81 protein-coding genes, 1 pseudogene and 1 riboswitch are annotated in these 92,356 nt (G+C 72.2%); of the genes and pseudogenes, 29 read left to right on the top strand and 53 right to left on the bottom strand.

Features of this window, described 5'->3' with window-relative positions; genetic code table 11:
- Positions 1–1,081, top strand: a 1,081-nt coding sequence (locus RBJ77_RS05760; RefSeq protein ID WP_372343975.1) for an acetate--CoA ligase family protein, incomplete at its 5' end; no start/stop codon positions are given.
- Here RBJ77_RS05760 and RBJ77_RS05755 read toward each other — a convergent pair.
- Entirely contained in the window at positions 1,014–1,856 is an 843-nt protein-coding gene (locus tag RBJ77_RS05755) for a helix-turn-helix domain-containing protein (protein ID WP_372343974.1), read from the bottom strand. The two genes, RBJ77_RS05760 and RBJ77_RS05755, sit on opposite strands and share 68 nt — an antisense overlap.
- Before the next feature lie 162 nt (positions 1,857–2,018).
- Between RBJ77_RS05755 and RBJ77_RS05750 the strand changes: the two genes are divergently transcribed.
- Entirely contained in the window at positions 2,019–2,444 is a 426-nt protein-coding gene (locus RBJ77_RS05750; RefSeq protein WP_372343973.1) for a hypothetical protein, read from the top strand.
- Here RBJ77_RS05750 and RBJ77_RS05745 read toward each other — a convergent pair.
- On the bottom strand, positions 2,413–4,002 hold the full coding sequence (locus RBJ77_RS05745) for an APC family permease (protein WP_372343972.1): 1,590 nt from the start codon (positions 4,000–4,002) through the stop codon (positions 2,413–2,415). The genes RBJ77_RS05750 and RBJ77_RS05745 overlap by 32 nt on opposite strands.
- A 249-nt stretch (positions 4,003–4,251) precedes the next feature.
- Between RBJ77_RS05745 and RBJ77_RS05740 the strand changes: the two genes are divergently transcribed.
- Positions 4,252–4,872 carry a TetR/AcrR family transcriptional regulator gene (locus RBJ77_RS05740; RefSeq protein ID WP_372343971.1) on the top strand — a complete coding sequence of 207 codons (621 nt, stop codon included), beginning with the start codon at positions 4,252–4,254 and terminating at the stop codon, positions 4,870–4,872.
- 94 nt (positions 4,873–4,966) lie between these two features.
- Here the strand turns inward: RBJ77_RS05740 and RBJ77_RS05735 are convergent, their stop codons facing one another.
- From RBJ77_RS05735 to RBJ77_RS05725, 3 genes are all read right to left on the bottom strand, one after another.
- The gene (locus RBJ77_RS05735; RefSeq protein WP_372343970.1) at positions 4,967–5,722 is read right to left on the bottom strand and encodes an SIMPL domain-containing protein; all 756 of its coding nucleotides are present in this window, start codon (positions 5,720–5,722) and stop codon (positions 4,967–4,969) included.
- 133 nt (positions 5,723–5,855) lie between these two features.
- Positions 5,856–6,689, bottom strand: a complete 834-nt coding sequence (locus RBJ77_RS05730; protein WP_255967398.1) for an SGNH/GDSL hydrolase family protein — start codon at positions 6,687–6,689, stop codon at positions 5,856–5,858.
- A gap of 128 nt (positions 6,690–6,817) precedes the next feature.
- Positions 6,818–7,570 carry a peptidoglycan DD-metalloendopeptidase family protein gene (locus RBJ77_RS05725; protein WP_372343969.1) on the bottom strand — a complete coding sequence of 251 codons (753 nt, stop codon included), beginning with the start codon at positions 7,568–7,570 and terminating at the stop codon, positions 6,818–6,820.
- 5 nt (positions 7,571–7,575) lie between these two features.
- A riboswitch (cyclic di-AMP (ydaO/yuaA leader) is annotated at positions 7,576–7,759 on the bottom strand.
- Positions 7,760–8,126: 367 nt separating this feature from the next.
- Here RBJ77_RS05725 and RBJ77_RS05720 point away from each other — a divergent pair.
- On the top strand, positions 8,127–8,927 hold the full coding sequence (locus tag RBJ77_RS05720) for a tyrosine-protein phosphatase (protein ID WP_372343968.1): 801 nt from the start codon (positions 8,127–8,129) through the stop codon (positions 8,925–8,927).
- A 13-nt stretch (positions 8,928–8,940) separates the two neighbouring features.
- Here the strand turns inward: RBJ77_RS05720 and RBJ77_RS05715 are convergent, their stop codons facing one another.
- The 19 genes from RBJ77_RS05715 to RBJ77_RS05625 form a co-directional block, all read right to left on the bottom strand.
- Positions 8,941–9,126, bottom strand: a complete 186-nt coding sequence (locus RBJ77_RS05715; protein WP_372343967.1) for a DUF6126 family protein — start codon at positions 9,124–9,126, stop codon at positions 8,941–8,943.
- 1 nt (position 9,127) lies between these two features.
- Positions 9,128–9,754, bottom strand: a complete 627-nt coding sequence (locus tag RBJ77_RS05710) for a helix-turn-helix domain-containing protein (RefSeq protein ID WP_372343966.1) — start codon at positions 9,752–9,754, stop codon at positions 9,128–9,130.
- 72 nt (positions 9,755–9,826) lie between these two features.
- Positions 9,827–11,212 (bottom strand): aspartate aminotransferase family protein, encoded by a 1,386-nt coding sequence (locus tag RBJ77_RS05705; RefSeq protein WP_372343965.1) that lies wholly within the window; start codon positions 11,210–11,212, stop codon positions 9,827–9,829.
- Positions 11,209–13,098 (bottom strand): 1-deoxy-D-xylulose-5-phosphate synthase, encoded by a 1,890-nt coding sequence (dxs, locus tag RBJ77_RS05700; protein ID WP_372343964.1) that lies wholly within the window; start codon positions 13,096–13,098, stop codon positions 11,209–11,211. The genes RBJ77_RS05705 and dxs overlap by 4 nt, the downstream gene beginning before the upstream one ends.
- A gap of 33 nt (positions 13,099–13,131) precedes the next feature.
- A complete protein-coding gene (gene ispG, locus RBJ77_RS05695; RefSeq protein ID WP_372343963.1) occupies positions 13,132–14,298 on the bottom strand; it encodes a flavodoxin-dependent (E)-4-hydroxy-3-methylbut-2-enyl-diphosphate synthase in 1,167 nt (388 codons plus the stop codon).
- Between the two features lie 7 nt (positions 14,299–14,305).
- On the bottom strand, positions 14,306–15,328 hold the full coding sequence (gene hpnH, locus RBJ77_RS05690) for an adenosyl-hopene transferase HpnH (RefSeq protein ID WP_372343962.1): 1,023 nt from the start codon (positions 15,326–15,328) through the stop codon (positions 14,306–14,308).
- A gap of 6 nt (positions 15,329–15,334) precedes the next feature.
- The gene (locus RBJ77_RS05685) at positions 15,335–15,994 is read right to left on the bottom strand and encodes a 1-hydroxy-2-methyl-2-butenyl 4-diphosphate reductase (RefSeq protein WP_372343961.1); all 660 of its coding nucleotides are present in this window, start codon (positions 15,992–15,994) and stop codon (positions 15,335–15,337) included.
- A complete protein-coding gene (shc, locus tag RBJ77_RS05680) occupies positions 15,994–18,042 on the bottom strand; it encodes a squalene--hopene cyclase (RefSeq protein WP_372343960.1) in 2,049 nt (682 codons plus the stop codon). The genes RBJ77_RS05685 and shc overlap by 1 nt, the downstream gene beginning before the upstream one ends.
- 100 nt (positions 18,043–18,142) lie before the next feature.
- Complete coding sequence (locus RBJ77_RS05675) at positions 18,143–19,201, bottom strand: polyprenyl synthetase family protein (RefSeq protein WP_372343981.1); 1,059 nt, start codon at positions 19,199–19,201, stop codon at positions 18,143–18,145.
- A 71-nt stretch (positions 19,202–19,272) separates the two neighbouring features.
- Complete coding sequence (gene hpnE, locus RBJ77_RS05670; protein WP_372343959.1) at positions 19,273–20,706, bottom strand: hydroxysqualene dehydroxylase HpnE; 1,434 nt, start codon at positions 20,704–20,706, stop codon at positions 19,273–19,275.
- 166 nt (positions 20,707–20,872) lie between these two features.
- Complete coding sequence (gene hpnD / locus RBJ77_RS05665) at positions 20,873–21,823, bottom strand: presqualene diphosphate synthase HpnD (RefSeq protein WP_255967419.1); 951 nt, start codon at positions 21,821–21,823, stop codon at positions 20,873–20,875.
- Positions 21,820–22,731: a squalene synthase HpnC gene (hpnC, locus tag RBJ77_RS05660; RefSeq protein WP_372343958.1), complete on the bottom strand. Its 912-nt coding sequence runs from the start codon at positions 22,729–22,731 to the stop codon at positions 21,820–21,822. Before hpnC ends, hpnD begins: the two co-directional genes overlap by 4 nt.
- 417 nt (positions 22,732–23,148) lie before the next feature.
- Positions 23,149–23,940, bottom strand: coding sequence for an ABC transporter ATP-binding protein (locus RBJ77_RS05655; RefSeq protein ID WP_255967421.1), 792 nt, complete (start codon positions 23,938–23,940; stop codon positions 23,149–23,151).
- The gene (locus tag RBJ77_RS05650) at positions 23,933–24,862 is read right to left on the bottom strand and encodes an ABC transporter permease (RefSeq protein WP_372343957.1); all 930 of its coding nucleotides are present in this window, start codon (positions 24,860–24,862) and stop codon (positions 23,933–23,935) included. The genes RBJ77_RS05655 and RBJ77_RS05650 overlap by 8 nt, the downstream gene beginning before the upstream one ends.
- A 93-nt stretch (positions 24,863–24,955) precedes the next feature.
- A complete protein-coding gene (locus RBJ77_RS05645) occupies positions 24,956–25,801 on the bottom strand; it encodes a glycosyltransferase family 2 protein (protein ID WP_372343980.1) in 846 nt (281 codons plus the stop codon).
- Positions 25,802–25,845: 44 nt separating this feature from the next.
- Positions 25,846–26,625 (bottom strand): CDP-alcohol phosphatidyltransferase family protein, encoded by a 780-nt coding sequence (locus RBJ77_RS05640; protein ID WP_255967423.1) that lies wholly within the window; start codon positions 26,623–26,625, stop codon positions 25,846–25,848.
- Positions 26,603–27,670 (bottom strand): iron-containing alcohol dehydrogenase family protein, encoded by a 1,068-nt coding sequence (locus RBJ77_RS05635; protein ID WP_255967424.1) that lies wholly within the window; start codon positions 27,668–27,670, stop codon positions 26,603–26,605. Before RBJ77_RS05635 ends, RBJ77_RS05640 begins: the two co-directional genes overlap by 23 nt.
- Complete coding sequence (locus RBJ77_RS05630) at positions 27,658–28,410, bottom strand: sugar phosphate nucleotidyltransferase (protein WP_255967426.1); 753 nt, start codon at positions 28,408–28,410, stop codon at positions 27,658–27,660. The genes RBJ77_RS05635 and RBJ77_RS05630 overlap by 13 nt, the downstream gene beginning before the upstream one ends.
- Complete coding sequence (locus RBJ77_RS05625; protein ID WP_372343979.1) at positions 28,407–30,179, bottom strand: DUF5941 domain-containing protein; 1,773 nt, start codon at positions 30,177–30,179, stop codon at positions 28,407–28,409. The genes RBJ77_RS05630 and RBJ77_RS05625 overlap by 4 nt, the downstream gene beginning before the upstream one ends.
- A gap of 259 nt (positions 30,180–30,438) precedes the next feature.
- On the opposite strand from RBJ77_RS05625, the gene galE reads away from it, so the two are divergent.
- From galE to idi, 4 genes are all read left to right on the top strand, one after another.
- Positions 30,439–31,431, top strand: coding sequence for a UDP-glucose 4-epimerase GalE (gene galE / locus RBJ77_RS05620; RefSeq protein WP_372343956.1), 993 nt, complete (start codon positions 30,439–30,441; stop codon positions 31,429–31,431).
- 180 nt (positions 31,432–31,611) lie between these two features.
- Entirely contained in the window at positions 31,612–32,547 is a 936-nt protein-coding gene (locus RBJ77_RS05615) for a cation diffusion facilitator family transporter (protein WP_372343955.1), read from the top strand.
- 167 nt (positions 32,548–32,714) lie between these two features.
- The gene (locus tag RBJ77_RS05610; protein WP_372343954.1) at positions 32,715–33,275 is read left to right on the top strand and encodes a GNAT family N-acetyltransferase; all 561 of its coding nucleotides are present in this window, start codon (positions 32,715–32,717) and stop codon (positions 33,273–33,275) included.
- A 127-nt stretch (positions 33,276–33,402) separates the two neighbouring features.
- A complete protein-coding gene (gene idi / locus RBJ77_RS05605) occupies positions 33,403–33,996 on the top strand; it encodes an isopentenyl-diphosphate Delta-isomerase (RefSeq protein WP_372343953.1) in 594 nt (197 codons plus the stop codon).
- 8 nt (positions 33,997–34,004) lie between these two features.
- Here the strand turns inward: idi and RBJ77_RS05600 are convergent, their stop codons facing one another.
- A complete protein-coding gene (locus tag RBJ77_RS05600) occupies positions 34,005–34,478 on the bottom strand; it encodes an ATP-binding protein (RefSeq protein WP_372343978.1) in 474 nt (157 codons plus the stop codon).
- A 129-nt stretch (positions 34,479–34,607) separates the two neighbouring features.
- Positions 34,608–35,213, bottom strand: a complete 606-nt coding sequence (locus RBJ77_RS05595; protein WP_372343952.1) for an HdeD family acid-resistance protein — start codon at positions 35,211–35,213, stop codon at positions 34,608–34,610.
- A gap of 70 nt (positions 35,214–35,283) precedes the next feature.
- Here RBJ77_RS05595 and RBJ77_RS05590 point away from each other — a divergent pair, with 70 nt between their 5' ends.
- Positions 35,284–36,033 (top strand): enoyl-CoA hydratase/isomerase family protein, encoded by a 750-nt coding sequence (locus tag RBJ77_RS05590; RefSeq protein WP_372343951.1) that lies wholly within the window; start codon positions 35,284–35,286, stop codon positions 36,031–36,033.
- A 12-nt stretch (positions 36,034–36,045) separates the two neighbouring features.
- Here the strand turns inward: RBJ77_RS05590 and RBJ77_RS05585 are convergent, their stop codons facing one another.
- Positions 36,046–36,681 carry a DJ-1/PfpI family protein gene (locus RBJ77_RS05585; RefSeq protein WP_372343977.1) on the bottom strand — a complete coding sequence of 212 codons (636 nt, stop codon included), beginning with the start codon at positions 36,679–36,681 and terminating at the stop codon, positions 36,046–36,048.
- 51 nt (positions 36,682–36,732) lie between these two features.
- Positions 36,733–37,698, bottom strand: coding sequence for a GlxA family transcriptional regulator (locus RBJ77_RS05580; RefSeq protein WP_372343950.1), 966 nt, complete (start codon positions 37,696–37,698; stop codon positions 36,733–36,735).
- Between the two features lie 115 nt (positions 37,699–37,813).
- Between RBJ77_RS05580 and RBJ77_RS05575 the strand changes: the two genes are divergently transcribed.
- Both RBJ77_RS05575 and RBJ77_RS05570 read left to right on the top strand, forming a co-directional pair.
- Positions 37,814–38,689, top strand: coding sequence for a hypothetical protein (locus tag RBJ77_RS05575; RefSeq protein ID WP_372343949.1), 876 nt, complete (start codon positions 37,814–37,816; stop codon positions 38,687–38,689).
- A gap of 134 nt (positions 38,690–38,823) precedes the next feature.
- A complete protein-coding gene (locus RBJ77_RS05570) occupies positions 38,824–41,265 on the top strand; it encodes a Tex family protein (protein WP_372343948.1) in 2,442 nt (813 codons plus the stop codon).
- Between the two features lie 101 nt (positions 41,266–41,366).
- Here the strand turns inward: RBJ77_RS05570 and RBJ77_RS05565 are convergent, their stop codons facing one another.
- The 3 genes from RBJ77_RS05565 to RBJ77_RS05555 form a co-directional block, all read right to left on the bottom strand.
- Positions 41,367–43,004 (bottom strand): ABC-F family ATP-binding cassette domain-containing protein, encoded by a 1,638-nt coding sequence (locus tag RBJ77_RS05565; protein ID WP_372343947.1) that lies wholly within the window; start codon positions 43,002–43,004, stop codon positions 41,367–41,369.
- A 29-nt stretch (positions 43,005–43,033) separates the two neighbouring features.
- Positions 43,034–43,552 (bottom strand): TrmH family RNA methyltransferase, encoded by a 519-nt coding sequence (locus tag RBJ77_RS05560; protein WP_372343946.1) that lies wholly within the window; start codon positions 43,550–43,552, stop codon positions 43,034–43,036.
- A 97-nt stretch (positions 43,553–43,649) separates the two neighbouring features.
- Entirely contained in the window at positions 43,650–44,675 is a 1,026-nt protein-coding gene (locus RBJ77_RS05555) for an oxidoreductase (RefSeq protein ID WP_372343945.1), read from the bottom strand.
- A gap of 66 nt (positions 44,676–44,741) precedes the next feature.
- Between RBJ77_RS05555 and RBJ77_RS05550 the strand changes: the two genes are divergently transcribed.
- The gene (locus RBJ77_RS05550) at positions 44,742–45,683 is read left to right on the top strand and encodes an NAD(P)/FAD-dependent oxidoreductase (protein WP_372343944.1); all 942 of its coding nucleotides are present in this window, start codon (positions 44,742–44,744) and stop codon (positions 45,681–45,683) included.
- 325 nt (positions 45,684–46,008) lie between these two features.
- Here the strand turns inward: RBJ77_RS05550 and RBJ77_RS05545 are convergent, their stop codons facing one another.
- From RBJ77_RS05545 to RBJ77_RS05535, 3 genes are all read right to left on the bottom strand, one after another.
- On the bottom strand, positions 46,009–47,697 hold the full coding sequence (locus tag RBJ77_RS05545; protein ID WP_372343976.1) for a BCCT family transporter: 1,689 nt from the start codon (positions 47,695–47,697) through the stop codon (positions 46,009–46,011).
- Positions 47,698–47,823: 126 nt separating this feature from the next.
- On the bottom strand, positions 47,824–49,107 hold the full coding sequence (locus tag RBJ77_RS05540; RefSeq protein ID WP_372343943.1) for a M14 family metallocarboxypeptidase: 1,284 nt from the start codon (positions 49,105–49,107) through the stop codon (positions 47,824–47,826).
- Positions 49,104–51,074, bottom strand: a complete 1,971-nt coding sequence (locus tag RBJ77_RS05535) for a Xaa-Pro dipeptidyl-peptidase (protein WP_372343942.1) — start codon at positions 51,072–51,074, stop codon at positions 49,104–49,106. The genes RBJ77_RS05540 and RBJ77_RS05535 overlap by 4 nt, the downstream gene beginning before the upstream one ends.
- Positions 51,075–51,275: 201 nt before the next feature.
- On the opposite strand from RBJ77_RS05535, the gene RBJ77_RS05530 reads away from it, so the two are divergent.
- Positions 51,276–52,751, top strand: a complete 1,476-nt coding sequence (locus RBJ77_RS05530) for a M1 family metallopeptidase (protein ID WP_372343941.1) — start codon at positions 51,276–51,278, stop codon at positions 52,749–52,751.
- 171 nt (positions 52,752–52,922) lie between these two features.
- On the opposite strand, the gene RBJ77_RS05525 is transcribed toward RBJ77_RS05530, so the two are convergent.
- From RBJ77_RS05525 to RBJ77_RS05505, 5 genes are all read right to left on the bottom strand, one after another.
- Entirely contained in the window at positions 52,923–53,762 is an 840-nt protein-coding gene (locus tag RBJ77_RS05525) for an oxygenase MpaB family protein (protein ID WP_372343940.1), read from the bottom strand.
- A gap of 91 nt (positions 53,763–53,853) precedes the next feature.
- Positions 53,854–54,141, bottom strand: a complete 288-nt coding sequence (locus RBJ77_RS05520; RefSeq protein ID WP_372343939.1) for a hypothetical protein — start codon at positions 54,139–54,141, stop codon at positions 53,854–53,856.
- 132 nt (positions 54,142–54,273) lie between these two features.
- Positions 54,274–54,753 carry a macro domain-containing protein gene (locus tag RBJ77_RS05515; protein ID WP_372343938.1) on the bottom strand — a complete coding sequence of 160 codons (480 nt, stop codon included), beginning with the start codon at positions 54,751–54,753 and terminating at the stop codon, positions 54,274–54,276.
- Positions 54,754–54,807: 54 nt separating this feature from the next.
- Positions 54,808–56,280, bottom strand: coding sequence for an amino acid permease (locus RBJ77_RS05510; RefSeq protein WP_372343937.1), 1,473 nt, complete (start codon positions 56,278–56,280; stop codon positions 54,808–54,810).
- Positions 56,281–56,482: 202 nt separating this feature from the next.
- Positions 56,483–58,312 (bottom strand): long-chain fatty acid--CoA ligase, encoded by a 1,830-nt coding sequence (locus RBJ77_RS05505; RefSeq protein ID WP_372343936.1) that lies wholly within the window; start codon positions 58,310–58,312, stop codon positions 56,483–56,485.
- Between the two features lie 110 nt (positions 58,313–58,422).
- Between RBJ77_RS05505 and RBJ77_RS05500 the strand changes: the two genes are divergently transcribed.
- On the top strand, positions 58,423–59,145 hold the full coding sequence (locus RBJ77_RS05500; protein WP_372343935.1) for a MerR family transcriptional regulator: 723 nt from the start codon (positions 58,423–58,425) through the stop codon (positions 59,143–59,145).
- 27 nt (positions 59,146–59,172) lie between these two features.
- Here the strand turns inward: RBJ77_RS05500 and RBJ77_RS05495 are convergent, their stop codons facing one another.
- The 5 genes from RBJ77_RS05495 to RBJ77_RS05475 form a co-directional block, all read right to left on the bottom strand.
- Positions 59,173–59,733, bottom strand: coding sequence for a DinB family protein (locus tag RBJ77_RS05495; protein WP_372343934.1), 561 nt, complete (start codon positions 59,731–59,733; stop codon positions 59,173–59,175).
- A gap of 70 nt (positions 59,734–59,803) precedes the next feature.
- Positions 59,804–61,981: a 3-hydroxyacyl-CoA dehydrogenase NAD-binding domain-containing protein gene (locus RBJ77_RS05490; protein WP_372343933.1), complete on the bottom strand. Its 2,178-nt coding sequence runs from the start codon at positions 61,979–61,981 to the stop codon at positions 59,804–59,806.
- A 249-nt stretch (positions 61,982–62,230) separates the two neighbouring features.
- Positions 62,231–63,451, bottom strand: coding sequence for an acetyl-CoA C-acetyltransferase (locus RBJ77_RS05485; RefSeq protein WP_372343932.1), 1,221 nt, complete (start codon positions 63,449–63,451; stop codon positions 62,231–62,233).
- Between the two features lie 36 nt (positions 63,452–63,487).
- Entirely contained in the window at positions 63,488–64,630 is a 1,143-nt protein-coding gene (locus RBJ77_RS05480) for an acyl-CoA dehydrogenase family protein (RefSeq protein ID WP_255981952.1), read from the bottom strand.
- Positions 64,631–64,638: 8 nt separating this feature from the next.
- Positions 64,639–65,799 (bottom strand): CaiB/BaiF CoA transferase family protein, encoded by a 1,161-nt coding sequence (locus RBJ77_RS05475; protein ID WP_372343931.1) that lies wholly within the window; start codon positions 65,797–65,799, stop codon positions 64,639–64,641.
- A gap of 248 nt (positions 65,800–66,047) precedes the next feature.
- Here RBJ77_RS05475 and RBJ77_RS05470 point away from each other — a divergent pair, with 248 nt between their 5' ends.
- Positions 66,048–67,241, top strand: coding sequence for a trans-acting enoyl reductase family protein (locus RBJ77_RS05470; protein WP_372343930.1), 1,194 nt, complete (start codon positions 66,048–66,050; stop codon positions 67,239–67,241).
- Here RBJ77_RS05470 and RBJ77_RS05465 read toward each other — a convergent pair.
- Entirely contained in the window at positions 67,213–67,923 is a 711-nt protein-coding gene (locus tag RBJ77_RS05465) for an endonuclease V (RefSeq protein ID WP_372343929.1), read from the bottom strand. The genes RBJ77_RS05470 and RBJ77_RS05465 overlap by 29 nt on opposite strands.
- Before the next feature lie 49 nt (positions 67,924–67,972).
- Here RBJ77_RS05465 and RBJ77_RS05460 point away from each other — a divergent pair, with 49 nt between their 5' ends.
- A complete protein-coding gene (locus RBJ77_RS05460; protein WP_372343928.1) occupies positions 67,973–68,401 on the top strand; it encodes a GNAT family N-acetyltransferase in 429 nt (142 codons plus the stop codon).
- Here the strand turns inward: RBJ77_RS05460 and RBJ77_RS05455 are convergent.
- The 5 genes from RBJ77_RS05455 to RBJ77_RS05435 form a co-directional block, all read right to left on the bottom strand.
- A complete protein-coding gene (locus RBJ77_RS05455) occupies positions 68,398–68,961 on the bottom strand; it encodes an MSMEG_1061 family FMN-dependent PPOX-type flavoprotein (protein ID WP_372343927.1) in 564 nt (187 codons plus the stop codon). The two genes, RBJ77_RS05460 and RBJ77_RS05455, sit on opposite strands and share 4 nt — an antisense overlap.
- A gap of 171 nt (positions 68,962–69,132) precedes the next feature.
- Positions 69,133–69,948: an ABC transporter permease gene (locus RBJ77_RS05450; protein WP_372343926.1), complete on the bottom strand. Its 816-nt coding sequence runs from the start codon at positions 69,946–69,948 to the stop codon at positions 69,133–69,135.
- Positions 69,949–69,988: 40 nt separating this feature from the next.
- Entirely contained in the window at positions 69,989–70,843 is an 855-nt protein-coding gene (locus tag RBJ77_RS05445; RefSeq protein WP_372343925.1) for an ABC transporter permease, read from the bottom strand.
- A gap of 7 nt (positions 70,844–70,850) precedes the next feature.
- Positions 70,851–72,059: an ABC transporter substrate-binding protein gene (locus tag RBJ77_RS05440; RefSeq protein ID WP_372343924.1), complete on the bottom strand. Its 1,209-nt coding sequence runs from the start codon at positions 72,057–72,059 to the stop codon at positions 70,851–70,853.
- A gap of 41 nt (positions 72,060–72,100) precedes the next feature.
- Positions 72,101–73,150 (bottom strand): ABC transporter ATP-binding protein, encoded by a 1,050-nt coding sequence (locus RBJ77_RS05435; RefSeq protein ID WP_372343923.1) that lies wholly within the window; start codon positions 73,148–73,150, stop codon positions 72,101–72,103.
- 188 nt (positions 73,151–73,338) lie between these two features.
- Here RBJ77_RS05435 and RBJ77_RS05430 point away from each other — a divergent pair, with 188 nt between their 5' ends.
- The 3 genes from RBJ77_RS05430 to RBJ77_RS05420 all read left to right on the top strand — a co-directional run bounded on the left by RBJ77_RS05430 (position 73,339) and on the right by RBJ77_RS05420 (position 78,604).
- Positions 73,339–74,409, top strand: coding sequence for an ABC transporter ATP-binding protein (locus tag RBJ77_RS05430; protein ID WP_372343922.1), 1,071 nt, complete (start codon positions 73,339–73,341; stop codon positions 74,407–74,409).
- Positions 74,406–75,785: an ABC transporter permease gene (locus RBJ77_RS05425; protein WP_372343921.1), complete on the top strand. Its 1,380-nt coding sequence runs from the start codon at positions 74,406–74,408 to the stop codon at positions 75,783–75,785. The genes RBJ77_RS05430 and RBJ77_RS05425 overlap by 4 nt, the downstream gene beginning before the upstream one ends.
- A gap of 62 nt (positions 75,786–75,847) precedes the next feature.
- The gene (locus RBJ77_RS05420) at positions 75,848–78,604 is read left to right on the top strand and encodes an alkaline phosphatase family protein (RefSeq protein ID WP_372343920.1); all 2,757 of its coding nucleotides are present in this window, start codon (positions 75,848–75,850) and stop codon (positions 78,602–78,604) included.
- An 8-nt stretch (positions 78,605–78,612) separates the two neighbouring features.
- On the opposite strand, the gene RBJ77_RS05415 is transcribed toward RBJ77_RS05420, so the two are convergent.
- Positions 78,613–79,701: a WD40/YVTN/BNR-like repeat-containing protein gene (locus RBJ77_RS05415; protein ID WP_372343919.1), complete on the bottom strand. Its 1,089-nt coding sequence runs from the start codon at positions 79,699–79,701 to the stop codon at positions 78,613–78,615.
- A 199-nt stretch (positions 79,702–79,900) separates the two neighbouring features.
- Between RBJ77_RS05415 and RBJ77_RS05410 the strand changes: the two genes are divergently transcribed.
- From RBJ77_RS05410 to RBJ77_RS05385, 6 genes are all read left to right on the top strand, one after another.
- Positions 79,901–80,317 carry an SsgA family sporulation/cell division regulator gene (locus RBJ77_RS05410; RefSeq protein WP_372343918.1) on the top strand — a complete coding sequence of 139 codons (417 nt, stop codon included), beginning with the start codon at positions 79,901–79,903 and terminating at the stop codon, positions 80,315–80,317.
- Positions 80,318–80,438: 121 nt separating this feature from the next.
- The gene (locus RBJ77_RS05405) at positions 80,439–81,401 is read left to right on the top strand and encodes a DUF4129 domain-containing protein (RefSeq protein WP_372343917.1); all 963 of its coding nucleotides are present in this window, start codon (positions 80,439–80,441) and stop codon (positions 81,399–81,401) included.
- Positions 81,398–81,997, top strand: a complete 600-nt coding sequence (locus RBJ77_RS05400; RefSeq protein WP_372343916.1) for a hypothetical protein — start codon at positions 81,398–81,400, stop codon at positions 81,995–81,997. The genes RBJ77_RS05405 and RBJ77_RS05400 overlap by 4 nt, the downstream gene beginning before the upstream one ends.
- Entirely contained in the window at positions 81,994–83,022 is a 1,029-nt protein-coding gene (locus RBJ77_RS05395) for an AAA family ATPase (RefSeq protein WP_372343915.1), read from the top strand. The genes RBJ77_RS05400 and RBJ77_RS05395 overlap by 4 nt, the downstream gene beginning before the upstream one ends.
- Positions 83,019–84,365, top strand: a complete 1,347-nt coding sequence (locus RBJ77_RS05390; protein WP_372343914.1) for a DUF58 domain-containing protein — start codon at positions 83,019–83,021, stop codon at positions 84,363–84,365. Before RBJ77_RS05395 ends, RBJ77_RS05390 begins: the two co-directional genes overlap by 4 nt.
- Entirely contained in the window at positions 84,362–84,940 is a 579-nt protein-coding gene (locus RBJ77_RS05385; RefSeq protein WP_372343913.1) for a hypothetical protein, read from the top strand. Before RBJ77_RS05390 ends, RBJ77_RS05385 begins: the two co-directional genes overlap by 4 nt.
- 74 nt (positions 84,941–85,014) lie before the next feature.
- Here the strand turns inward: RBJ77_RS05385 and RBJ77_RS05380 are convergent, their stop codons facing one another.
- Positions 85,015–85,674, bottom strand: a complete 660-nt coding sequence (locus RBJ77_RS05380; protein ID WP_372343912.1) for a GPP34 family phosphoprotein — start codon at positions 85,672–85,674, stop codon at positions 85,015–85,017.
- A 303-nt stretch (positions 85,675–85,977) separates the two neighbouring features.
- Between RBJ77_RS05380 and RBJ77_RS05375 the strand changes: the two genes are divergently transcribed.
- The 4 genes from RBJ77_RS05375 to RBJ77_RS05360 all read left to right on the top strand — a co-directional run bounded on the left by RBJ77_RS05375 (position 85,978) and on the right by RBJ77_RS05360 (position 91,914).
- Positions 85,978–87,609, top strand: a complete 1,632-nt coding sequence (locus tag RBJ77_RS05375) for an ABC-F family ATP-binding cassette domain-containing protein (protein ID WP_372343911.1) — start codon at positions 85,978–85,980, stop codon at positions 87,607–87,609.
- 76 nt (positions 87,610–87,685) lie between these two features.
- On the top strand, positions 87,686–89,986 hold the full coding sequence (locus tag RBJ77_RS05370) for an ATP-binding cassette domain-containing protein (protein ID WP_372343910.1): 2,301 nt from the start codon (positions 87,686–87,688) through the stop codon (positions 89,984–89,986).
- Between the two features lie 78 nt (positions 89,987–90,064).
- Positions 90,065–90,841, top strand: a complete 777-nt coding sequence (ddaH, locus tag RBJ77_RS05365; RefSeq protein WP_372343909.1) for a dimethylargininase — start codon at positions 90,065–90,067, stop codon at positions 90,839–90,841.
- 95 nt (positions 90,842–90,936) lie between these two features.
- The gene (locus RBJ77_RS05360; protein WP_255974157.1) at positions 90,937–91,914 is read left to right on the top strand and encodes an acyl-ACP desaturase; all 978 of its coding nucleotides are present in this window, start codon (positions 90,937–90,939) and stop codon (positions 91,912–91,914) included.
- Positions 91,915–91,938: 24 nt separating this feature from the next.
- On the opposite strand, the pseudogene RBJ77_RS05355 reads toward RBJ77_RS05360, so the two are convergent.
- A pseudogene (locus tag RBJ77_RS05355) lies at positions 91,939–92,356 on the bottom strand (hypothetical protein); the annotation flags it as partial.

Raw genomic sequence — 92,356 nt, 5'->3', positions numbered from 1 at the left:
GCCGCTCTCGCCGGACACGGTCGCGGCCCTGCGGGAGCGGCTGCCGGCCGGGGCGGGCACGGCCAACCCGGTCGACCTGGCCGGGGCCGGCGAGGCGGATCTCGCCGCCTACGCGCGCGTGGCGGACGGTCTGCTGCACAGCGGCGACGCGGACGCGGTGGTCCTCACCGGCTACTTCGGTGACTACGCGAGCGCCAACCCGGCCCAGGCCGAGGACGAGTGCCGGGTCGCGCACGACCTCGCGGACGCCTCCCTCGCCGCCGGCCGCGCCCTGGTCGTCCACACGATGGCCCGGGACACCCCGGCCCTCGCCGTCCTGCGCGAGCGCGGCATCCCGGTCTACGAGCGCATCGAGCAGGCGGCGTCGGCCCTTGCCGCCGCGGCCGGAACGGCCGCCGCCGCACCCCGGCCGCCGGCCCCGCACACCGCGCCCACGGCGACGTACCCGCTCGGCGACGGCGGCTACGAGAGCGTCCGCGAGCTGCTCGCCTCCTACGGACTGGCCTTCCCCGCGGCCGAGTTCGTGACGGACGCGGACGCGGCCGTCGACGCGGCGCACCGCACGGGCTACCCCTTGGCGCTCAAGGCGATGGGGCTCGCCCACAAGACGGAGGCCGGCGGCGTGGCGCTCGGGCTCGGTGACGCGGGGGCGCTGCGCGCCGCGTTCGCCCGGATGCGGGCGGCCACCGGCGCGGCCCGCTACGCGGTCGAGGCGATGGCCACGCCCCCGTACGCGCGTGAGCTCATCGTCGGGGTGCGGCGGGACGCCTCGTTCGGGCCTGTGGTGATGGTCGGCGCGGGCGGGGTCACCGCCGAGCTGCACGCCGACACGGCGCTGGCGCTCGCCCCGCTCACCCCGGCACGCGCGCGTGCGCTGCTGTTGGAGCTGCGGCACGCGCCGCTGCTCACCGGGTGGCGCGGTGCTCCCGCGGTGCACCTGGAGGCGGCCGCCGCGGCGGTGTGCGCGGTGGCCCGGGCGGCCGCCGACCATCCCGAGCTGGCCGATCTGGAGGTCAATCCGCTGCTGGTGCATCCGGGCGGGGCGATCGCCCTGGACGCGCACGCGGTGCCAGTGCGCTGAGCCGCTCCGCGGTCTCCTCGTCGAGCGGCAGGAAGGCCTCCAGGCGCAGTTCGGCGAGGGTCACGTCCACCGCGGTGCCGAAGTGCGTGAGCGTGCTCAGCAGACGCAGTTCGCCGACCCGGGACCGCAGTCGCAGCGGCACCGCGAAGCCGAGGTAGTCCGGTCCGGCCCGCAGCGGCCGGCCCGGCACCAACTCCTCCAGTTCCGCCAGGAGTTGCGCCGTGCGCGGGTGCGGATTGCGGGCGGCCTGGTCGCGCAGCGCAGCGACGATGTGCCACCCCCACTCCTCCAGGTTCCCGATGCGCGGCGCGAGCCCGCGCGGATGCAGCAGCACGCGCGCGACGTTCACCGGCTCCGCCAGCAGCCGCGCGTCGGCCCCGGCGATCAGCGCGTGGAAGGCGTCGTTGGCGGCGACGAGGTCGGCGCCCCGGTCGATGATGACGGCCGGATACGGATGGTGCGCCTTCATGACGCGTTCCAGTGCCGTGCGGACCGGCGCCAGGTGCGGGTCCTCGAAACGCGTCTCCTTGTAGGCGGGTGCGTAACCTGCCGCGAGGAGAAGGGCGTTGCGCTCCCTGAGGGGGACGTCCAGCGCCTCGGCGAGGCGGACGACCATCCCGCGTCCGGGCGCCGAGCGGCCGCTCTCGATGAAGCTCAGATGGCGTTGCGTGGTGCCCGCGCGCGTGGCCAGCTCCAGCTGGCTGTACCGTCGCCGCGCCCGCCATGCGCGTACGGCTCCGCCGAGTTCCGCCCGTCGCGTCGTGTCCGTGGTCACCGGCCCGTGTCTACACCCCCGGACTCCCGATCGGCCATTCCCCAGGGGGAATTGAGGCCATGCCGGGCCCGGCGGCACAGTCCTGCCGTACCCACCCGACCGAGCCCGACCGAGCCCGACCGAGCCCGACCGAGCCCGACCGAGCCCGACCAAGGAGGAACCATGCCGCACATCGACGCGCGGGACCTGGCCGACCGCTACGCCGCCGTCTGGAACGAGGCCGACCCCGACCGGCGCCGCAAGGCCGTGCAGGACCTGTGGGCGCCGGACGGGGTCCATGTGCTGCAGCCGCCGCAGGAGATGCGCGCGGAGGCGGAGCGGCTCGGTTTCGCGGACGCGGCCCTCGTGGCGCGCGGCCACGACGAGCTGGAGGCCCGGGTGGCGCGCTCCTACGAGGAGTTCGTGGCGACGGGACAGTTCACGTTCCGGGCCGCCGGGGACTCCTCGGCCGCGCTGGAGGACGTCGTCACGTTCCGCTGGGAGGCGGTCGCCGTGGAGTCCGGTGAGGCCGCGGGCGGCGGGCTCGAGTTCGTGACCGTGGGCGAGGACGGCCGGATCATCCGCGACTACCAGTTCCCGGCGCTGTGACACCGGCGCGCGAGCGGCGCCGCGCACCCGCCCCGCACGCGTAGAAGACCAGCCCGACGCCGATGAACAGGGCGAGCGGCAGCACCTGGCTGAGGGTGTACTGGAGCCGCTCGCCGGCGAACGAGGCGGGCAGCGAGTCCGCCGCGCTGCCCGCCGTGCCGAACCAGCCGACGCCGAAGCCGGGCCAGATCAGCACGATCACGGTGAACGCCACGAACCCGGTGGCCAGCAGGCTGACGATCCACGCGCCGGTCCGGCCGCCGGGGACGGCGTAGGGGCGTGGCTGGTCCGGGTACGTGCGGCGCAGCACGGCGAGGCTCGGGAACGTGATGACGTACGAGATGAAGGTGGTGCAGATCGTCAGGCCGAGACCGGCCGCGAAGTACTTCTCGCCGTTGCCGCCGGTGAGGTTGAGGGCGACGACGAAGAGGACCGAGGCGAGCACGGCGGACAGCAGGTTCACCCGCACCGGGGTGCCGTGCTTCTCCGAGATGCGTCCGAGCCACGCAGGGCCCGCGCCGTCCGCGCAGGCCACGGCCTGGGCGCGGTGGGCGCCCATCGCCCAGGTGACGCCGGAGGTGAGCAGGCCGATGATCAGCCCTGCCGCGGCGACGCCGCCGAACACGGAACCGAGGCCGGTGAGGGTGACCGTGCCGTCTGCGGCGACGGACCCACCGTAGACGGTGAACACGGCCTTGCAGGCGTCGATGAAGCCGCCGAGGCTGCCGATCTCCCGGCCGGGCAGCACGAAGAGGATGCCGAGGATGGGGCCGCCGTACAGGAGCACGGCCGCGACGCCCGAGCGCAGGATGGACAGCGGGATGTCGCGGCGCGGGTTCTTCATCTCCTCGGCGGCGGAGCTGGGCAGTTCGAAGCCCACGTAGTTGAAGATGAGGACGGGGACGAGGGCGACGAAGCCCGCGTACGTGGGCGCGAACTCGCCCGCGGGCAGGGTGTGCACGCCGTGCTCGGCGGCGAAGACGACGACGGACACGAGGAAGAAGCCGAGCAGCACGATGCGGGCGACGGCGCCCGCGATGGGCACCCACTTGCCGATGCGCACGGACTGCACGACGGCGAGCGCGCCGCCCCAGATGAAGACGAGTCCGGCGAGGTACTTCCACGCGCCGGGCAGCGGTGTGAAGAACTCCTCCCAGGTGGTGAGGGCGATGATGCAGAGGCTGCCGCCCACCCAGACCGGGTTGGAGATCCAGTAGAGGAGCTGGTTGACGCCGGCGACGAGCCGTCCGAAGGCGAGCCGGGTCCACACGTAGGGGCCGCCCTGCACGGGGAAGGCGGAGCCGAGTTCGGCGACGAGCAGTCCGTAGGGCAGGAAGAAGACGAGGGCCAGGATCGCCATCCACGTCAGGCCCTCGGGGCCCTGCGCGGCGACGGAGCCGATGGTGTCGAGGCCGACGAGGGTGCAGATGAGGAAGAACAGCACGTCGAGGCGGCGCAGGTCCTTGCGCAGCCGGGAGCGTTGCTCGCCCCATCCTGCCGAGAGGTCGGGGGCGCCCGCGGCGGGCGGGGTCGGAGGTACGGGCGGCGCTTGGGTCACGGCGTGCTCCTGGCGGCGGGACTGCTCCGGCGGGGACGGCCCCTCCACCGAGTCGCCGGACCACGGCTATTGACTGAACGGCCAGTCAGTAGAGGGGGATGGAAGGGACTGTGGCGCGTGCGCCGAGAGGGTGTCAAGGGTCGTGCACGAAGCGGCTGCGGGGACCGCGCGCACGGCCCGGGGCGGCACGACGCGGCACGGGCGGCGGCCCGGCTGCCGGGTGCGGACGGGAACAACTAGGGTTGCGGCGTGACCAGAGTCCGGTTGAGCGTGGCCGAGCGGCGCGAGGAGCTGCTGCGGGCCGCCATCGAGCAGATCGAGGCGCGCGGTGTCGCCGCCGTGCGCATCTCCGACGTCGCATCGGCGCTCGGCGTGAGCAACGCGCTGGTGCTGTACCACTTCTCGACGAAGGAGAAGCTCGTCGCCGCGGCGTTCACGTACGCGGCCGAGGACGATCTGGCCCATCTGCGCAAGCTGCTCGGCCGCCGCACGACGGCCCTGAAGCGGCTGCGGGCGGCGGTGCGCTGGTACGCCCCGACCGGTCAGGCCAAGGGGTGGCGGCTGTGGATCGAGGGCTGGGCCGCGTCGCTGCGCGAGCCCGCGCTGCGCGAGGTGACGCGCGACCTCGACAAGCGGTGGAAGGCCGCGCTCGCCGAGGTCGTCGCGGAGGGGGTGGCGGCGGGCGAGTTCAGCTGTCCCGACCCGACGGCGGCGGCGCTGCGCCTCACCGCGCTGCTCGACGGCCTCGCGGTGCAGATGACGACGTACGACGGCGCGGTGTCGCGGGCCCGCACCCAGGAGTGGGTGGACGAGGCCCTCGCTCGCGAACTGGGCCTGGAGCGGGCGGAGTTGACGGGGACGGGCAAGTAGCCGGACGCGGCGCAACGGGCCCGCCCCCACGGCGCCGGTCAGTTCGGCTCGTACACCACCGTGACGGTCACCTCAGCTCGCAGATCGCCGCGCGTCAGTTCAGCTCGTACACCGCCGTGACGGTCACCTCGTCCTCGATCTCGCCCGGCGCCACCGGCACCTTCCCCGCCGACTCGTCGAAGGCGACGGCCGGGACCGGCACCGGGCGCGGCCGGCCGCCGGCGCTCTCGTCGAGCGAGACGAGCCTGCCGAGCCGGTGACCGCTCAGCCGGGCGTACTGGACGGCCTTGTCGTGCGCGTCGGCGTGTGCGGCCGCGCGGGCGCCGGCCCGCAGGGCGGCCGGATCGGCGACGTCGAAGACGATCCCGTGGATCCGGCCCGCGTCACCGGTCGCGTCGACCACGGCCTGGATGACGGCACCGGTCCGCCCCAGGTCACGGACCTTCACCGAGAACGTCTGCCCGGCCCGGTAGCCGGTGACCTTCGGCGCCGCGTCCGGCTCGGACCCGGTCGTGTACACCGGGGACAGGGAGAGGCTCTCGGTGCGCACGTCCCGGTCGGCGACCCCGGCCCCGCGCACGGCGGCGAGCAGCGCGTTCGCCGCGGTGTTCTGGGCGGCGAGCGCCGCCTTCGAGGTGGCCCCGGTCACCTCGACGCCCGCCGTGACGACGGCCGTGTCGGGTGCGGCGCTCGCCCGGCCCTCGCCGGTGACGGTGACGGTCGCGGGCCGGGGCGCCACGGCCGCGGTCGCGGGCGGGGCGCCCTGCGCGGCGACGGCGGGTACCGCGGGCAGCCCGACGGCGAGCAGGGCCGCGGCGAGGGCGGCGCGGTGGCGGATGCGTACAGGCATGGGATCGGGGTCCTTCCCGGTCGGCCCCGCCGGACGGCGGGCAGCCGACATCCCAGCACCCGGGCGGCGCGCCGCCGCCCACGCCACTCCGGCCGGTCACCTCACCGGCGCACGGACGGCGCGGACGCGCCGTTCAGGAGGCGGACTCCAGGTGTGCCTTGACCAGATGCGCCTTGATGAGGTGCGGGTCCACGAAGCCCTTCGCCTCGACCCGGTCCCCGGAGGACTCGCCGCGCAGCCGCCGCCCGATCCACGGCACCAGGAACTCCCGGGCCCAGTGGATGTCGTCGCGCCGCACCTCGAAGGTGCCGCGCGGCGGCAGCGGGGGCCAGGCCTGCTCCGGGTCGGCGGGCACGTCGATGCCGAGTGCCTGGCCGGCGCGGAGCGCGACGCGGGTGTGCCCCTCGGCCGAGAGGTGGAGCCGGTCGTCGTCCCAGGCCCTGCGGTCCTGGATGGACTTGAGGGACCACAGGTCGAGCATCGCGCACCCGTGCCGGTCGGCGATCGCGCGCACGTGCATGTTGTACGTGGCGATCTTGCCGCGCAGGTGCTTGAGGACGGCCACGTCGCGGGTGTCGAAGCCGGTGGCGACCATGACGGTCCCGGCGGCCTCGGAGAGCCGGACCACGGCCTTCTCGAAGCGCTCGGCCACGTCGTCCGGGTCGGTGCCCGGGCGGATGATGTCGTTGCCGCCGGCCACGAGGGTCACCAGGTCCGGGGCGAGTTCGATCGCGCGCGGGAGCTGGTCCTCGACGATCTGGTCGATGAGCTTGCCGCGCACGGCGAGGTTCGCGTACTGGAAGGTGTCCTCGGGAACGCGGTCGTCCAGGAGGACGGCGAGCCGGTCGGCCCACCCCACGAAGCTGCCGTCGGGTCCGGGGTCCCCGACGCCTTCGGTGAAGCTGTCCCCCACCGCCGCGTAGGACCGAATCGTGCCGCCGCTGAGTGATCTCGATTCGTTTGCCACGACCACACATCTTTCACCCTGGGATGTGACCTACGCGACCGTAACCAGGGGTTGACGAGTGGTGACAAAGCCCACTCGGCACCCGGGGAATAACCGGGTGCCGAGGGATCACAGCAGTTCGGGCGGGGTCAGACGGTGACGCCGTGCTCGCGCAGGTAGGCCAGCGGGTCCAGGTCGGAGCCGTAGCTCGGCGAGGTGCGGATCTCGAAGTGCAGGTGCGGGCCCGTGACGTTGCCGGTGGCGCCGGACAGGCCGATCTGGGTGCCCGCGCCGACGCTCTGCCCGGCGGAGACGCCGACCGAGGAGAGGTGGGCGTACTGCGAGTACTTGCCGTCGGCGTGCTTGATGACGACCTCGTTGCCGTAGCTGCCGCCCCAGCCGGCCGAGACGACGGTGCCCGCGGCGATCGACTTGACGGCGGTGCCGGTGGCGACGGTGAAGTCGGTGCCCGTGTGGTAACCGCTGGACCACATGGAGCCGTTCTGGTGGTACGGCGTGCCGACGGAGGCGTCGACGGGCTTCACGTAGGAGCCGGTGGCCGTCGTGGTGCTCGCCTGGGTGACCGTCGCGGTGGACGCGCCCGCCCCGGCCTTGAGCGTGAGCTTGGCGCCCGGCTTGATGTAGCCGGCGTCGGAGCCGATGACGCCCTTGTTGGCCTGGTACAGCTGCTTCCAGCCGCCCTCGACGTGCTGCGCCTTGGCGATCTTCGAGAGCGTGTCACCGGCCTTGACGGTGTACGTCGTCGCGCCGGCGGTGGCGGCCTGGGCGCCGGTGGCGCCGATGAGAGGCAGGGCGAGTGCGGCCCCGCCGACCGTGGCGACGGCGGCGGCCCGGGTGACGCGCTGGGACTTCGGACGGCGGTGCTTTCCCTTGGCGGGCATGGCGGATTTCCTCTCCGTCGCCTGCGAGGTGAGCTGTCGGGTTCGGACTGGAGATGTCCGGCCGGGCCCGCTGCACGAGCCCGGCTCCACCCCGAGCCGCATGGGGAATTCCCTCGGCGGCATGGTGCCTGTGGGTCCCCCGCTCCTGCCGTCACGGGTCGTTGTTCGGAGTCCGGGCGGTGGCAGGACTAGGCGTTCCGTCCGGATTGATTGGTGACCGTAAAGCAGGAGGAAAGGCGGCGACAAGCGCCGAATTCGCTTTTACCGGCGCTTTCTTGATCGTCTGGGAGTTCGCTGTGTCACCCTGCGTCGACCGTGCCGCTTTACCGGCGCCATACCTTCGGGAATTCCCCGGAGAGGAATGCCCGGCGACCGCCACGGACCGTCACCGCTATGAGCCTGCTCACGCACGTACCGGCAAACACCCTTGAACTGCGGACAGTTGACCCCGAAAACCCCAAATCGGACAGATGGTTGCCTCGGAAACCCATGTCGTATCGTCGGGAGCGCGACCGCCCGCGAGCAACGCGGGCGAACCGACCGGGAGGAGCCCCCCGTGACGCAGCACGCCCCGTCCACCGAGCCCGAACTCACCGGAGTGCGCAACTTCCGCGACGTGGGCGGCCTCCCGACCGTGGACGGTCGGCGCGTGCGCCAGGGAGTGCTCTTCCGCAGCGGACACCTCGCGCACGCCACGGCCACGGACGCGGCGTTCCTCTCCGGGCTCGGACTGCACACGATCTTCGACTTCCGCAACGCGGCCGACCAGAAGCTGGAGGGCGCCGACGTCGCGCTGCCCGGCGTCCGCAACGTGAACCTGCCGCTGACCGACCCGGCCGACGGCGCCGAGTTCTGGGAGATGGTCCGCGACGGCGACATAGAGCAGCTGCGTTCCCTACTCTCCGAGGGCCGCGCGGCGGACCGCATGATCACCTCGTACCGCACGATCATCAGCCAGCGCACCGCCGAGCACAGCCGGGTCCTGCACGCGATCGCCGAGGACAGCGTGCCCACGCTCATGCACTGCGCGGCGGGCAAGGACCGCGCGGGCCTGTCGATCGCGGTGACGCTGCTCGCGGTCGGCGTGGAGCGCGACGCCATCGAGGCGGACTACCTGGAGTCGAACGCGAAGCACCGCCGCTACCGGGTGCACCGCAACAACAACACGGCGTCCGACGCCTACTCCCCCGAGGTCATGGAGCTGCTCAGCCCGCTCTTCGACGCCCGCGCCGAGTATCTGCACGCGGCCTTCGAGACCATCGAGCAGACCTGGGGCAGCACCGACCGCTACCTCGCGGACGGCCTGAAGCTCAGCGCCGCCACCCGGGACCGGCTGACCGAGCGCCTGCTCGGCTGACCGCCGGCCTGCGCTACTGGCCCCCGCCCAGCGTGAACAGCATGTAGATGAAGGCCGCGAGGGCGTGTCCCGCGAAGACGTAGACGAGGACGCGGACCCAGATGCCGCGCGGCAGCTTGTCCTCGATGTCGCGCCGGGCGGACCGCCCGGCCGGCTCGACGTGCTCGGTCGTGTCGCTCATGTCGCTCATCTCGCTCATGTCAGGCCTCCCGGATCGGGCCCGCGGCCGGGCCGAGGCAGAGCGCCGCGGTCGGGCTCTGCAGCAGGGTGTGTACGAAGAGGAGCTCGGCCCCGCTCTCGTCCGCGGCGGCGATCCGGTGCGGGGTGAGCGAGTCGAAGTGGGCGCTGTCCCCCGGGTCGAGCCGGTAGGACGTGTCGCCGAGGCGCAGCCTGAGCCGTCCTTCGAGGACGTAGAGCCACTCCTCGCCGGGATGCACGCGCACGATGTCGCCCTGGGAGCCGTACGGCACGTGGACCCGCAGGGCCTGCATGCCGCGGCCGGGGGCCCCGGCCTGGAAGTACGTCCAGCCGCCCGCCTCGGTGGCTTCCATGGTCCGCGCCCTGACGACGGACTCGCGGTCGGCCGGCGTCTCGCCGAGGAGTTCCGAGACCGTCGTACCGTAGATACGGGCGAGGGCGAGCAGCATCGGCAGCGAGGGCTGGCGCTGGCCGGTCTCCAGGCGGGACAGATGCGCCGGGGAGAGACCGGCGGAGCGGGCCGCGACCTCCAGGGTGAGGGAGGCGCGGCGGCGCAGGGCGCGCAGCTGGGGCGCTACGGCGGGCAGCTCCGGGGGTTCCGGAACCTCCTCCGGGAGGGCAGGGCTCATGCTCTCGATTCAGCCAGAACCCTGCCCCAGCGGCAAATTCTTTGCCTCAGAGGCAAACCGCCTCGTCGTCGCTCAGCGGTTGGCCACCGCCTGCTTGATCAGCGTCTTGCTGAAGTCCCACATGAGCCCGCCACCGCTGTGCGCGTCGTCCATGACGGCGGTGAACGCCTCCACGAATCGTGCCACATCGGCCTCGTCCACGACGAGCGGCGGGATCAGCTTGATCACTTCGAGGTGATCGCCGGAGACCTGGGTGAGGATCCGGTGCTTCTGCAGCAGCGGCACGACGACCATCTGCGCGAACAGGCCCTTGCGCGCGGCCTGCAGCATCGTCCAACGACTGCGCAGCTTCAGGGACTTGGGCCTGCCGAACTCGATGCCGATCATCAGGCCGCGGCCCCGCACGTCGCTGAGCAGCTCGTAGCGGTCGACGAGCGCGGCGAGCCGGGACCGCAGGAGGTCGCCCATGGCGCGGGCGTTCGCGACGGTCTGGTCGTCCTCCATGACCGACAGGACGGCGAGCCCGGCGGCCATGGCCTGCGCGTTGGACCCGAAGCTCGCCGAGTGCACGAGGACCCGGTCCATGGACGAGTAGACCTTCTTGAAGATCCAGTCCTTGCCGAGCGTGGCGCCCACCGGGACGTAGCCGCCCGACAGCGCCTTCGCCACGCACACCAGGTCAGGCTCGACGCCGTCCTCGTGCTGGTACGCGTAGAAGTCGCCGGTGCGGCCGAGCCCGGTCTGCACCTCGTCGGCGATGAGCAGTGCCTTGTGCTTGTGCAGGAGTTCCTGGGCGGCCCGCAGATAGCCGGGCGGCGCCTCGTGCACGCCCTTGCCCTGGATCGGCTCGACGATCAGACCGGCGACGTCGCCCTTCTTCAACTCCCGTGCCAGGGCGTCGAGATCGCCGAGCGGGACGGCGGTGTCGGGCAGCAGCGGGGCGAAGCCGTCGCGGAACCCGTCCTCGCCGTTGACCGACAGCGAGCCGGTGGTCAGGCCGTGGAAGGCGTGCACGCAGTACAGGACCCGCGGCTTCCCGGTCGCGTACCGCGCGAACTTCAGCGCCGTCTCCACGGCCTCCGTCCCGCTGTTGCCGAAGAACACCCGGTCCAGGTGCGGGCTGTGCGCGATCAGCTTCTCGGCGAGCAGGCCCGGCAGCGGCTGGCAGTCGAACCGGGTCAGGTCCGCGAGCGAGGCGTCGAGGACGTCGTGCAGCGCCTTGCGCACGACGGGGTGGTGACGGCCCAGGCCCATGACGCCGAAACCGGCGAGCATGTCCAGGTAGTCGTTGCCGTCCGCGTCCCAGAAGTGCGCGCCCTCGGCCCGCTCGTAGACCTTGTCGAAGCCGATGGTGTGCAGCATCTTCGGCAGCTGGTGGTTGAGGTACCTGGCGTGCAGCTCGTACCGTTCGGCGCCGCGCTCGGCCAGCAGCGTGCCGAGGTCGAACTCCTTGCTCATGCGTCGTTCTCCTTGCCGGCCCTGCGGCCGAGACTCGTACCGATCCGCCCCGCGATCTCGACGGGCGTCAGACCGATGTCGGCGAGCACCTCGCCCCGTTTCGCGTGCGCCAGGAACTGCTCCGGGATGCCGAACCGCCGTACGGGGACGTCGACGTCGGCCTCCCCCAGGGCGAGCGCGACGGCCGAACCGACGCCTGCCGCCTTGCTGTTGTCCTCGACCACGGCGACGAGGTCGTGCGCGGCGGCCAGCGGCGCGAGGTCCGGGTCGACCGGCTTGACCCAGCGCGGGTCCACGACCGTGCAGCCGATGCCGCGCGCCGCGAGCAGCTCGGCCGTCTGCAGACAGACCGGGGCCATCACGCCGACGGACACCAGCAGCACCCGCGGGTCCTGGCCCCGGTGCAGCACGTCCATGCCGCCCACCCGGTCCACCGCCGGGATCGCCGGGCCGACCGACTCCTTCGGGAACCGCAGCATGGTCGGCGCGTCGTCCACGGCGACGGCCTCGCGGAGCTGGGCGCGCAGCTGGTCGGCGTCGCGCGGCGCGGCGATCCTGAGGCCCGGCACGACCTGGAGGACGGACATGTCCCACATGCCGTTGTGCGAGGCGCCGTCGACGCCGGTCACCCCGGCCCGGTCGAGCACGAAGGTCACCCCGCAGCGGTGCAGCGCGACGTCCATGAGCAGCTGGTCGAAGGCCCGGTTGAGGAAGGTCGCGTAGACGGCGACCACGGGGTGCAGCCCGCCGGTCGCGAGCCCGGCGGCCGAGACGGCGGCGTGCTGTTCCGCGATGCCGACGTCCCACACCCGGTCGGGGAACTCCTCGGCGAACCGGGTGAGACCCACCGGGTGCAGCATGGCGGCCGTGATCGCGACGACGTCCTCCCGCTCGCGCCCGATCGCGGCGATCTCGTCGCCGAACACCGAGGTCCAGGACGGCCCGTTGGACGGCGCGAGGGGCTCGCAGGTGAGCGGGTCCATCACGCCGACGGTGTGGAACCGGTCGGCCTCGTCGGCGAGCGCGGGTTCGTAGCCGCGCCCCTTCTCGGTCAGACAGTGCACGAGCACCGGCCCGTGGAAGCGCTTCGCCCGCCGCAGCGCCGACTCGACGGCTCCGACGTCGTGCCCGTCGATCGGCCCCACGTACTTCAGGCCCAGGTCCTCGAACATGCCCTGCGGCGCGAACGCGTCCTTGAAGCCCTTCTTCGCACCGTGCAGCGACTCGTACACGGTGTGCCCGACGACCGGGGTGCGCAGCAGCACGTCCTTGCCCCAGGCCAGCACCTTCTCGTACGAGTCGGTGGTCCTGAGGGTCGCCAGGTGGTTGGCGAGGCCGCCGATGGTCGGCGCGTACGAGCGCTCGTTGTCGTTGACGACGATGATCAGCGGCCGGTCCTTGGCGGCCGCGATGTTGTTCAGCGCCTCCCACGCCATGCCGCCGGTCAGCGCCCCGTCGCCGATGACGGCGACGACGTGGCCGCGCTCCCCCTGCACCTGCCGCGCCTTGGCGAGGCCGTCGGCCCAGCCGAGCGCCGTCGAGGCGTGCGAGTTCTCGACGATGTCGTGCTCGGACTCCTCGCGGGACGGATAGCCCGACAGGCCGCCCTTCCCGCGCAGCTTGCTGAAGTCCTGACGGCCCGTCAGCAGCTTGTGCACATAGCTCTGGTGGCCGGTGTCCCAGACGAGCCGGTCCACCGGTGACTCGAAGACCCGGTGCAGTGCGATGGAGAGCTCCACCACGCCCAGGTTCGGTCCGAGATGGCCGCCGGTCCTCGCCACCGCGTGGATCAGGAACTCCCTGATCTCCGCGGCCAGTTCGTCGAGCTCCTCCTCGCTCAGCGCTTTCAGGTCGCGCGGCCCCCGGATGGTTTCCAGAATCGTCACGCTCGAGCCCCCTTCCCGTCCGTCCTCAAGAACTCAGCTCACGGTGACGTCGGGCGGGCCCGACGCGACGCCGTCCTGCTCCATCTGCTCGGCGATCCTCATCGCCTCCTCGATGAGCGTCTCCACGATCCTCGACTCGGGCACGGTCTTGACGACCTCGCCCTTCACGAAGATCTGCCCCTTGCCGTTCCCCGACGCGACGCCGAGGTCCGCCTCGCGCGCCTCGCCCGGACCGTTCACCACGCACCCCATGACGGCCACCCGCAGCGGCACCTCCATGCCGTCGAGCCCGGCGGTCACCTCGTCGGCGAGCTTGTACACGTCGACCTGGGCCCGTCCGCACGACGGGCAGGACACGATCTCCAGCCGCCGCTGCCGCAGCCCGAGCGACTCCAGGATCTGGATGCCGACCTTGCACTCCTCGGCGGGCGGCGCCGACAGCGAGACGCGGATCGTGTCGCCGATGCCCTCGGACAGCAGCGCCCCGAAGGCGACGGCCGACTTGATGGTCCCCTGGAACGCGGGACCGGCCTCCGTGACCCCCAGGTGCAGCGGATAGTCGCAGGCGGCGGCGAGCTGCCGGTAGGCGTTCACCATCACCACGGGGTCGTTGTGCTTCACCGAGATCTTGAGGTCGCGGAAGCCGTGCTCCTCGAAGAGCGACGCCTCCCACAACGCCGACTCGACGAGCGCCTCGGGGGTCGCCTTCCCGTACTTCTGGAGCAGCCGCCGGTCCAGCGAGCCGGCGTTGACGCCGATCCGGATCGGGGTGCCCGCGTCCGCGGCGGCCCGCGCGATCTGCTTCACCTGGTCGTCGAACTTCTTGATGTTGCCCGGGTTCACCCGGACCGCCGCGCACCCGGCGTCGATGGCGGCGAAGACGTACTTCGGCTGGAAGTGGATGTCGGCGACGACCGGGATCTGCGACTTGCGCGCGATGGTCGCGAGCGCGTCCGCGTCGTCCTGCGTGGGGCACGCCACCCGCACGATCTGACAGCCGGCGGCGGTCAGTTCGGCGATCTGCTGCAGCGTGGCCCCGATGTCCGAGGTCCGCGTCGTCGTCATCGACTGCACGGACACCGGTGCGCCGCCTCCCACGGCCACCGGTCCGACCTGGATCTGACGGCTGACCCGCCGTTCTGCGATCGGTCGGACCGGTACCTCGGGGAGGCCCAGTGAGACGGGCTCTCCGGAACTCATGACGTGGTCACCCGCGATTCGACGCGACGGTCTCGGTCATGGCCCGCAGCGACTCCTTGAGCGAGCCCATGGTGGCGAGGACGGCGGTCGGCTCGTAGCCGCAGTGCGCCATGCAGTTGGCGCAGCGCGGGTCCTTGCCGCGACCGTACGCGTCCCAGTCGGTCTTCTCGATGAGCTCCTTGTACGTGGTCACGTACCCGTCGCTCATGAGGTAGCAGGGCTTCTGCCAGCCGAACAGGGAGTAGTTCGGGATGGCCCACGCCGTGCACGGGAAGTCGACCTTGCCCTCGAGGAAGTCGAGGAACAGGGGCGAGTGGTTGAGCCGCCAGCGCCGCCGGTTGCCGCCCGCGAAGGCCTTCTTGAACAGCTCGCGGGTCTGTGTGACCCCGAGGAAGTGCTCCTGGTCGGGAGCCTTCTCGTAGGCGTACGCGGGCGAGATCATCATCTCGTCGACCGCGAGGTCGTCGTTGAGGTAGTTGAGCACCTCGACGATGTTCTGCGGGGTGTCCGTGTTGAAGAAGGTCGAGTTCGTGGTGACCCGGAAGCCGCGCCGCTTGGCCTCCTTGATCGCCTCGACCGCCTCGTCGAAGACGCCTTCCTTGGCGACGGACTCGTCGTGCCGCTCCCGCATGCCGTCGATGTGCACGGTGAAGGCGAAGTACGGGGACGGCTTGAACTTGTCCAGCTTCTTGCGCAGCAGCATCGCGTTGGTGCAGAGGAAGACGTACTTCTTCCTGGCCACCAACTGCCGCACGATCTCGTCGATCTGAGGGTGCATCAGCGGCTCGCCGCCGGCGATGGACACCATCGGCGCGCCGGACTCGAGGACGGCGCCGACGGCCTGCGCGACGGGCATGCGCTGCTTGAGCACCCCGGCCGGGTGCTGGATCTTTCCGCAGCCCTCGCACTTCAGGTTGCAGGCGAAGAGCGGCTCGAGTTCGACAATGAGCGGAAACTTGTCCCGCTTGCGGATCTTCTGTTCAGCGAGATATGTCGCAACCTTGATGGACTGACGCAGCGGCATGGCCATCTGGGCTCACCTCCGAGGGAGCAGCAAAGAACGGTGCCATTCGAAAAAAGCGGGAAGGACGGCACGAAGGACACGGAAAGCCGATAGTCCACCGCGAAACGTGCCGATCCGGACGAGTTCATGTTCTGGAGCGTCCACGACCACCCGGACGGCCGCAACAGGACGGCCCTCCTGCGCGGCGGCCGTGCGCAGCGTGGCCGCCGACTCCATGTCGACCGCGATCGCGCCGGTCGCGAGCAGGTCACCGCGCTCGTGACCGCGCACGACGTGGTCCGAACCGGTGAGCGGGCCGGTGTGCACGGTTCTCCCGGGCACGGCCTTGACCAGCTCCTTGACCAGGAGTTCCGTACCGGCGCACGGCGTGCTGCCGTGCGCGTCGCGGGTCTCCTCGGCCACGACCAGGTCACCGGGGTGCATGCCGGGCGCGAGCCCGGCGCAGAACCCGGTGGCGAGCACGGCGGCGTCGCTGAGCGCGGCGTCGCCGAGGGCGCGCGTCATGGCCCGTTCGGCGGCCCTGGGACCCATGCCCGTACGGAGCAGGGTCACCGGGGTCCGCGCACCGGCACGGCTGCCGGTGCGCAGCGCGAAGTGCTCGATGCCCAGCGCGCAGGCGACGAGCAGTGGCGCGGTCTCCGGCGGGCGCGGGCCCGCCGGGTTGCCGGTCATCAGCTCCCCTTGGCGGACACGTCGGCGGACACGGTGGCGGACACCTTGGCGGAGACGTTGGGTCCCTGGGCGCTGAAGGGCTCGCCGTGGACGTACCGGCCGAGCGCGGTCAGCGGGAACACCTGCCGGTACAGGTGGTAGTTGATCGAGAAGTCCCAGGGGAAGCCGGTGCCGGTGAAGTACGGCTCGTCCCAGGTGCCGTCCTCGGTCTGGGTCTCGACGAGGAAGGCGATCCCCCGCTCGACGGCCTTGGAGTCCCGCTCGCCGGCCGAGAGCAGCGCCATCAGCGCCCACCCGGTCTGCGAGGCGGTGGAGACGCCGTGGCCCTTCCAGTCCTCGTAGCGGTACGAGCGCAGGTCCTCGCCCCAGCCGCCGTCGTCGTTCTGCACCGACTCCAGCCAGTCGACCGCGCGCCGGATCGCGGGGTGCGAGGCGGGCAGCCCGGCCGCGACGAGCGCGGGCAGCACCGATCCGGTCCCGTAGACGTAGTTGACGCCCCAGCGGCCGAACCAGGCGCCGTTCGGCTCCTGTTCGGCGAGCAGCCACTCGATGCCGCGGCGGGTGCGCGGATCGTGCGACATGCCCTCGACGGCGAGCATCTCGACGACGTGTCCGGTGACGTCGGCGGACGGCGGGTCGATGACCTCGCCGAAGTCGCAGAACGGCAGCCGGTTGGGGAACGGGCTGGTGTTGTCGACGTCGAAGGCGGCCCACGCCCCGTTCCTCGACTGCATCCCGAGGTTCCAGCGCACCCCCCGCTCGATGGCCTTCTCCATCCGCACCGTGTCGGGGTGCCGGACGCGGCGCAGGGCGAGCACGACCTCCGCCGTGTCGTCGATGTCGGGGTAGTTGTCGTTGTGGAACTCGAACGCCCAGCCACCGGGCTCGACGCGCGGCTTGCGCACCGACCAGTCGCCGGGCCGGTCGATCTGCTCGTCCAGCATCCACGTCGCGGCCCTGATGAGGGCCGGGTGGTCGGCGGGCAGCCCCGCGTCGGCGAGCGCGATCGTCGCGAGGCAGGTGTCCCACACCGGCGACTGGCAGGCCTCGATCATCCGGGCCCCGTCCTCGCGCCACACGGCGAACCGGTCCAGGGACTCCAACCCGGCCTTCAGGACCGGGTGTTCGAGGTCGTAGCCGAGCAGGTGCAGGGCGATGACCGAGTAGACGGCCGGCGGCTGGATGCCGCCCCAGCAGCCGTCGTTCTCCTGCCGTTCGATGATCCAGCGGGCCGCGGAGTTCATGGCGGCCTTGCGCAGCCGCTTGAGCGCCACCTTCTGGTAGCCGTGCATGAGCTTGTCGAGCCGCTGGAACGCGCCGTCCCAACTCGCCACGGGGGCGAGGGGTTTGACGGGGTTGGGGTTCCGGGCGTCGGCGTGCAGCTCGTCGAGCGGGAACGGTGCGGGCCGCACCGGGCGTTTCGCGGACACGATGGTGAGCGGCACGATGGTCTGCCGCGCCCAGCATCCGAAGTCGTAGATGTTGAGCGGCATCCACTTCGGGAAGTAGATGAGCTCCGGCGGGAGTTCGGGGAGGTCGTCCCACTTCCACCAGCCGAACAGGGCGAGCCAGATCCGGGTGAAGACGCGGCTCGCGGCGATGCCGCCGCGCTCGCGGATCCAGGCGGAGGCCCTGGCCATGTGCGGGTCGTCGGGTGCGTCGCCGGCCAGCCGCAGGGCGACGTACGCCTCGATGGTGGTGGAGAGTTCGCCCGGTCCGCCGTGGAAGGTGGCCCAGGTGCCGTCGTCGCGCTGCTCGCCGCGGATGAAGAGGGCGGCGGCGGCGGTGGTGGCCTCGTCGCGGATGCCCAGGAACTGGCGGAGCAGCAGGTCCTCGGCGTCCATCGTGACGTTGGTGTCGAGGTCGCCCTTCCACCAGCCCCGGTCGTCCTGTCGGGCCAGCAGGAAGTCCGTGGCGCGCTGTATGGCCCGGTCGGCGGCGCCGTGCGTCCCGGCCGCCTCGGGGGTCGTGTCGGTCAGTGGGGCAGTGGTGGCCGAGGTCGCTTCGGGAGCTACTGCTCCGGTGCTTCCGTCGGTCGTCGCTGTCATGGCTATCCCTTCATGCAGTGGTGCTGATGCTGGGTAACCGTCGGCCGATGCCCTGGAGGGACACCGGCCGGCGACGCGAGTCATATGCGGCCGATAGTGATCATCTCTTCCGTACGACGACGAAGTCGGCGAGCGCCGCGAACTGGGCGCGCACCGTGGCTGGCATCTGGACGGAGTCCAGCGCTTCGAGGGCGACCGTGTGCTGGCGCCTGGCCTCCTCGGCGGTCCACTCGCGCCCGCCGGCCTCCTCGATGAGGGCGGCGCGGGCGGCGAAGTCCGCCTCGGTGAAGGTGTCGAAATCGGCGTTCTTGGCGTCCTCGGCGAGGATCTCGCCGAGCCGCTCGGAGGCCGGGCCGCCCGCGCCGAGCGCGGCGACGACCGGCAGCGACTTCTTGCGCTGGCGCAGGTCGCTCCAGGTCTGCTTGCCGGTGGACTCGGGGTCGCCCCAGATGCCGAGCAGGTCGTCGACGGCCTGGAAGGCGAGACCCAGGTGGTAGCCGTACTTCTCCAGGGCGTCGGCCGTCACGTCGTCGGCGCCGCCGAGGACCGCGCCGATGGAGGAGGCGCAGGCGAGCAGGGCGCCCGTCTTGTTGCCCTCCATCTCCAGGCACTCCACGACGCTGACGCGCTCGCGGTGCTCGTAGGAGATGTCCTGCGCCTGTCCGTCGATGAGGGCCCGGGTGGCCGTGGTGAGCCGGCGCGTGGCGCGGCCGGCGTCCACGGACTCCAGTTCCAGCAGTATTTCGTTGGCGAGGGCGAACAGGGCGTCGCCCACCAGGATCGCCTGGGCCGGGCCGTGCACCTTCCACACGGTGTCGCGGTGTCGGCGCTGCTCGTCGCCGTCCATCAGGTCGTCGTGCAGCAGCGAGAAGTTGTGCACGAGCTCGACCGCGACGGCGCCGGGGACCCCGACCTCGGGGGCGGCACCCGCGGCCTGCGCGGAGAGCACGGCGAGGGCCGGTCGCACGGCCTTGCCGCCGTCGCCGTCCGCCGGGTTGCCCTCGGCGTCGATCCAGCCGAAGTGGTAGGCGGCGACGGTGTCCATGGGCGGTGCGAGGCGGTCGACCGCCTTCTTGAGGACCGGTGTGGCCAGGGTTCGGCCGCGCTCCAGAAGCGCGGTCACGTCCACCGCGTCGGCAGCCTGCTCGGCCGAGGGCACAGGTGGCACAGTCTCTCCTTGATATGGCGTTCCAGCCGGTGTCGGCGTTCCTACCGTGGGAAGTTCGATGCTCACGCCGCCTCCCGGTACAGATGGCCGCGCGGGCGGCCGAGTGCGGCGAGCGCCGCGTCCGCGGCGCTGACACCGCTGCGGACCGCGCTTTCCATGGTCGCGGGCCACCCGGTGGCGGTCCACGCGCCGGCCAGGTAGAGGCCGGAGGCTCGGGTGCGGGCCGAGGGCCGCAGGGCGCCGACGCCGGGGGTCGGCGCGAAGGTCGCCGTCCGCTCCCGGGTGACGAAGAAGTCGTGGATCTTCGCGCCGCGCGCGGCGGGCAGCAGCCGCTCCAGCTCGGGCAGGTAGCGCTCGCGCAGCACGGCGACGGGCGCGTCGATCTCGTCCTGGGCGGCCGACTGGGAGACCGCGAGGTACTGGCCCTCGGTCAGGCCGGAGGCGTCGGTCCGGTCGAAGACCCACTGCACCGGGGAGCCGAGCGCCGTGAAGAAGGGCCGCTTGAGGACCTTGCGGTCGTAGACGACGTGCAGGTTCAGGATCGGCGCGGTGCCGATCCCGAGCAGCCGGTCCTGATCGTCGAGCGCGCCGTCGGGCAGCAGGTCGTGGGTCTCGCGCTGCGGTACGGCGAGCACGACGGTGTCGGCCGTGACGGTCCGGCCGGCCCCGTCCGGTCCCTCGGGAACCTCGACGGCCCAACGCCCGTTCTCCGTACGGGAGATGGAGGTGACGCGTGTACGGAGTTCGGTACGCACGCCCGCGGTGTCGAGCGCCTTGCGGGCGAGAGTGTCGTGGAGTTCACCGAGGGGTACGCGGGCCCACCCGATGTCGGCGGCACCGGGGTCGGACAGCAGCCCGGTCTTGAACACCATGGCGGCGAGCCCGAGCGAGGACTCCCCCGCCACCGCGTTCAGGGTCGCGACGCCGACCAGGTCCCACAGCGCCTCGATGGCCCGCTGCGACTGACCGTGCTCGGCCAGCCAGGAGCCGAAGTCCCGCTCGTCGAGCGCCGGATCGGTGAGGTCGAGGCCCTTGAGGGCGAGCGCGGCCCGGCCGACGTTGGCCCGCTCGGCCAGCGACAGATGCGGGTAGGTGGCCAGACTCCTGGCCAGGTGCAGCGGTACGGGCAGTGCCGTGCGCCGCAGCCGTCCGAGCCGGTTCTTCTCGGCGTCCAGCACCGGCACGTCGAGACGTTCCTGCAGGGGCGCGAGCGACGTGGCGTCGATGCGGTCGAGGAACCAGCGGTAGGCGGTGCAGCAGCGCAGGTACACGTGCTGGCCGTTGTCCACGGTGAGGTCGCCGCGCTTGAAGGAGAAGGCGAGTCCGCCGAGCCGGGGGCGGCCTTCCAGGAGCGTGACGTCCATGCCCCCGTCGGCGAGCGAGAGCGCCGCGGTGACTCCCGCGATCCCGCCCCCGACGACCACCGCGGTGGGCCGTTCGTGGGACGCGGCGGAATCCGCGTCGAGCTCCTCGGGAGCCGTGTTGCCGTGGGTCATGCACCTTCCCCCTCGACGGTGCCGATGGTGCGTACGGCCAGCGTGCGGCGGGGTTCGACGGGTGTGACGAACACGTGACCGGCCGTTGCATGCAGGGACGCCGCGCCACCCCGGAGGGTTGCGCGCCATGTCGCGGCGGTGCCGACATCCCGTGCCCGAATGCCCATCAGGCGCGCCTCCTGAGGGCGGTACGGGAGACGGTGCGGGTGTCGAGGCCGGACAGGCCGCGCACGGCGACGTACGCCTTCTCGCGCCCGGGCAGCGAGACGCGGCCGCGCAGCACGGCCTCGGGCTCGCGCTCGATGCGGTCGAGCAGCCGCCGGTAGATGCCGGCCATCGCCGCGACGCAGGCGCCGGACCTGCGGTCGAGCAGCGGCAGCAGCTGGTAGCCCTCGGCGAACAGGGCACGGGCGCGGCGCACCTCGAAGTGCACGAGCCCGGCGAAGTCCGAACCGGGCGGCGGCGTCGGCCCGTCGAACCCGGCCGAGCAGCCGAACTTGGCGAGGTCGTCGGCGGGCAGATAGGTCCGGCCGTCGGCGGCGTCCTCGCGCACGTCGCGCAGGATGTTCGTCAGTTGGAGCGCGAGCCCGAGCGTGTCCGCATACTCGGGCGCGCGGTCGGCACCGCGCGCCCCCGGTTCGGTCCCGAACACGCCCAGGGAGACCCGGCCGATGGCGCCCGCGACGCACCGGCAGTACACCTTCAGGTCGTCCCAGGTCTCGTACGTCTCACCGCGCAGGTCCATCAGGACGCCGTCGATGAGCTCGTCGAGACCGCCGAGCGGGATCGGGAACCGGTCGGCGGCGTGCGCGAGGGCGACGGCCACCGGATCGGTGTCGTCCTCCTCGACCTTGCCGTCGCGGACCCGCCCGAGCAGGGCTCTGGTCTCGTCGAGCCGCTGCGCCTTCACGTCGGGCGCCAGCGTGCCGTCGCCGATGTCGTCGACGCGGCGCGAGAACGCGTACACCGCCGACATGGCTCGCCGCTTGGCGGTCGGCAGCAGGCGGATCCCGTAGGCGAAATTACGGGCCTGCTGTCCGGTGACGGTCTCGCAGTAGCTGTATGCGGCGAGCACCGGTGCCGACGCGTACTGGTCAGACTCCACGGCCTTGCTCACCCCTCTCCTCGCAGAGTCGCTCCCACCTCGCGCAGCAGCCGCGGCTTGGTGGGCTTGGGCGGTCCAGAAAGTACGTCGTACCGCGCGGCGGTGATCGCGTGGACCGCCGCCTTCCCCCCTGCCACGAACCCGGCCAGCAGCAGCTTCAGCCTGCCGTGGACGCTACCCACGAGGGGGGTGCCTTCATTCAGGAGGCGGAGGGCGCGTTCCGCTTCGAACGCGACCAGGGCGCGCACCGATGCGCCTGCGGTCGGTGCGGTGAGGTCCGACTCCTGGACGTGGAACTGTTTCATGTCCTCGGCGGGCAGATAGATCCGGTCGCGGCCGAGGTCCTCGGCGACGTCCTGGAGGTGCTCGACGATCTGCAGCCCGGTGCAGACCGCGTCCGAGCAGCGGATGCGCTCGGGGGTGGCGGTGCCGGTGATGGCCAGGACGAGACGGCCGACCGGGTTGGCGGACAGCTCGCAGTAGGCGAGCAGGTCGTCGTACGTCTCGTAGCGCGCGACGAGCTGGTCCTGGCGGTTGGCCTCGATGAGGCCGAGGAACGGCTCGGGGGTCAGCGAGCGGTGGCGGACGGTGGGCTGCAGGGCGCGCAGCAGCGGATGCCGGGGTTCGCCGTCGAAGACGCGGCGCAGGTCCGCCTCGAAGGCGTCCAGCATCGCGAGCCGGTCGTCGGCGCGGTCGGGCGCGACGCCGAGGAAGCGGGCGTCCGCGCCGCCGGGGGCGAGGTCGCCGTCGCCGATGTCGTCGACCAGCCGCGCGTACCCGTAGACGGCCATGAGGTCGTCGCGCCAGGCGCGCGGCAGGAAGAAGGGGGCCACCGGAAAGTTCTCGTCGGCGGCCTTGTCGAGGGTGGCGCTCTCCGGGCTCCGAGGGCTCGCGGGGCGCACACGGGAGGTTGCGCTCACCGGGTGCGGCTCGCGTCCGGCACAACGGCGAAAGCCTCGTGGACCTGGAGAGTTTCCGTAGCCATTGCCGTCACATCTCCCGTTCTACACTGCGGACCCAATACATCCTATTTCGGACACGCCGCCCGGCCGCCCGTGCAGCCGACCCTCCCCCACCGGGCCAGGATGCCGCGCATTATCGCCCCACTTGCCGCGAATCGGCACCGGTACAGCTTACGTTGTACAACGATCGCCGCCACGTCGGGGTGTTCCGCACATCACAACAACACACCGATTGACGCCAAGATTCCTTCAGGGCAAGGAAGTTGACCCACCCTTGACCGTGATCGCCAACTAGTTGGTGACTACAGGCATATCAGAGGCCCCACCGAGTGGAGTTCGGTGGGGCCTCATATGACGCCGTCGGAAGCGGGGCGGTTACTTGCCCGTGAACTTCTCGTACTCCTTGAGTACCTCGGCCGTCGGACCGTCCATACGCAGCTCCCCGCGCTCCAGCCAGAGCACGCGGTCGCAGGTGTCGCGGATCGACTTGTTGTTGTGGCTCACCAGGAAGACCGTGCCGGCCTCCTTGCGCAGCTCGCGGATGCGGGCCTCGGAGCGCTTCTGGAACTTGCGGTCACCGGTGGCGAGCGCCTCGTCGATCATCAGCACGTCGTGGTCCTTGGCGGCCGCGATGGAGAACCGCAGGCGCGCCGCCATGCCGGACGAGTACGTGCGCATCGGCAGCGTGATGAAGTCGCCCTTCTCGTTGATCCCCGAGAAGTCCACGATCTCCTGGTAGCGCGCCTTGATCTCCTCGCGGGACATGCCCATCGCGAGACCGCCGAGGATGACGTTCCGCTCGCCCGTCAGGTCGTTCATCAGGGCCGCGTTCACCCCCAGCAGCGAGGGCTGGCCGTCGGTGTAGACCTTGCCCTTCTCGGCGGGGAGCAGGCCCGCGATGGCCCGCAGCAGCGTCGACTTGCCCGAGCCGTTCGAGCCGATCAGGCCGATGGCCTCGCCCCGGTAGGACGTGAAGGAGACGCCGCGCACGGCGTGCACCTTGCGCACGCCGCGCTCCTCGCCGCGCTTGACTATCCGGCTGAGCGCCGAGGTGGCGCTGCCCTTGCCCGTCTTCGCGCCGTTGACGCGGTAGACGATGTGCAGCTCGTCGGCGATCACCGTCGGGATGCGGGCGTCGTTCTTGTCGAGCTTGTCGAGATCAGCCACGGCCGTACCGCTCCTCGGACTTCCAGAAGTAGACGAAGCCGCCGGCGGCGACCAGCACGGCCCAGCCCAGCGCGACCGCCCAGACGTGCGGGGGCAGGTTCTCCGCGCCGTAGCCGTCGATCAGCGCGAAGCGCATCAGGTCCATGTAGATCGCGGCCGGGTTCCACTGGAGGACGTCCGCGATCCAGGTCGGCTTGTCCTTGAGCATGATCGGGATGGAGAACATCACGCCGGACGCGTACATCCAGGTGCGCATCACGAACGGCATCAGCTGCGCGAGGTCGGGCGTCTTCGAGCCGGCCCGCGCCATGATCAGCGCCAGTCCCATGTTGAAGAGGAACTGCAGCAGCAGGACCGGGATGATCAGCACCCAGGACAGGCTCGGGAAACTGCCGAAGGCGCACGCCACGATGAACAGCACGATCATCGAGAACAGCAGCTGCTGGAGCTGCTGGAGCGCGAAGGAGATCGGCAGCGAGGCGCGCGGGAAGTGCAGCGCGCGCACCAGGCCCAGGTTGCCGGAGATGGCCCGCACGCCCGCCATGACGGAGGACTGCGTGAAGGTGAAGACGAAGACACCCGTCACCAGGAACGGGATGTAGACCGACTTCTCCATCCCCCGGTTGGCACCGAGGATCAGGCCGAAGATCAAGTAGTAGACCAGCGCGTTGAGCAGCGGCGTGGCCACCTGCCAGAGCTGGCCGAGCTTGGCCTGGCTGTACTGGGCCGTCAGCTTCGCCTGCGAGAAGGCGATGATGAAGTGCCGCCGGCCCCACAGCTGCCGTACGTACTCGAACAGGCCGGGGCGGGCACCGCTGACGGTCAGACCGTACTTGGCGGCGAGCTCGGACGCGGAGAGCCCGTCGTCGGGCGACGGGGCCGCGCTCACCGCGACACCGCCGTCGTGCGTTGTCTCACTCACAAGGGGAACTTTCGTCTTCAAAAGCGCAGCCTGGTCGGGCATAGGCGGGAGCCAGGGACCGGGTTCGGCCCGATGCTCTCAGACACGAGCTTGTCAGATGACAGGAGGTCGGCCCAGTCGGGTCAGGCGCCACACCGTACGCCACTTCATGGGACGCCTCGGGCCGCAAGGCGTCGTCCAGCCTTCCTTGAATCCGCCGAACCAGGCCTTGAGGGCCGGGCCCGAGGGACGGCGGGCCAGCGTCAGGAGCAGCCAGACGCCCAGGTACACGGGGACCAGGGGCGCGGGCAGGTTCCGGCGGGCCAGCCAGACCCGGTTGCGGGCCACCATGCGGTGGTAGACCGCGTGCCGGGACGGCGCCGTGGTGGGGTGGTGCAGCACCATGTCGGCGCGGTAGTCGATCATCCAGCCCGCGTCGAGGGCACGCCAGGCGAGGTCGGTCTCCTCGTGGGCGTAGAAGAACTCGGCGGGCAGCGGTCCGGCCTCGGCGATGACCCGGGTGCGGACGGCGTTGGCGCCGCCCAGGAAGGTCGTCACGCGCGAGGAGCGCATCGGGTCGGCGGCGCGCAGCCGCGGCACGTGCCGGCGCTGGGTCTCGCCGGTGTCCGGGTCCGCGATCCGGAAGCTGATGATGCCGAGCTTCGGGTCGGCGGCGAAGGCCTGCCGGCACAGCTCGGCCGTGTCGGTGAGCGGCAGCAGGCCGTCGTCGTCGAGGAACAGCAGGATGTCGACGCCGGAGCCGGAGGGCCCGAAGGCCTCGATGCCGACGTTGCGGCCGCCGGGGATGCCGAGGTTCTCCGGCAGTTCGACGGTCCGGACGCCCTCGGGGACGTCCGGCACCGGCGAGCCGTTGCCGACGACGACCACCTCGACCGGGTCGCCGTCCTGCTTGGCGACCGAGTCGAGGAGGGCGCGCAGCTCGGCCGGCCGGTTGCCCATGGTGATGACGACCGCGCCGACCTTCGCCGAAGGTGTCCGCGTACTCACTTGAGCCTGCTCGACGCGAGGATCGACACGAGGTGCAGCAGGGTCTGGAGGAGCGCGATGCCCGCCAGGACGGCCACACCCAGGCGCGAGAAGAACAGGTCGCCCCGGATCTGGTCCACGATCGCGAGGACCAGGATGAGGAGCGTCGCCTCGATGCCGAGGATGAGCCGGTGGAACTTGAACGCGGCGGCGGCCCGGCGGGCCAGCGCCATGCCGGAGGAGCGCATCTCGGACGCGGACTCCTTGACCTGCTCCTTGCCGGTCGCCGCGCGGGCGAGGCCGACCAGGTCCGTCTCGGCCTTGATCATGATGGCGCCGAGCGCGGCGAGCGTGCCGAGGAAGGCCCACAGCCAGTCGATCCGGCCGTCGCCCCACAGGTCGGCGGCGCGCAGGCCGAAGCCGACGAGCACGGCGGCGTCGGTGAGGTACGCGCCGACGCGGTCCATCCAGACGCCGGCCAGCGAGTACTGCTTGCGCCAGCGGGCGATCTCGCCGTCGACGCAGTCGAGCAGCAGGTACAGCTGCACGGCGATCACCCCGAGGACCGCGCCCCAGATGCCCGGGACGAGCAGCGCGGGGGCCGCGAGGACGCCGCAGACGGTCATCAGGTAGGTCAGCTGGTTGGGCGTGACCTTGGTGTTCACCAGGTGGCGGTCGACACGCAGCGAGACCTCGCGCATGTAGAGCCGGCCCATCCAGTGCTCACCGCTCCTGCGGTCCTTCACCCCGGCGGGGTGAACGACCGGGCGGAGTTCAGCTACCGATGGCTTTTGCATAGTCGGCGTAGGCGTCCCTGATCTGGTCGGTGGACAGGTCGAGGTGTTCGAGGATCGTGTAGCGGCCGGGCCGGGTCTGCGGAGCGAACTCCACGACCTTGACGAACTCGTCCACGGTGAAGCCGATCTCCTCGGGCGTCACGGGCAGGCCGTGGCGGCGCAGCACCTCGACCATGAACGCGGACTCGTCGCGGGCACCGCGCAGGTGCATCGCGAACGCCGCGCCCAGGCCGCACTGCTCGCCGTGGCTGGCGGCGCGCTTGGGGTGGAGGAGGTCGAAGGCGTGGTTGATCTCGTGGCAGGCGCCGGAGGCCGGCCGGGAGTCGCCCGACACGGACATGGCGATGCCGGTGAGGACCAGGCCCTCGGCGAGCACCTGGAGGAAGCCGTCGTCGCCGACGCCGCCCGGGTGCCGCATGACGGCCTCGCCGGCCTGGCGGGCCATGGCGGCCGCGAGCCCGTCGATGTCCTCGCCGCGCTCACGGGCGGCGAGCTCCCAGTCCGCGACCGCGGAGATGTTGGACAGGGCGTCGCCGATGCCGGAGCGCACGAAGCGGACCGGTGCCTCACGGATGATGTCGAGGTCGATCACGACGGCGATCGGGTTCGGCACACCGTAGCTGCCGCGGCCCGCGTCGTTGTCGAGGGTCGCGACCGGGGAGCACAGGCCGTCGTGCGACAGGTTCGTCGCGACGGCGACCAGCGGCAGTCCCACCCGGGCCGCGGCGAACTTGCCGCAGTCGATGATCTTGCCGCCGCCGAGGCCGACGATGGCGTCGTAGCGCCCCGCCTTCTTGACCTCGTCGGCGAGCTTGATGGCGTCGTCGAGCGTGCCGCCGCCGACCTCGAACCAGTCGGCGCGGGGCAGCGAGGGCTCGAGACGGGCGCGCAGGGCGGCGCCCGAACCACCACTGATCGCGATGGCCAGGCGCCCCGTGGACGACGAGATCCTCTGGTCGGCGAGGACCTTGGCCAGGTCGTCGAGCGCCCCCGGCCGGATGTCGACGACGACCGGCGAGGGAATGAGCCTCGTCAGTACTGGCACGCGATCTCCCGCCCCTTGGCCAGGTCGTCGTGGTTGTCGATCTCGACCCACGGGACGTCGCCGATGGGCGCGACGTCGACCTTGAAGCCGCGGTTCACGAGCTCCTGGTAGCCGTCCTCGTAGTACAGCTGCGGGTCGCGCTCGTACGTCGCCTTCAGGGCGTCGGCCAGCTCGTCGGCGGCCTCGCCCTCGATGAGGGTGACGCCGATGTACTCGCCGGTCGCCTCGGCCGGGTCCATCAGCTTCGTGATCTTGCGGACGCCCGTCTCGGGGTCCACGACGACCTTCATCTCTTCCTCGCCCAGGTTCTTCACCGTGTCGAGGGCGAGGATGATCTTCTTGCCGTCACCACGGGCGGCCAGCAGCGTCTTCTCGACGGAGACCGGGTGCACGGTGTCGCCGTTGGCGAGGATCACCGAGTGCTTGATCGCGTCGCGGCCGCACCACAGGGAGTAGGCGTTGTTCCACTTCTCGGCGATGTCGTTCTCGATCAGCGTCAGCTTCAGGCCGTACTTCGCCTCGAGCGCCGCCTTGCGCTCGTAGACGACCTCCTTGCGGTAGCCGACGATGATGCCGACCTCGGTGAGGCCGATCTCGGCGAAGTTCTTCAGGGTGAGGTCGAGGACGGAGAGCTCGTTCTCGGTTCCCTCGCCCACTACGGGCACGAGCGCCTTGGGAAGCGTCTCGGTGTAGGGGCGGAGCCGGCTGCCGGCGCCGGCGGCCAGGACGAGGCCGATCATGCGGGTTCTCCTTCATCGTGTACGGCGGGTGCTCCAGCAGAGACCCAGAAGCGGATGCTCTCGGCGAGCACCACAAGTGCCACGAGCACGGCGCAGACCGTGAGCGCGACGGTGAAATCTGTGTTTGTGAACAGCGCGGCCAGCACCGTGACCACCAGCGTTCTGCCTTCGTGCCCGCCGATCGCCCGCACCAGCCAGTGCGGGGGCGCTCCGGTGCCGCCGCGAATGCGGTACACCGTGTCGTAGTGATGGTAGGCGACGGCGGCCACCAGCCCGAAAGCCGCGGGCAAGGCCCCGTTCACCTCCGAGCGGGCCGCGAGGACCAGGATCGTCAGGTACTCGGAGGCCCGGAACAGAGGGGGAACGAGCCAGTCGAGCGCGCCCTTCAGGGGGCGGGCGACGGCGAGGCCCGACGTGACGCAGTACACGAGCGCGGCCACGATCGGCCAGCCGCTGCCGACGTCCGTGAGAGCACTCACAGTGACGACGACCACGCCGCCGAGGGCGGCGACGACGGGGGCCATGACGCCCTTGCCGGTCTTCGCGACGGCCCGGGCGATCGGGCCGGAGTCGGCGAGGTCGGCGAGGGCCTGGGCGGCCCGGTCGGTGCGGCGGGCCTTGCGGGTCAGCGAGCGGAGCAGGCGCCCCGCGGTGGTGTAGCAGGCGGCCAGCGCACAGCCGATGAGCAGGACGACGAAGGTGATGCGCGGGGTGGTCAGCGCGGTGAGGATCGCGATCAGCGCCCAGCGTTCGCCGATCGGCAGCACTATCATCCGGCGCACCCAGACCGTCCAGCCGACGCTGTCGAGCTTGTCCGAGAGGGCGGCGGTGGGGCTGGCCCCGGCCAGTTCGCCCAGTGCGCTCGCGTCGTGGTTCGCCTCGTTGAAGGAGAAGTCGACGACGTGGCGGCAGGTCTGCAGGACCATCGCGCCGAGGGCCAGGGCCCACACGTCGTCACCGTTCGCGTTCGCCGCGCCGAGCGCGAGGCCCGCGTAGTACGCGTACTCCTTGGCGCGGTCGAAGGTCGCGTCGAGCCAGGCGCCGAGCGTCGAGTACTGCAGGGAGTAGCGGGCGAGCTGCCCGTCCGTGCAGTCCAGGACGAAGGAGAAGAGCAGCAGCAGACCGGCGGCGACGAAGCCGGGCCGGGTGCCGGTGGCCGCGCAGCCCGCCGCGATCAGCGCGGTGAGCAGCGACGCGGTGGTGACCTGGTTCGGGGTCAGACCGCGCCGTGCGCACCAGCGCGCGATGTAGCGGGAGTACGGGCTGATGCAGTACGTCGTGAAGAAGCCGTCCCGCGCCTTGACCGCCGTGCGCAGCCGGATCGCCTCGTCGTCGACGGCGGCGACGGCCTGCCGGGCCTCGTTGCGGGCCTGCGGGTCGGCGGGCACCGCGGCGACGAGCTCACCGAGCTCGGGGCGGTGCACATCGGTGCCGGCCGCCTCGATGCTCTTGGCCACGGCGTCGGGGCCGGTGCCGGCCTCCTCGACCGCGCGGTTCAGGGCCGGGCGGGCGGAGGGCAGCACGGTCGTCGCGCCGGGGATCGCCGAGGCGTGGAAGCGGGGGTCGGTGAGGCCGAGCCGCAGGGCGTGGACGTGGCCCACGAAGGCGGCGTCGACGAGCGCGACCCGCTGGTCGCCCGGGACGGCGGCGAGCGCCGCTTCGGCGTCCGCGGCGCCCGGGGCGAGCCGCACGTCGAAGCCGAGTGCCCGCAGATCGCCCTCCAGGGACGACCCGGGCACCGGCTGACCGGTGACGATGGCGGTCGACAGACGAACTCACTCCTCGGGTGCCGACGCGAGCGCGCCGGGCTCATGCATGACGGGATGCCCTGGTCCGACGGAGGCGGCCGGGCGGCATGTCGGCAGAGGCTATCGGATGATGAGAAGCGGACGTTCACCGCCCGTTTACGGCCCGATTGACCCCTGTCCCACACGGTCTGCGTGGGCGGGACCGCCCGTTCATCATTGTCGATCAAGGCCCCGGGCCACAAACCAGCGACCGGCCCCGGCCCGCTTAGGGTGGTGCGTCATGAGTTGGCTGATCACCGGCGGAGCCGGATACATCGGGGCACACGTGGCACGCGCGATGGCGGGCGCCGGGGAGCGCGTCGTCGTCCTCGACAACGTCACGTCCGGGGTGCCGGACCGGCTGCCGGCCGGCATCCCGCTGGTGCGCGGCTCGGCCCTGGACGCCGATCTGGTCCGCCGGGTCTGCGCCGAGCACGCGGTGACCGGTGTCGTGCACCTCGCCGCGCACAAGCAGGTCGGCGAATCGGTGGCGAGGCCCGAGCTCTACTACCGGGAGAACGTCGGCGGTCTCGCCACGCTCCTGGAGGCCGTCGCCGCGGCGGGCGTGCGGCGCTTCGTGTTCTCGTCGTCGGCCGCGGTCTACGGGAACCCCGACATCCCCGTCACCGACCTCATCACCGAGTCCACGCCGTGCGCGCCCGTGAACCCGTACGGCGAGACCAAGCTGGCGGGCGAGTGGCTGGTGCGGGCGGCCGGGCAGGCGCACGGGATGGCGACCGTCTGCCTGCGGTACTTCAACGTGGCCGGCGCCGCCGAGCCCGCGCTCGCGGACACCGGCGTCTTCAACATCGTGCCGATGGTCTTCGACCGGCTGACCCGGGGCGAGGCCCCGCGGATCTTCGGCGACGACTACCCGACCGAGGACGGCACCTGCGTGCGCGACTACGTGCACGTCTGCGACCTCGCCGAGGCGCACCTCGCGGCGGCCCGCCGGCTGGCCCGGCCGGACGCCGGCGGCGACCTGACCCTGAACATCGGCACGGGCCGGGGCGTCTCGGTGCGCGAGCTGGTCGACGTGATCGCCGAGGTGACCGGGGACCGGACGCCCGCGATCGTCGAACCGCGGCGGCCCGGGGACGCGCCGCGCGCGGTCGGCTCCTCGGCGCTGGCCGAGAAGGAGCTCGGCTGGACGGCGAGCCGCGGGGTACGCGACATGGTCGGGTCGGCCTGGGCGGGCTGGTGTCTGCGGCACCCGGAAGCGGCGTCCCGCTGATCGTCGAAGCGCCCTGACCTGCGGACTCGCAGACGTTCATGGAAGCGTTCGTTTCCGCAGGTCAGGGCACATGACAACGGTGTTCAGTGCAGTGTTTGCAGATACCCCCTCCCCGTAGTTCACTGTGATCGCCGCCCTGGACCGGGGCGGCACGGCGAACCGATACGGAGGGCGGTTTCGATGGGGGCCGGACACAGCCACGACCACGGGCACGGGCCCACGACCGGGACGGCGGCCGCCGCTCACAGGGGGCGGCTGCGGATCGCGCTCGGCATCACGCTGACCGTGATGGTGGTGGAGATCGTCGGCGGGGTCGTGGCCGACTCGCTCGCCCTGATCGCGGACGCGGCGCACATGGCGACGGACGCGCTCGGACTCGCGATGGCGCTGCTCGCGATCCACTTCGCGAACCGCCCGGCGAGCGAACAGCGCACCTTCGGTTTCGCGCGCGCCGAGATCCTGGCCGCGCTGGCCAACTGTCTGCTGCTGCTCGGCGTCGGCGGCTACGTCCTGTACGAGGCGATCCAGCGGTTCATGGAGCCGGCCGAGACGGCGGGCGGGCTGACGATCGTCTACGGCCTGATCGGCCTGACCGCGAACATGATCTCGCTGTCGCTCCTCGTGAAGGGCCAGCAGGAGAGCCTGAACGTGCGCGGCGCCTTCCTGGAGGTGGCCGCGGACGCGCTCGGATCGGTGGCGGTGCTCGTCTCGGCCGTGATCATCCTGACCACGGGCTGGCAGGCCGCCGACCCGATCGCCTCGATCGTCATCGGCCTCATGATCGTGCCGCGCACGGTGAAGCTGCTGCGCGAGACCCTGAACGTGCTCCTCGAATCGGCGCCCAAGGGCGTCGACATGGCGGAGGTCAGGTCCCACATACTGGCGCTGCCGGGCGTCGAGGACGTGCACGACCTGCACGCCTGGACGATCACCTCGGGCATGCCGGTGCTCTCCGCGCACGTGGTCGTCAGCCCGGACGTACTGAGCGCGATCGGCAACGAGAAGATGCTGCACGAGCTGCAGGGCTGCCTCGGCGACCACTTCGACGTCACCCACTGCACCTTCCAGCTGGAGCCGAGCGGGCATGCGGAGCACGAGGAGAGGCTGTGCCACTGATCACGTTCCGTGCTACCTTGGCCATTGATCTTTGAGGAGGTGGGTTGATGACTGTCGTCGCGGTGACCGCTGCCGTGCGCAGCGACAGGTGCATCCCCACGTCCCGGGCCGTCTTCGGCTGAGCGACCTCTCGCCGGCCGGGCCCCTTCACTCAAAGGCTCATCACGTTGACCGACGACAACGTCGTACATGATTCCGTTCCCCGTCCCACGGACGGGTGGACCACCCGACCCGAGACGGCCGCCGACCGCGCGGCCGTGCACAAGGTCAATGCCACCGCTTTCCCGACCGCGGCCGAGGCCGACCTCGTGGACGCCCTGCGGCTCGACGAGGACGCGTGGCTGGAAGGACTGTCGTACGTCGCCGAGGCGCCGGACGGCAGTGTCGTGGCACACGCGCTGATCACCCGCTGCACCGTGGACGGACGGCCCGCGGCCGCCCTCGCCCCCTGTGCCGTACGTCCGGAGTACCAGCGCACGGGCGCCGGATCGGCCGTCGTACGCGCGGTGCTGGACGCGGCACGCACACGCGGGGAGCGACTCGTCCTGGTTCTCGGCCACCCCGAGTACTACCCGAGGTTCGGCTTCACGCCCGCCTCGGCGTACGGCATCAGGCCCTCCTTCGAGGTACCGGACGAGGCGATGATGGCGCTCGTGCTGGACTCCGGCGGCGGTTCCTGGCAGGTCCCGCGGGGCACGATCTCCTACCCGGCCCCGTTCGGCGTCTGACCGGCGCCTACGGTGGTCCCGCCCGGCCGCGCGGCCGGGCGGGACATGCCAGGGGTGCGCGGCCGTGCGAAGACTGTCCGTTCTGTACGGCAGACTTGGGGCTCGAGGACCGAAGCGAAGGATGGGTATGCCGACCACACCTGCCACCGCGGCGAACAGCTCGTCGAACGGCACCGGAGAAGCGATCTTGCTGGAACTCGTCGACGAGGACGGCAGGACGATCGGCACCGCGGAGAAGCTCGCGGCCCACCAGCCGCCGGGGCAGCTGCACAGAGCGTTCTCGGTGTTCCTCTTCGACGAGCAGGGCCGGCTCCTGCTCCAGCAGCGGGCGCTCGGCAAGTACCACTCCCCCGGCGTCTGGTCGAACACCTGCTGCGGGCACCCGTACCCGAGTGAGGCGCCGTTCGCCGCCGCGGCCCGGCGCACCTTCGAGGAGCTGGGCGTCTCGCCGTCGCTGATGGCGGAGGCCGGCACCGTGCGCTACAACCACCCGGACCCGGCGTCGGGCCTGGTGGAGCAGGAGTTCAACCACCTCTTCGTGGGCATGGTGCAGGCGCCGCTCGCCCCGGACCCGGAGGAGGTCGGCGAGACGGCGTTCGTGACGGCGGGCGAGCTGGCCGAGCGGCACGCGAAGGACCCGTTCTCCGCGTGGTTCATGACCGTCCTGGATGCCGCGCGCCCCGCGGTCAGGGAGCTGACCGGTCCCGGCGCGGGCTGGTAGCCGAGCGCTCAGACGCTCGCGGGCTTGAGGGGCAGGGCGGCCCAGATCACCTTGCCCCCGCTCGCGGTGTGCTCGACGTCGCAGACGCCGCCCGCCTCACCGGTGATCTCCCGGACGAGCAGCAGACCGCGGCCGCCCGTCTGGCCGCTGGTGGCCTCCAGCGCCGTGGGGCGGTAGGGGTGTTCGTCCTCCACGGAGACCCGCACCCACTCCGCCCCGACCGCGACCTCCACGGCGAGCATCGGCGAGAGCAGGGCGGCGTGCTTCACCGCGTTCGTGACGAGTTCGGAGACGATCACGAGCAGTCCGTGCACCAGGTCGTCGGAGGCGGGCACGCCCTGCCGGGCGAGCAGTTCGCGCACCGCCCGCCTGGCCTGCGGCACGGAGGCGTCGATCGCCTGGGCGGTGAACCGCCAGACCCCCTCGTACGGCAACGGCCCGCCCGATGGCTGATCGGGGGGCACGCTCCCGTGCTCGCTCATCGTCCGGTCGCCGCCCTTGCGCTCGATTGTCACCACCCTTCGAGTGTTGGGAATCAGCTGGTCCGGACCGGATGACTGACCAGAAGTCAGCGAGTATCGACGGATTTTGACCGCTGCCGTATGACCAGGTCAGCCCTGCGACCGGTCCTGCCCCAGTTGTTCCTCTTTCGGCGGCTCTTCAGCTTGTTCTACGAGGTGGACGATGCGCCGGCCGCCGAGGCCCATGGCCAGCAGGCCCAGGCCGTCGAAGAGCAGGGCGAGCGAGAAGAAGCAGCCCAGGACGTACCGGCTGGACTCCGGCCAGTTGCCCAGGACCAGCACGCCGAGCAGGATGCCGAACGCGCCCTGCACCAGCGTCCAGCCGAACTGCGGCCCCCGCACGACGAGTCCGCCCACGAGCCGGAACACACCACCGGTGAGGAAGAGCAGGGCCGCGAACATGGTGAGGGCCTCGGCGGTGCCCTCGGGGTGGCGGATCACGACGACACCGGCCGCGAGGTTCAGGGCGGCGACCACGACCGCGAGCCAGAAGAAGCTGGTGCCGCGCGACTGGATCGCGTGCAGCAGGCCGACGAGCCCGCCGATCAGCAGCAGCCAGCCGAAGAGCAGCATCGACGTCAGGGTGGCGAACGCGGTGTAGGCCAGGCCGACCAGACCGGCGAGCACGAGCAGCCCGCCGAGCAGGGCGAGCCAGCCGAGGCCGCGCCGCAGTTTCTTGCTCTGTGCTTCGGGCATGGGCGCCTCCCGTCCTGTCGGCACCCCCTTCCCGATCGTACGTTCGCCCGGGGCGGATAGCATCCGGCGCATGTCCGAGCTGCCGCCGCCCCAGATCACGTACTCCGTCGCGGACGGGGTCGCCACCGTCGTCATCGACCATCCGGCCAAGCGCAACGCCATGACCGACGCCATGTGGGCCGCGCTGCCGCCGCTGCTCGCGGGGCTCGCGGCGGATCCGGCGGTGCGGGTCGTGGTGCTCACCGGGGCCGGTGCGACGTTCTGCGCGGGCGCCGACATCTCGACGCTCAGAACCGGTGCGGCGCAGGGGCTCGCGGTGGCGGCCGAGGAGGCGCTCGCGGCGTTCCCGAAACCGACGCTCGCCGTGGTGCGCGGCTACTGCGTGGGCGGCGGCAGCCAGTTGGCGGCCGCCTGCGATCTGCGGTTCGCCGCCGAGGGCGCCCTGTTCGGGGTGACCCCGGCCAAGCTCGGCATCGTCTACCCGGCGTCGTCGACCCGGCGGCTCGCCTCGCTGGTGGGCCCGGCGACCGCCAAGTACCTCTTGTTCTCGGGCGAGTTGATCGACACGGAGCGGGCGCTGCGGTCCGGGTTCGTGGACGAGGTGTGGGCCGGGGCCGAGCTGGACAAGCGGGTCGCCGAGTTCACCCGGGTGCTCGCCGCCCGCTCGCAGCTGACGCAGGCGGCGGCGAAGGAGTTCGCGGCCGGGCGCACGGACCGGGACGCGTACTGGGCCGAGCAGGCGCGCGGCAGCGGCGACACCGCGGAGGGTGTCGCCGCCTTCCTGGAGCGCCGGGTCCCGGACTTCACCTGGACCGTGTGACCCCGCTCCCCGTCACGTCAGGACGAAGCGGCTCTTGGCCCGGAACTCCTCGACGAGGTGGGCGGGCGCCTTCTGCGGGGAGCCCGCGTCGTAGGGCGGCTGCGGGTCGTACTCGGTCAGCAGTTGCACGGCCTGGGCGTGCTCGTCGCCCGCGATCCGGCCGAGCAGGGTCAGCCCCATGTCGATGCCGGACGACACCCCGGCCGCGGTGACGTACTTGCCGTCGATGACGACGCGCTCGCCCGTCGGCTCCGCGCCGAACTGCTTCAGGAAGTCCAGGGCCAGCCAGTGCGAGGTGGCGCGGCGGCCCGCGAGCAGTCCCGCGGCGGCCAGCAGCAGCGATCCGGTGCACACGGACGTCGTCCAGGTGCTGTGCGCGTCGGCCTCGCGCAGCCAGGCAAGAAGTGCCTCGTTCTCCATCTGCGGGGTCTGGCCGGGGCCGCCGGGGACGATCACGATGTCCGGGTGCGGCACCTCGGCGAGGTCCCGGTCGGCGACGAGCGCGAGCGTGCCGGTGTCGCTGCGCACCGGTCCGCGCTCCTCGGCGACGAAGACGAGTTCGGCGTCGGGCAGGCGCCCGAGGGTCTCGTAGGGGCCGACGGCGTCGAGGGCGGTGAAGCGGTCGAAGAGGACGACGGCGATCTGCATGGAGTTCCCTTCCATGGTCGGACGGTCAGCTGGATTTCCGTGGTCGGACGGTCAGAGGGTGGCGCGCGGCGCGTGGAACCGGCGGCGGTACTCCGCCGGTGACGTGCCGAGGGTCTTGAGGAAGGCGCGGCGCATCGCTTCCGGGGTGCCGTAGCCGGTGGACCGGGAGATCTCCTCCACGCCGTCCGTGGTGTCCTCCAGGAGCCGGCGGGCGTGTTCCACCCGGACGCGCTCCACGTACTTGCCGGGGGTCAGGCCGGTCTCGGACTGGAAGGCGCGGGCGAAGTGCCGGGGCGAGAGGCGGGCGCGGGCCGCCAGGGAGTCCACCGACAGGTCGTCGCCGGGGTGCTCGGTGATCCACTGCTGGACCTCGCGGAGCGGCTCGCGGCGGGCTGTCTGGGCGGCGAGCTGGGCGCTGAACTGGGCCTGGTTGCCCGGGCGGCGGAGGAAGACGACGAGGTGGCGGGCGATGGTGAGGGCCGTGTCCCTGCCGTGGTCCTCCTCCACGAGCGCGAGGGCGAGGTCGATGCCCGCGGTGACGCCGGCGGACGTGGCCACGTTCCCGTCGCGTACGTAGATGGGGTCGGGGTCGACCTCGATCTCCGGGTGGTCCTGCGCCAGCTTGGCGCAGTACGCCCAGTGGGTCGTGGCCCGGCGGCCGTCGAGGAGGCCCGCGCGGGCCAGCAGGATGGCGCCGGTGCAGACCGAGACGATCCGCTCGGCGCGCGGGGCGGCCGTGCGCAGCCAGTCGACCAGCCGGGGGTCGGGGGTGCGCGTGCCCTGGCCGCCGGGGACGAGCAGGGTGTGCGGGGCGGGGGCGTCCGCCAGGGCGTGGTCGGGCACCAGCGTCAGTCCGCTCGACGTGCGCACCGCGCCCCCGTCCAGGGAGGCCGTGCGGACCCGGTACCCGGCGGCGCCGGTGGCCGGCCCCGCTCCCGCGAACACCTCGACGGGGCCGGTGACGTCGAGGCTCTGGACGTCGTCGAAGAGGAGGACCAGGACGGTGCGTGGCGGCATGACCTCATTCTTCGACCGGTGCCGCCATGGCCGCAATGACGAGTTCCCCTCCTTTCCTGCCATGGTCGGGTCCCCCGCGTCGCCAGCCGTACCAACCGGTCGGTAACGTGCGGGCATGACTCCTGACCCGCGCCTTCGTGACGCCCGCCGCTGTCACCACGTGCTCAACCCGTTCCACTCGACGCACTACTTCTCGCCCGACCTGGGCAGAGAACTGGCCGCGGTCGGCGTGCCGGACCGCAGCGCCGCCTACCTCGCGGTGCGGTCGGCCCCGATGGGCGCCGTCGGAGCCGGCACGGTCACGGCCACCTTCTACAACTTCAAGCACGACCTGGTCGCGCGGCACGTGCCCGAGGTGTGGAAGGCCGCGTCCCCGGAGACCGTCCTCGCGGCACGCGCGCGTGCCGTGGACGCGACGCTGCGCCGGCTGCTCGGCGACGAGGTGCTCGCCTCCAAGGAGATGGCCGAGGCCGCCGAACTCGCCCTGCGCGCGACCGAGGCGTGCACCCGGCACGCCCGGCCGCTGTACGCGGCCCACGCCGACCTCCCGGTCCCCGAGGCGCCGCACATGGCGTACTGGCACGCCGCGACCCTGCTGCGCGAGCACCGCGGCGACGGCCACCTCGCCGCGCTGCTGGCCGCGGGACTCGACCCGGTGGAGGCCCTGGTCAGCCACGTCGCGACCGGCAAGGGCATGGCCCCGAAGTTCCTGCTCGCCACGCGCGGCTGGAGCCGGGACGAGTACGACGCGGCGGCCGGCCGGCTGCGCGCCCGTGGACTCCTCGCCGCCGACGAGGAGTTGACGCTCACCGAGGAGGGCGTCCGGCTGCGCGCCGAGATCGAGACGCGCACGGACGCCATGGACCTCGCTCCGTACGAGCACCTCGGCGAGGACGGCGTGGCCCGGCTCACCGAGCTGGCCGCCGGGTTCATCGGGGCGGCGCTGGAGAACGGGGCGTTCCCCGCCGATCTGATCGGCAAGGCCGCCTGACGTCTGAGCACGTCTGAGCACGGCGGGGCGCGGTGCCCGGCGCGGGTGACCCGGTCAGCGCCCTGATCCCCCGTTGTCGGTGTCACCTGCCACAATTGCCGCGCAACCTCAGTCGACATAGGCGGTACGGGATCGTGGCGACACCCACTGTTGGGTCCATCGAAGGCAGGATTGCCGAAGAACTCGGCGTACGGGAGCGGCAGGTGAAGGCTGCCGTCGACCTCCTTGACGGCGGTTCGACGGTGCCCTTCATCGCTCGTTACCGCAAGGAGGCGACGGAGTCGCTCGACGACGCCCAGCTGCGCACCCTGGAGGAGCGGCTGCGGTACCTGCGCGAGCTGGAGGAGCGGCGCGCCGCCGTCCTCGACTCGGTGCGCGAGCAGGGCAAGCTGACCGAGGAGCTGGCAGCGCAGATCCGCGCCGCCGACACCAAGGCGCGCCTGGAGGACATCTATCTGCCGTTCAAGCCGAAGCGGCGGACGAAGGCGCAGATCGCCCGCGAGGCGGGCCTCGAACCGCTGGCGGAGGGGCTGCTCGGCGATCCGACGGTCGACCCCCAGGCCGCCGCGGCCGCGTTCGTCGACGCCGACAAGGGCGTCGCGGACCCGCAGGCCGCGCTCGACGGCGCGCGGGCCATCCTCACCGAGCGGTTCTCCGAGGACGCCGACCTGATCGGTGAGCTGCGCGAGCGCATGTGGGTGCGCGGGCGGCTCGCGGCGAAGGTGAAGTCGGGCAAGGAGGAGGCGGGCGCCAAGTTCGCCGACTACTTCGACTTCGCGGAGCCCTTCAAGGAGCTTCCCTCGCACCGCGTCCTGGCGATGCTGCGCGGCGAGAAGGAGGACGTCCTGGAGCTCGTCCTGGAGCCGGAGGAGCCGGCCGACGAGACGTCCGGGTCCACGTCCGCCACGTCCGCCACGTCCTCGTACGAGCCGATCGTGGCCGACCGGTTCGGGATCAGGAACCAGGGGCGTCCGGGCGACAAGTGGCTGCAGGACACGGTCCGTTGGGCCTGGCGCACCCGCATCCTCGTGCACCTCGGCATCGACCTGCGGCTGCGGCTGCGCACGGCCGCCGAGGACGAGGCGGTGAAGGTGTTCGCGGCGAACCTGCGGGACCTGCTGCTCGCCGCCCCCGCGGGCACGCGCGCGACGCTGGGCCTGGACCCCGGTTTCCGTACGGGCGTGAAGGTGGCGGTCGTCGACGCGACGGGCAAGGTCGTGGCGACCGACGTCATCCACCCGCACGTCCCGGCGAACCGCTGGGACGAGGCGATCGCCAAGCTGGCGCGGCTCTCCAAGGAGCACGCGGTCGACCTGATCGCGATCGGCAACGGCACGGCGTCGCGCGAGACCGACAAGCTCGCCGGTGAACTCATCTCCAAGCACCCGGAGTTGAAGCTCACCAAGGTGATGGTGTCCGAGGCGGGCGCGTCCGTGTACTCGGCCTCCGCGTTCGCCTCGCAGGAGCTGCCGGACATGGACGTGTCGCTGCGCGGCGCCGTGTCCATCGCGCGGCGCCTCCAGGACCCGCTGGCCGAGCTGGTGAAGATCGACCCGAAGTCGATCGGCGTCGGGCAGTACCAGCACGACCTGAGCGAGGTGAAGCTGTCCCGTTCGCTGGACGCGGTGGTCGAGGACTGTGTGAACGGGGTGGGCGTCGATGTGAACACCGCCTCCGCGCCGCTCCTCGCGCGCGTGTCGGGCATCGGCGCGGGCCTCGCGGAGAACATCGTGGCGCACCGCGACGCCAACGGCCCGTTCGGCAACCGCAAGGGCCTCAAGGACGTCGCCCGGCTCGGCCCGAAGGCGTACGAGCAGTGCGCGGGCTTCCTGCGGATCCGGGGCGGCGACGACCCGCTGGACGCGTCGTCCGTGCACCCCGAGGCGTATCCCGTGGTGCGGCGGATGGCCACGTCGACCGGGGGCGAGGTCGGTTCGCTGATCGGCGACACGGGGACGCTGCGCTCGCTCAAGGCGGCGGACTACGTGGACGACACGTTCGGTCTGCCGACCGTGACGGACATCCTGAAGGAGCTGGAGAAGCCGGGGCGCGACCCGCGGCCCGCCTTCAAGACGGCCACCTTCAAGGAGGGCGTCGAGAAGATCTCCGACCTGGAGTCGGGGATGGTCCTGGAGGGCGTGGTGACGAACGTCGCCGCCTTCGGGGCGTTCATCGACATCGGTGTGCACCAGGACGGGCTGGCCCATGTGTCGGCGCTGTCGCGGACGTTCGTGAAGGACCCGCGCGACGTGGTGAAGCCCGGCGACATCGTCAAGGTGAAGGTCCTCGACATCGACGTGCCGCGCAAGCGGATCTCGCTGACGCTGCGGCTCGACGACGACGCCGCCTCCGGCGGTCAGCGGGGGCAGCGCGGGCAGGGCGAGCGTGACGGTGGCCGGGGCCGTGGTGGTGACCGGGACCGGAAGCCGCCGCAGCAGAAGTCCCGCCGGGGTGGTTCCGGCGGGTCCGGTGGATCCGGCGGTTCCGGTGGGGGCGGTGGCGGTCGGCCGCGGTCCGCTCCGGCCGCGGCGAACTCGGCCATGGCCGATGCGTTGCGCAAGGCGGGGCTGGCCTAGGCGCCGTAGGGGCTGATGTCTCGCGGGGAGCTGCGGGCCGGTCGTGGCCGGTCGCGCAGTTCCCCGCGCCCCTGAAGGGGCGCCCTCGTCCTGGGCTCGGGCTAGAGTTCCGTCACCTTTCCCTCTGCCACCTCGAAGCGCCTCGTCGTGCGGACCGCGTTCAGCATTCTGCGGTCGTGGGTGACCAGAAGGAGGGTGCCCTCGTAGGACTCCATGGCCGATTCGAGCTGTTCGATCGCCGGGAGGTCCAGGTGGTTCGTCGGCTCGTCGAGGACCAGGAGGTTGACGCCCCGGCCCTGGAGGAGCGCGAGGGCGGCCCGGGTGCGTTCGCCGGGTGAGAGCGTTGCCGCGGGGCGCAGTACGTGGTCCGCCTTGAGGCCGAACTTGGCGAGCAGCGTGCGGACCTCGGCGGGTTCCGTGTCGGGGACCGCCGCGCAGAACGCGTCGAGCAGGGCCTCCGGGCCGTGGAACAGGGCGCGGGCCTGGTCGACCTCGCCGACCACGACGCCCGAACCGAGCGTCGCGTGGCCGTCGTCGAGCGGGAGCCGGCCGAGCAGGGCGCCGAGGAGCGTCGACTTGCCCGAGCCGTTCGCCCCGGTGATCGCGACGCGGTCGGCCCAGTCGATCTGGAGGGTGACCGGCCCGAAGCGGAAGTCCCCGCGGCGCAGTTCGGCGTCGCGCAGGGAGGCGACCACGGCGCCGGAGCGCGGGGCCGCCGCGATCTCCATGCGCAGCTCCCACTCCTTGCGGGGCTCCTCGACCACGTCGAGGCGCTCGATCATGCGCTGCGTCTGACGGGCCTTGGCGGCCTGCTTCTCGCTGGACTCGCTGCGGAACTTGCGGCCGATCTTGTCGTTGTCCGTCGCCTTGCGCCGCGCGTTCTTGACGCCCTTGTCCATCCAGGAGCGCTGCATCTGGGCGCGTCCTTCGAGCGCCGACTTCTTGTCCGCGTACTCCTCGTACTCGTCGCGGGCGTGCCGCCGGGCGACCTCGCGCTCCTCCAGGTAGGCGTCGTAGCCGCCTCCGTAGAGGTTGATCTGCTGCTGCGCGAGGTCGAGTTCGAGGACCTTGGTGACGGTGCGGGTGAGAAACTCGCGGTCGTGGCTGACGACGACGGTGCCCGCGCGCAGTCCGCGGACGAACGACTCCAGGCGCTCCAGACCGTCCAGGTCGAGGTCGTTCGTGGGCTCGTCCAGGAGGAAGACGTCGTAGCGGGACAGCAGCAGCGACGCGAGGCCCGCCCGCGCAGCCTGGCCGCCGGACAGCGACGTCATCGTCTGGTCGAGGCCGACGGTGAGGCCCAGCTGCTCGGCGACCTCCTCGGCGCGTTCGTCGAGGTCGGCGCCGCCCAGGTGCAGCCAGCGGTCCAGACTCGTGGCGTACGCGTCGTCGGCGCCCGGTGCGCCGTCGACCAGGCCCTGGGTGGCCTCGTCCATGACGCGCTGGGCCTCGGCCACGCCGGTGCGGCGGGCCAGGAACTCCCGGATCGTCTCGCCGGGGCGGCGGTCGGGCTCCTGCGGGAGGTGGCCGACGGCCGCGGTCGGCGGGGAGAGCCGCAGCTCGCCCTCCTCCGGGGTGGCGAGGCCCGCGAGGAGGCGGAGCAGGGTGGATTTCCCGGCTCCGTTGGCACCGACGAGCCCGATCACGTCACCGGGGGCGACGACGAGGTCGAGGCCGGAGAAGAGCGAGCGGTCGCCGTGACCGGCGGCGAGGTTCTTGGCTACGAGAGTGGCAGTCATCAGGGCGTCGATCCTAGTCGGCGCCGGTTTCAGAGCAGACCGGCGAGCTTGTAGAGGACGAGGGAACCCGCGACGGCGACGTTGAGGCTGGCGCCGTGGCCGACCATCGGGATCTCCACGCAGACGTCGAGGAGGTCGAGCGCCTCCGGCGGGATCCCGGACTGTTCGTGGCCGAGGACGACGACGGTCGGCTCGCGGGCGGTGGGCAGGTCGGCGAGGCGGACGGCCTCGTCGGCGAGTTCCACGCCGACGATCCGGGCGCCGCGCTCCCGCTGCCGGCCCAGCCACCCCAGGGGGTCGCCGGTCCAGTGCGTGCACAGCGGGCGGCGCAGCGTGTTGCCGCGCGCCAGCGCCTCCGGCACCCACGGGAAGCGGGGCACGGTCAGGCACGCGCCGACCGCGTCGCAGGTGCGGGCGAGCGTGCCCAGGTTGGCGCCGTGCAGCGGCCACAGCGGGGCCGCGTACAGGTGGTCCCAGCAGGAGTGGGCGCGGTTTCGGCGGGCCCGGCGCAGTTCGTCGGGGGTGCGGGGGCGGATCCGCGGGCTCATCGGCCCGTGGAGGCACGCCTCACGGTCTCGGCAGGATGCATCGTCGTACGGCGATCAGCGGCTCGCCGGGGCCGGTCAGGGACAGGGGCAGGGTGGGTCAGCGCGCCATCGGCGCCACCAGCACGCTCCCGGTGGTGCGTGCCACGAGGAAGGATTCCCCCTTGGTCGCCTTGTTGTCGAGCGGAATTCGGTGCTTGCCGGGGTCGAGGACCTCGTCGAAGACGTCGTGGACGTGGGCGCGGTAGAGGCGGTCGAGGCGGTAGGCGGTGAGCTGGACGCGGCAGGTGGAGGTGACCTCGATGCCCGCCTCGCCGTCGGCGGCGACGAGCCGGGTCAGACGGCGCCGTTCCCGGGGGCTGCGGTCGAGGGCCGCCTCGATCTGGGCGACCAGGAGGGGGATGATCGGGGCGAGTCCGTCGACGTACGCCACCTCGGCACCGGCCCGCTCGAACGCCCGGCGCACGGCGTCCCGTTGGGTCTCGTCGACGGCGCGGCCGAAGGCGACGGCACCGTACGCCCGCAGTTCCTCCGGGGGCACGCCGGCGGCGTCGTGGGTGATGTCCGCGCCGATGCCGATGGTGCGCAGCGCGGCGGCGAGTTTCGCGAGGACGGCGACGCGGGCGCCGATGAGCAGCACCCGGCGGCGGGCGGCCGGTTCGGTGGGGCCGGTGAGCAACTGGCCGAGGGCGGCGCGGTACTCGGTGCCGCGGAAGCGGAACGGGCCGATGCCGTGGTAGCCGTTGAGCTCCAGGTCGGCGTGGTCGTCGGTCTGCCAGGCGAAGTCGCGCCAGACGAAGTCGTCGCCGGACCGCTCGATGACGGCGGTGACGGCGCCGCACTCCAGGCCCTCGCACTCGGGGCAGCCGTAGATGACGTAGCGGCCCTGCGCGAGGGGCGCGTCGGCCTCCAGGAGCAGGCTCCTGACGTGGTCGGTGAAGATGGCGGGCGGGATGTCGGCGGCCAGCGGGGAGACCGCGTCGAGGTCGGAGAGCTGGAACAGCAGCGGGCGCCCGTCGACGATGAAGTCCACGAAGTCCCGGTGGACTTGGTAGTCACCGTTGGCGAGAACTCCACCGGCGCGCATCGCCGGTGCCAGGCCGAAGGTCGCGTACTCGGCAGACATGGTGTGAGTATCCCCACCCGACACCCTTGTTGAGCACGGCATGACACATTCCGCTACCGTCCGGGCGTGGACAGTGATGCGAGCGGTGACGTGATCGTGATCGGCGGCGGGGTCATCGGCCTGTCGACCGCCCTGGTGCTGGCGGAGCACGGCCGGCGGGTGAGGGTGTGGTCGCGGGAACCGGCCGAGCGGACCACCTCGGCCGTCGCGGGGGCGTTGTGGTGGCCGTACCGGATCGATCCGGTGGAGCGGGTGGGTCCGTGGCCGGTGCGGTCGCTGCGGCGCTACGAGGAGTGGGCGGGCCGTCCGGAGGAGACCGGCGTACGGATGGTCGACGGCGTGCACGCGGACACCCGGCTTGCCGGGCTCGGGGCGTGGGCCGGGGAGGTGGCCGGGCTGCGCGAGACGGACCGGGGGCTCGCGGCGCGGCTGCCGCTGCTCGACATGCCGGCGCATCTGGCGTGGCTGCGGGGCGAGTTGGCGGCGGCCGGGGTGCCGGTGGAGGTGCGGGAGGTCGGCTCGCTCGACGAGGCGTTCGCGTGCGCGCCGGTCGTCGTGAACTGTACGGGGCTCGGGGCGCGGGAGCTGGTGCCGGATCCTGCGGTGCGGCCGGTGCGGGGGCAGCTCGTGGTGGTGGAGAACCCGGGCGTACGGGACTGGTACACGGCGGCCGATCCGGCGTCCGACGCCACCACGTACTACTTCCCCCAGCCGGGCGGGCTGATCCTGGGCGGTACGGCGGAGGACGGCGCGTGGTCGTTGGTGCCGGATCCCGGCGTGGCGGAGTCGATCGTGGCGCGGTGTGCGGTGGTGCGGCCGGAGATCGCGGGGGCGCGGGTGCTGGGGCATCGGGTGGGGTTGCGGCCCGCGCGGGGTGTGGTGCGGGTGGGGCGGGACGTGGGGGCGGGTGGGCGCTTGCTGGTGCACAACTATGGGCATGGGGGTGCCGGGGTGACGGTGGCTTGGGGGTGTGCGGAGGAGGTGGCCGGGTTGGTCGCGGGGGCCTGAGCCGGGGGGCTGGTGCGGGGGTGTGGCCCGGGCCTCGGTGCTGGTGCGCTGCACCGGGGGTCCTGAGGTTGCGGCGTGGCCCGGGCCCGGGTGCTGGTGCGCTGCACCGGAGGTCCTGAAGGGGCGGCGTGGCCCGGGCCCTGTGCGGCGTTGCGCGGCACCGGGGGCCGCCTTGCCCACCCTGCCGCCCCAGGCGGCAGATTGCCCAAGGCGGGGGCGGGGCGGAGGTTGGAGGCGGGGGGAGGTCGTACGGGGTGGGGTGGGGGGCAGGGGCAGGGGCTGGAGTGGGGGGCAGGGGCTGGGGTGGGCCCCTGCCAGTGGGGGGTCAGGAGTGGTTGTGGGGGGTGTCTTCGTTCTGGGGGGATTCGGGGTCCTGGGCCGTGCCCGGCTCGACCAAGTGGACGCCGATGGGGTCGCCCTCCGTCTCCAGGCTGTCGCCGGGGCCGATCCGGATCTCGAACTCGCCGCCGTACTTCTCGTGGCCCGCGACGACGGCCGCCTCGACGACCTCGATGCCCATGTTCCCGCGGACGATCAGCGGGTCCTGGCGCAGGTCGCGCATGAGGGCCACGCACATGCCGATCATGACGAGGGTGAAGGGCGCCGCGACGAGGATCGTCAGGTTCTGCAGGCCCGTGAGGGCGTTGTCCGAGCCGTCGCCGATGAGGAGCATCACCGCGGCCACCGCACCGGTCACCACGCCCCAGAAGATGACCACGAAGCGGCCCGGTTCGAGCGCGCCCTTCTGCGAGAGGGTGCCCATCACGATGGAGGCCGCGTCGGCGCCCGACACGAAGAAGATGCCCACCAGGATCATCACGAGGAGGCTGGTCGCCGTCGCGATGGGGAACTCGTGGAGGACACCGAAGAGTTGGGCCTCCGGAGTGGTGGCGTGGCCCAGCTGCCCGCGCTCCTGCATCTTCATCGCCGTACCGCCGAAGATCGCGAACCAGAGCAGGCTGACCGTCGACGGCACGAGGATGACGCCGCCGACGAACTGGCGGATCGTGCGGCCGCGGCTGATGCGCGCGATGAACATGCCGACGAAGGGCGTCCAGGAGATCCACCACGCCCAGTAGAAGACCGTCCAGCTGCCGAGCCAGTCGGCGACGCCCTTGCCGCTGGAGGCCTCGGTGCGGCCGATGAGCTGGGGCAGGTCACCGAGGTAGGCGCCGAGGGAGGTCGGCAGCAGGTCGAGGACGATGATCGTGGGTCCGGCGATGAAGACGAAGACGGCCAGGATCAGGGCGAGCACCATGTTGGTGTTCGACAGCCACTGGATGCCCTTCTCCACCCCGGAGACGGCGGAGGCGACGAACGCGACGGTGAGGACCGCGATGATCGCGACGAGCAGACCGGTGTTCGCGTCGTCCATCCAGTTCAGGACCTCGAAGCCGGAGCCGATCTGCAGCGCGCCGAGCCCGAGTGACGCGGCCGAGCCGAACAGCGTCGCGAAGATCGCGATGATGTCGATGACCCGGCCCCACGCGCCGTGCGCGCGCTCCTCGCCGATGAGCGGGACGAAGACGGAGGAGATGGTCTGCCGTCGGCGGCGGCGGAAGGTGCTGTAGGCGATGGCGAGTCCGACGACCGCGTAGATCGCCCACGGGTGCAGCGTCCAGTGGAAGAGCGTGGTCGCCATGGCCGTCTCCATGGCTTCCGCGGCGTCCGCCGGTTCCGTACCGGGCGGCGGCGTCGTGAAGTGCGCCAGCGGCTCGCTCACTCCGTAGAACATGAGCCCGATGCCCATGCCGGCGCTGAACATCATGGCGACCCACGAGACCGTGCGGAACTCCGGCTCCTCGCCCTCCTTGCCGAGGGTGATCTTCCCGTAGCGGCTGACGGCCAGCCAGAGGGCGAACACGACGAAGCCGCTGGCGGCGAGCATGAACGCCCAACCACCGTTGTGGATCAGACCGTTGAGGAGCCGGGTGGAGACGCTCTCCAGGTTGTCGGTGGCGACGGAGCCCCAGACCACGAAGGCCAGGGTGAGCACGGCGGTGACGCCGAACACGATCCGGTCCGTGGCGGGGCTCCGGCCGCCGGTTGCGCCCTCGTCGGGGACGGGCGCGTCGGTGGGTGGTTTCTGAGGGGTTGTCACCCTTTACGGCCTACCACACCTGACGCGCCTCACACCCGTTCAGCAGCTGGTGTCGGGCTCCCCTTCCGTCACGTGGTACGGAGCGCGGCCGTCGAGGAGCAGCGCGACGAGCGCCCGCGCGGACTGCCGCAGCGGCACATAGGCTCCGCTGCCCGACTTCCGGACGGTGATGCCGTGCAGATCCAACTCGTCCTTGAACTCGGCGTACTGGGCCTGGGTGAGGCGGTAGCCGCAGGGCGGGTCCTGGATCGTGTCGGCGGGTTCGGCGGGGTCGTTGTCGGCGCCGCCGACGTAGATCGGCCCGGTGTCCCGGAACCCGGCGGCGCGGGCCGCCGAGGTCGCGGCCTCGATCCGGCCGAGCCGCTCCCCGGTGAACGAGAACAGGCCGCCGAGCGCCGCCAGTTGGGAGTCGCGGCGGCGCCGGTTGTTCAGCGCCTCGTCGGCCTCCTCGGCCGGGGTGCCGGGGTCGACACGGCTCTCGATGAGCAGGCCGAGCGCGTGCTTGACGCCGGACATGTTGCGCAGGATGCGCTCCTGCCCGTCGCCCGCGGTCTGCTTGATCGGGTCACCGGTGACCGGGTCGGTCCAGATGCCGTACGTGCCCGTGGAGTAGCCGGAGCCGTTCGCGGCCGGGCGGACGTAGCCCTCGGACAGGGTCTCGGCCTCGTCGTGGACCTTGGCGTCGGTGTTGAGGTTGCGCGGCCAGAGGTCGAAGAGGTCCTTGTCGTAGTACTGCGGGGTGGCCCCGTACTCGTGCAGGTCGTAGATGACGTCGGGCTTCCGGTCGCGGACGACGGCCGCCATCGCCCGCGCCTCGGCCGTCTGGAGGGCGAGGTGGTCGCGGTTGACGTCGATGCCGTCGGAGTTGCCGCGGGTGTCGGCGGCCCGGCCGTCGGGGTTGGCGGTGGGCACGACCAGCAGGGTCGTGCGGGACAGGAACCGCTGGGTCGCCCTGTCCTTGGCGTACGCGAGGTCGCGGATCTCGGTGAGGCACGCCTCGCGCCCGGACGGCTCGTTGCCGTGCTGGCTGCAGATCAGCAGCACCGTGTTCGCGGTGCGGTGTGCTCCGATCCGGACGAGCTGGACGGGGCGGTTCTGCTTCGTCGTGCCGATGGTCGACACGGCGACGCGGTCGGAGGCCTTGTCGACGGCCGCGAGGAGCCGCTGCTCCTCGGGCTGGCTGGTCCAGCGGGCGCCGTTCGTCTGCTCGAAGCCGGTGCGCGGGACGGTCGAGGTCGCCTGGGCGGGGGCCGTCGCCACCAGGGGCGCGGCGATCGCCGCCGCGGCGGTGGCCAGGGCGATCGTGCGAAGACGCGGGGTCATCGGGTGCTGCCTCCCGGGACGGGGCGGTCCTGGCGGAACGGGCTCACGCCGTCGGCCCCGGTCGAGCGGGGGGCGGCGGAGTGAGCGCCGGCGGTGGCCGCGGCGAAGGCGCCGGCTCCGCCGACGACGGGCACGCGGGCCGCGGAGCGGGACAGGTCGAGCGTCAGGGTCGGCTTCGTCGACGGCGGGTCGATGAGGTCCTTGTCGGTGCCCGCGACGATCAGGGCGAGCCGGTGGCCCTTGGGTACGACGTGGTCGGCGGCCGCCAGCGAGATCGTCAGCGTGTAGGGCTTGCCGGGGGTCAGCGGGCGGCCCTTGTCCGGGTTCGCGTACGTGCCGAGGTCGGCCCAGCCGCGGCTGAACACCGTCGCGTCGACGTCGGTGGTCGCGGTCCGCGTGTTCTTGAAGCAGGAGCTGTCACCGGCGGTGCCGGGGCCCCAGCAGCTGCGGTCGGTGAGCGTCGTGATGCCTTCGCCCGCGCCCGAGTAGTCGCGGATCGTGGCGGGTCCGAGGTCGACGAGGACGGCGCTCAGGTGGGCGGTGGCGGTCGTCGGGGTCGCGGTGACCGTGACCTTCGAGGAGCCGGACAGCCGCAGGTCCTTGCCGAGCGGGCGGCTGATGAAGCCGGCCTTGCCGGGCGTCCCGGTGTCGATCTGGGCGGCCCAGTCGGTCTCGCTCAGCGCCGGGTCGTCGGTGAACGTCTCGGTGCCGGAGCCCTTCTTGAGGCCGAGCGTGCCGACGCCGGCCCGGTCGCCCTGGCCCGGGCGCAGCGCGGTGGTGGCGGTGGTGCGCGGCGGCCAGACCTTGTCGGTCGTCCAGTGGTCGGGGGTGCGCTCGATGTCGGCCATCGGCTCGCGGTCGATGCCGTTGTCGTAGCCGAGGAGTTCGTGGTCGAACCAGCGGTGCAGGGTGTCGACCCAGGCGCCGCGGCGGTAGTCGAACGGGTCGACGTGCCCGGTCTGCGAGAGCCAGATCTTGCGGTCGACGCCGTTCTTGGCGAGCGCCTCCCACCACTGGCCGAAGTGCTTGGCGCGGACGTTCAGGTCCTGCATGCCGTGGACGACGAAGACGCTGGCGCGGACCTTGCCGGCGTCCTTGACGTAGTCGCGGTCCTCCCAGAGGCCGGTGACGTCACCGCTGCGGGGCGCCTCGTCGACCAGTTGCTGCTGGACGGCGGCGCAGCGGGCGCGGGCCTCGGGGCTCTCCACGTAGTCGGACAGCCACTCGGGGCCCGAGTCGTAGAGCGGGGCGCCCTGCTGGAAGTAGTAGTCGTACCAGGAGGAGATCCCGCCGATCGGGACGATCGTCTCCAGGCCCTCGACGCCGGTGGCGGCGACTCCGTTGGCGATCGTGCCGTCGTAGCTCTTGCCGATCATGCCGGTGCGGCCGTTGGTCCAGCTCGCCTCGGCGCGTTCGGTGCCGGTGCGGGTGGTGTAGCCCTTGGCGCGTCCGTTCAGCCAGTCGACGACGGCCTTGCCCGACTGGATGTCGGAGCGGCCGCCGACGTCGACGCAGCCGTCGGAGCGGTTGGTGCCCGCGAGGTCGACGCCGACGAAGGCGTAGCCGCGGGGCACGAAGTAGTTGTCGTAGTAGAGCGGCATCTGGACGACGTTCCCGGCGGCGTCGTACGTCTTCAGCTGGCTCTCGTTGCCGCGCCCGCAGCAGGAGTAGTACGGGCTGGCGTCCATGATCACCGGGATCTTGCGGCCCTGCGCGGCGGGTTCGCGGGGGCGGACGATGTCGACGGCGACCCGGTCGGTCTTCCCGTCGTCGTCCCCGTCGATCCGGGTGTCGACCCAGACGGACTCGCGGATCGCGTTCTCGTAGGAGTAGACGGGCTGCGACTCGGAGGGGGTGGCCGCGTGGACGGCGGCGCCGGGTACGACGAGAACGGCCAGCAGGGCGGCGGTGGCCGTCGCTGCGAACGTTCTCCAGAGGCGGTGGGTGCGTCTGGCAGGTATCGGCATGGCGCGGAAGGTACACGGGTCAACTCCCGCGCGACAGAGGGCCGTAGCGAGGAACGACAGGCCCGTGGGGCGGAAAGGCACATGTCGGCCGAATGGCGATCGTGTGACAGCTGCGGCCATGGACATGACCGGGGCGTGCGGTGCTGAATAGGCTCGCGGACGAGATCAGTCACCGTCCTGTTCCGACGACTTGGAGTTTCCGTGTACCGCAGATTCATCGCCCCCGGCGCACTCGCGGCCTCCCTCGTGCTGGCGATCCCGGCATCGGCGGCCGACTTCCAGCCTGGGGCCTCGGGCATCGGCGATCCCTACTACCCGACGTACGGGAACGGCGGCTACGACGTCTCCCACTACGACCTGCGGCTGACGTACCAGCCGAAGACGGACCTGCTGGAGGGCACGGCGACGATCCTCGCCTCCTCCACGCAGGACCTCTCGCGCTTCGACCTCGACTTCGGGCTCACCGCGAGCGAGGTCAGGGTGAACGGCAGGAAGGCGGCGTTCGCCAGGTCCGGGGTGCAGGAGCTGGAGGTGACGCCCGCCGCCGGGCTGCCCAAGGGCACGCCCTTCACGGTCGTGGTGAAGTACGCGGGCAAGCCGTCCGAGGTGAAGCTGTGGGGCTTCACGTCCCCGCAGCGCACCCCGGACGGCGCCGTGTTCGCCAACGAGCCGGAGTCGGCGGCCTGGTGGTTCCCGTCGAACGACCACCCGCGCGACAAGGCCACGTACGACGTGTCGGTCGCGGTGCCGGACGGCACCCAGGCGATCTCCAACGGGACGCTCCAGTCGCAGAGTTCGAAGCTGGGCTGGACCCGCTTCAACTGGCGCTCCAGCAAGCCGCAGGCCACGTACCTGGCGACCCTCGCGGTCGGCAAGTTCGACATCACCACCGACAGGACCGCGGACGGTCTGCCCGTCATCAACGCGTACAGCAAGGACCTCGGCGCGAACGAGGGCGCGGCGAAGGCCAGCGTCGAGCGCACCACCGAGGTCGCGGAGTGGCTGGAGTCGGTCTACGGGCCCTACCCCTTCGACGCGCTCGGCGGGTACGTGCCGAACGTGCCGTCGTCGTTCGCCCTGGAGACGCAGACGCGGCCGTTCTACTCGCCGAAGCAGTTCGCCAACGGGTCGAACGTGTCGGTCGTCGTCCACGAGCTCGCCCACCAGTGGTACGGCGACAGCGTCTCCGTCGACGACTGGAAGGACATCTGGATCAACGAGGGCTTCGCCCGCTACAGCCAGTGGCTCTGGTCCGAGAAGGAGGGCGAGGGCACCGCGCAGGAGCTCGCGGACTACGTGTACGCGCAGCACCCGGCGGACGACGCGTTCTGGACGGTGAAGCCGGGTGACCCCGGGGCGGAGAACCAGTTCGACATCGCCGTGTACGACCGGGGGGCGCTGGCCATCCAGGCGCTGCGCAACGCGGTCGGCGACAAGAAGTTCTTCGCGATCCTGAAGGGGTGGCCGCAGCAGCACGCGTACGGCAACGCGAAGGTCTCCGACTTCGTGGGGTACGCGGAGAAGGTGTCCGGCAAGCGGTTGGGCGGGCTGTTCGACACGTGGCTGTACCAGCCGGTGCGGCCCGAGGCGCCTGCGCTCCGCTCGGCCGGGGTTCCGGAGCGGCCCGCGTCGTGGCGGAAGATCGCCGCGACGAACGGGGTGCACGGGGAGCACTGATGCGTCTGCCGCGTTCGGTGGGGTGGTGTCCGCGGGTGCGTGGGGGCTGGTCGCGCAGTTCCCCGCGCCCCTGAAAGGCGCACTCCGTGCGCCTCCAGGAGGCCGCAGGCCTCCAGGGGCGCGGGGAACTGCGCGAGGAGCCCCACCGGCCCGCAGAGGCCGACGCGCCGGTCAGGGCAGACGCTCGGCCGCTCGTGCGCGACGGGCGAGCGGGAGGTAGCGGAGGCGTTCGGGGAGGTGCGGCACCACGCCCCGGACGACCGCCGCGAACAGGCGCAGGCGGCGTTCCTGACCCGGTGTCCACCGGAGGTCGAGCGCCGCGCGGGCCTCCGGCGGGAGCAGACCGGTCGACAGGAAGCTCAGGGCGCGGCTCAGTACCGGTCGTACGACGGGCCACACCAGGCGCACGGCGAGCCGGTCGGACGGCGGTGGGATCGGCCGGTCCCTGGCGGTCAGTTCGTCGACGACCGGGTTCCGGCCGATCTCCTGCGCCAGGACCTTGCGGTAGTAGGGCCAGAACTCGGCCGTCGTCCGCGGCATGTCCCGGTCGTGGATGCCGAGGATCCGGCCGACCATCAGCCACTCCGCGTAGAACCGCTCGTCCTCCTCGGCGGTGAAGGGGCGGGCGAAGTAGCGGCGGGCGTAGCGGGCGACGGGATAGCCGGTGGCGTGCACCCACGCGTAGTACGCGGGGGTGAGCGCGTGGTAGCGGCGGCCGTGCGGGTCCGTGCCCCGGATCGTGCGGTGGACGCGGCGCAGCCGGCGGCCCTCCTCGGCCGCGGCCTCTCCTCCGTAGACCCAGAGCAGGACGGAGGTCAGGGAGCGCTCGCCCCTGCCCCACGGGTCCGTGCGGAACACCGAGTGGTCGTCGACGCCCGCGCCGACCGCGGGGTGGGCGACCTGGAGGACGAACGCGGCGGGCAGCGCCAGCAGGGAGCGGACGTCGCCCGCCGTGTCCCAGAGGATGCCGCCCGGCGGGGGCGGTGGCGGGTCCGGGTCGTGCTCTCTCATGCCGCTTCCCGTGGTACGCGTGGGCCTGCTGGTGCCTGAGGCCCAGTATGCGACGCGGGTGCGGCCGGCAGCGACCCGAGGGACCGGGTGCCTAGTACGTGCCCCCGTAGCGCTGCGCCAGGTCGGAGGCGAGCTCGGCCACGCAGGTGCACAAGTCCGTCACCGCCGCCGCGTGTTGGGGGTCTGCGGGGGTGGGGTGGGTCGGCACGACCGGTGTCCGCAACGGCACGGGCGGGGATGGTTCGGGGACCGGCCCGGCCGTCCTCCCACCGCTTCGGGGCCGCCACCGCACGGAGGTGACGAGGGCCGTCGCCGCCATGGCCGCGAACACGGCCAGTTGACCCGTCTTGAGGTGCACGTCCCACGGAACCAGCGCCATGCCTGTGTCCTACCCGCGCGGCACGCGCCTCAACTCACCGTCCCGGCAGCGCCCTTCGGACGATCGGCTGCCACGGTACGTCCGGTTCCGCGAGGACGCACGGGTCACCGCGGCACGCACCGCCGGGTCCGCTCAGTCCCCGTGGTCGTACACGGTCACCGATATTCCCCGGGCCACGAGCCGCTCGGTGACGAGCGGCTCCACCCGCGGCCACTTCCCGCCGGCGAGCCCGCACCCGATGCGCGGCATGTGGACGGAGGCGCCCAGTTCGGCGGCTTTCGCCGCCACCGTCGTCAGGCCTGCGGCGATCGCCTCGTACCGGACGGGGACGCCCTTGCTGCCCGTCCGGATGCCGCGCTGGCCGACCAGGTTCGCCACCCACAGGTACGACTCGACCTGGACGAACTGGACGGCGCCGAGCCCGAAGTCGTTCGTGGCGCGCTCCCGGTGCCAGCGGCGGTAGGCCTTCTCCGGCTCGGGCCAGCGGCGCGACAGGGCGAGCACGAAGCCCTTGCCCCAGCCCCCGATGTCGTTGCAGACGTGGACGATGAGGCGCGGGCCCTTGCCCGACGGAACGGTGGCGTCACCCCGGACGTACGTGATCTCCGACATGACGCCACCGTAGGGGCCGCCACTGACAACGGCCCCGTGGCGGAGGGCCCGGCACTACTGCCCGTCGGCCACCTTCGTCAGCTCGTCCGTGGCCTGGCGCTCCACCCTGCGGCGGACGCCGAACCAGCCGAGGACGAGCATCGCCGCGACGAGCGGGATCAGGTACAGCGTCTTGCGGCCGACGTCGGGGTCCTTCCACATCAGGGCGAGGACGGCGAGGAGGAAGGCGATCGTGACGTACTCGGTGACGCCGCTGCCGGGGAGCTTGAAGTCCGGGCGCCGGACGAGGCCTTCCTTCGCCCGCCTGACGAACGCCAGGTGGCAGATCATGATGATGATCCAGGTGCTGATGATGCCGAGGGACGCCACGTTCAGGACGATCTCGAAGGCCTGGCTCGGGACGAGGCTGTTGAGCACGACGCCCAGGACGCCGACGCCCGCGGTGAGCAGGATGCCGCCGTAGGGGACCTGGCTGCGGTTCATCCGCGCGGTGAACCTGGGCGCGGAGCCCGCCATCGCCATGGAGCGCAGGATGCGGCCGGTGGAGTAGAGGCCGGAGTTGAGCGACGACATGGCCGCCGTGAGGACCACCAGGTTCATCACGTCACCGGCCGCCGGGACGCCGATCTTGGAGAGGACCGTCACGAAGGGGCTCTCGTCGGCGGAGTACACCGCGCCGGGCAGCAGCAGGGCGAGCAGGACGACCGAGCCGACGTAGAAGAGGCCCACGCGCCACATGATGGAGTTCACGGCGCGCGGCACGACCTTGTGCGGCTCGGCGGTCTCGCCGGCGGCGACGCCGACCAGTTCCAGGGACGCGTACGCGAAGACGACGCCCTGCATCACGATGACGACGGGCATCATGCCGTGCGGCAGGAAGCCGCCGTTGTCCGTGATGACGCTCAGGCCGGGGGTCTGGCCGCCGACGTCGTGCTGGGTCACCAGCAGGAAGATGCCGATGAACATGAAGGCCACCAGCGCGGCGACCTTGATGATCGCGAACCAGAACTCCATCTCGCCGAAGATCTTCACCGAGATCATGTTGACGACGAGGACCACCGCGAGGGCGATCAGCGCGAGCACCCACTGCGGGATGCTCGTGAAGAAGCTCCAGTAGTGCGTGTAGAGCGCGATGGCGGTGATGTCGGCGATGCCGGTCGTCGACCAGTTGAGGAAGTACATCCAGCCGGCGACGTAGGCGCCCTTCTCGCCGAGGAACTCCCGCGCGTACGACACGAACGAGCCGGACGACGGGCGGTAGAGCACCATCTCGCCGAGGGCCCGTACGACGAAGAAGGCGAAGATTCCGCAGACGAGGTACGCGACGGCGAGCGCGGGGCCCGCCGAGTGGAGGCGGCCGCCGGCGCCCAGGAAGAGTCCGGTGCCGATCGCGCCACCGATCGCGATCATGTTGACGTGGCGGGCCTTGAGGTCCTTGCTGTAACCGGCGTCGCCCGCGTCGGCGGGCGCCTGGGACGCATCCGTGCGGGATGCGTCCGGAGCCGTGTTGACGGCGTCCTTGCTCACGTGGGGGTGTCCACTCTGTGGTGCCCGGCGACGTGGGGGTCACCGGGGTCCGGATGTGCAGTGGCCCGCGACACCCCTGACAGCGCGCGGACCGACGGTGCACCTTCCCCCAGAGATCACCGGACACGCGGTGGCGGAGATCACATAGCGGCGCTTCTCACATGGCGGGATATCTCCGGAAACCTCTGTACAGGCCACCGAGTTAGGCGTATAGGGAGTCGAGCTCCGCCGCGTACCGTTCTCTGACCACGCGGCGGCGCAGTTTGAGCGAGGGGGTCAACTCCCCGGTCTCGGGGCCCCATTCGCCGGTCAGGACCCGGTAGCGCTTGATCTGTTCGGTGCGGTTGAGGCGGGCGTTGGCGCTCTCGACGGCGCGGGCGATCTCTTCCCGTACGGCGGGGTGGTCGGCGAGTGCGATGTCCCCGGCGGTGTCGATGCCGTGCGCGCGGGCCCAGGCGGGCGCGGTGTCCGGGTCGAGGACGAGCAGGGCCACCAGGTAGGAGCGGCCGTCTCCGTGGGCGAAGGCCTGGCCGACGAGGGGGTGCTCCTTGAGGGCGTTCTCGACGAGGGCGGGCGAGACGTTCTTGCCCGTCGACGTGACGATCATTTCCTTCTTGCGGTCGGTGAGCCAGAGGTAGCCGTCCTCGTCGAGCCGGCCGATGTCGCCGGTCGCGAACCAGCCGTCCGCGTCGCAGGCCGGGTCCACTCCCCCGTCGGCCCGCAGATAGCCGTCGAAGACGGTGGCGCCGCGCACGAGGATCTCGCCGTCGGCGGCGATCTTGACCTCGACCCCGGCCAGCGGGCGGCCGACCGAGCCGAGCCGGAACGCTCCCGGATGGTTCGTCGTGGCGACCCCGGTGGTCTCGGTGAGCCCCCACGCGTCCATGATCGCGATGCCGAATCCGGCCCAGAACCGTACGACGTCGAGCGGCATGGGAGCGGACGCGCTCGCGGTCCACACCAGCCGCTCGAAGCCGGCGAGGGCCAGGATCGGGTCGAGGACCTCCTGCTTCGCCCTGGTGTACGCCGCTTCGAGCTCGGGGTCCGGCCGCTCGCCGCGCTCCTGGCGGGCCACCCGTGCGCGGGCCACCTCGGCGGCGTCCTCGACGGCCCGGCGCTGCTCGTCGGGCAGCCCGGACAGGGCCGCCTGCAAAGCCGCGGCCAGCTTCTCCCACACGCGCGGGACGCCGAAGAACTGCGCGGGGTGCAGTTCCCGCGCACTCGCCGCGACCACCCCGGGGTCGGCACAGAGGTGGACGTGCGAGGCGCGGAACACCGACAGGTAGATGCCGAGCATGCGCTCGGCGATGTGGGCGAAGGGGAGGTAGCAGAGGTGCTCGACGTGGTCGGGCAGGTCCACGACGGCGTCCAGGGCGACGGCGTTGAGCAGGACGTTGCGGTGCGTGATGCGCACGCCCTTGGGGTCGCCGGTGGTGCCCGAGGTGTAGACGACCGTCAGGGGGTCGTCGGCCGATGTCTCCCGCCACGTCTTCTCGAAGGCGTCCGGGTCGAACAGGCGGGCGCCCGAGGCGTGCAGGGAGCCGTACGTGCGGTGCGGGCCCGCCGCGGCCGCCTCGACGACGACCAGCCGGTCGAGCGGCACGTCCGGGTCCGCCGCCAGGGGCTCCCAGAGGGCGACCTCGCGGGCGCCCTCGACGACGGCGAAGCGGGCTCTGCTGTGCCGGGCGATGTGGGCGATCTGCTCGGGGGCGGCCGTGCCGTACACGGTGACGGGGACGGCGCCGAGGTGGGTGAGGGCAAGGTCGGTGAGCCAGTGCTCGGGCCGGTTGCCGAGCATCATCAGGACGTGCTCGCCGCGCCGGACGCCGAGGGCCGCGTACCCGGCGGCGAGGACGCCGACCGTGCGGCGCACCTCGCGCCAGGTCCGGGTGGTCCACGGGCCGCCGAGCTCACCCTCCCCGGTCCGCCAGGACAGCGCAGGCAGGTCCGGATGGTCCTCGGCATTGCGCAGCAGCAGAGCGGGGAGGGTGAGCTCGGCGGGCTCGCCGGGGAGTCGCAGGATCGTGGTCATGACCGCCTCCTGTCGCCGTGGGCTGCGCCGGAGACTTTCACAGCATCGGTGTGTCAGCAATACTGTTGAACCCGATTGGTACGAGGACGCGAGCGACCGGCGAGGCGGAGATGACGACGTACACCGAGAACGCCGGGGCGGCGTCGGCCCCCGCGCTGACCGTCGACGAGCTGGCGGCCCGCGCGGGCGTCACCGTCCGCACCATCCGCTTCTACAGCACGCGGGGGCTGCTGCCGCCGCCGGTCATCGGACCGCGCCGGGTCGGTCACTACGGGCAGGAGCACCTGTCGCGCCTCGCGCTGATCGAGGAGCTGCAGCACCAGGGCATGACCCTGGCGGCGATCGAGCGGTATCTGGAGCAGCTCCCGGCGGGCCTGGGCGCGCACGAACTGGCCATCCACCGTGCCGTGGTGGCGAGCTGGGCCCCGGACACGGTCGAGCGGCTCACCCTGCGGGAGCTGGAGCAGCGGGCCGGGCGGCCCCTCGCCGACGGGGACGTGGCGCGGCTGGCGGCGATGGACGTCGTCGCCCGGGACGGCGACGTGTACCGCTGCGACGTGGGGTTGCTGCGGCTCGGCGTCCAACTCCTCGACGTCCCCATGTCGTTGGAGTCGATCCTCGCGGCGCGCGGAGTGCTGGTCGAGCACTCCCGGGCCGCCGCGCAGGAGCTGGCCCGGCTGTTCCAGGGAGAGGTGTCGCAGCGGGCGACGCAGGAGGTGAAGTCGCTGTCCGCGCACATGCATCCGCTGGTGGTGCAGGCGCTGCTCACCTCCTTCCAGCGGTCGCTGAAGGAGGCGCTCAGCGACTGGCTCCCGGGTCCTGACGGCTCCTGAGCGGCCGCGGCCGGTGGCCGGGGCGGGCTACTGGCCCACCCGGCCGTCCACGCACTCGCGCAGCAGGTCGGCGTGGCCGCAGTGCCGGGCGTACTCCTCGACGCGGTGGACGAGCAGTTCACGGACCGCGATGCCGTCCTTGCCGAGGCGCTCGCCGAGATCGGGGTGGGCGTCCAGCGCGGCGTCGGTCGCGGCCTGTTCGCGCGCCAGGTCGGCGTACGCGGCGTCGACCACGGCCGGGTCGGCGACGGCTCCGTCGAAGTCGCCGTCCCGGCGGCCGTACAGCTTCGGCAGCGGATCGGCGTCGTCGATCCAGTTGCGGTAGTCCCGCTCCACCTCGGCGAGGTGCCGGACGAGGCCGAGCAGCGACATCGTCGAGGGCGGGACCGAGCGGCGGGCCAGCTGCTCCGGGTCCAGGCCGTCGCACTTCATGCGCAGCGTCAGGCGGTAGTCCCGCAGGACCTCCCGCAGGGTGGGGAGTTCGCCGTCGGGGCCCGGGCCCTCGTTGTTGCGGGGATCGTCGGAGGGGTCCGCCCACATGTCGGGGTAGACGGTCGCCTGGGTCCAGCGCGCGGGTAGGTCGGTCATGACCCCATCGTGACGGGCCGGTCCCCGGTGCCGCCACCGAGTTGTGGCGGCGCCGGGGACCGGGACCGGGTCAGCGGGCGTCGGTGAACGTCTCGCCCTTCTCCGCCTTCTCGACGAGGAGCGCGGGCGGCAGGAACCGGTCGCCGTAGCGCTCGGCCAGCTCGCGGGCGCGGGCGACGAATCCGGGCAGGCCGCCCTCGTAGCCGTTGACGTACTGGAGGACGCCGCCGGTCCAGCCGGGGAACCCGATCCCGAAGATGGAGCCGATGTTGGCGTCGGCGACGGACGTCAGGACGCCCTCCTCCAGGAGCCGGACCGTGTCGAGGGCCTCGGAGAAGAGCATGCGCTCCTGCATGTCCTTGAACGGGATCTCCGTGCCGGGCTTGGTGAAGTGCTCGCGCAGGCCCGGCCAGAGCCCGGCGCGCTTGCCGTCCTCGCCGTACTCGTAGAAGCCCGCGCCGCCGCTGCGGCCGGGGCGCCCGAACTCGTCGACCATGCGGTCGATGACGCCCTCGGCGGGGTGCGCCGTCCAGGTGCCGCCCGCCTCGACGATCGCGGCCTTCGTCTCGTTGCGGATCTTGCGGGGCAGGGTCAGGGTCAGCTCGTCCATCAGGGAGAGGACCTTCGCCGGGTAGCCGGCCTGGCCCGCGGCCTGCTCGACCGACGCGGGCTCGATGCCCTCGCCGACCATCGCGACGCCCTCGTTGATGAAGTGCCCGATGACGCGGGAGGTGAAGAAGCCGCGCGAGTCGTTGACGACGATCGGCGTCTTGTTGATCTGGCGGACCAGGTCGAAGGCGCGGGCCAGCGCCTCGTCTCCGGTGCGCTCGCCCTTGATGATCTCGACGAGCGGCATCTTGTCGACCGGCGAGAAGAAGTGCAGTCCGATGAAGTCGGCCTGCCGCTCGACGCCTTCGGCGAGGACGGTGATCGGCAGCGTGGAGGTGTTGGAGCACAGCAGCGCGTCGGGCTCGACGATGTCCTGGATCTCCTGGAACACCTTGTGCTTGAGCGACGGGTCCTCGAAGACGGCCTCGATGACGGCGTCGCAGCCCGCGACGCCCTGCGGGTCGGCGGTGGCCGTGATGCGGGCGAGCAGCGCGTCCGCCTTCTCCTGGGTGGTGCGGCCGCGCTTCACCGCCTTCTCGCACAGCTTCTCCGAGTAGGCCTTGCCCTTGACCGCGGCCTCGGCGGAGACGTCCTTGAGGACGACGTCGATGCCCGCGCGGGCGCAGGAGTAGGCGATGCCGGCGCCCATCATGCCGGCGCCGAGGACGGCGACCTTGCGGACCTTGCGGGGCTCGATGCCCTGGGGGCGGTTGGCGCCGGAGTTGACCGCCTGGAGGTCGAAGAAGAACGCCTGGATCATGTTCTTCGCGGTCTGGCCGGTGACCAGCTCGGTGAAGTAGCGGGCCTCGATGGTCAGCGCGGTCTCGAAGTCGACCTGGGAGCCCTCGACGGCGGCCGCGAGGATGTTGCGCGGGGCCGGGTAGGGGGCGCCGTTCAGCTGCTTCTTCAGGTTGGCCGGGAAGGCGGGCAGGTTCGCCGCGAACTTCGGGTTGGCCGGGGTGCCGCCCGGGATGCGGTAGCCGGGCTTGTCCCAGGGCTGCTGCGACTCGGGGTTGGCGTCGATGAAGGCCTTCGCCTTCTCGATCATCTCCTCGCGGGTGGCGGCCACTTCGTGCACCAGGCCGTTCTCCAGGGCGCGCTTGGGGGCGTACTGGGTGCCCTGGAGCAGCACCTTGAGGAGCGCGTCGGCGATGCCCATGAGGCGGACGGTGCGGGTGACGCCGCCGCCGGCCGGGAGCAGGCCGAGCGTGACCTCGGGGAGGCCGATCTTGGAGCCGGGGGCGTCCAGGGCGATCCGGTGGTGGCTGGCGAGGGCGATCTCGTAGCCGCCGCCGAGCGCGGCGCCGTTGATGGCGGCGACGACCGGCTTGCCGAGGGTCTCGATGCGGCGCAGCGAGTTCTTGATGCCGATGCCGGTCTCGAAGACGGCCTGGGCGTCCTCGGGGCCCGCCTTCATCATGTCCTTGAGGTCGCCGCCCGCGAAGAAGGTCTTCTTGGCGGAGGTGTAGATGATGCCGCGGATCGAGTCGCGCTCGGCCTCGGCGCGGTCGGCGATCGCGGCGATGGAGTCCTTGAACGCCTGGTTCATGGTGTTCGCGGACTGGTTGGGGTCGTCCAGGACGAGGGTGACGATGCCGGTGTCGTCCTGTTCCCAGCGGATGGTCGTGCTCTGCGTCATGGTGCGGTCTCCGTGAAGTCTGTGGCGGTTGGGGTGGGCGGCTGTCGGGGTGGGCGGCTGGGTCCGGTGGCCGTCCGCGGGTCGTGGTGGGTTGCTCGCGCAGTTCCCCGCGCCCCTGGAGGTGCGCACTGCGTGCGCCACCTCCATCAGGGGAAAGCGCGGCGGAGCCGCTGCTTTCAGGGGCGCGGGGAACTGCGCGACCAGCCACGACGGGAGCCGCGGTCGGCGACGAACGGACGCCCGCGGCGCCTAGCCGGTGACCCGTTCCACGATCGTGGCGATGCCCATGCCTCCGCCGACGCACAGCGTGGCCAGCCCGTACCGGAGGTCCCTGCGCTCGAGTTCGTCGACGAGCGTGCCCAGGATCATCGCCCCGGTCGCGCCCAGCGGGTGACCGAGGGCGATCGCGCCGCCGTTGACGTTGACCTTGTCCAGGGACAGGCCCATGTCCTTGACGAAGCGGAGCACGACCGCCGCGAACGCCTCGTTGATCTCGACGAGGTCGATGTCGTCGATGGTCAGGCCCGCCTTGGCGAGGGCCTTGCGGGTGGCGGGCGCGGGCCCGGTGAGCATGATGGTCGGCTCGGAGCCGGAGACGGCCACGGAGACGACGCGGGCGCGCGGCGTGAGGTCGTAGCGCTCGCCGACCTCGCGCGAGCCGATGGCGACGAGCGAGGCGCCGTCGACGATGCCCGACGAGTTGCCCGCGTGGTGCACGTGGTCGATCTTCTCGACCCAGTGGTACTTCTGCAGCGCGACCGCGTCGAAGCCGCCGAGGTCGCCGATGTCCTTGAAGGACGGCTTCAGCTTGGCGAGGGAGTCCGCGGTGGTGCCCGGCCGCAGGAACTCGTCGTGGTCCAGGACGGTCAGGCCGCTGCGGTCCTTGACGGGGACGACGGACCGCTCGAACCGGCCGTCCTTCACCGCGGCGGCGGCCCGCTCCTGGGACAGCGCCGCGTACTCGTCGACGTCGCGCCGCGAGAAGCCCTCGATGGTGGCGATGAGGTCGGCGCCGATGCCCTGCGGCACGAAGCCGGTGTCGAAGTTGGTCATCGGGTCGGCGAACCAGGCACCGCCGTCGGACGCCATCGGCACCCGCGACATCGACTCGACGCCACCGGCGAGGACGAGGTCCTCCCAGCCCGAACGGACCTTCATCGCGGCCAGGTTGACGGCTTCCAGACCCGACGCACAGAAGCGGTTCTCCTGGACGCCGGCCACGGTGTCGGGCAGGCCCGCGGCGATGGCGGCGATGCGGGCGATGTCGGAGCCCTGGTCGCCGACCGGGCCGACGACGCCGAGCACGATGTCGTCGATGGCGGCCGGGTCGAGGCCGGGGAAGCGGGCCTGGATCTCGTGGATCAGGCCGACGACGAGGTCGATCGGCTTGGTGCCGTGCAGGGAGCCGGTGGCCTTGCCCCGGCCGCGCGGGGTGCGGATCGCGTCGTAGACGTACGCGTCTGTGGTCACGGAAGTGCCTTTCAAAGCAGCGGAACAGGGGTGGGGTCAGCCGAGCAGCGAGCGTCCGATGATCTCCTTCATGATCTCGGTCGTGCCGCCGTAGATGGTCTGGATGCGTCCGTCGGTGAAGGCCTTCGCGACGCGGTACTCCGTCATGTAGCCGTATCCGCCGTGCAGTTGGAGGCAGCGGTCGGCGACCCGCTTCTGCAGTTCGGTGGCCCACCACTTGGCCATCGAGGCGTGCACGGCGTCGAGCGTCCCGGCGGAGTGGTCCTCGATGCAGCGGTCCAGGAACGTCCGGGTGACGGCGCACTCGGTGGCCATCTCGGCGATCTCGAACCGGATGTGCTGCAGCTTGGCGAGCGGCCGCCCGAAGGCCTCGCGCTCCTTCACGTACGTCGTGGTGATCTCCAGCAGGTGCTCGGCGGCGGCGATGGCGGCGACGGCGATGCCCATGCGCTCCTGCGCGAGGTTCGTCATCAGGTGGATGAACGCGCCGTCGAGCTCGCCGAGCAGATTCTCCTTCGGGACGCGTACGTCGTGGAAGAACAATTCGGCCGTGTCCTGCGCCTTCTGGCCTATCTTGTCGAGGTTGCGGCCGCGCTCGAAGCCCTCCATGCCGCGCTCGACGACCAGCAGGGACAGGCCGCGGGCGCCGCCCTCCGCGGTGGTCTTGGCGACCACGACGACGAGGTCGGCGAGGATGCCGTTCGAGATGAACGTCTTGGACCCGTTGAGCAGCCAGTGGTCGCCCTTGTCCTCGGCCGAGGTGCGGATGCCCTGGAGGTCAGATCCGGCGCCGGGCTCGGTCATGGCGATCGCGGTGATCAGGGAGCCGTCGCAGAATCCGGGCAGCCAGCGCCGCTTCTGCTCGTCGGTGGCCAGGGAGGTGAGGTACGGGCCGATGATGTCGTTGTGCAGGCCGATCGCGAGTCCCGCCGCGCCGGCGCGGGTGAACTCCTCGGCGAGGACGGCGCTGTAGCGGAAGTCGGTGTCGCCGCCGCCTCCGTACTCCTCGGGAACGGCGAGCCCGAGCAGGCCCTGGCGTCCGGCGGCGAGCCACGCCTCGCGCGCGACGATGCCGTCCTGCTCCCACTGGTCGTAGTGCGGGGTCACCTCCTTGGCGAGGAAGGTGCGGACGGTCTCGCGGAACGCCTCGTGCTCGGCGCTGTACAGACGTCGCTCCATGCGCGCGATCAACTGCCTTTCGTGGTGGGCTCGTTCAGTTCCGGTACGGCCCAGTCGCGGGCCACGTCGGCGGTGTCGGCGCCGGGTCGTGCGGGGCCCGAGCGGACGGCTGTCGGGGTGCCGGAGAAGCGGGGTGCGGGGGCGGGCTGGGTGATGCCACCGTGGTCGACGAAGGTGCCGCGGGCGGCGAGGTGGGGGTGGGCGGGCGCCTCGCGCAGCGAGAGGACCGGGGCCACGCAGGCGTCCGATCCCTCGAAGACTGCCGTCCACTCGTCGCGCGTCCGGTCCTTGAAGCGGGCGGCGACGGCGTCCCGCAGCTCGCCCCAGCGGGCCAGGTCCTTGCGGGCGGGCGCGCTGTCCGCGAGGCCCATGAGCTCGATGAACTCGTCGTAGAACTGCTGCTCAAGGGCGCCGACCGCCATGTACTGGCCGTCGGCCGTCTCGTACGTGCCGTAGAACGGGCAGCCGCCGTCCAGCAGGTTGGCGCCGCGCCGGTCCTGCCAGCCGCCGGCCGCGAGCATGCCGTGGATCATCGCGGCGAGGTGCGAGGCGCCGTCGACGATGGCGGCGTCGACGACCTGTCCCGTGCCGGTGTCCCGGGCGTGGTGCAGGGCGGCGAGGATGCCGACGACGAGGTAGAGGGAGCCGCCCGCGTAGTCCCCGACGAGGTTCGCGGGGACGGTCGGCGGTTCGTCCGCCCTGCCGATCATGCCGAGGGTGCCGGTGAGCGCGATGTACCCGATGTCGTGACCGGCGCGCTGGGCGAGCGGGCCCTGCTGGCCCCAGCCGGTCATCCGCCCGTAGACGAGCTTCGGGTTGCGGGCGTGGCAGGTCTCGGGCCCGACGCCGAGCCGCTCGGCGACGCCCGGCCGGTAGCCCTCGATCAGCACGTCGGCGCGCTCGACGAGGCGCAGCACCCGCTCGGCCCCGTCCGCCGCCTTCAGGTCGACGATCACCGACCGCTTGTTCCGGTTGGTGATGTCGTACGCCGGGTCGATCGCGAGGCCCGCGCCGCCGGGCCGGTCGACGCGTACGACATCGGCGCCGAGGTCGGCGAGGAGCATCGCGGCGAACGGGCCGGGCCCGATCCCCGCCAGCTCCACCACGCGCACCCCGGCGAGGGGGCCGCCGGGCAGCCCGCCCTGTGCCTCCGTGCCTGGAACTGCCATCCCGCCACGCCCCCAAGTCTGTGACACAACCACTGTTACACCAGCGATGCTAAGAACACGTTCCAGTCGGCACAAGCCCCTGACGAGCAAGCGCTTAGCCAATTTTCCGGCCGGGGGTGACCGGAGCCCGGGCCCGGCGGGGCGGACCGGTCATGTCGACCGCGTCCCGTGGGGCCCTGCCGCCCCCGTCACCTCGTCACGCTAGCCTCGGCCACCGACAACGGCGCGGGAGCAGGGTGAGGGGTGTCATGAACGGGTCGGACAAGGCCGAGGACAGGCCGTACGACGTGGTGCTGTTCGGAGCGACGGGCTTCGTGGGAGTGCTCACCGCCGAGTACCTCGCGGCGCACGCCCCCGAAGGACTGCGCTGGGCCGTCGCGGGCCGGGACGTGGCGAAGCTGGAGCGGCTGCGCGAGCGGCTCACCGGCATCGACCCCGCGTGCGCGGTACTCCCGCTGGAGCGCGCGGACGTCGCCGACCGGGCCTCGCTGCGCGAACTGGCCTCCCGCGCGCGGGTGGTGGCGTCGACCGTGGGTCCGTACCTGGAGTACGGGGAGGGCCTGGTCGCGGCGTGCGCGGACGCGGGCACCGACTACCTGGACCTCACGGGCGAGCCGGAGTTCGTGGACCTCATGTACGTGCGGCACGACGCCCGCGCGCGCGAGACGGGTGCCCGGATCGTCCACGCCTGCGGCTTCGACTCGGTGCCGCACGACCTCGGCGCGTACTTCACGGTGCAGCAGCTGCCGGAAGGCGTGCCGCTACGGCTGGACGGGTTCGTCCGCACGAACGCCACGCTCTCGGGCGGCACCTTCGCCTCCGCCCTGAACCAGTTCGCGCGGGGCCGGCAGATGCTCGCCGCGCAGCGGGACCGGCGGCGCCACCAGCCGCGGCTGGTGGGGCGCACCGCGTACGCGCCGACGGGGGCGCCGCGGTTCGCGAAGGAGGTCGGGGCCTGGGCGCTGCCGCTGCCGACGATCGACCCGCAGGTGGTGCAGCGTTCGGCGCGGGCCCTGGAGCGGTACGGCCCCGACTTCCGCTACCGGCACTACGCGGCCGTGAAGTCGCTGCCGGTCGCGGTGGGCGGGGTCGCGGCGGTCGGCGCCCTGTTCGCCGCCGCCCAGGTGCCGCCCGCCCGGCGCTGGCTGGGCGGCCGGGTGCAGCCGGGCGACGGGCCCGACGAGGCCCGCCGGTCGAAGAGCTGGTTCTCGGTGCGGTTCGTCGGCGAGGGCGGCGGGCGCCGGGTGTTCACCGAGGTGTCCGGCGGCGACCCCGGGTACGGGGAGACCGCGAAGATGCTCGCCGAGTCCGCGATGTGCCTCGCCCAGGACCCGCTGCCGGTCACGTCGGGTCAGGTCACCACCGCGGTGGCGATGGGCGACGCGCTGACCGCGCGGCTGCGCGCCGCCGGGATCACGTTCCGGGTAGCGGCCGAGCGCTGACCGCCGCGAGCGCGTCCCGGCACAGGCGGTCGGCCCGCCGGGTCGTCTCCGGGACGCGGTAGCGCGGGGTCAGGGCGAGGGTGTGCGCGCACGCGTTGTCCAGCGAGACGCGGTGGCCGACGGAGACGTACACCGGCTTGACGCCCCTCTGGGTGCGCAGGGCGCGGCCGACCTCCTGCGCGCCGTCCCGCAGCGGGGCGGCGCTCGCCCGCTCGGACCCCAGCTCCCCGTGCGCGAAGGTGAACGGGTTCTTGGCGACGCCCATCGTGGGCAGTCCGGTGAGCACGCCCAGATGGCTGGCGAGGCCGAAGCGGCGCGGGTGGGCCAGGCCGTAGCCGTCGCAGACCACCAGGCCCGGGTCGGTGCGCAGCGCGTCGAGGGCGCCGAGCACCGCCGGGACCTCCCGGAACGCCAGCAGTCCCGGGACGTAGGGGAAGGCGACGCGCCCGACGGCCGTCGCCTCCTCCACGACGTCGAGCGTGGCCGCGTCCAGGACGACCGCGGCCGCGGCGACGACGTCGCGCTCGTCGTCGTAGGCGACGTCGATCCCGGTGACGGTCCCCGTGCCGGGCAGCGGCCCGGTCTCGTCCACCACGACCCGCCCGCGCAGCGCGTCCTGCACGGCGCGCGCCGCGGCCTCGTCCACCGGCCAGTCCTCGGGGATCCCCGTGATCGTCTGCATGCCTCCGACTCTAGACAGCGCGGACCGGCACTCCTCTATCATGTAAGGCATGAGCGAGCAGAGTGACCCTTACGTGATCGAGACCGGCGTCCCGTCCGTCGACGTCTACCGGCGGCTGCGCACGGACGCCGGACTCTCCGACAAGTCCCCCGAGGCGGCGGCGATCGCGCTGCCGAACACCTGGCACGGCGTCCTGCTCCGGCACCGCGGGGAGCTGGTCGGCATGGGCCGGATCATCGGCGACGGCGGCACGGCGTTCCAGGTCGTCGACATCTGCGTGCACCCCGGCCACCAGGGCCGGGGCCTCGGACGGCGGATCATGGCGGCGCTCACGGAGGAGCTGGAGCGGCGGGCGCCGGCGACGGCGTACGTCTCGCTGATCGCGGACGGCCCGGCGAAGCACCTCTACGCGAAGTTCGGCTTCGTCGAGACGTCCTCGTACGACTCGGTGGGCATGGCCCGGGTCATGAACGGCTAGCCGTTCTCCCACGACGTCGGGTCCCAGAGTCCCGAGCGGCGCAGCGACTGGGGGCAGTGGAGATAGATCTCGTCGATCTCCAGGAGGAGCGCGAGCTGCGGCGGCACGCCCTTGACCGCCATGTCCGCGAAGAACGGGGCGTCGGTGAGGATGCGCGCCCGGCCGTTGACGCGCAGCACGTCCTTGGCGCCGGGTATGAGGAAGAGCAGGCCCGCGCGCGGGTTGCGCAGGACGTTGTGGAGGCTGTCGCCGCGCCGGTTGCCGGGCCGGTCCGGCAGAGCGAGCGTGCCGGGGTCGAGGACGTGCGCGAAGCCGGGGCCGTCACCGCGCGGCGAGACGTCGCAGTCGCCCCGGTCGTCCGCGGTGGCGAGCAGGCAGAACGGCGAGCGGGCGATCAACGCGCGGTCCCCGTCGTCGAGCCGGTCGTGCACCTTGTCGATCACGATGGGGTGCGGCTCGCCGAGGATCTCGCGCAACTGCTCCGGCGAGCGCAGCTCCACGTAGCCGGCGTCCCGTTCCGGGGACGGGCGGGTGGCGAGGACTTCCGTGGCGCGCGACAAGCCGACTCCTGAGGTCGTGAGAGGTCGTAAGACGTCGTGAGAGGCCTTACGGGCTTCCGGCGGCGCCCGTGGGCCCCGCGCCGGAAGTGGTTGCTGCGCACACCTTATCTGCTCTTAGGTTAGCCTCACCTAACACCCTGGGTCGGTTGTGCGGCGCCCGCGATGGCCGCCCTAGACCCGGCTGCCCGCCGCCGTGTCGGACGACAGGCGCTGGGCCGCGTACACCGGGATCACCGAGAGCAGGACGAGGACGACCGCCACCACGTTGACGACGGGCGCCTGTTGCGGGCGCGCCATGTTGGAGAAGATCCAGACGGGCAGCGTCTGGACGCCGGGGCCCGCGGTGAACGTCGTCACCACGATCTCGTCGAAGGAGAGGGCGAACGCGAGCAGGCCGCCCGCCGCGAGCGCCGAGCGGGTCAGCGGGAACGTGATGTCGCGGAACGCGCGCAGCGGGCTCGCGCCCAGGTCCATGGCCGCCTCCTCGTACGAGCCGGGCAGCCGGTTCAGCCGGGCGGCGACGTTGTTGAAGACGACCACGACGCAGAACGTGGCGTGCCCGACGACGACGGTGAAGAGTCCGAGGCCGATGCCGAGCGGTTCGAGGACCGTGCGGAACGCCGTGTTGAGGGCGACGCCCGTGATGATGCCGGGCAGCGCGATGGGCAGCACCACCGCGAACGAGATCGCCTCGCGGCCGAAGAACCGGTACCGGGCGACCGCGAAGGCGATGAGGGTGCCGAGGACCAGGGCGATGGCGGTGGCGCCGAGGCCCGCCTTCACCGAGGTCCACAGCGCGTCCCTGGCGCCCGCGCTGTGCCAGGCGTCCCGCCACCAGCGCACGGTGAACCCGGCCGGCGGCCAGGACGAACTCCGGTCCGGATTGAGGGAATTGACGACGACGAGGAGCAGTGGGACGTAGAGGACGGTGAAGCCGAGCAGGGCGCCGACGCGGAGCGCGACGCGCGCGGGGCGGGACAGGTGCACCGCCGTCTCCCTTCGGAAGGCTTCGGAAGGCTTCGGAGGATCAGAGGCTGCTGAGCGCGCCGGTGCGGCGCACCGCCAGCAGGTAGAGCACGATGACCACGACCGGCACGGTGCCGAGGGCCGCCGCCAGCGGCAGGTCGAGCGTGATGTTGGAGTAGACGAGGTTGCCGATGAGCTGCGTCTTGCCGCCAACGATCTGCACGGCGATGTAGTCGCCGAGGCTGAGCGAGAACGTGAAGACCGAGCCCGCCGCGACCGACGGCAGGACCAGCGGCAGCAGGACCGTGCGCAGGGTGCGCCCGGTGCGGGCGCCGAGGTCGGCGGAGGCGTCGAGGAGGCTGTCGGGGACCCGTTCGAGGCCCGCGTGGATCGGCAGGATCATGTACGGCAGCCAGAGGTAGGTCAGGACGAGGATCGTCGCGGTGAGCCCGTACCCCGGCCCGTCGAGGCCGAAGGGGGTCAACAGCCAGTCCAGCAGGCCTCCTCGGGCGAGCATGACGCGCCACGCGTACGCCTTCACCAGGTAGCTCGCCCACAGCGGGGTGAGGAGGGCGACGACGAGCAGGGGACGCCACCGCGGGCGGGCGACGCGCGCCGTGTAGAAGGCGATCGGGAAGGCGATGACCACGCACAGCGCGGTCACGGCGAGGGCGACCCCGATGCTGCGCAGGGCCACCCGGCGGTACACGTCGGTCGTGACCAGCGCCCTGAAGTTGTCCAGGGTCCAGCTGCGCACGATGTCCGAGGTGAACGGGTCCGTGGTCCACAGGCCGGACAGGAAAAGGACCGCGAGGGATCCCAGGTAGGCGACGACCAGCCAGGTCAGGGGCGCCGCGAGCAGCAGGGCCAGCCGGAGCCGGGGGCTGCGGTGCAGCACCCCGGCGGCCTTCGTCACCGGCGCCTCAACCCTTGATCTCGGTCCACGCCTGCACCCACTTCGCGTACGGCACGCACGTCACGTCGGTGCGTCCGTCGAGGCACTGCGGGATGGGCGTGGTCCAGAAGTGCACCTGCTTCCAGTACGCGGCGTCGTCGGCGTGGAAGACGGCGCAGTGGTTCTTGTCGGCGGTCTCGGCGCACGCCTTCGCGTTGGCGGGGGCCTCGCCGAAGTACTCGGCGACCTGGGCGTTCACCTTCGGCGAGACGATCCAGTCGAGCCATTTGTAGGCGCAGTTGGGGTGCTCGGCCTTCGCGGAGACCATCCAGGTGTCGGACCAGCCGGTGGCGCCCTCCTTCGGCAGCACCGCCTTCACGGGGGCCTTCTCGGCCTGTGCGGTGTTCACGATGACCTGCCAGCTGGTGCCGATGACGGAGTCGCCGCTCTTGAAGGCGGAGATCTCCTTCAGGTAGTCGCTCCAGTACTCGCCGACGTTCCCGTTCTGCTTCTTCAGCAGCGCGACCGACGCGTCGAACTGCTTCTGGTCGAGCGCGTACGGGTCCTTGATGCCGAGGTCGGGCCGCGTCTTCATCAGGTACAGCGCGGCGTCGGCGAGGTAGATCGGCGAGTCGTAGGCGGTGACCCTGCCCTGGTGGCGGCTCGCGTCGTCGAAGACGGCCTTCCAGCTGTCGGGGGCGGGCGAGACCTTGTCGGTGCGGTACATGAGGAGGTTGGCGCCGCGGCCGTGCGGGATGCCGTACGCGACCTTCTTGACGGAGTTCCAGGGCTGCATCTTCAACCCCGGGAAGACATCACGGTAGTGGGGCACCAGGCCGGTGTTGACGGGGGCGGCGTCACCGGACGCGATGAGGCGCAGGGACGCGTCGCCGGAGGCGGAGACGGCGTCGTACTGGCCGGTCTTCATCAGGTTGACCATCTCGTCGGAGGTTCCGGCGACCTTGGTGTTCACCTGGCAGCCCGTCTGCTTCTCGAAGGGGGTGACCCAGTCGGCCTTCGGGTCGTTCGAGCCGTCCTCGGCGTAGCCGGCCCAGGCGATCAGGTTGACCTCGCCCTCGGCCTTGCCGAGGGACTTCGGGGCGGAGAGCTTCGGCGGTGTGAAGCCCCGGCCGCCGGGCGCGCCGTCGGCCTTGTCGTCGGACGAGCCGCCGCAGGCGCCGGTGAGCAGCAGCCCGCCGAGCGCGACGGCGGTCAGGATGGTTCGGTTGGCGCGCACGAGGTCTCCCTTTCGGTCGATTCGCGTGAGCGTGGGTGCGCTCAAGTCGCGTGGCTCAGTGGGACGTTGTGCCGTCGGTGCCAGTGCAGCAGGACCCGGCTGCCGGGCAGGGCGAGGGCGTCGGCGGCGGTGGTGTCCAGGTTCTGCCGTACGACGACGAAGCGCACCCCCGCGTCGGTGTCGACGACGACGCGGGTGCTGTCCCCGAGGTACACGGCGTCGGCGACGGTGCCGTGCACCGCGCTGTGGTCGGCCCGATCGTGCTCCCCGTCGGCGTCGAGGACCCGGATCTTCTCCGGTCTGACGCCGAACGTCCCTGGTTTCCCCACGATCAGCTCGGCGGCCCGGCCGGTGAGGGTGTTGGAGGTGCCGACGAAGGACGCCACGAACGCGGAGGCGGGCGACTCGTACAACTCCCCCGGGGTGCCGACCTGTTCGACGCGTCCGGCGTTCAGGACGGCGACCCGGTCGCTGAGCGCCAGGGCCTCCGCCTGGTCGTGGGTGACGAGGACGAAGGTGATGCCGGCGTCGCGCTGCAGTTCCTTCAGCTCGGTCTGCATCTGTTCGCGCAGCTTCAGATCGAGGGCGCCGAGCGGTTCGTCGAGCAGCAGGACCCGCGGCCGGACCACCAACGCCCTTGCCAGGGCGACGCGTTGACGCTGCCCGCCGGACAGCTGGCTTGGTCTGCGGGCGCCGAACCCTTCGAGGCGGACGGAGGCGAGGGCGGCGCGGGCCCGCTCGGCCTGCTCCCTGCGGGAGGCGCCGCGGACCTTCAGCCCGTAGGCGATGTTCTGCTCGACCGTCAGGTGCGGGAAGAGCGCGTAGTCCTGGAAGACGGTGGTGACGTCGCGCTCGAAGGGCGCGCGGCGGGTCACGTCCTCGCCCGCGAGGGTGACCGTGCCGCTCGTCGGGGTCTCGAACCCGGCGATCAGTCGCAGAACCGTCGTCTTGCCGGACCCCGACGGGCCGAGCAGCGAGAAGAATTCGCCCTCGGCGACATCCAGTTCGACGCCGTCGACGGCGGGTACGTCCCCGAAGGACTTGCGCAGGCCGCGCAGGGTGATCGCAGTGGTCCCGTTGCCCGTAGCCATACGCGTAGATCATGCACAGTTCAACGACTCCCACAAGACCGCGTGCCCGTTTCGGTACGGCGCGTCCGGTTCCCTCGGTACTTGAGATTCCGATGACCTCGCGTTCCCGGTCCGTTCAACTCACCTTCTCTGTGCGTGACTTATGCGCTCCCTATGGTCCTTGGGGTTTGCGACAGGAAGGGTGGCTCATGGACAGACCGCTCGCCATACGGGCACGGGGCATCACCAGGCACTTCGGCGACGTCGTCGCTCTGGACGGCATCGATCTGGAGGTGGCGCGGGGACGCGTGCACGGCCTGGTCGGGCCGAACGGCGCCGGCAAGACGACGCTGCTCGGGCTGCTGCTCGGGCTGGCCACCGCGGACGGCGGCACCCTGGAGATCCTCGGCGCGCCGGTCGGCCGGGGACTGGCCGCGCCCGCCGGGGTCGCCGGGTTCGTGGACGGCCCGGGGCTCTACCCGTCCCTCACCGCACGGCAGAACCTCGCCTCGCTCGCCGCGCTGCACGGCCGTGATCCGCGCTCCCCCGCGATCGACGACGCGCTCGACCAGGTCGGCCTGACGGATGTCGCCGACGACCGCACCCGGGGCTTCTCCCTCGGCATGCGCCAGCGCCTCGGTCTCGCCGCGGCGCTGCTCACCGAGCCCCGGTTGCTGATCCTCGACGAGCCCGCCAACGGTCTCGATCCGGCGGGCAAACGGCACGTCCACCGCGTCCTGACCCGGCTCGCCGCGGCCGGTACCGCCGTCGTGCTGTCGAGCCACCGGATGGACGACCTGGAGGCCCTCTGCTCCGAGGTCACCCTCCTCGCCACGGGCCGCGTCGTCTTCTCCGGCCCCCTGGCCGAACTGGCCGCGGGCAACCGCGAACTCGACTACCGCCTCCGCACGTCCGACCCGGCGGCCGCCCGTCGCGTGGCCGCCGACACGTCGGGCATCCACCTCGTGGAGCCGACGGGACCGACGGGACCGGCGGAGTCGGCGGAACCCACGGAACCGGCGGAGTCGGCGCAGGCGCTCGTCGTCCGCGCGCTGACGCCCGCCCTCGACGACCTGGTGACGCGGCTGGTGAAGGCGGGCGTCGCCCTGCGCGAACTGGCGCCGGTGGTCTCGCCGCTGGAGGCGGCGTTCCTGGCCCTGACCGGTCCGGGCGGGGCAGCACCGGAACCGGTCGGCGCACCCGCCGACGCATCAGCAGATGAACCAGTAGCCGAACCGGTCACCGCACCGGAAGGCGCACCGCAGGAGGCCACCCGATGACCGCCGTCCTCACTTCGGACGCTCCCGACGCCCCCGCCGCTCCCGACAACGTTGCCGCGCCCCGCCGCGTGCCGGTGAGGCGCGGCTTCCGGTTCGAGGTCGTCAAGCTGGTGTCGCAGTGGCGGATCCGGCTGATCGTGCTGGTGTGCTGGGTGGCGCCCGCGCTGTTCGTCGCGGCCGTGAGCCAGCAGAGTTCGCTGCCCGTCGACACCCTCTTCGGGCGCTGGATGCACGCCACCGGATGGGCCGGGCCGCTGGTCATGCTCGGGTTCGCCGGGAGCTGGGCGCTGCCGCTCGTGACCTCCGTCGTCGCGGGGGACGTGTTCGCGGCCGAGGACCGGCTCGGCACCTGGCGGCACCTGCTCGTCGCCGTGCGCTCGCCCGGCCGGATCTTCGTGGCCAAGGCGCTGGCCAGCCTCGTCGTGATCCTGGTCCTGGTGGCCGGGCTCGTGGTGTCCAGCACGGCCGGCGGGCTGCTGACCGTCGGGAACCATCCGCTGGTCGGCCTCGACGGCCACGTGCTGACGGCGTCGGACGCGGCCGGGAAGGTGCTGCTCGCGTGGGCCTGCGCGCTCGCCCCGACGCTGGCCCTGTCCGCGATCGGACTGCTCGGGTCCGTCGCGCTCGGCAAGTCGCCGATGGGACTGCTGCTCCCCGCGCTCGTGGCGCTCGCGATGCAGCTCGGACAGATGCTGCCGCTGCCCGTCGCCGTACGGCTCGCGCTGCCCGGGTACGCCTTCATCTCCTGGAACGGTCTCTTCACCGGACCCCAGCAGCTCGGGCCGCTGCTCATCGGCATCGCGGTCTCCCTGGTGTGGGCGGTGGCCGCGACGGCCCTCGCGTACCTCCTGTTCGTACGGCGGGACTTCACCAACCTCACCGACGCCACCTCGGGGCGCCGCGCGCTCACCGTCGGCGCGCTGCCGCTGCTCGGCCTGGGCGTCGCGACGGTCGCGCTGGTCGCCGCCGCGACCCCCGCGACCGGTTCCGGGATCACGCAGGACAAGGTGCAGCGCTCGGTCGCCACGGCGTTCGCGCACCTCTACGTCGTCCAGACCGAGGAGCTGCACCGGCCCGCCGTCACCGAGGCCCGGCTGCGGGCCACGGCGGCGTGCAACAAGGGCAGCGTCCGGGTCGACGCCGAGGGCCCGGGCAACGACTGGCGCTGCGTCGTCTCCTGGCACCTGCCCGGCACCGCCGCCACCGGACAGGCGATCTACCAGCTGGACGTCACCGCCGACGGGCGGTTCGTGGCCGACGGCGACGGACCGAAGGAAGTCAACGGCTACTTCCTGGTGCGCACCCCGACCGGGGACGGACCGAACCCGCTGTGGCAGTTCGACGCCAACGTCGAGCTGCTGAAGGCCACTTCGTGACGGAGGGCCACGACGTGACGGAGCACCGCTCCGTGACGGAGCACCGAAGAAGGGATGCCACCATGCAGGTAACACGCCATCGCAGGCGTGTCGAGGAGGCCCGTACGGGCTTCCTCGCCAGACGCGTCGGCCGCCGCAAACCGCTGGTCGTCACCGGTGTCACGGCGCTCGCCCTGACCGCCGCCGGCGCCGCGTTCGCCTCGACGGACCAGTTCGGCCACGACCAGGTGGGCCAGGTCACCCGGGACGGCCAGGTCATCTCCAGCGACCAGTACATAGCCCCGTACGGCGACCGGCTCGTCCTCAACAGCGGCAAGATCATGTCGTCCTCGGTCAGCCCCGACGGCACGCACCTCGCGGCGTCGGTCACCGACGGCGGCGCCGCGCTGTCCATCGTGGACCTCAAGACGTGGAAGGAGCAGCAGCTCGTCGGCACCGCCGCGACGTCGAACCCGAAGATCGCGAGCAACAGCGTGGGCCAGGAAGGCCCGACGTACTCGCCCGACGGCAAGCAGCTGTGGCTCGGCCAGACCGACGGCTACACCCGGTTCACGGTGAACGACGACGGCAGCGTCTCCGCCCCGACGACCGTCGCGATCCCGGCCGACGGACCCAGGCACGCGCTGGTCGGCGAGCCGGTGTTCGCCCCCGACGGGTCGACCGTGTACGCGGCCGTCAACGGGCAGAACCGGGTCGTCGCCCTGGACGCGGCGACCGGTGCGATCAAGCAGAGCTGGAACGTCGGCAACGCGCCGCGCGACCTGGCCCTGGTCGGCGGCAAGCTGTACGTCAGCAACGAGGGCGGCCGCCCGGCGAAGCCCGGCGACACCACCATCAACTCGTACAACACGCAGGTCCCGGCCGACCCGAAGACCGCGGCCACCACCACCGGCACGGTCAGCGTCATCGACCTGGCGAAGCCGGACGCCGCGCCCGCGGGCATCACCGTCGGTCTGCATCCGACGGCGCTGTACGCGAAGAAGGGCGCGCTGTTCGTCACCAACACCGCGACGAACGACGTGTCGGTCATCGACACCGCCAAGGACAAGGTCGTCCAGACGATCTCCACGAAGCCGTGGCCCGAGGCGTCGGTGGGCTACGAGCCCGACGCGGTGACGCTCACCGGCGACGGCCGCCTCCTGGTGACGCTCGGCCGCGCCAACGCCGTCGCCGTCTACCGGTACAGCACCCCGCAGGAGCCGGTGAGTTACGTCGGTCTGCTGCCGACGGACTACTTCCCGTCGGAGATCGCCACGGTCGGCGACCAGGTCGTCGTCTCCAACACCCGTGGCGTCGACGCCCGCAGGCCCACCACGAAGGCCGGGCGAGGCACGCACGACACGACGGCGAGCGTGCAGCACTTCACGTTGCCGAGCGACCGCGTCATCCGCTCCCAGACGTCCAAGGTCTTCCGGCAGAACGGCTGGACCCGCGGCGCCGTCGAGAAGGCGAACGCCAAGCACCACGCGAAGCCGGTGCCGGTCCCGGTGCGGCTCGGCGACCCGTCGACGATCAAGCACGTGTTCCTGATCGTCAAGGAGAACCGGACCTACGACCAGCTCTTCGGCGACGTGCCGGAGGGCAACGGCGATCCGGCGCTGGCCGAGTTCGGCGCGAACGTGACGCCGAACCAGCACGCCATGGCCGAGCAGTTCGGCCTCTACGACAACACGTACGACATCGGCACGAACTCGGCCGAGGGCCACAACTGGCTGATGCAGGCGGACGACCCGGAGTACACCGAGTCCTCGGCCGGTGAGTACGCGCGCAGCTACGACACCGAGGACGACGCGCTCGGCCACCAGCGCACCGGTTTCCTGTGGACGGGCGCCCAGGACGCGGGCCGGTCCGTGCGGGACTTCGGCGAGTTCCACCAGTTCCTGACCAAGCCGGCCGACGCGAGCTGGCAGAACCTGTACTGCGACGCGAAGAACATGCGGTCGACCGGCGCGGACACCGCGTACAACCTGGTGTCGTCGTCGCCGATCCCGTCGCTGAACTCGGTGTCGGTGCCCGGCTTCGCGAAGTTCGACACCAGCGTGCCCGACATCTACCGGGCCGAGATCTGGAAGAAGGACTTCGCGAAGAACGGTCCGTCGAACCTGAACATGTTCTGGCTCTCCAGCGACCACACCGGCGGCCCGGCGAACTCGCCCGCGCAGGTCGCCGACAACGACCTGGCGACCGGCCGGATCGTCGACACGATCTCGCACTCCACGTACTGGAAGGACTCCGCGATCTTCGTGGTCGAGGACGACTCCCAGGCCGGGCTCGACCACGTCGACGGCCACCGCGCGCCGATCCAGATCATCAGCCCCTGGGCGAAGCGCGGCACCGTCGACAGCCGCTACTACTCGCAGATCACGATGATCCGCACGATCGAGCAGATCCTCGGGGTCCACCCGATGAACCAGAAGGACAGCGCGGCGACGCCGATGGCGACGGCCTTCACCAAGAAGCCCGACTACACGCCGTTCACCGCACTGCCCAACCGGGTGCCGCTCACCGACGGTCTGAAGACCCCGCCGGCCTGTGGCGTGGACACCCCGGCGGCCCAGGACCCGACCGCGGCGGCCGTGCCGTCGACCGAGGTCCCGGCGGCGCAGCGCGAGCTGGCCGCGCAGTGGGCCGGCTGGAAGGCGAAGCAGCGGCTGACCGGCCCGCACGCCGTGCCGGACTTCGCCAACCCGGCGCAGATGAACCACTTCACCTGGTACGAGACGCACGGCTGGTCGCGTCCGTACCCGGGCGAGAAGAAGCTGTACGCGCCCAAGGACGTCCCGGGCGCCTTCATCCCGTCGGCGGAGAACGACGGGTGAGCTAGCCGCTAGGAGGACGGGTGGCCCGCACGGGCCACCCGTCCCTTCTCGCCCGAGGCCCAGCACGCCCCGTCGGACGTGCAGTCCACGGTGTCGTACGAGCCGGTGTCCACGGTGCGCCAGGTGCGGCCCCCGTCGGTGGTGAGGTCGGAGCCGGTCGGGCCGACGGCGAGCGCCGCGGAGCGGGAGTGCGGCAGCCAGGCGACGCCCGAGCGGTAGGCGGGCGGTGCCGTGGCCGACGGGGTCCAGGTGCGGCCCGCGTCGCCGGTGACGGCGGCGGCGCGCGGCGACGGCTGGTCGGCGCGGTAGTCGCCGCCGACGGCGATCCCGTGCGTACGGTCCCGGAAGGCGAGGCCGAAAACGCCGCGTGCCGGGTCGCCGGCCGGGATCGGGGTGTCGGTGACCGTCCAGTTCAGGCCACGGTCGCGGGAGTGCAGCACGCGGGCGGTCGCGCCCCCGCCGGTGGCCAGCCACACGTCCTTCGGGCCGGACGTCACCAGGCACTGCCCGGACGCGGCGAAGCCGGCCTCGCCGGTCTGCGCGGCCGGCATCCCGGCGCTGGGCAGCACCTTCCATGAGCGGCCGCCGTCCCGGGTGGACAGGATGCGGTACTTGCCGTCGACCGGGTCGCTCATCGCGAGCCCGTTGCGGTGGTCGAAGAAGGTGACGCAGTCGTAGAACGCCTTCGCGTCGGGGTTGCGGAAGGACTCCGTCCAGGTCGTCCCGCCGTCGTCCGTGCGGTAGATCCGGGAGGCGTCGCCCTCGCCGATCGCGAGGGCCACGGCGCGGCGGGCGTCGAAGGCCTCGATGTCGCGGAACTCCAGGTCGGCCGCGCCGGCCGGTGACACGGTCCGCCAGTGCGCGCCGCCGTCGGTGGTGCGCAGCACGGTGCCCTTCGAGCCGGCGACCCAGGCCGTGTGCCGGTCGACCGCGGCCAGGCCCCGGAACCGGACGTCCGTGCCGGTGTCCTTCAGGTCCCACACCGGCGTGCGGTCCGCGGCGGGTGCGGGTCCGGTGCCGAGCGCGACCGCGCCGAGCACCGCCGCTCCCAGCGCCGCCGCCGTGCGCACGGCCCTCACACGCCTCTTGCTGCTCATGTCCCTCAGTCCCCTCATGGCGCGCGAAGCTAGCCCACTCCCCCGGCGGCGTCCAGAGCACCATGGTTGAAACCGGTGACAGAGGTCACTCGTTTTTCGTCCGGCTTCAGGTGCACGGATTTCCTCATTCCGTCGTCTATTCAAGTGGGCGGTCAGAACATCCGTCGTCCTCGGTCCAGTCGTCACAAGGGAGCAGGCGTTGTCCATCGTCATCGAGCAAGCCGTCGAGGCCCGTCTCGTCGCCGCCGCCCCGCGCATGGCGAGCATCCCCGCGACCCTGCGCTACGACGTCCGTGACCCGTTCGCCGTGTGCATGGCCTTCCCGGCTCCGGCCACGCTCGAAGGCGTCGAGGTGTGCTGGACGTTCGCCCGCGAGCTGCTGGCCGGTGGGGTGAGCGAGTCCGTCGGCTCCGGTGACGTGCGGGTGCGGCCGTACGGGTACGACCGGACGGTTCTGGAGTTCCACGCCGTGGAGGGCACGGCGATCGTGCACGTGCGCACGGGCGAGCTGCGGCAGTTCCTGGACGACACGACCCGGCTGGTCCCGGCCGGCGACGAGGGGCTGCACGTGGACGTGGACGGCGATCTGGCGGAGCTGCTGCGCGACGCGTACTGAGCGGGCGCGGTTCCCTCCGGGCGCGTGTTCCCCGTCCTGTGGCCCTGCGTTGTCCGCAAGGTGCCTGACATCGCTGTCACGGCGTGTTTGACTGCGGGAACAGATGTGCGGGGGAGGCACGGTGGGCGCAGGGCGGCAGGTTCGACGCGGGCCGGGGGGAGTTCCGGGTCCGGTCATCGCCGCGGGCGTCGTCGTGGTCCTGGCCCTCACCGCCCTGGCGCTGCGGCCCGCCGACGACCTGCTGCACTCCGGCAAGGGGCCGCTCGGCCGCTGGGGCATCGTCGCCATCGCGCTCACCGCGGCCTGGGTCGTGGCGGTCATGTTCGCCACGGAGCGGCTCCGCCGGCGGATCCGCGGCGCGGCGTCCGACGCGTCGCCGCGCGCGGAGCGGCTGCGGCAGGCCGCCGTCCCCGCGCTGGTCGCGGGCCCGGCCGTGCTCGGCGTACTCGCCCTGGTCCTGCACCACTTCACGCACCGGCCCAGCACCCCGTCCCCGGCCGAAGCCCCGCCGATGATCTCGCCGCCGCCCGACATCGAGCGGCAGACACCGCCCGCCGCTTCGGACGGCCACAGTTCCAGCCTCCCGCTGTACGTCCTGCTCGGCCTGGCGGCCGCCGCCGCGCTCGTGCTGCTCGTCCTGGTCGTCGTCCGGCGGCTGTGGCGGCACGGGCTGCCCGTGCCGTCGCTGCCCGCCCCCGCTGTCGCCGGTGAGGACGAGGACCGGGCGCTGCTGCTGTCCGCGATCCGGTCGGGCCGCCGCGCGCTGGACGACGGCGCCGACGCGCGGGCGGCCGTGATCGCCTGTTACGCCGCGATGGAGGACGCCCTCGCCGCGTCCGGCGTCGACCGGCGCGCCTCCGACAGCCCCGCCGACCTGCTGACGCGCGCCACCCGCGCGGGTCTCGCGGCCGGCCCGGCGGCGCCCCGGCTGACCGCGCTGTTCCGGGAGGCGCGCTACTCCTCCCACCCGATGGACGACACCCAGCGCACGGTCGCGGCCGACGCGCTGGAGGAGATCGCGGCGGCCCTGGAGGAACACCGGGCCGTCCCAGAGGCGCACCAGGAGCGGGAGGCCACCTCATGACCCCGCTCCCCGACCGCCCCGACGCGCCCGCCACCCCCGTTGACCGCCGCACCCTGACGTCACGTCAGATCGTGCTGCTGCTGGGCTCCGTCGGCGGTTCCGCCGCCCTCCTCGTGCTGCTCGTCGACGGGGCCGTCGCCGCGGGCGCCGTGCTCGCCGTGCTCGTCGCGGCCGGCCTGCTGCTCGTCCGGTACGTGGTGGGCGCCGGGTCCCTGGACTCCGGGCACCGGGACGAGGTGCGGCTGCTGCGGACGCGGGCGCCGGGCATGGGCGAGTGGCGGCGCAACGTGCGGACGGCCGCGGGACCCGACGGCGCCCTCTACTACCGGGCCGTGCTCCGCCCCGAGCTGCGCCGGCTGTTCGCCGCCGCGCTCGCCGAGCACCACCACGTCTCTCTCGATCAACAGCCGGAGCGCGCCGCCGAGTTGATCGGGGCCGACCTGTGGCCGTGGCTCGGCCACGACACTCCCGGGACTGGGCCCGACGGCGACGTCCCGCTGCCGGTGCTGCGCGCCCTCGTCGACCGTCTGGAGGCGCTGGGCGTGCCCCGCGCCCGTACCCCTGGCCCTCGCACCCGTAAGGAAGAGCAGACGTGACCAGCCCCACCCAGCCCGAGGCACCCACAGCCCAGTCCGGGACGGCCCGGCCCCGGACGGCCCAGCAGGTCGGCGACGAAGTGTCCGCCGTGCTGCGCGAGATCGGCCGAGCCGTCGTCGGCAAGAAGGACGCCCTCGACCTCGTGATGCTGGGCGTCCTGGCCGGCGGGCACGTGCTCGTCGAGGACCTGCCGGGGCTCGGCAAGACGCTGCTCGCCCGCTCGTTCGCGACCACGCTGGGCCTGGACTTCCGCCGGATCCAGTTCACGCCCGACCTGCTGCCGTCGGACGTCACCGGGGCCTCGCTGTACGACCGGCGCAGCGGCGAGATGGTGTTCCACCCGGGCCCGGTCTTCGCGCACCTGCTGCTCGCCGACGAGGTCAACCGGACGCCGCCCAAGACCCAGGCCGCCCTCCTGGAGGCGATGGCCGAGTCGCAGGTGACGGTCGACGGGGCGACGCGGCCGCTGCCGGATCCGTTCATGGTGATCGCGACCGCCAACCCGGTCGAGTACGAGGGCACGTACTCGCTGCCGGAGGCCCAGCTCGACCGCTTCCAGCTGCGGGTCCGCATGGGCTACCTGGCTACGGGCGAGGAGCTCGCCATGCTGCGCGCCCGGGTCGACCGGGCGGCGCCCGAGGTCGTGCTCGACACCTTGGCGGGGCCCGCGGACGTGGCGGCGTGGCGGGCCGTCGTGGAGCGCGTGGAGATCGACGACGACCTGCTGGAGTACGCCGTCGCGCTGGTCGCGGCCACCCGTGAGCATCCGCAGCTCAGCATCGGGGCGTCGCCGCGCGGCGGCCTCGCCCTGGTCCAGCTGGCGCGCGCCCGGGCCGTGTCGGAAGGCCGCGACTACGTGATCCCGGAGGACCTGAAGGGCCTCGCGGTGCCCGCGCTCGCCCACCGGGTGTCGCTGCGGCCCGAGTTGTGGGTGCGCGAGGTGTCCACGGACGACGTGCTGCGGGAGATCGTCGACCAGGTCGGCACCCCGTCGACGCGGCGCACCGCGGCCGTGCCGTCATGACGGGCGGGCCCCGGCGGCCCACCGCTGCCGTACTGCGCGCCCTGGAGGGCCGCACCGGTCCCGGGCAGCCGCCGTCCGCGCCGCCGCCGGGCCCGCGGCCGGGCCCGCGGCCGGGCGAGCGGGCGCTGCGGCTGCTGACCGTGGCGGTCGTCGCGCTGGTGGCCGCGCTGCTCACCGGGCATGCGTGGCTGCTCGCGCTCGCGGCCGGGCCGCTCGTCCTCCTCGCTCTCGCCCTGCCGCGCACCTACGCCACGCGCGTGGAGACGTCCGTGACCGTCGAGCCGCGGCGCTGCTTCGAGGGCGACACGGTCACCGTCCGCGTCACCGTCGCCCACGACGGCGGCGACGTCCGGCTCGACCCCGGTGTCACGCTCGGCCCCGGCGTCCGCCTCGACGACGTCCTCGTCGGCCGCTCCACGGTCACGCTGCGCCACACGGCGCTGCGCTGGGGCCGCTGGTCGCTCGGCCCGGTCGACCTCGACGTGTACGACGCCGGGGGCACGGTCCGCCGCGGCGTGCGGGTCGAGGTGCCGGACGTGTCCGTGTTCCCGTACGCCGGGCAGGCCCGGTTCACCCCGATCCCGGTCCGGCTGCCGCAGCGGCTCGGTGAGCACGCGGCGTTGCAGGCGGGCGAAGGGGTCGAGGTCATCGGCGTGCGGCAGTGGCAGCCCGGCGAGCGGCAGCGGCGGATCCACTGGCCGTCGACGACGCGCCGCGGCAGCGTGCACCTGCACCGGTTCGCGGCCGAGCGGGCCGTCGACACGGTGCTGCTCCTCGACGCGTTCGGTGACGTGGTCGACCCGGCGACCGGGGTGTCGTCGCTGGACGAGACGGTGCGCGCCGCGGCCGGTCTGGCCCGCGCCTATCTGCGCACGCACGACCGGGTCGGCATCGTCTCGGCCGGCGGCACGACGCGCTGGTTGCAGCCGTCGACCGGGGACGCCGCGTTCTACCGGATCGTGGAGAGCGTCCTCGACGTGCGCAGGGACCGCAGTTTCGACGGGGCGGGTCTGGAGCGGGTGCCGCCGCCCGCCCTGCCCGAGGGCGCGCTCGTCCACGTCTTCACCCCGTTGAGCGACGCCCGGATCCTGAAGGTGCTGCGGGATCTCCAGGGCCGGGGCAGACGGCCGGTCGTCGTGGAGATCCCGAGCGGCGACCCGGAGGTCGAACCGGGCGACGCGGCGGGCGAGTTGGGGCTGCGCCTGTGGCACGCGGACCGGGACGCGATGCGGTTCGCCCTGCGCGACAGCGGGGTGCCGGTGCTGCGGCACACCCCGGGCGAGTCGCTGGACCTGGCGCTGGCTCCGCTGCTGTCGGGGCGGGTCGGGGGGCGGCCGCGATGACCCTGACCGGACGGCCTGCCGCGGTGGGCGTGACCTGGTGGGACCTGATCCGCCACTGGGCCGGGACGGTGCCCGTGCGAGTGCTCGGGGCCGGGCTCGTGGTGCTGGCGTACCGGCCGTGGGAGAGCGTGCGGGGGGTGTTCGACGTGACGCTGTTCGGCGGCGTGGTGGTCTTCGCGCTGTGGGCGGCGCCCGGGGTGGACCGGCGGCCGGCCGTGGCCTCGTCCCGCTGGTCGCACCGGCTCGCCCTGCACGGGACGACCGTGCTGGCGGCCGGGACCGTGGTGCTCGCCGCGCTCGGTGACCCGCCGCTGTGGCAGGCCGGGTGCCTGGCGGGGCTGCTGGTCGGCTACCTCACGGCGAGCGACGCCTGGTCCCTGGGCCCCACCGCGACCCGCCCCCGGCGCCGCACCTGGCTCGAAGCGCTCGCGGCGTGTGCGGGGGCGGGCGTCGTGCTGCTCGCGGCGGTGCCGGACGTACCGGAGTCGGGCTTCGGGCGGCCGCTGGCGGCACTGGTCCTCGCGGCGGCGGCGACCGGGGCGGCACTCGCCGCACGCCGGGGCCTCGCCCCGTAGGGACTTGTCCGGCGGGGTCGGCCGGCCCCTGCGAGACGCCTCACAACGCCCGGCTCGGGAGGCCCTACCTCCGGTCAGCCGCCCCCGCCCGACGAGCGTGCCGCCTCCGCCGATCTCACGGCCGCTTCGAGGGCCTTGCGGATCGGCGGCAGGTGCGGGCCGGCCCGGTCGGCGAGGGCGTCCAGGCGGGCGGAGTGCCGGCGCCGGTCACGGCCGGGGACCAGGCCGCGCAGACGGCCCGCGGCGGCCAGCACCACCAGGGTGGCGTCGTCGCGCGGCACCGCGTCCGGCGGCGCCGAACCGGTGAGCGCGCCGAGGGCCTCGGCACGCAGCACCTCCACGTATCCGGCCCGCAGCAGCGTGTAGCGGGTGCCGGGGAAGACGCCGAGGACCCGGCGGCGCTCGGCCCGCAGGTACCCGTCGTCGGCGAGCCCGCGGCGCACCGTGTCGTGGGTGGAGCGGGCCCGGTGGGTGATCCAGCCGCGCCACTTGCGGGGTCTGGACTCCTCGATGAGTTCCATCAGTTCGTCGGCGGCGGGGGCGCCGGTGCGGGCGCCGAGCACGGGGGTCACGATGCCGTCGGCCTCGTGGACCAGTTCGCGCTCGGCGAGTTCCGCGAGGACGGCCGCGCGGACCGCGAGGTGCAGGTCGGTGGCGCCCGCGACCCGGTCCTTGCCGGTGTCGTAGGCCAGGAGGAGGAGGCGGGCGGGCACGGTGAGGGAGCCATGGGGCACGTACCGCACGATAATTCGTTGACGGCGTCCGACACAGGGTCTTACGGTGTAGAAGGTTCTGTTGCCGTCGAACGGAGAAGGACGTTGAAGGTCTGAGGTCGCGAGACACCGCGCATGTCATGCGGCGCACGCCTGTGTTCTGTCCAGGCCGTGCGGTTCGCCGCGCCGTGCATGTCGCCGTGTGAGACCTCGGCCTCCTGAGCCGTCCTCTCCGCCGGAACAGGCCTTCTTCGTTGCCTGTGGCCCGCGGTGTCTCGAACGCGTTGCATCCCACCGCATCCACCGAGCAACCGCGAGGCCTCCATGTCACATACCCCGGGTTTCCCCCGCTCCGCCGCGACCTCGATCGCCGTCACCGCCCTCGACTTCACCTGGCCGGACGGCACCGCCGTCTTCGAGGGACTCCAGGTCGCCTTCGGCCCGGGACGCACCGGCCTGATCGGGCTCAACGGGTCCGGAAAGTCCACCCTGTTGAAGCTGATCGCCGGGGAGCTCCGGCCGGCCGACGGCACCGTGCGGGTGTCCGGCGAGATCGGCTGCCTCCCGCAGAACGTCACGCTCGACACCGCGCTGCGCGTCGACGAGGTCCTCGGCATCGCCGCGACCCGGACCGCGCTGCACGCCATCGAGGCGGGTGACGTCGGCGAGGAGAACTTCGCCGCGGTCGGCGACGACTGGGACGTCGAGGAGCGTGCGATCGCCACGCTCGGCGAACTCGGCCTGGCCCACGTCGACCTGGACCGCACCATCGGCGAGGTGTCGGGCGGCGAGTCGGTGCTGCTGCGGCTGGCGGCGCTGCTCCTGCGCCGCCCGGACGTCCTGCTGCTCGACGAGCCCACCAACAATCTCGACCTGCACGCGCGCCAACGGCTGTACGCCGCCGTCGAGGGCTGGTCGGGCGTGATGGTGGTGGTCAGCCACGACCGTGAACTCCTGGAGCGCGTCGACCAGATCGCCGATCTGCGGGGCGGCGAGGTCACCTGGTACGGCGGGACCTACTCGGCGTACGAGAAGGCGCTCGCCGCCGAACAGGAGGCCGCCGAAAGGATGGTGCGCGTCGCCGAGTCCGACGTGAAGAAGCAGAAGCGCGAACTGACCGAGGCCCAGGTCACGTTGGCGCGGCGCAGGCGCTACGGGCAGAAGATGTGGGACAGCAAGCGCGAGCCGAAGATCGTGATGGGGGCGCGCAAGCGGGCGGCGCAGGTCTCCGCGGGCAAGCACCGCATCCTGCACGAGGAGAAGCTGGCCGAGGCGAAGGAGCGGCTCGACGTCGCCGTGGAGGCGGTGCGCGACGACGACGAGATCCGCGTCGACCTGCCGTACACGGCGGTGCCGCCGGGCCGGTCCGTCCTGTCGCTGCACGACGTCACGACGGCGTACGGGGCGCGGGTGGCGGGCGAGTTCGAGCTGCGCGGCCCCGAGCGGATCGCGCTGCTCGGCCGCAACGGCTCGGGCAAGACGACGCTCCTGCGCACCATCGCCGGTGAACTGGCGCCGGCCGGGGGCGAGCTGGAGACGCACGTGCCGCTGCGCTTCCTGCCGCAGCGCCTCGACGTGCTGGACGACGGGCTGAGCGTCGCGGAGAACGTGGCCCGGTTCGCGCCGCAGGCCACGAACAACCGGGTGCGGGCGCGGCTGGCCCGCTTCCTGTTCAAGGGGGCGCGGGCCGACCAGCCGGCCGGGACGCTGTCGGGCGGCGAGCGGTTCCGGGCGACGCTGGCCGCGCTGATGCTCGCGGAGCCCGCGCCGCAGCTGCTGATGCTGGACGAGCCGACGAACAACCTGGACATGGCGAGCGTGGCCCAGCTGACGTCGGCCCTGGAGGCGTACGAGGGCGCGCTCGTCGTGGCCAGTCACGACCTGCCGTTCCTGGAGTCGATCGGCATCACCCGGTGGCTGCACCTGGACGGCGAACTGAAGGAGGGCGCCGTGTAGGGACACGGGAAGCGACGACACAGCGGACGAAAATACCCGACACTCCTTGTCGGGTATCCGTCCTAGCGTCGTCGGCATGAAGTATCTGCACATCGTCGGCGCCCGGGAGAACAACCTCCAGGACGTCACGCTCCGCATCCCGAAGGACCGGCTCACCGTCTTCACGGGGGTGAGCGGGTCCGGCAAGTCGTCCGTCGTCTTCGACACGATCGCGGTGGAGTCGCAGCGCCAGCTGGGCGAGACGTTCACCTGGTACGTCCGCAACCGGCTGCCGAAGTACGAGCGGCCGCACGCGGACGCGCTCACCGACCTCTCCCCCGCGATCGTCGTCGACCAGCGGCCGATCGGCGGGCACTCGCGGTCCACGGTCGGCACGATGACGGACATCTACGCGGTGCTGCGCGTGCTGTTCTCGCGGCACGGCACACCGAGCGCGGGCGGGGCGAACGCCTACTCGTTCAACGACCCGGCCGGCATGTGCCCCACGTGCGACGGGCTCGGGCGGACCGTGCGGCCCGACTACGACCGCATCCTGGACCCCGCGAAGTCCCTGGCGGACGGGGCGGTGCTCTTCCCGCCGTTCGCGGCCGGCACCTGGCAGGGCCAGACCTACACGCACACCACCGACCTCGACACGACCAAGCCGGTCGGCGAGTTCACCGACGCCGAAAGGGAGTTCCTGCTGCGCGGCCGGGACGCCAAGGTGAACGTGGACAACACGGGCGGCAGCCGCGACATCGACTTCGAGGGCCTCGCGGACCGGTTCGAGCGCCTCTATCTGAACCGGGACCTGTCGGCGCTGAGCCGGCGCACCCAGGAGACCGTGCAGCGGTACCTGGTCGAGGACGTCTGCCCGGTCTGCCACGGCGCCCGGCTCGCCGCCGCCGCGCTCGCCACCCGGATCGACGGCCGGAACATCGCCGAGTGCGCGGCGATGGAGGTCGGCGAGCTGATCCCGTTCCTGCGGCGGATCGAGGGCCCGGTGGGCGAGCCGATCGCGGCGGCCGCCGTCACGGCCCTGGAGCGCGTGGCGGCGATCGGGCTCGGCTACCTCAGCCTGGACCGGCAGACGTCGACGCTCTCCGGCGGCGAGGGCCAGCGACTGAAGACCGTACGGCACCTGGGGTCGAGCCTGACCGGGATGACGTACATCTTCGACGAGCCCAGCGTCGGCCTGCACCCGCGGGACGTGGGACGTCTCAACGACCTGCTGCTGCGGCTGCGCGACAAGGGCAACACGGTCCTCGTCGTCGAGCACGACCCGGACGTGATCGCCGTCGCCGACCACGTCGTCGACATGGGCCCGACGGGCGGTGCGGGCGGCGGGCACGTCGTGTACGAGGGGACGCCGGAGGGCCTGGCGCACGCGGACACGCTCACCGGCCGCTGTCTGCGCCGCACCGGCGGGGTGAAGGAGGAGCCGCGCACGGCGACCGGCGCCGTGCGCATCGAGAGCGCCTCGCTGCACAACCTCAAGGACCTGACGGTGGACGTGCCGACGGGCGTGCTCACCGCGGTCACCGGCGTCGCGGGCTCCGGCAAGAGCAGTCTCGTGTCGGGCGCGCTGCGCGCGGCGCGGCCGGACGCCGTGGTCGTCGACCAGTCGTCCATCGGCATCTCGGGGCGGTCCACCCCGGCGACGTACCTCGGGATCATGGACACCGTACGGAAGATCTTCGCCCGCGGGACGGGCGCGGACGCGGGCCTGTTCAGCTTCAACTCGTCGGGGGCCTGCGGGAGCTGTCAGGGGCGCGGGGTGATCTTCAGCGATCTCGCGTTCATGGACCCCGTGACCACGGTCTGCCCGGTGTGCGAAGGACGGCGGTTCAAGGACGAGGTGCTGGCGCTGACCGTGCGCGGGCGCAGCGTCGCCGACGTGCTGGACATGACGGCGGGGCAGGCCCTCGACCACTTCACCGCGCCCGACGAGGAGCCGGTGCGCCGCCGGCTGCGCGCCCTGCGGGACGTCGGCCTCACCTACCTCGCGCTGGGCCGGCCGCTGAGCACGCTGTCCGGCGGCGAGCGCCAGCGGATCAAGCTGGCCACGCAGCTGCACCGCACCGCGGCGACGTACATCCTCGACGAGCCGACCACCGGGCTGCACCTGGCGGACGTCGACGGGCTCGTGACGCTGCTCGACCGGCTGGTCGACGCGGGCAACACCGTGGTCGTCGTCGAGCACCACCTCGATGTGATCCGGCGCGCGGACTGGGTCATCGACCTGGGCCCCGAGGGCGGCCGGCACGGCGGGCGGGTGCTGTTCGAGGGCACCCCGGCCCAACTCCTCGACGCGGACGGCTCGTTCACCGCGGAGCATCTGCGGCGGGCCGTCGCGGGCGCGGTCGGGCCCGGTGAGGGGGCCGTGACGGCCGCGTGACGGGGGATTCCGCCGCGCCCGCCGGGCTGTGCATGATGTGCGCCGTCGCACCACGCCGCAGCAGCCCTGGAGTACCCCGTGCCCAGCAAGAAGGCCCTCGTCCGCCGCCCCGGACCGCGCATCGCGGACGGACTCGTCACGCACGTCGAGCGCAGGCCCGTCGACGCCGATCGGGCGCTGGCCCAGTGGCAGGAGTACGTCGCCGCCCTGGAGGGGCACGGCTGGGAGACGTTCCTGGTGGAGCCGGCGGACGACTGCCCGGACGCGGTGTTCGTGGAGGACGCGGTGGTCGCCTTCCGGAACGTGGCGCTGATCGCCCGGCCGGGTGCCGAGTCGCGGCGCGGGGAGACCGCCGGGGTCGAGGAGGCGGTGGCGCGGCTCGGCTGCTCCGTCAACTGGGTCTGGGAACCCGGCACGCTCGACGGGGGCGACGTACTGAAAGTGGGCGACACCGTCTACGTGGGCCGCGGCGGCCGGACCAACGCCGCCGGTGTGGCCCAGCTGCGGGCCGCCTTCGAACCGCTGGGCGCGCGCGTCGTGGCGGCTCCGGTCAGCAAGGTGCTGCATCTGAAGTCGGCGGTCACGGCGCTGCCCGACGGCACGGTCATCGGGCACGAGCCCCTGGTCGACCACACCTCGCTCTTCCCGCGCTTCCTGCCCGTGCCGGAGGAGTCGGGCGCGCACGTGGTGCTGCTGGGCGGTGACCGTCTGCTCATGGCGGCCAGCGCGCCCAAGTCGGCGGAGCTGCTGGCGGGCCTCGGCTACGACCCGGTCCTGGTGGACATTTCGGAGTTCGAGAAGCTCGAAGGGTGTGTGACGTGCCTCTCAGTCAGGCTCCGGGGGCTGCACGCGTAACCACGGCTCTTTATGGAACGCTTAACCTACGGCAACGTAACCTACGACACCGTAGGTAGAACCGCTCGCTGTACCTCCGTCCCCCAGGAGCCCCCGTGACCGTCATCTCCCCCCGCCTCGGCTCGTCGACCACCTGGACCGACGCCCGGCTCCTTTACGCGCTGGAGGAAGTGGTCGAGAAGGAGCTCAACCGGCACCTCAAGGTGGCCAAGGACTGGATGCCGCACGAGTACGTGCCCTGGTCCGCCGGCCGCAACTTCCCGGGCTTCTTCGAGGACGGCGAGGCCTGGGACAAGGAGCAGTCGCAGGTCACCGAGATCGGCCGGACCGCCCTCGTCGTCAACCTGCTGACCGAGGACAACCTGCCCAGCTACCACCACGAGATCGCCTCGCTCTTCGGCCGCGACGGCGCGTGGGGCACCTGGGTGCACCGCTGGACGGCGGAGGAGGGCCGGCACGGCATCGTGATGCGCGACTACCTCCTCGCGTCGCGCGCCGTGGACCCGGACAAGCTCGAGGCGTTCCGGATGTCGCACATGAGCGAGGGCTTCGAGTCGGACAACCGGCACTCGATGCTGCACTCCGTCGCGTACGTCGCGTTCCAGGAGCTGGCGACCCGCATCTCGCACCGCAACACCGGGCACCAGTCCGGCGACCCGGTCTGCGACCGGATGCTGGCGCGCATCGCCACGGACGAGAACCTGCACATGGTCTTCTACCGCAACCTGCTCAAGGCCGCGTTCGAGCTCGCGCCCGACCTGACGATGCAGGCCGTGCGCGACGTCGTCGTGAACTTCCGGATGCCCGGTCACGGCATCCCCGGCTTCGAGCGGGCCGCCGCGCAGATGGCGATCGGCGAGGTCTACAACATGCGCATCCACCACGACGACGTGCTCCAGCCGGTGCTGCGCCACCTGAAGGTCCTGGAGATCACGGGCCTGGGCCCCGAGGGCATCAAGGCGCAGGAGGAGCTGGGCCTGTTCATGAACGGCCTCGACTCGGAGGCCGCCAAGTTCGACGAGAAGCTGGCGGCCCGCAAGGCGCGCATGGCGGCGAGGGCCTCCGGCGTCTGACCGGTACGTGGTGACCGCGCCCCTTCAGGGCGCCGTTCTCACCCGCGCCGCTGCGTCGCGGACGTCCGGGGTGGGGTGGGACCGCAGGGCCAGCAGACGCGTCCGCCAACGGTCCGGCCAGGACTCCCGTTCGCCTCGGGCCACCGTGACGGCCCACGCGAACAGACCCTCCGCGAGCGTGCCGCAGGCAGCCAGCTCGCCCGCCACCCGGTGCAGCCCGGCCCCGTCCACGGACTCCTGGCGGAGCCGGTCGCGCAGACGGCCCGCCGTGTCCGCGGCGAGCACCGGGCGGCCGTCGTGCAGCGCGGCCAGCTCCCGCAGCGCGGGCCCCGGATCGGCGAGATCCACCGCGCCGAGCCGCACCCGGGCGGACGTCGCCACGAACGGGTCCCGCCCGGCGAGGGCCTGCGCCACGGTGCGGGCCGCCGGCCGCAGCGCCGCC

This window comes from Streptomyces sp. KL116D (assembly GCF_030766975.1).
GTDB classification, from domain to species: Bacteria; Actinomycetota; Actinomycetes; order Streptomycetales; family Streptomycetaceae; genus Streptomyces; species Streptomyces longispororuber_A.
This window is presented reverse-complemented; position numbering and strand designations above follow the sequence as displayed.

What these genes read in the sequence shown, in the direction of transcription:
- RBJ77_RS05470 (WP_372343930.1), top strand. Translation starts at nt 66,048, where the DNA reads ATGAACGGGTCGGACAAGGCCGAGGACAGGCCGTACGACGTGGTGCTG.
- RBJ77_RS05560 (WP_372343946.1), bottom strand. Translation starts at nt 43,552, where the DNA reads ATGAGCCCGCGGATCCGCCCCCGCACCCCCGACGAACTGCGCCGGGCC.
- galE (WP_372343956.1), top strand. Translation starts at nt 30,439, where the DNA reads ATGAGTTGGCTGATCACCGGCGGAGCCGGATACATCGGGGCACACGTG.
- RBJ77_RS05505 (WP_372343936.1), bottom strand. Translation starts at nt 58,312, where the DNA reads ATGACCACGATCCTGCGACTCCCCGGCGAGCCCGCCGAGCTCACCCTC.
- RBJ77_RS05555 (WP_372343945.1), bottom strand. Translation starts at nt 44,675, where the DNA reads ATGTCTGCCGAGTACGCGACCTTCGGCCTGGCACCGGCGATGCGCGCC.
- shc (WP_372343960.1), bottom strand. Translation starts at nt 18,042, where the DNA reads ATGACAGCGACGACCGACGGAAGCACCGGAGCAGTAGCTCCCGAAGCG.
- RBJ77_RS05460 (WP_372343928.1), top strand. Translation starts at nt 67,973, where the DNA reads ATGAGCGAGCAGAGTGACCCTTACGTGATCGAGACCGGCGTCCCGTCC.
- RBJ77_RS05565 (WP_372343947.1), bottom strand. Translation starts at nt 43,004, where the DNA reads ATGACTGCCACTCTCGTAGCCAAGAACCTCGCCGCCGGTCACGGCGAC.
- RBJ77_RS05590 (WP_372343951.1), top strand. Translation starts at nt 35,284, where the DNA reads ATGTCCGAGCTGCCGCCGCCCCAGATCACGTACTCCGTCGCGGACGGG.
- RBJ77_RS05640 (WP_255967423.1), bottom strand. Translation starts at nt 26,625, where the DNA reads ATGCAAAAGCCATCGGTAGCTGAACTCCGCCCGGTCGTTCACCCCGCC.
- RBJ77_RS05595 (WP_372343952.1), bottom strand. Translation starts at nt 35,213, where the DNA reads ATGCCCGAAGCACAGAGCAAGAAACTGCGGCGCGGCCTCGGCTGGCTC.
- RBJ77_RS05480 (WP_255981952.1), bottom strand. Translation starts at nt 64,630, where the DNA reads ATGGAGCGACGTCTGTACAGCGCCGAGCACGAGGCGTTCCGCGAGACC.
- RBJ77_RS05420 (WP_372343920.1), top strand. Translation starts at nt 75,848, where the DNA reads ATGCAGGTAACACGCCATCGCAGGCGTGTCGAGGAGGCCCGTACGGGC.
- RBJ77_RS05710 (WP_372343966.1), bottom strand. Translation starts at nt 9,754, where the DNA reads ATGAGCCCTGCCCTCCCGGAGGAGGTTCCGGAACCCCCGGAGCTGCCC.
- ispG (WP_372343963.1), bottom strand. Translation starts at nt 14,298, where the DNA reads ATGAGTTCCGGAGAGCCCGTCTCACTGGGCCTCCCCGAGGTACCGGTC.
- RBJ77_RS05400 (WP_372343916.1), top strand. Translation starts at nt 81,398, where the DNA reads ATGACCCCGCTCCCCGACCGCCCCGACGCGCCCGCCACCCCCGTTGAC.
- RBJ77_RS05575 (WP_372343949.1), top strand. Translation starts at nt 37,814, where the DNA reads ATGACTCCTGACCCGCGCCTTCGTGACGCCCGCCGCTGTCACCACGTG.
- RBJ77_RS05580 (WP_372343950.1), bottom strand. Translation starts at nt 37,698, where the DNA reads ATGCCGCCACGCACCGTCCTGGTCCTCCTCTTCGACGACGTCCAGAGC.
- RBJ77_RS05515 (WP_372343938.1), bottom strand. Translation starts at nt 54,753, where the DNA reads ATGTCGGAGATCACGTACGTCCGGGGTGACGCCACCGTTCCGTCGGGC.
- RBJ77_RS05705 (WP_372343965.1), bottom strand. Translation starts at nt 11,212, where the DNA reads ATGAGCAAGGAGTTCGACCTCGGCACGCTGCTGGCCGAGCGCGGCGCC.
- hpnH (WP_372343962.1), bottom strand. Translation starts at nt 15,328, where the DNA reads ATGGCCATGCCGCTGCGTCAGTCCATCAAGGTTGCGACATATCTCGCT.
- RBJ77_RS05390 (WP_372343914.1), top strand. Translation starts at nt 83,019, where the DNA reads ATGACGGGCGGGCCCCGGCGGCCCACCGCTGCCGTACTGCGCGCCCTG.
- RBJ77_RS05600 (WP_372343978.1), bottom strand. Translation starts at nt 34,478, where the DNA reads ATGAGCGAGCACGGGAGCGTGCCCCCCGATCAGCCATCGGGCGGGCCG.
- RBJ77_RS05490 (WP_372343933.1), bottom strand. Translation starts at nt 61,981, where the DNA reads ATGACGCAGAGCACGACCATCCGCTGGGAACAGGACGACACCGGCATC.
- RBJ77_RS05630 (WP_255967426.1), bottom strand. Translation starts at nt 28,410, where the DNA reads ATGATCGGCCTCGTCCTGGCCGCCGGCGCCGGCAGCCGGCTCCGCCCC.
- RBJ77_RS05585 (WP_372343977.1), bottom strand. Translation starts at nt 36,681, where the DNA reads ATGCAGATCGCCGTCGTCCTCTTCGACCGCTTCACCGCCCTCGACGCC.
- idi (WP_372343953.1), top strand. Translation starts at nt 33,403, where the DNA reads ATGCCGACCACACCTGCCACCGCGGCGAACAGCTCGTCGAACGGCACC.
- RBJ77_RS05535 (WP_372343942.1), bottom strand. Translation starts at nt 51,074, where the DNA reads ATGCCGATACCTGCCAGACGCACCCACCGCCTCTGGAGAACGTTCGCA.
- RBJ77_RS05430 (WP_372343922.1), top strand. Translation starts at nt 73,339, where the DNA reads ATGGACAGACCGCTCGCCATACGGGCACGGGGCATCACCAGGCACTTC.
- RBJ77_RS05725 (WP_372343969.1), bottom strand. Translation starts at nt 7,570, where the DNA reads ATGCCCGCCAAGGGAAAGCACCGCCGTCCGAAGTCCCAGCGCGTCACC.
- RBJ77_RS05475 (WP_372343931.1), bottom strand. Translation starts at nt 65,799, where the DNA reads ATGGCAGTTCCAGGCACGGAGGCACAGGGCGGGCTGCCCGGCGGCCCC.
- hpnE (WP_372343959.1), bottom strand. Translation starts at nt 20,706, where the DNA reads ATGACCCACGGCAACACGGCTCCCGAGGAGCTCGACGCGGATTCCGCC.
- RBJ77_RS05500 (WP_372343935.1), top strand. Translation starts at nt 58,423, where the DNA reads ATGACGACGTACACCGAGAACGCCGGGGCGGCGTCGGCCCCCGCGCTG.
- RBJ77_RS05525 (WP_372343940.1), bottom strand. Translation starts at nt 53,762, where the DNA reads ATGAGAGAGCACGACCCGGACCCGCCACCGCCCCCGCCGGGCGGCATC.
- RBJ77_RS05615 (WP_372343955.1), top strand. Translation starts at nt 31,612, where the DNA reads ATGGGGGCCGGACACAGCCACGACCACGGGCACGGGCCCACGACCGGG.
- RBJ77_RS05735 (WP_372343970.1), bottom strand. Translation starts at nt 5,722, where the DNA reads ATGCCTGTACGCATCCGCCACCGCGCCGCCCTCGCCGCGGCCCTGCTC.
- RBJ77_RS05750 (WP_372343973.1), top strand. Translation starts at nt 2,019, where the DNA reads ATGCCGCACATCGACGCGCGGGACCTGGCCGACCGCTACGCCGCCGTC.
- RBJ77_RS05540 (WP_372343943.1), bottom strand. Translation starts at nt 49,107, where the DNA reads ATGACCCCGCGTCTTCGCACGATCGCCCTGGCCACCGCCGCGGCGGCG.
- RBJ77_RS05495 (WP_372343934.1), bottom strand. Translation starts at nt 59,733, where the DNA reads ATGACCGACCTACCCGCGCGCTGGACCCAGGCGACCGTCTACCCCGAC.
- RBJ77_RS05415 (WP_372343919.1), bottom strand. Translation starts at nt 79,701, where the DNA reads ATGAGCAGCAAGAGGCGTGTGAGGGCCGTGCGCACGGCGGCGGCGCTG.
- RBJ77_RS05370 (WP_372343910.1), top strand. Translation starts at nt 87,686, where the DNA reads ATGAAGTATCTGCACATCGTCGGCGCCCGGGAGAACAACCTCCAGGAC.
- RBJ77_RS05435 (WP_372343923.1), bottom strand. Translation starts at nt 73,150, where the DNA reads ATGGCTACGGGCAACGGGACCACTGCGATCACCCTGCGCGGCCTGCGC.
- RBJ77_RS05715 (WP_372343967.1), bottom strand. Translation starts at nt 9,126, where the DNA reads ATGAGCGAGATGAGCGACATGAGCGACACGACCGAGCACGTCGAGCCG.
- RBJ77_RS05425 (WP_372343921.1), top strand. Translation starts at nt 74,406, where the DNA reads ATGACCGCCGTCCTCACTTCGGACGCTCCCGACGCCCCCGCCGCTCCC.
- RBJ77_RS05645 (WP_372343980.1), bottom strand. Translation starts at nt 25,801, where the DNA reads ATGGGCAACCGGCCGGCCGAGCTGCGCGCCCTCCTCGACTCGGTCGCC.
- RBJ77_RS05520 (WP_372343939.1), bottom strand. Translation starts at nt 54,141, where the DNA reads ATGGCGCTGGTTCCGTGGGACGTGCACCTCAAGACGGGTCAACTGGCC.
- RBJ77_RS05385 (WP_372343913.1), top strand. Translation starts at nt 84,362, where the DNA reads ATGACCCTGACCGGACGGCCTGCCGCGGTGGGCGTGACCTGGTGGGAC.
- RBJ77_RS05465 (WP_372343929.1), bottom strand. Translation starts at nt 67,923, where the DNA reads ATGCAGACGATCACGGGGATCCCCGAGGACTGGCCGGTGGACGAGGCC.
- RBJ77_RS05685 (WP_372343961.1), bottom strand. Translation starts at nt 15,994, where the DNA reads ATGACCGGCAACCCGGCGGGCCCGCGCCCGCCGGAGACCGCGCCACTG.
- RBJ77_RS05375 (WP_372343911.1), top strand. Translation starts at nt 85,978, where the DNA reads ATGTCACATACCCCGGGTTTCCCCCGCTCCGCCGCGACCTCGATCGCC.